The sequence below is a fragment of the Massilia paldalensis genome, from assembly GCF_044901715.1.
Lineage (GTDB): Bacteria > Pseudomonadota > Gammaproteobacteria > Burkholderiales > Burkholderiaceae_D > Telluria > Telluria paldalensis.
The window spans coordinates 622,257-736,511 of record NZ_JBJCIU010000003.1 but is presented as its reverse complement, the minus strand read 5'-3'; the positions used below and the strand labels follow the sequence as shown (position 1 = coordinate 736,511).

At 66.3% G+C, this 114,255-nt stretch carries 99 protein-coding genes and 5 tRNA genes (2 of these 104 running past the window's edge); 28 read left to right on the top strand and 76 right to left on the bottom strand.

What is annotated here, in order from left to right:
* From rplO to ACI1V7_RS17930, 21 genes are all read right to left on the bottom strand, one after another.
* A protein-coding gene (gene rplO, locus ACI1V7_RS18030) for a 50S ribosomal protein L15 (RefSeq protein ID WP_290414978.1) crosses the window boundary here: on the bottom strand, positions 1 to 61 show its start. It extends 371 nt beyond the left edge of the window; 61 of the gene's 432 nt are visible here — the first part of the coding sequence; its start codon is at positions 59 to 61; its stop codon lies off the left edge, out of view.
* A gap of 27 nt (positions 62 to 88) precedes the next feature.
* The gene (rpmD, locus tag ACI1V7_RS18025) at positions 89 to 268 is read right to left on the bottom strand and encodes a 50S ribosomal protein L30 (RefSeq protein WP_169434640.1); all 180 of its coding nucleotides are present in this window, start codon (positions 266 to 268) and stop codon (positions 89 to 91) included.
* A gap of 11 nt (positions 269 to 279) precedes the next feature.
* Positions 280 to 798 (bottom strand): 30S ribosomal protein S5, encoded by a 519-nt coding sequence (rpsE, locus tag ACI1V7_RS18020; protein WP_036172216.1) that lies wholly within the window; start codon positions 796 to 798, stop codon positions 280 to 282.
* 12 nt (positions 799 to 810) lie between these two features.
* Entirely contained in the window at positions 811 to 1,173 is a 363-nt protein-coding gene (gene rplR, locus ACI1V7_RS18015) for a 50S ribosomal protein L18 (RefSeq protein ID WP_109345400.1), read from the bottom strand.
* Between the two features lie 12 nt (positions 1,174 to 1,185).
* Positions 1,186 to 1,719, bottom strand: coding sequence for a 50S ribosomal protein L6 (gene rplF / locus ACI1V7_RS18010; RefSeq protein WP_404533154.1), 534 nt, complete (start codon positions 1,717 to 1,719; stop codon positions 1,186 to 1,188).
* 10 nt (positions 1,720 to 1,729) lie between these two features.
* Positions 1,730 to 2,125, bottom strand: coding sequence for a 30S ribosomal protein S8 (gene rpsH, locus ACI1V7_RS18005; RefSeq protein ID WP_404533153.1), 396 nt, complete (start codon positions 2,123 to 2,125; stop codon positions 1,730 to 1,732).
* A 14-nt stretch (positions 2,126 to 2,139) separates the two neighbouring features.
* Positions 2,140 to 2,445: a 30S ribosomal protein S14 gene (gene rpsN / locus ACI1V7_RS18000; RefSeq protein WP_036240351.1), complete on the bottom strand. Its 306-nt coding sequence runs from the start codon at positions 2,443 to 2,445 to the stop codon at positions 2,140 to 2,142.
* Positions 2,446 to 2,449: 4 nt separating this feature from the next.
* Positions 2,450 to 2,989, bottom strand: coding sequence for a 50S ribosomal protein L5 (rplE, locus tag ACI1V7_RS17995; protein ID WP_290414981.1), 540 nt, complete (start codon positions 2,987 to 2,989; stop codon positions 2,450 to 2,452).
* Positions 2,990 to 2,995: 6 nt separating this feature from the next.
* Positions 2,996 to 3,310 carry a 50S ribosomal protein L24 gene (gene rplX / locus ACI1V7_RS17990; protein ID WP_290414982.1) on the bottom strand — a complete coding sequence of 105 codons (315 nt, stop codon included), beginning with the start codon at positions 3,308 to 3,310 and terminating at the stop codon, positions 2,996 to 2,998.
* A gap of 10 nt (positions 3,311 to 3,320) precedes the next feature.
* Positions 3,321 to 3,689: a 50S ribosomal protein L14 gene (gene rplN / locus ACI1V7_RS17985; RefSeq protein ID WP_036172202.1), complete on the bottom strand. Its 369-nt coding sequence runs from the start codon at positions 3,687 to 3,689 to the stop codon at positions 3,321 to 3,323.
* A gap of 272 nt (positions 3,690 to 3,961) precedes the next feature.
* Positions 3,962 to 4,234 carry a 30S ribosomal protein S17 gene (gene rpsQ / locus ACI1V7_RS17980; RefSeq protein ID WP_047826119.1) on the bottom strand — a complete coding sequence of 91 codons (273 nt, stop codon included), beginning with the start codon at positions 4,232 to 4,234 and terminating at the stop codon, positions 3,962 to 3,964.
* Positions 4,231 to 4,422 carry a 50S ribosomal protein L29 gene (gene rpmC / locus ACI1V7_RS17975; RefSeq protein ID WP_290414983.1) on the bottom strand — a complete coding sequence of 64 codons (192 nt, stop codon included), beginning with the start codon at positions 4,420 to 4,422 and terminating at the stop codon, positions 4,231 to 4,233. Before rpmC ends, rpsQ begins: the two co-directional genes overlap by 4 nt.
* Positions 4,423 to 4,434: 12 nt before the next feature.
* On the bottom strand, positions 4,435 to 4,854 hold the full coding sequence (gene rplP, locus ACI1V7_RS17970; protein WP_005663456.1) for a 50S ribosomal protein L16: 420 nt from the start codon (positions 4,852 to 4,854) through the stop codon (positions 4,435 to 4,437).
* Between the two features lie 2 nt (positions 4,855 to 4,856).
* On the bottom strand, positions 4,857 to 5,654 hold the full coding sequence (rpsC, locus tag ACI1V7_RS17965; protein ID WP_290414984.1) for a 30S ribosomal protein S3: 798 nt from the start codon (positions 5,652 to 5,654) through the stop codon (positions 4,857 to 4,859).
* A 10-nt stretch (positions 5,655 to 5,664) separates the two neighbouring features.
* Positions 5,665 to 5,997 (bottom strand): 50S ribosomal protein L22, encoded by a 333-nt coding sequence (gene rplV / locus ACI1V7_RS17960; protein WP_170976705.1) that lies wholly within the window; start codon positions 5,995 to 5,997, stop codon positions 5,665 to 5,667.
* Complete coding sequence (gene rpsS / locus ACI1V7_RS17955) at positions 5,994 to 6,269, bottom strand: 30S ribosomal protein S19 (protein ID WP_078034747.1); 276 nt, start codon at positions 6,267 to 6,269, stop codon at positions 5,994 to 5,996. Before rpsS ends, rplV begins: the two co-directional genes overlap by 4 nt.
* A gap of 9 nt (positions 6,270 to 6,278) precedes the next feature.
* The gene (gene rplB / locus ACI1V7_RS17950; RefSeq protein WP_404533152.1) at positions 6,279 to 7,106 is read right to left on the bottom strand and encodes a 50S ribosomal protein L2; all 828 of its coding nucleotides are present in this window, start codon (positions 7,104 to 7,106) and stop codon (positions 6,279 to 6,281) included.
* On the bottom strand, positions 7,106 to 7,423 hold the full coding sequence (gene rplW / locus ACI1V7_RS17945; RefSeq protein WP_230023578.1) for a 50S ribosomal protein L23: 318 nt from the start codon (positions 7,421 to 7,423) through the stop codon (positions 7,106 to 7,108). The genes rplB and rplW overlap by 1 nt, the downstream gene beginning before the upstream one ends.
* A complete protein-coding gene (gene rplD / locus ACI1V7_RS17940; RefSeq protein WP_314547645.1) occupies positions 7,420 to 8,040 on the bottom strand; it encodes a 50S ribosomal protein L4 in 621 nt (206 codons plus the stop codon). The genes rplW and rplD overlap by 4 nt, the downstream gene beginning before the upstream one ends.
* Positions 8,041 to 8,043: 3 nt before the next feature.
* A complete protein-coding gene (rplC, locus tag ACI1V7_RS17935) occupies positions 8,044 to 8,700 on the bottom strand; it encodes a 50S ribosomal protein L3 (protein ID WP_404533151.1) in 657 nt (218 codons plus the stop codon).
* A 268-nt stretch (positions 8,701 to 8,968) separates the two neighbouring features.
* Positions 8,969 to 9,045: transfer RNA gene (locus tag ACI1V7_RS17930), tRNA-Val, on the bottom strand.
* Positions 9,046 to 9,437: 392 nt separating this feature from the next.
* Here ACI1V7_RS17930 and ggpS point away from each other — a divergent pair.
* Both ggpS and ACI1V7_RS17920 read left to right on the top strand, forming a co-directional pair.
* The gene (gene ggpS, locus ACI1V7_RS17925; protein WP_404533149.1) at positions 9,438 to 11,747 is read left to right on the top strand and encodes a glucosylglycerol-phosphate synthase; all 2,310 of its coding nucleotides are present in this window, start codon (positions 9,438 to 9,440) and stop codon (positions 11,745 to 11,747) included.
* Between the two features lie 29 nt (positions 11,748 to 11,776).
* Positions 11,777 to 12,910, top strand: a complete 1,134-nt coding sequence (locus ACI1V7_RS17920) for a mechanosensitive ion channel family protein (protein ID WP_404533148.1) — start codon at positions 11,777 to 11,779, stop codon at positions 12,908 to 12,910.
* Between the two features lie 18 nt (positions 12,911 to 12,928).
* Here the strand turns inward: ACI1V7_RS17920 and ACI1V7_RS17915 are convergent, their stop codons facing one another.
* The 8 genes from ACI1V7_RS17915 to rpsL form a co-directional block, all read right to left on the bottom strand.
* Positions 12,929 to 13,930, bottom strand: a complete 1,002-nt coding sequence (locus ACI1V7_RS17915; protein WP_404533147.1) for a LacI family DNA-binding transcriptional regulator — start codon at positions 13,928 to 13,930, stop codon at positions 12,929 to 12,931.
* A 95-nt stretch (positions 13,931 to 14,025) separates the two neighbouring features.
* The gene (locus ACI1V7_RS17910; RefSeq protein ID WP_404533146.1) at positions 14,026 to 14,931 is read right to left on the bottom strand and encodes a hypothetical protein; all 906 of its coding nucleotides are present in this window, start codon (positions 14,929 to 14,931) and stop codon (positions 14,026 to 14,028) included.
* Between the two features lie 306 nt (positions 14,932 to 15,237).
* Entirely contained in the window at positions 15,238 to 15,435 is a 198-nt protein-coding gene (locus tag ACI1V7_RS17905) for a hypothetical protein (RefSeq protein ID WP_404533145.1), read from the bottom strand.
* Between the two features lie 139 nt (positions 15,436 to 15,574).
* The gene (gene rpsJ, locus ACI1V7_RS17900; protein ID WP_005663509.1) at positions 15,575 to 15,892 is read right to left on the bottom strand and encodes a 30S ribosomal protein S10; all 318 of its coding nucleotides are present in this window, start codon (positions 15,890 to 15,892) and stop codon (positions 15,575 to 15,577) included.
* 191 nt (positions 15,893 to 16,083) lie between these two features.
* A complete protein-coding gene (gene tuf, locus ACI1V7_RS17895; RefSeq protein WP_404533080.1) occupies positions 16,084 to 17,274 on the bottom strand; it encodes an elongation factor Tu in 1,191 nt (396 codons plus the stop codon).
* Positions 17,275 to 17,374: 100 nt separating this feature from the next.
* Complete coding sequence (gene fusA / locus ACI1V7_RS17890; protein ID WP_404533144.1) at positions 17,375 to 19,480, bottom strand: elongation factor G; 2,106 nt, start codon at positions 19,478 to 19,480, stop codon at positions 17,375 to 17,377.
* Positions 19,481 to 19,617: 137 nt separating this feature from the next.
* Positions 19,618 to 20,088 carry a 30S ribosomal protein S7 gene (rpsG, locus tag ACI1V7_RS17885; protein WP_314544695.1) on the bottom strand — a complete coding sequence of 157 codons (471 nt, stop codon included), beginning with the start codon at positions 20,086 to 20,088 and terminating at the stop codon, positions 19,618 to 19,620.
* 125 nt (positions 20,089 to 20,213) lie between these two features.
* Positions 20,214 to 20,597, bottom strand: a complete 384-nt coding sequence (gene rpsL / locus ACI1V7_RS17880) for a 30S ribosomal protein S12 (RefSeq protein WP_036240557.1) — start codon at positions 20,595 to 20,597, stop codon at positions 20,214 to 20,216.
* Between the two features lie 372 nt (positions 20,598 to 20,969).
* On the opposite strand from rpsL, the gene ACI1V7_RS17875 reads away from it, so the two are divergent.
* Positions 20,970 to 22,847: a phosphoethanolamine transferase gene (locus ACI1V7_RS17875; RefSeq protein ID WP_404533143.1), complete on the top strand. Its 1,878-nt coding sequence runs from the start codon at positions 20,970 to 20,972 to the stop codon at positions 22,845 to 22,847.
* A gap of 159 nt (positions 22,848 to 23,006) precedes the next feature.
* Positions 23,007 to 24,785: a YbhB/YbcL family Raf kinase inhibitor-like protein gene (locus tag ACI1V7_RS17870; RefSeq protein ID WP_404533142.1), complete on the top strand. Its 1,779-nt coding sequence runs from the start codon at positions 23,007 to 23,009 to the stop codon at positions 24,783 to 24,785.
* A 93-nt stretch (positions 24,786 to 24,878) separates the two neighbouring features.
* On the opposite strand, the gene ACI1V7_RS17865 is transcribed toward ACI1V7_RS17870, so the two are convergent.
* On the bottom strand, positions 24,879 to 26,480 hold the full coding sequence (locus ACI1V7_RS17865; protein WP_404533141.1) for a MutS-related protein: 1,602 nt from the start codon (positions 26,478 to 26,480) through the stop codon (positions 24,879 to 24,881).
* A 226-nt stretch (positions 26,481 to 26,706) separates the two neighbouring features.
* Here ACI1V7_RS17865 and ACI1V7_RS17860 point away from each other — a divergent pair, with 226 nt between their 5' ends.
* The 8 genes from ACI1V7_RS17860 to ACI1V7_RS17825 all read left to right on the top strand — a co-directional run bounded on the left by ACI1V7_RS17860 (position 26,707) and on the right by ACI1V7_RS17825 (position 35,359).
* Positions 26,707 to 27,975, top strand: coding sequence for an efflux RND transporter periplasmic adaptor subunit (locus ACI1V7_RS17860; RefSeq protein WP_404533140.1), 1,269 nt, complete (start codon positions 26,707 to 26,709; stop codon positions 27,973 to 27,975).
* Between the two features lie 26 nt (positions 27,976 to 28,001).
* Positions 28,002 to 28,715 (top strand): ABC transporter ATP-binding protein, encoded by a 714-nt coding sequence (locus ACI1V7_RS17855; protein ID WP_404533139.1) that lies wholly within the window; start codon positions 28,002 to 28,004, stop codon positions 28,713 to 28,715.
* 9 nt (positions 28,716 to 28,724) lie between these two features.
* Positions 28,725 to 30,038, top strand: coding sequence for an ABC transporter permease (locus ACI1V7_RS17850; RefSeq protein WP_404533138.1), 1,314 nt, complete (start codon positions 28,725 to 28,727; stop codon positions 30,036 to 30,038).
* Positions 30,039 to 30,057: 19 nt separating this feature from the next.
* Positions 30,058 to 31,290 (top strand): ABC transporter permease, encoded by a 1,233-nt coding sequence (locus ACI1V7_RS17845; RefSeq protein WP_404533137.1) that lies wholly within the window; start codon positions 30,058 to 30,060, stop codon positions 31,288 to 31,290.
* Between the two features lie 30 nt (positions 31,291 to 31,320).
* Positions 31,321 to 32,670 carry a sigma-54-dependent transcriptional regulator gene (locus ACI1V7_RS17840; protein ID WP_404533136.1) on the top strand — a complete coding sequence of 450 codons (1,350 nt, stop codon included), beginning with the start codon at positions 31,321 to 31,323 and terminating at the stop codon, positions 32,668 to 32,670.
* Positions 32,667 to 34,040 (top strand): sensor histidine kinase, encoded by a 1,374-nt coding sequence (locus tag ACI1V7_RS17835; protein ID WP_404533135.1) that lies wholly within the window; start codon positions 32,667 to 32,669, stop codon positions 34,038 to 34,040. Before ACI1V7_RS17840 ends, ACI1V7_RS17835 begins: the two co-directional genes overlap by 4 nt.
* Positions 34,041 to 34,184: 144 nt before the next feature.
* Complete coding sequence (locus tag ACI1V7_RS17830; protein WP_404533134.1) at positions 34,185 to 34,952, top strand: spermine/spermidine synthase domain-containing protein; 768 nt, start codon at positions 34,185 to 34,187, stop codon at positions 34,950 to 34,952.
* Positions 34,953 to 35,005: 53 nt separating this feature from the next.
* Entirely contained in the window at positions 35,006 to 35,359 is a 354-nt protein-coding gene (locus ACI1V7_RS17825; protein ID WP_404533133.1) for a nuclear transport factor 2 family protein, read from the top strand.
* Positions 35,360 to 35,364: 5 nt separating this feature from the next.
* Here the strand turns inward: ACI1V7_RS17825 and ACI1V7_RS17820 are convergent, their stop codons facing one another.
* The 10 genes from ACI1V7_RS17820 to ACI1V7_RS17775 all read right to left on the bottom strand — a co-directional run bounded on the left by ACI1V7_RS17820 (position 35,365) and on the right by ACI1V7_RS17775 (position 48,487).
* Positions 35,365 to 36,900, bottom strand: coding sequence for a hypothetical protein (locus ACI1V7_RS17820; protein ID WP_404533132.1), 1,536 nt, complete (start codon positions 36,898 to 36,900; stop codon positions 35,365 to 35,367).
* The gene (locus tag ACI1V7_RS17815; protein WP_404533131.1) at positions 36,897 to 38,879 is read right to left on the bottom strand and encodes a hypothetical protein; all 1,983 of its coding nucleotides are present in this window, start codon (positions 38,877 to 38,879) and stop codon (positions 36,897 to 36,899) included. The genes ACI1V7_RS17820 and ACI1V7_RS17815 overlap by 4 nt, the downstream gene beginning before the upstream one ends.
* Entirely contained in the window at positions 38,863 to 39,849 is a 987-nt protein-coding gene (locus tag ACI1V7_RS17810) for a hypothetical protein (protein ID WP_404533130.1), read from the bottom strand. Before ACI1V7_RS17810 ends, ACI1V7_RS17815 begins: the two co-directional genes overlap by 17 nt.
* Positions 39,846 to 40,739: a DUF58 domain-containing protein gene (locus ACI1V7_RS17805; RefSeq protein WP_404533129.1), complete on the bottom strand. Its 894-nt coding sequence runs from the start codon at positions 40,737 to 40,739 to the stop codon at positions 39,846 to 39,848. The genes ACI1V7_RS17810 and ACI1V7_RS17805 overlap by 4 nt, the downstream gene beginning before the upstream one ends.
* 5 nt (positions 40,740 to 40,744) lie before the next feature.
* The gene (locus tag ACI1V7_RS17800) at positions 40,745 to 41,743 is read right to left on the bottom strand and encodes an AAA family ATPase (RefSeq protein WP_404533128.1); all 999 of its coding nucleotides are present in this window, start codon (positions 41,741 to 41,743) and stop codon (positions 40,745 to 40,747) included.
* Positions 41,744 to 41,746: 3 nt separating this feature from the next.
* Positions 41,747 to 42,367, bottom strand: a complete 621-nt coding sequence (locus tag ACI1V7_RS17795) for a DUF4159 domain-containing protein (protein WP_404533127.1) — start codon at positions 42,365 to 42,367, stop codon at positions 41,747 to 41,749.
* Positions 42,368 to 42,379: 12 nt separating this feature from the next.
* Positions 42,380 to 43,717, bottom strand: coding sequence for a TldD/PmbA family protein (locus ACI1V7_RS17790; protein ID WP_404533126.1), 1,338 nt, complete (start codon positions 43,715 to 43,717; stop codon positions 42,380 to 42,382).
* A gap of 21 nt (positions 43,718 to 43,738) precedes the next feature.
* Positions 43,739 to 45,376: a TldD/PmbA family protein gene (locus tag ACI1V7_RS17785; RefSeq protein ID WP_404533125.1), complete on the bottom strand. Its 1,638-nt coding sequence runs from the start codon at positions 45,374 to 45,376 to the stop codon at positions 43,739 to 43,741.
* 117 nt (positions 45,377 to 45,493) lie between these two features.
* Positions 45,494 to 46,831, bottom strand: coding sequence for a TldD/PmbA family protein (locus ACI1V7_RS17780; RefSeq protein WP_404533124.1), 1,338 nt, complete (start codon positions 46,829 to 46,831; stop codon positions 45,494 to 45,496).
* Between the two features lie 18 nt (positions 46,832 to 46,849).
* The gene (locus ACI1V7_RS17775) at positions 46,850 to 48,487 is read right to left on the bottom strand and encodes a TldD/PmbA family protein (RefSeq protein WP_404533123.1); all 1,638 of its coding nucleotides are present in this window, start codon (positions 48,485 to 48,487) and stop codon (positions 46,850 to 46,852) included.
* A gap of 315 nt (positions 48,488 to 48,802) precedes the next feature.
* Here ACI1V7_RS17775 and ACI1V7_RS17770 point away from each other — a divergent pair, with 315 nt between their 5' ends.
* Positions 48,803 to 49,720 carry a hypothetical protein gene (locus tag ACI1V7_RS17770; RefSeq protein ID WP_404533122.1) on the top strand — a complete coding sequence of 306 codons (918 nt, stop codon included), beginning with the start codon at positions 48,803 to 48,805 and terminating at the stop codon, positions 49,718 to 49,720.
* A 48-nt stretch (positions 49,721 to 49,768) separates the two neighbouring features.
* Here ACI1V7_RS17770 and ACI1V7_RS17765 read toward each other — a convergent pair whose 3' ends face one another.
* The gene (locus tag ACI1V7_RS17765; RefSeq protein WP_404533121.1) at positions 49,769 to 51,418 is read right to left on the bottom strand and encodes a serine hydrolase; all 1,650 of its coding nucleotides are present in this window, start codon (positions 51,416 to 51,418) and stop codon (positions 49,769 to 49,771) included.
* 209 nt (positions 51,419 to 51,627) lie between these two features.
* Between ACI1V7_RS17765 and ACI1V7_RS17760 the strand changes: the two genes are divergently transcribed.
* Positions 51,628 to 52,206, top strand: coding sequence for a TMEM165/GDT1 family protein (locus ACI1V7_RS17760; protein WP_404533120.1), 579 nt, complete (start codon positions 51,628 to 51,630; stop codon positions 52,204 to 52,206).
* Here the strand turns inward: ACI1V7_RS17760 and ACI1V7_RS17755 are convergent.
* From ACI1V7_RS17755 to ACI1V7_RS17740, 4 genes are all read right to left on the bottom strand, one after another.
* Positions 52,203 to 53,879 (bottom strand): CehA/McbA family metallohydrolase, encoded by a 1,677-nt coding sequence (locus ACI1V7_RS17755; RefSeq protein WP_404533119.1) that lies wholly within the window; start codon positions 53,877 to 53,879, stop codon positions 52,203 to 52,205. The two genes, ACI1V7_RS17760 and ACI1V7_RS17755, sit on opposite strands and share 4 nt — an antisense overlap.
* Before the next feature lie 106 nt (positions 53,880 to 53,985).
* Entirely contained in the window at positions 53,986 to 54,879 is an 894-nt protein-coding gene (locus ACI1V7_RS17750) for an outer envelope protein (RefSeq protein ID WP_404533118.1), read from the bottom strand.
* A complete protein-coding gene (locus ACI1V7_RS17745) occupies positions 54,876 to 63,656 on the bottom strand; it encodes a GH36-type glycosyl hydrolase domain-containing protein (protein ID WP_404533117.1) in 8,781 nt (2,926 codons plus the stop codon). The genes ACI1V7_RS17750 and ACI1V7_RS17745 overlap by 4 nt, the downstream gene beginning before the upstream one ends.
* A gap of 218 nt (positions 63,657 to 63,874) precedes the next feature.
* Entirely contained in the window at positions 63,875 to 65,935 is a 2,061-nt protein-coding gene (locus ACI1V7_RS17740) for an aminotransferase class V-fold PLP-dependent enzyme (protein ID WP_404533116.1), read from the bottom strand.
* 151 nt (positions 65,936 to 66,086) lie between these two features.
* Here ACI1V7_RS17740 and ACI1V7_RS17735 point away from each other — a divergent pair, with 151 nt between their 5' ends.
* The 3 genes from ACI1V7_RS17735 (at position 66,087) to ACI1V7_RS17725 (ending at position 69,686) form a co-directional block, all read left to right on the top strand.
* Positions 66,087 to 66,572 (top strand): Lrp/AsnC family transcriptional regulator, encoded by a 486-nt coding sequence (locus ACI1V7_RS17735; RefSeq protein WP_290415158.1) that lies wholly within the window; start codon positions 66,087 to 66,089, stop codon positions 66,570 to 66,572.
* A 75-nt stretch (positions 66,573 to 66,647) separates the two neighbouring features.
* Positions 66,648 to 67,784: a branched-chain amino acid ABC transporter substrate-binding protein gene (locus ACI1V7_RS17730; RefSeq protein ID WP_404533115.1), complete on the top strand. Its 1,137-nt coding sequence runs from the start codon at positions 66,648 to 66,650 to the stop codon at positions 67,782 to 67,784.
* Positions 67,785 to 67,871: 87 nt separating this feature from the next.
* The gene (locus ACI1V7_RS17725; protein ID WP_404533114.1) at positions 67,872 to 69,686 is read left to right on the top strand and encodes a DUF885 domain-containing protein; all 1,815 of its coding nucleotides are present in this window, start codon (positions 67,872 to 67,874) and stop codon (positions 69,684 to 69,686) included.
* 18 nt (positions 69,687 to 69,704) lie between these two features.
* On the opposite strand, the gene ACI1V7_RS17720 is transcribed toward ACI1V7_RS17725, so the two are convergent.
* On the bottom strand, positions 69,705 to 70,268 hold the full coding sequence (locus ACI1V7_RS17720) for a hypothetical protein (protein ID WP_404533113.1): 564 nt from the start codon (positions 70,266 to 70,268) through the stop codon (positions 69,705 to 69,707).
* A 200-nt stretch (positions 70,269 to 70,468) separates the two neighbouring features.
* Between ACI1V7_RS17720 and ACI1V7_RS17715 the strand changes: the two genes are divergently transcribed.
* Entirely contained in the window at positions 70,469 to 70,813 is a 345-nt protein-coding gene (locus tag ACI1V7_RS17715) for a hypothetical protein (protein WP_404533112.1), read from the top strand.
* Positions 70,814 to 70,930: 117 nt separating this feature from the next.
* Here ACI1V7_RS17715 and ACI1V7_RS17710 read toward each other — a convergent pair whose 3' ends face one another.
* The 6 genes from ACI1V7_RS17710 to ACI1V7_RS17685 all read right to left on the bottom strand — a co-directional run bounded on the left by ACI1V7_RS17710 (position 70,931) and on the right by ACI1V7_RS17685 (position 79,182).
* On the bottom strand, positions 70,931 to 72,448 hold the full coding sequence (locus tag ACI1V7_RS17710; RefSeq protein ID WP_404533110.1) for a S41 family peptidase: 1,518 nt from the start codon (positions 72,446 to 72,448) through the stop codon (positions 70,931 to 70,933).
* Positions 72,449 to 72,534: 86 nt separating this feature from the next.
* Complete coding sequence (locus ACI1V7_RS17705) at positions 72,535 to 74,220, bottom strand: PQQ-dependent sugar dehydrogenase (RefSeq protein WP_404533108.1); 1,686 nt, start codon at positions 74,218 to 74,220, stop codon at positions 72,535 to 72,537.
* 23 nt (positions 74,221 to 74,243) lie between these two features.
* Positions 74,244 to 75,932, bottom strand: a complete 1,689-nt coding sequence (locus ACI1V7_RS17700; RefSeq protein WP_404533107.1) for a M14 family zinc carboxypeptidase — start codon at positions 75,930 to 75,932, stop codon at positions 74,244 to 74,246.
* 41 nt (positions 75,933 to 75,973) lie between these two features.
* A complete protein-coding gene (locus ACI1V7_RS17695; protein WP_404533106.1) occupies positions 75,974 to 77,494 on the bottom strand; it encodes a sensor histidine kinase in 1,521 nt (506 codons plus the stop codon).
* A gap of 13 nt (positions 77,495 to 77,507) precedes the next feature.
* Positions 77,508 to 78,446 carry a hypothetical protein gene (locus ACI1V7_RS17690; RefSeq protein ID WP_404533105.1) on the bottom strand — a complete coding sequence of 313 codons (939 nt, stop codon included), beginning with the start codon at positions 78,444 to 78,446 and terminating at the stop codon, positions 77,508 to 77,510.
* A gap of 88 nt (positions 78,447 to 78,534) precedes the next feature.
* Complete coding sequence (locus tag ACI1V7_RS17685) at positions 78,535 to 79,182, bottom strand: response regulator transcription factor (protein WP_404533104.1); 648 nt, start codon at positions 79,180 to 79,182, stop codon at positions 78,535 to 78,537.
* Positions 79,183 to 79,442: 260 nt separating this feature from the next.
* Here ACI1V7_RS17685 and ACI1V7_RS17680 point away from each other — a divergent pair, with 260 nt between their 5' ends.
* The 3 genes from ACI1V7_RS17680 (at position 79,443) to ACI1V7_RS17670 (ending at position 84,202) form a co-directional block, all read left to right on the top strand.
* Positions 79,443 to 80,111, top strand: coding sequence for an energy transducer TonB (locus ACI1V7_RS17680; RefSeq protein ID WP_404533103.1), 669 nt, complete (start codon positions 79,443 to 79,445; stop codon positions 80,109 to 80,111).
* 70 nt (positions 80,112 to 80,181) lie between these two features.
* Positions 80,182 to 82,500, top strand: a complete 2,319-nt coding sequence (locus ACI1V7_RS17675; protein ID WP_404533102.1) for a M28 family peptidase — start codon at positions 80,182 to 80,184, stop codon at positions 82,498 to 82,500.
* A 73-nt stretch (positions 82,501 to 82,573) separates the two neighbouring features.
* Positions 82,574 to 84,202, top strand: coding sequence for a M28 family peptidase (locus ACI1V7_RS17670; RefSeq protein WP_404533100.1), 1,629 nt, complete (start codon positions 82,574 to 82,576; stop codon positions 84,200 to 84,202).
* Between the two features lie 101 nt (positions 84,203 to 84,303).
* Here the strand turns inward: ACI1V7_RS17670 and ACI1V7_RS17665 are convergent, their stop codons facing one another.
* Positions 84,304 to 86,523, bottom strand: a complete 2,220-nt coding sequence (locus ACI1V7_RS17665; protein WP_404533099.1) for an ATP-binding protein — start codon at positions 86,521 to 86,523, stop codon at positions 84,304 to 84,306.
* Between the two features lie 59 nt (positions 86,524 to 86,582).
* Positions 86,583 to 87,146 carry a TetR/AcrR family transcriptional regulator gene (locus ACI1V7_RS17660; RefSeq protein WP_404533098.1) on the bottom strand — a complete coding sequence of 188 codons (564 nt, stop codon included), beginning with the start codon at positions 87,144 to 87,146 and terminating at the stop codon, positions 86,583 to 86,585.
* A 142-nt stretch (positions 87,147 to 87,288) separates the two neighbouring features.
* On the opposite strand from ACI1V7_RS17660, the gene ACI1V7_RS17655 reads away from it, so the two are divergent.
* Positions 87,289 to 87,765 (top strand): nuclear transport factor 2 family protein, encoded by a 477-nt coding sequence (locus ACI1V7_RS17655; RefSeq protein ID WP_290415141.1) that lies wholly within the window; start codon positions 87,289 to 87,291, stop codon positions 87,763 to 87,765.
* 52 nt (positions 87,766 to 87,817) lie between these two features.
* Here ACI1V7_RS17655 and sodC read toward each other — a convergent pair whose 3' ends face one another.
* Both sodC and ACI1V7_RS17645 read right to left on the bottom strand, forming a co-directional pair.
* Entirely contained in the window at positions 87,818 to 88,360 is a 543-nt protein-coding gene (gene sodC / locus ACI1V7_RS17650) for a superoxide dismutase [Cu-Zn] SodC (protein WP_404533097.1), read from the bottom strand.
* Between the two features lie 108 nt (positions 88,361 to 88,468).
* Positions 88,469 to 89,359, bottom strand: a complete 891-nt coding sequence (locus ACI1V7_RS17645; RefSeq protein WP_404533096.1) for a LysR family transcriptional regulator — start codon at positions 89,357 to 89,359, stop codon at positions 88,469 to 88,471.
* A 95-nt stretch (positions 89,360 to 89,454) separates the two neighbouring features.
* On the opposite strand from ACI1V7_RS17645, the gene ACI1V7_RS17640 reads away from it, so the two are divergent.
* The 6 genes from ACI1V7_RS17640 (at position 89,455) to ACI1V7_RS17615 (ending at position 93,192) form a co-directional block, all read left to right on the top strand.
* On the top strand, positions 89,455 to 90,477 hold the full coding sequence (locus tag ACI1V7_RS17640) for a zinc-dependent alcohol dehydrogenase family protein (RefSeq protein WP_404533095.1): 1,023 nt from the start codon (positions 89,455 to 89,457) through the stop codon (positions 90,475 to 90,477).
* A 158-nt stretch (positions 90,478 to 90,635) separates the two neighbouring features.
* Positions 90,636 to 91,043 carry a PAAR domain-containing protein gene (locus ACI1V7_RS17635; RefSeq protein ID WP_404533094.1) on the top strand — a complete coding sequence of 136 codons (408 nt, stop codon included), beginning with the start codon at positions 90,636 to 90,638 and terminating at the stop codon, positions 91,041 to 91,043.
* 3 nt (positions 91,044 to 91,046) lie between these two features.
* A complete protein-coding gene (locus ACI1V7_RS17630) occupies positions 91,047 to 91,538 on the top strand; it encodes a DUF4123 domain-containing protein (protein ID WP_404533093.1) in 492 nt (163 codons plus the stop codon).
* Entirely contained in the window at positions 91,535 to 91,870 is a 336-nt protein-coding gene (locus tag ACI1V7_RS17625) for a hypothetical protein (RefSeq protein WP_404533092.1), read from the top strand. Before ACI1V7_RS17630 ends, ACI1V7_RS17625 begins: the two co-directional genes overlap by 4 nt.
* Entirely contained in the window at positions 91,871 to 92,464 is a 594-nt protein-coding gene (locus ACI1V7_RS17620; protein ID WP_404533091.1) for a restriction endonuclease fold toxin 5 domain-containing protein, read from the top strand.
* Positions 92,461 to 93,192, top strand: coding sequence for an Imm52 family immunity protein (locus ACI1V7_RS17615; protein WP_404533090.1), 732 nt, complete (start codon positions 92,461 to 92,463; stop codon positions 93,190 to 93,192). Before ACI1V7_RS17620 ends, ACI1V7_RS17615 begins: the two co-directional genes overlap by 4 nt.
* An 18-nt stretch (positions 93,193 to 93,210) precedes the next feature.
* Here ACI1V7_RS17615 and arsH read toward each other — a convergent pair whose 3' ends face one another.
* From arsH to ACI1V7_RS17515, 20 genes are all read right to left on the bottom strand, one after another.
* The gene (gene arsH / locus ACI1V7_RS17610) at positions 93,211 to 93,927 is read right to left on the bottom strand and encodes an arsenical resistance protein ArsH (RefSeq protein ID WP_404533089.1); all 717 of its coding nucleotides are present in this window, start codon (positions 93,925 to 93,927) and stop codon (positions 93,211 to 93,213) included.
* A gap of 18 nt (positions 93,928 to 93,945) precedes the next feature.
* Positions 93,946 to 95,226: an arsenic transporter gene (locus tag ACI1V7_RS17605; protein WP_404533088.1), complete on the bottom strand. Its 1,281-nt coding sequence runs from the start codon at positions 95,224 to 95,226 to the stop codon at positions 93,946 to 93,948.
* 15 nt (positions 95,227 to 95,241) lie between these two features.
* A complete protein-coding gene (locus tag ACI1V7_RS17600) occupies positions 95,242 to 95,730 on the bottom strand; it encodes an arsenate reductase ArsC (RefSeq protein WP_404533087.1) in 489 nt (162 codons plus the stop codon).
* 17 nt (positions 95,731 to 95,747) lie between these two features.
* On the bottom strand, positions 95,748 to 96,059 hold the full coding sequence (locus ACI1V7_RS17595) for an ArsR/SmtB family transcription factor (RefSeq protein ID WP_404533086.1): 312 nt from the start codon (positions 96,057 to 96,059) through the stop codon (positions 95,748 to 95,750).
* A 174-nt stretch (positions 96,060 to 96,233) separates the two neighbouring features.
* Positions 96,234 to 100,478 carry a DNA-directed RNA polymerase subunit beta' gene (rpoC, locus tag ACI1V7_RS17590; RefSeq protein WP_404533085.1) on the bottom strand — a complete coding sequence of 1,415 codons (4,245 nt, stop codon included), beginning with the start codon at positions 100,476 to 100,478 and terminating at the stop codon, positions 96,234 to 96,236.
* Positions 100,479 to 100,701: 223 nt separating this feature from the next.
* On the bottom strand, positions 100,702 to 104,811 hold the full coding sequence (rpoB, locus tag ACI1V7_RS17585; protein ID WP_404533084.1) for a DNA-directed RNA polymerase subunit beta: 4,110 nt from the start codon (positions 104,809 to 104,811) through the stop codon (positions 100,702 to 100,704).
* A 279-nt stretch (positions 104,812 to 105,090) separates the two neighbouring features.
* A complete protein-coding gene (gene rplL, locus ACI1V7_RS17580) occupies positions 105,091 to 105,471 on the bottom strand; it encodes a 50S ribosomal protein L7/L12 (RefSeq protein WP_314547798.1) in 381 nt (126 codons plus the stop codon).
* Between the two features lie 53 nt (positions 105,472 to 105,524).
* The gene (gene rplJ, locus ACI1V7_RS17575; RefSeq protein WP_404533083.1) at positions 105,525 to 106,049 is read right to left on the bottom strand and encodes a 50S ribosomal protein L10; all 525 of its coding nucleotides are present in this window, start codon (positions 106,047 to 106,049) and stop codon (positions 105,525 to 105,527) included.
* Positions 106,050 to 106,337: 288 nt separating this feature from the next.
* Entirely contained in the window at positions 106,338 to 107,033 is a 696-nt protein-coding gene (rplA, locus tag ACI1V7_RS17570; protein WP_290415126.1) for a 50S ribosomal protein L1, read from the bottom strand.
* Complete coding sequence (gene rplK / locus ACI1V7_RS17565; protein WP_290415125.1) at positions 107,033 to 107,464, bottom strand: 50S ribosomal protein L11; 432 nt, start codon at positions 107,462 to 107,464, stop codon at positions 107,033 to 107,035. Before rplK ends, rplA begins: the two co-directional genes overlap by 1 nt.
* A gap of 111 nt (positions 107,465 to 107,575) precedes the next feature.
* Positions 107,576 to 108,190: a transcription termination/antitermination protein NusG gene (nusG, locus tag ACI1V7_RS17560; RefSeq protein WP_404533082.1), complete on the bottom strand. Its 615-nt coding sequence runs from the start codon at positions 108,188 to 108,190 to the stop codon at positions 107,576 to 107,578.
* Positions 108,190 to 108,579 carry a preprotein translocase subunit SecE gene (secE, locus tag ACI1V7_RS17555; protein WP_404533081.1) on the bottom strand — a complete coding sequence of 130 codons (390 nt, stop codon included), beginning with the start codon at positions 108,577 to 108,579 and terminating at the stop codon, positions 108,190 to 108,192. Before secE ends, nusG begins: the two co-directional genes overlap by 1 nt.
* A gap of 39 nt (positions 108,580 to 108,618) precedes the next feature.
* A tRNA-Trp gene (locus tag ACI1V7_RS17550) sits at positions 108,619 to 108,694 on the bottom strand.
* A gap of 120 nt (positions 108,695 to 108,814) precedes the next feature.
* Positions 108,815 to 110,005, bottom strand: a complete 1,191-nt coding sequence (gene tuf, locus ACI1V7_RS17545; protein WP_404533080.1) for an elongation factor Tu — start codon at positions 110,003 to 110,005, stop codon at positions 108,815 to 108,817.
* A gap of 83 nt (positions 110,006 to 110,088) precedes the next feature.
* A tRNA-Thr gene (locus tag ACI1V7_RS17540) sits at positions 110,089 to 110,163 on the bottom strand.
* Positions 110,164 to 110,200: 37 nt separating this feature from the next.
* Positions 110,201 to 110,274: transfer RNA gene (locus ACI1V7_RS17535), tRNA-Gly, on the bottom strand.
* 55 nt (positions 110,275 to 110,329) lie between these two features.
* A tRNA-Tyr gene (locus ACI1V7_RS17530) sits at positions 110,330 to 110,414 on the bottom strand.
* Between the two features lie 269 nt (positions 110,415 to 110,683).
* Positions 110,684 to 112,264, bottom strand: coding sequence for an HDOD domain-containing protein (locus ACI1V7_RS17525; RefSeq protein WP_404533079.1), 1,581 nt, complete (start codon positions 112,262 to 112,264; stop codon positions 110,684 to 110,686).
* Between the two features lie 9 nt (positions 112,265 to 112,273).
* Positions 112,274 to 113,932 (bottom strand): response regulator, encoded by a 1,659-nt coding sequence (locus tag ACI1V7_RS17520; protein ID WP_404533078.1) that lies wholly within the window; start codon positions 113,930 to 113,932, stop codon positions 112,274 to 112,276.
* A gap of 148 nt (positions 113,933 to 114,080) precedes the next feature.
* Positions 114,081 to 114,255, bottom strand: partial view of a J domain-containing protein gene (locus ACI1V7_RS17515; protein ID WP_404533077.1) — the end only. It continues 779 nt past the right edge of the window; only the last 175 of its 954 coding nucleotides appear in the window; its start codon lies beyond the right edge, outside the window; the stop codon is at positions 114,081 to 114,083.

The window sequence follows — 114,255 nt, the reverse complement described above, 5'->3', positions numbered from 1 at the left end:
GACCGACGCGGCGCTTAGCGTGCTTGGCGCCGTCTGCTGGTTGGATGGTATTGAGTTGCATTATTTTCTCCGTTGACCAAGCCGCGGCTTAGTCGACAACTTTAACGAGGTAGCTGACCTTGTTGATCATGCCGCGGACCGACGGGGTGTCCTGCAGCTCGGAGACCGAGTTGACACGACGCAGACCCAGACCGCGCACGGTGGCGCGGTGATCCTGACGGGTACCGATCAGGCCTTTGACCAGCTTGACTTTAACGGTGTTTGCCATGGTAATTCCCCTTAACCCAGGATCTCTTCGACCGACTTGCCGCGCTTGGCAGCGATGTCAGCCGGGGTGCTCATCTTCGCCAGACCGTCGAGGGTCGCACGAACCAGGTTGTACGGGTTCGACGAACCGGTCGACTTGGCGACCACGTCGGTCACGCCCATCACCTCGAAGATAGCGCGCATTGCGCCACCGGCGATCACGCCGGTACCCGGCTTGGCCGGCGACATCAGGACGCGCGAGGCGCCGTGACGGCCGGTGACGGTGTGCTGCAGCGTACCGTTCTTCAGGGGCACCTTGATCAGGTTGCGGCGGGCTTCTTCCATCGCTTTCTGCACGCCGACCGGAACTTCCTTCGACTTGCCTTTACCCATGCCGATGCGGCCATCGCCGTCACCGACAACGGTCAGCGCTGCAAAACCCATGATACGACCACCCTTGACCACCTTGGTCACGCGGTTGATCGCGATCATTTTCTCGCGCATGCCATCATCCGGCTTGTCGCTTGCCATTTTCGCTTGCATTTTTGCCATGACGATTCTTCCTTAGAACTTCAGACCGGCTTCGCGCGCGGCTTCTGCCAGCGCCTTCACACGGCCGTGGTAACGGAAACCCGAACGGTCGAATGCGACTTCGGTGATCCCTGCTTTCAGTGCTTTTTCTGCGACGCGCTTGCCGACCAGGGCAGCAGCGGCAGCGTTGCCGCCGGCGCCAGTCTTGCCAGCCAGTTCCGCACGCACTTCTGCTTCCAGCGTCGAAGCCGACACCAGGACTTTGGCGTCCGGGCTGATCAGGTTCGCATAGATGTGCAGGTTGGTGCGGTGCACCGACAGGCGGTTCACGCCCAGCTGCGCGATCTTGATGCGGGTTTGGCGCCCACGACGCAGACGCGATTCTTTCTTGTCCATCGTCAACTCCGATTATTTCTTCTTGGTTTCTTTGAGCTTCACCACTTCGTCCGCATAGCGGACACCCTTGCCCTTGTAAGGCTCAGGCGAGCGGTAAGCGCGCACTTCGGCGGCAACCTGGCCGACCTTTTGACGATCGATACCCTTGATCAGGATTTCGGTCGGGGTCGGGGTGGTTGCGGTGACGCCTTCCGGCATCGCGTGCAGCACCGGGTGCGAGAAACCCAGGGACAGGTTCAGGGCGTTGCCCTGGACTGCCGCCTTGTAACCCACGCCGACCAGGGTCAGCTTGCGCTCGAAGCCCTTGGTCACGCCGGTCACCATGTTGTTGACCAGTGCACGCAGGGTGCCCGACATCGCGTTCGATTCGCGCGAATCGTCGATCACGTCGAAGGTCAGCGTGCCGTTGTTGTTTTCCACTTTGACCAGGCCGTTCAGCGGCTGGGTCAGGCTGCCCAGCGGGCCCTTGACGGTGATCGACGACGCGTTGATCGCGACATCGGTACCGGCCGGGACGGCGATTGGCATCTTAGCTACTCGAGACATCGTCTACTCCTTAAGCCACGTAGCACAGCACTTCGCCACCGACACCGGTTGCGCGTGCTTTGCGGTCGGTCATCACACCCTTCGGGGTCGAGACGATTGCCACGCCCAGGCCGTTCATGACCTGAGGGATATCATCCTTGCCCTTGTAGATGCGCAGGCCAGGACGGGAGACGCGCTCGATGCGCTCGATAACCGGACGGCCAGTGTAGTACTTCAAACCGATTTTCAGTTCAGCCTTGCCACCTTCGGTGGTCACGGCGTAATCTTCGATGTAACCCTCGTCCTTCAGGACGTTGGCAATCGCAACCTTCACTTTCGACGACGGCATCGACACATTGGTCTTCTGCACGCCTTGTGCGTTGCGGATGCGGGTCAGCATATCGGCGATAGGATCGCTCATACTCATTGCTTGTTCTCCTATTACCAGCTAGCTTTGGTCATACCCGGGATTTCGCCTTTCATGGCGAATTCGCGGAGTTTGGTACGGGCCAGACCGAATTTACGGAAAGTGCCACGGGGACGGCCGGTCATGGCGCAGCGGTTACGCTGGCGGGTCGGGGCCGAGTTGCGCGGCAGAGCCTGCAGCTTCAGGCGCGCTTCGTAACGTTCTTCTTCGGTCTTCGACTGGTCGTCGATGATTGCTTTCAGAGCTGCACGCTTTGCGGCGAATTTCTCCACCAGGTCTGCACGCTTCTGTTCGCGGTTAATCAGTGCAAGTTTTGCCATGCTCTTAGTTCCTGAACGGGAATTTGAAGGCGGCGAGCAGCGCTTTGGCTTCTTCGTCGGTCTTGGCGGTGGTGGTGATCGAGATGTTCATGCCACGCAGCGCATCGATCTTGTCGTAATCGATTTCCGGGAAGATGATCTGCTCTTTGACGCCGATGTTGTAGTTGCCACGACCGTCGAACGACTTGCCGCTGACGCCGCGGAAGTCACGCACGCGCGGCAGGGCCACGGTGATGAAACGGTCCAGGAATTCGTACATGCGGGCGCCGCGCAGGGTCACCATCGTGCCGATCGGGTAGCCTTCGCGGATCTTGAAACCTGCGATTGCCTTGCGAGCTTTGGTCACGACCGGCTTCTGGCCGGCGATCTTGGTCAGGTCGCCAGTGGCGTGCTCGATGACCTTCTTGTCGGCGACTGCTTCGGACAGACCCATGTTCAGGGTGATCTTGGTCAGGCGCGGGACTTCCATGATCGACTTGTAACCGAACTTCTCGGTCAGTTCGCCGACGACTTTGTCTTTATACAGTTGTTGGAGACGGGCCATTTCTTATTACCCCTTCACTACTTCGCCGTTCGACTTGAAGACGCGGACTTTTTTACCGTCCACATCCTTGAAGCCAACGCGGTCTGCCTTGCCGGTCGCAGCGTTGAACAGCGCGACGTTCGACACGTGAATCGGCATGGTCTTGTCGACGATACCACCAGTTACGCCGGTCATCGGGTTCGGCTTGACGGCCTTCTTGGCCACGTTCACGCCTTCGACGATGACGTGCTCAGCATCAACGCGTTGCTGAACGACACCGCGCTTGCCCTTGTCCTTGCCGGCCAGGACGATGACTTCGTCGTTTTTACGAATCTTAGACATTACGACTCCCTTACAGAACTTCAGGTGCCAGGGACACGATCTTCATGAACTTCTCGGTGCGCAGTTCGCGCGTCACCGGTCCGAAGATACGGGTGCCGATCGGCTCCAGCTTGGCGTTCAGCAGCACGGCGGCGTTGCCGTCGAACTTCACCAGGGAACCGTCTTGGCGGCGCACACCTTTGGCGGTACGCACGACCACGGCATTGTAGATTTCACCTTTCTTGACGCGGCCGCGCGGTGCGGCTTGCTTCACGGTGACCTTGATCACGTCGCCAATGCTGGCGTAACGGCGTTTCGAGCCGCCCAATACCTTGATGCACAGAACTTCCTTGGCACCGGTATTGTCGGCCACTTCGAGCCGGCTTTCGGTTTGAATCATGATATTTTCTTTCCCAACTTAAGCCGTAGAAAACCCCACGGATATACCGTAGGCCTGCGGTCAGTCTTGGTCCCGTCGCACCGCCCCTGCTGGAGCGCCACGTTTGGGTGATTGGACTTTCCAATGTACTTCGTTTGCAGGCCGCAGCAATCGCGGGAGGACAAACTGCGGCAACACATGAACGAAGCCCGCTAGTATTACACAATACCAGCGGGCGTCGCAAGACAAATTTTCAGGGTGTCGCGTACCTGCCGCGCCACCCCGTACTGCTCTTACAGAACCTGTGCGACCTGTACGACTTTGGTCAGGGTCCAAGCTTTCGTCTTCGAGATCGGGCGACCTTCCTGGATCTCGACCGTGTCACCGGTCTTGGCCTGGTTGGTCTCGTCGTGCGCGTGATACTTGTTCGAGCGCACGATGATCTTGCCGTACAGCGGGTGCTTGACGTGACGCTCGACCAGCACGGTCACCGTCTTGTCCATTTTGTCGGACACGACCTTGCCGACCAGCGTACGCTTCAGCGCCGTTTTAGTGGTGTCGTTCATTTGGCTTCCTTCTGGTTCATCACGGTCTTGACACGCGCGATATCGCGGCGCACCTTCTTGAGCTGGGCGGTGTTGCTCAGCTGCTGCGTAGCGAGTTGCATGCGCAGGCCGAACTGTGCCTTCAGCAGCTCATTCAGCTCTTGCTGCAGAGCTGCCTGGTCTTTGCCGCGGAGTTCCGTTGCTTTCATTCTTAACTCCTGTTATTGGCCGACTTGACGCACCACGAAGGTGGTCGCCAGCGGCAGTTTGGCAGCGGCCAGGCGGAATGCTTCGCGCGCCAGTTCTTCTGCGACGCCGTCCATCTCGTACAGGACCTTGCCCGGCTGGATTTCAGCGACGTAGTACTCCGGATTACCTTTACCGTTACCCATACGGACTTCGGCCGGCTTGTTCGAGATCGGCTTGTCCGGGAAGATGCGGATCCAGATACGACCGCCACGCTTGATGTGACGGGTCATGGCACGACGCGCCGCTTCGATCTGGCGTGCGGTGATACGGCCACGGGCAACTGCCTTCAGGCCGAATTCGCCGAACGACACTGCGGTGCCGCGGGTGTGCGAAATGCCGGTGTTACGGCCTTTCTGCTCTTTACGATACTTTCTGCGGGATGGCTGCAGCATGCTTATTCTCCTGCTTTCTCAGCAGCAGCCGGCTTGGCAGCGCGGCGGCCTGCTGGAGCGGTACCTGGTTTGGCGCCCGGACGGCCACGGCCTGCCGGCTTGCCATCATCGCGACGCGGACCGCGCGGTTTTTTCTCGTCGGCCGGCACGTCGATGACCGGAGCTTCACCGGTCGGCGAACGGTCGCCCTTGTAGACCCAGACTTTCACGCCGATGATGCCGTACGTGGTCGAGGCTTCGCTGGTGCCGTAGTCGATGTCGGCGCGCAGGGTGTGCAGGGGCACACGGCCTTCGCGGTACCATTCGGTACGTGCGATCTCGATGCCGTTCAGACGGCCCGACGACATGATCTTGATGCCGACGGCGCCCAGGCGCATCGCGTTCTGCATCGCGCGCTTCATGGCGCGGCGGAACATGATACGTTTTTCGAGCTGCTGGGCGATCGAATCGGCGATCAGCTGCGAGTCGATTTCCGGCTTGCGGATCTCTTCGATGTTCACGTGCACGGGCACGCCCATGATCTTGGTCAGCGACGACTTCAGGACTTCGATGTCTTCGCCTTTCTTGCCGATCACGACGCCAGGACGCGACGAGTAGATCGTGAAGCGCGCGTTCTTGGCCGGACGCTCGATGACGATGCGGCCGACGGAGGCGTTCTTCAGTTTCTTCTTCAGGAAGGCGCGGGCTTCCAGGTCTTCCTTCAGCATGTCGGCGAAGTTGCCGTTGCCAGCGTACCAACGCGATGCCCAGTTACGGGTGACCGCCAGGCGGAAGCCGGTTGGGTGGATTTTCTGACCCATCGTATGCTCCTTAGTTACCGACAGTCACGTAGACGTGACACGATTGTTTCGAAATGCGATCGCCGCGGCCTTTTGCACGAGCCGTGAAACGCTTCAGGATCGGGCCCTTTTCGACATAGATCTGAACCACTTTCAGTTCGTCGATGTCGGCACCATCGTTGTGCTCGGCGTTCGCGATTGCGGACTCCAGCACTTTCTTGATGATGGTCGCGCCTTTCTTCGGGCTGAACTGCAGGATGTTCAGCGCAGCGTCGACTTTCTTGCCGCGGATCAGGTCCGCGACGAGGCGGCCCTTCTGCTCCGACAGGCGAACGCCTTTGAGGATAGCTTTAGTTTCCATTATTTCTTCGCCTTCTTGTCAGCGGCGTGGCCCTTGAACGTGCGGGTCAGGGCGAATTCGCCCAGCTTGTGACCGACCATGTTCTCGGAGACGTACACCGGCACGTGCACCTTGCCGTTGTGGACAGCGATCGTCAGACCGATGAAGTCCGGGGTGATCGTCGAGCGGCGCGACCAGGTTTTGACCGGCTTCTTGTCTTTGGTCGCTTGCGCGGCTTCGACCTTCTTCACCAGGTGGGCGTCAATGAACGGCCCTTTTTTCAATGAACGAGTCATGTCTTATCCTTATTTCTTGCCGCGGCGCGAAACGATCATCGAAGAAGTGCGCTTGTTCGAACGCGTCTTCTTGCCCTTCGTCTGTTGGCCCCATGGCGACACCGGGTGACGACCCGCAGCCGTACGACCTTCACCACCACCGTGCGGGTGGTCGATCGGGTTCATGACGACACCGCGGACGGTCGGGCGGACACCGCGCCAACGCATCGCACCGGCTTTACCGATCTTGCGCAGGCTGTGTTCGGCATTGCCGACTTCGCCCACGGTGGCGCGGCACTCGATGTGCACGCGGCGCACTTCACCCGAGCGCAGGCGAACCTGGGCGTAGGTGCCTTCACGGGCCATCAGCACGACAGCGGCGCCGGCGGTGCGGGCCATCTGTGCGCCTTTACCCGGCAGCATTTCGACGCAGTGCATCACGGTACCAACCGGGATGTTGCGGATCGGCAGGCAGTTACCGGCCTTGATCGGTGCTTCCGCGCCGTTCATGACGGTGTCGCCGACAGCCACGCCCTTCGGGGCGATGATGTAGGCACGTGCACCATCGGCGTAGCACAGCAGCGCGATGTGGGCGGTACGGTTCGGGTCGTATTCGATACGCTCGACCTTTGCCGGGATACCATCCTTGTTGCGCTTGAAGTCGACAACGCGGTAGTGATGCTTGTGACCACCGCCGATGTGGCGGGTGGTGATGTGGCCGTTGTTGTTACGGCCAGCAGTCTTCGATTTCTTCTCAACCAGGGCTGCGAACGGGCGACCTTTGTACAGGTCGGCGTTCACAACCTTCACCATGCCGCGGCGGCCTGGGGAGGTTGGCTTCATCTTAACGAGTGCCATTATTTAGCCTCCTCGACAAAATTGATTTCCTGGCCCGGCTTCAGGGCCACGAAAGCGCGCTTGGTGTGGTTGCGACGACCGACGAAACGGCCCGAACGCTTCTGCTTGCCTTCGCGGTTCACGGTCTGGACCGATTCCACTTCGACCTTGAACAGCAGTTCGACGGCAGCTTTGATTTCCGGCTTGGTCGCGTCCGGCAGGACCTTGAACACGATCTGTTCGTTCTTTTCCGCGACGAAGGTCGCCTTTTCGGAAATGACCGGAGCCAGCAGCACCTTCATCAGGCGCTCTTCGCTGAATTTGATTGCGGCGCTCATGCGTACATCTCCTCGATCTTGGCCAGAGCAGCTTTGGTGACCAGGACTTTCTTGTAGAACACCAGCGACATCGGGTCAGCGTGCTTCGGCTCGACAACCAGCACGTTCGGCAGGTTGCGCGATGCCAGCAGCAGGTTTTCGTCGATGGTGTCGGTGATCACCAGGACCGATTCCAGACCCATGCTCTGCAGCTTCTGCGACAGCAGCTTGGTCTTCGGCGCTTCGATCGTCAGGTTCTCGATGACGTTCAGGCGTTCTTCGCGGGCCAGCTGCGAGAGGATCGAGCACATGCCGGCGCGATGCATCTTCTTGTTGACTTTGTGCGAGAAGTTCTCGTCAGGCGAGTTCGGGAAGATACGACCACCGCCGCGCCACAGCGGCGACGACGACATACCGGCACGAGCGCGGCCGGTGCCCTTCTGGCGCCACGGCTTCTTCGTGGTGTGGCTGACTTCTTCACGATCCTTCTGCTTGCGGTTGCCGCTGCGCGCGTTGGCGGCGTAGGCGACCACGATCTGGTGGATCAGTGCTTCGTTGTAATCGCGGCCGAACACTTCGTCAGTGGCGGACACGTTCGAGCCGGCTTGGCCTTGCTCATTCAGGAGCTTGAGTTCCATCGTTTAAGCTCCTTTCTTTGCTTTGACTTTGACGGCCGGCTTGACGATCACTTGACCGTTCTTGGCGCCAGGAACGGCACCTTTCACCAGCAGCAGTTGACGCTCGGCGTCGATGCGTGCGATTTCCAGGTTCTGGGTGGTGACGGTAACGTCGCCCAGGTGACCGGTCATGCGCTTGCCAGGGAACACGCGGCCCGGATCCTGCGCCATACCGATGGAGCCAGGAACGTTGTGCGAACGCGAGTTACCGTGGGTAGCACGGCCCGATGCGAAGTTGTAGCGCTTGATGGTACCGGCGTAGCCTTTACCGATCGAGGTGCCTTGCACGTCGATTTTCTGGCCGACTTCGAACAGGGAGACATTGACTGCGTCGCCGGTCTTGAAACCAGCGGCTTGAGCGGCGTCGATGCGGAATTCCTTCAGCAGCGTACCGGCTTCCACGCCAGCTTTGGCGTAGTGACCCGCGGCGGCCTTGTTCACGCGGGAAGCGCGACGTTGACCGAACACGACCTGAACTGCCGAATAACCGTCAGTTTCAGGAGTTTTGATTTGCGCAACACGGTTGTTCGACACGTCCAGCACGGTAACGGGGATCGAATCGCCGTCGTCCGTGAAGATGCGCATCATGCCAACCTTGCGACCGAGAAGGCCCAGGCTCATTTTTTCTCCATTCCCACCTACGATTGGGCGGGGCTAATTGAACTACTACCAAAAAAGCATGGGCAAAAAAGACAGACCCATACCGAAGCCGGCTAGTATAGCGCGCGCTCCGCATGGGCGCAACAGGAGAATACGAGGATTGACGCAGTCTGTTGCGCTTTACGCAGTAGTTCTGGAGATCTGAGGAATCCACCCTGCTGGGTGGCACAGAAAAGACACCGTAGCATCTTTTCTCTGCAGGCTCGGGGCCTGCCGTATGGAGGAATTCTGGTGGGCGGTGCAGGATTCGAACCTGCGACCCCTTGGATGTCGACCAAGTATTCTAACCAGCTGAACTAACCGCCCGGGGAGCCGCATTATACGAGCTTATTTTGGCAAAGCGCAATAGCGAATTTCAAAAAGATATGCGGCGTGCGTATGCCCTTGGCATTGCGCAAGCGGGACGCGGGTTGTCGATGTCTTTTTGCAATGCTAGACTCGTCCGGATTCATGAGGGACAAGCGCCGTCTCACATCATAAATACACGCTTCACCACACATCCTCTCGCTGGCGCACGGGGCCGCACTTGCTGCAGTCCCGCTGTCTTCTCCCTCTTCGCGGCGGACGCAACGACGACGCTTCCGCCATTCCCATGCGCGCCGCCGGCCCACGGCCTCGATGCGGCACGCCCATTCTCTCGTCGTGCCCGGCACACCTTGCCGGCCATACGGCGGGACATCGCTTGCAAGGATGATCCCATGACCGCTGCTGTTCCCTTCCGTTTCCGTCCTCCCTTCCTCGATCCGGACAAACTCGTCCTCGCCACCGACCTCGACGGCACCCTGCTGGCCGGCCCGCAGGAAGCGCGGCGCCGCGTACGCGAACTGTTCGGGGGCGGCCTGGAAGGCGCGACGCTGGTGTTCGTGACGGGACGCGGCCTGGAATCCGTGATCCCGCTGCTGACCGATCCCACCATCCCGACGCCCCACTACATCATCGCCGACGTCGGCGCCACCATCGTGCACGGAGACCTGACCCCGGTCGAGCCCCTGCACCACGAGATCGCCGCGCGCTGGCCCGGCAGCCAGGCCGTGCTCAGGGCGCTGGCCGGCTTCCCCCAGCTGGAGCGCCAGAGCGTGCCGCAGGAACGGCGCTGCTCGTTCTTCGTCGGCGAGAACGCGATCACCCCGGCCCTGCGAAGCGCCGTCGAGGACCTCGGCTGCGACCTGCTGTATTCGGCCGGACGCTACCTGGACGTGCTGCCGCGCGGCGTCGCCAAGGGTCCGGCCCTGCGCCGCCTGGCCGAGACCGTCGGCTTCGACCCGGCCCACATCGTCGTCGCCGGCGACACGCTGAACGATTTGTCGCTGTTCGAGGCGGGCTTCCGCGGCATCGCCGTGGGCGGCTCGGAGCCGGCCCTGGTGGCGCAGGTACGGCGCATGAAGCACGTGTTCATCGCCGACAATGCGGGCTGCGGCGGCATCCTCGACGGCCTGGCCCACCACGGCCTGCGCGCGGCAGGCAATCACCAGCCGCCGACCGAGGAGGCGCGCGGCAAGGCTGAACTGGTGATGGTCTACCACCGCCTGCCCTTCGACGAAGCCATCGAGGACGGCGTACCCGTGCGGCGCCGTCCGAAGAGCCCGAACGGCATCATGCCCACGCTGCTGAGCCTATTTGCCGATGGCCGCACCGGTTCCTGGGTCGCCTGGTCGCAGCAGGCATCGCGCGACCCCGACGGCTTCACGGGCCACGTCGCCGTCGATCCCCAGCGCTATCCGAACCTGGAGGCGGCGCGCATCCCCCTCACGGCGGAAGACGTCGACCTGTTCTATAAAAAGTTTTCCAAGGAAGCGTTCTGGCCGATCATCTTTTCCTTCCCGGACCGCGCCGTGTTCCGCCAGGACCACTGGGAGCGTTTCCTGGAAGTGAACCGCCTGTTCGCCGAGCAGACGGCGCGCGAAGCGGCGGAAGGCGCCACCGCCTGGATCCACGACTACAATCTGTGGATGGTGCCGGCCTTCCTCCGCCCGCTGCGTCCCGACCTGAAGATCGCGTTCTTCCACCACACGGCCTTCCCTTCCAGCGACGTCTTCAACATCCTGCCTTGGCGCCGCGACATCGTCGCCAGCCTGCTGCAGTGCGACTACGTGGGCTTCCACATTCCCCGCTATGCCGAAAACTTCCTCGACGCGGCGCGCTCGTTCACGCCGCTGGAAGTCGTCGCCACGACGCCGTGCGCGCCGCGCTTCCTGACCTACGGCTGCGCGCTGGGCGTGGACACGACCACGACGGCGATCGAGGTCGGCGGACGGCGCGTGGCCCTGGGCGCCCACCCGGTCGGCACGGACGTCGCGCTGATCGAACGCCTGATGCAGACGCCCGCCGTGGCCCGGGACCTGGCCGAGATCGACGGCTACCTGGCCGGCCGCACGGGCATCGTGTCGATCGAGCGCCTGGACTATGTGAAAGGTTCGCTGGAAAAGCTGCAGGCCTTCGAGCGCCTGCTGGAACAGCATCCCGAACTAGCCGGCAAGGTCACGCTGCTGAACATCATCACGCCGGCGGCGCCCGGCATGGAGATCTACGACAGCCTGCGCGAGGAACTCGACCGCACGGTGGGCCGCATCAACGGCCGCTTCTCCACGCTGGAATGGGTGCCGGTGCGCTACTTCTACCGCTCGCTGCCATTCGAAGCGGTGCTGGCCCACTACGCCGCCTGCGATATCGCCTGGATCACGCCGCTGCGCGACGGACTGAACCTGGTCGCCAAGGAATACGTGGCGGCGCGCCAGGCGGTGGGCAAGCCGGGCACACTGATCCTGTCCGAGTTCGCCGGCGCCGCCGTCGAGCTGCACGGCGCCCTGCTGACCAACCCGTACGACACGCACTCGATGACGAGCACGTTATACCGTGCCATTACAATGGGGCCCGACGAAGCCGCCTACCGCACGGAACGCATGGCCGCCATCGTCGCCGAGCACGACGTCGCGCGCTGGGGGGAGGAATTCCTCGACGCGGTGGCGCGTGCTGCCCAGGAAGCGGAAGACCAGGCGCGCGCCCTATGAGTGCACCGATGATTCTGAAAGGATTGTGAATGCAGTTAGTTTTCTTCAATAACACCGTGCTGACCTGGCTGACGGCCCTGGGTATCGCCATCGGCGTCACGCTGGCGCTGGTGATCGTCAAGAAGGTGGTCGTGCACCACCTGCGCATCCTGTCCGAGCGCACCGCGACCCGCCTCGACGACATCGCCGTCGAGGCGCTCGAGGCGACCCGGCTGCTGGTAATGGCCGTCATGGGGCTGTATGCCGGCAGTACCTTCCTGGACCTGCCGCCCTCGGTCGACCTGTTCGCCAAGCGCACGGCCATCGTGGTCGGCCTGGTGCAGGCGGCGCTGTGGGGCAATGCGGCGCTGCGCGGCTGGCTCAAGCAGTACTACGAGAACCGCGCCACCGAACCGGGCCGCGCGACCTCGGCCGCGGCGCTGGGCTTCGTCGCGCGCATGGTGCTGTGGATCGTGATCCTCCTGATGATCCTGGATAACCTGGGCGTGAACATCACGACCCTGGTGGCCAGCCTGGGCGTCGGCGGTATCGCGGTGGCGCTGGCCGTGCAGAACATCCTGGGCGACCTGTTCGCGTCGCTGTCGATCGTGCTGGACAAGCCCTTCGTGATCGGCGACTTCATCATCGTCGACAAATACCTGGGCACCGTCGAGTACGTGGGCCTGAAGACGACGCGGATCCGCAGCCTCTCCGGCGAACAGCTGGTGTTCTCGAACGCCGACCTGCTCAAGAGTCGCCTGCAGAACATGACGCGCATGAGCCGCCGCCGCGTCGTGTTCTCGATCAGCGTCACCTACGACACCCCGCGCGACAAACTGGCCGCGATCCCGCCCATGCTGACGGAGATCGTCAAGGCCCAGCAGGAAGTCAGCTTCGACCGCGCCCATTTCCAGGGCATCGGACCGTCGTCGATGAATTTCGAGGTCGTGTACTGGGTCGAGTCGCCGGACTACAACCGCTTCATGGACATCCAGCAGCAGATCCTGCTGCAGATCGTCGACGGCCTGCAGGAGCGCAACATCCAGCTGGCCTACCCGACGCAGGCGCTGCACGTGCGCGATACGCGGCCGACGGCGCAGGACGCGGACTGGCTGGGCGGCGCCGGCGATGGACCGCGCGGCGCCCCGCCCTCCCCTGCGGACGGGGCCGCGGCGCGCAGCTGACGCCTGAGTCCTCCCGCCTCAGCGCGGCGGCGCGCAGGTCGCGCGCAGCACGAGGTGGCTTTCCAGCGCCGTGTGGCGCAGCGGCGCCTGGCTGCCGCCGATACGTTCGACGAGCCAGGCGAGCGCCAGGCGCGCCATCTCGCGCTTGGGCGGCGCCACCGTCGTCAGCGGCGGACTGGTGTAGCCGACGCCATCGAGGTCGTCGAACCCCATGACGGACAATTGCTCCGGCACGCGCACGCCGGCCTCGCGGGCGGCCCACAAGCCGCCGAAGGCCATCAGGTCGCTGGTGGCGAAGATGGCGCTGGGCGGACGGTCCGACGTCAACAGGCGGTTGAATGCCGCGTAGCCGCCGGCGCTGGTGAATTCAGCGTGCACGATGCGCTGCGGCGGCACGGGCAGGCCCGCCTCCTCCATCGTCCTCAGGAAACCCGTCATGCGCTCGATCGTGCGCGGCAGGTCGGCCGGCCCGGCCACGCAGGCGATGTCGCGGTGTCCCAGCTCGAGCAGGTGATGGGCAGCCTGGACGGCGCCGCCCGGCTCGCCGGCCAGGATCGCATCCGCGTCCAGGCCCGGCAGGGCGCGCTCGAGCTGGATCACGGGCACGCTCCCCGCGCGCATCAGCAGTTCGCGCTCGCAGTCGGCGCTGCTGGCGACGAGCAGCAGGCCGTCGATGCGCTTTTCCATCAACAGGCGCAGGTAGGCCGCCTGCTTGGCGGCGCCGCCCCGCGCATTGCACAGGATGATGTTGTAGCCCGCCTCGAAGGCTGCTTCCTCGATCCAGCGGATCAGCTCGGCGAAATACGGGTTCGACGAATCCGGCACGAGCACGCCGATCATGCCCGTCCTGTCGTTCTTGAGGCTGCGCGCCACGGCGCTCGGGATGTAACGCAGCTCGGCGATCACGCCCAGCACGCGCTGGCGTACTTCATCGCTGACGACCCGGGTATTGTTGATGACGTGCGAGACCGTCGAGATCGAGACCCCGGCCTGCTGCGCCACCTGCTTCATTGTCGCCATCGCGTTCCTCCTGAGCTGGGATTATCCGCGATGAGTTTCAGTTTTATCAAGTTTTTGAATGAAGGTTGTCATACTGACGGCGGGTCAGGTGCGGTTCAGGCGGCCGTGTCGGCCTGGCCGATCGCGTCGACCAGCGCGTCGGGCCGGTCGAGGTAGACGAACACGCAGTCGATGTCCGCGCGCTCGCGTCCCAGGTGCGCGAGGCGCACGCGTTCGCCGGGCCGCAGGACCAGGACGGCGTTGGGACGGTCGAACGGCGAGACCGTCAGCGTGCGCAGGACGTCGACGCCGTGGCGCGCGCACCAGCGCGCTACAGGCTCGTCGATGCGCCGGCAGTCAGCGATGGCGGCGACGGGGATGTCGCCCGCCGCCCGCGCGCCCACGCGCAGCCGCAGGACGCCACCGTCCAGCACATGGCAGCCGGCGCCGACCAGCCAGCGGTCGCCCAGTACCCAGGCCAGTGTCGCGATGCCGCCCATCGTCATGAGGACGTGCAGCAGGCGGCGCTTGTCCGGGTCGACGGGCAGCACGGCGACGATGGCCGCGTCCAGCGGCAGCTCGACGAGGAGGCAGAATACGGCGATGGCGAACGCGGTGCGGTAGGCGCCGAGGCCGAGGTAGCCGAACGCCTGCCCTGCCGGCGGCGCGGGCGGCGGACGCCGCAGCAGCCAGGCGATACAGCCCTGGCGCTGGGCGCGGCCGAGGCGCAGCAGACCGACCAGCTCGGGCGGCAGCCAGGCGGCCGGCAGGCGGATCCATTCGCGGCCGGCAATCGCGGCGCGGGTGCGTTCCAGCGCATTGGGCAGATGGGACAAGTCCTTCGCCGCCAGGATCATGAGGGGCATGGCGAATAGCAGCGGGCGGATGGACTGGAACAGCGACGCCGGCAACACCATGCCAAGGAACATGCCGCCGAGCAGCAGCAGCCAGGCGTTGCGCAGCACGGTGCGCCACGGGGTCCGGCGTATGCGTTCGGCGTGCATCTGCAGCATCGGCGTCATGGTGCTCTTCCAGGGATGATTGGCGTCGTCGGGCAGGGCCCACGTGACCGCCTCGGCGACGACAGTCCGGAACGGCGAATAACCGGGTAGTGAGCGAGGGAAGAGCGTTCGGAGCGCTTGAGGTTGGTACGAAAGATGAAGCCGGGAAGGAGAAGCAGGAAGACGATGAGCGCAGGCAGGGCAACGTTCATGCGAACGCGGTTTAGAGCGCCTAACAAAACCTCCATGACGGCGTTGCATCGTCTCGCCGTACGCTTGTACTGTCTTCGACGATGCGCCTTGCCCTGGAGGTTTTGTTAGGCGCTCTTATGCTGCCTTGGCTTTGGGGACGATCACGGCGCGCACCAGCTGGCCGTTTTCACGGCGAATATGAAACGCGCCGTCGACCTCATGTCGCTCCGCCTGCGAGGCCGGCCGCTCGCGCGTGATGAACTGCCTTAGCTGGTCCCGCGCTTTCGGGTCAGCAAGAAGTTCCGATGCAAGCTGGCTTTTGAGGGCTTTCATGGTTTTACTATGCCACAAGTGCTGCACGCATGCCTGGTTAATTCGTAGTGCTTTCGACGCACAAAAGAACGGGGCCGGTCCGCCATGCGGTACCGGCCCCGTGGTCGCCGGCGGAACGCGTCCGCCCGGGCGAATGGGATTACTGCAGCTTGATTTCGACGTCGACGCCAGCCGGCAGGTCCAGCTTCATCAGTGCGTCAACGGTCTTGTCGGTCGGGTCCACGATGTCCATCAGACGCTGGTGCGTACGGATTTCGAACTGGTCGCGCGAGGTCTTGTTGACGTGCGGGGAACGCAGCACGTCGAAACGCTGGATGCGGGTCGGCAGCGGGACCGGGCCCTTGACGACGGCGCCGGTGCGCTTGGCGGTGTCGACGATTTCCAGGGCGGACTGGTCGATCAGTTTGTAGTCGAACGCTTTCAGGCGGATGCGGATTTTCTGATTCGGAGCGGACATGCTATTTCCTTTAAAAGAACGTTCCGGCTTGGTGCCGGCAATGTGGTAAAGGTACTTCGGTACAGCTCAAGAGGCGGGAGTATATCATCGTTCCCGCTCAAACAGATGGGGACAGACCAAAAAGTCTGTCCCCATCGTTGTGCCCGTCAGACGGCCCGAAGGCCGCCTGCAGGCGATCTCAACCTGATGAATTAGGCCAGGATCTTGGCGACCACGCCGGCGCCGACGGTACGGCCACCTTCGCGGATTGCGAAGCGCAGACCTTCTTCCATCGCGATCGGAGCGATCAGCTTGACGGTGATCGACACGTTGTCGCCCGGCATGACCATTTCTTTGTCGGCCGGCAGCTCGATCGAGCCGGTCACGTCAGTCGTACGGAAGTAGAACTGCGGACGGTAGTTGTTGAAGAACGGGGTGTGACGGCCGCCTTCGTCTTTCGACAGGACGTACACTTCGCCGGTGAAGTTGGTGTGCGGCTTGATCGAGCCCGGCTTGGCCAGGACTTGACCACGCTGGACGTCTTCACGCTTGGTACCGCGCAGCAGCAGGCCGACGTTGTCGCCAGCTTGACCCTGGTCCAGCAGCTTGCGGAACATTTCCACGCCGGTGCAGGTGGTCTTGACGGTGTCGACGATACCGACGATTTCGATCTCTTCGCCGACCTTGATGACGCCGCGCTCGACACGACCGGTCACCACGGTACCGCGGCCCGAGATCGAGAACACGTCTTCCACCGGCATCAGGAAGGCGCCGTCAACGGCACGTTCCGGGGTCGGGATGTACGAATCCAGTGCTTCGGCCAGACGGATGATGCAGTCTTCGCCCATTTCGCCAGCTTGGCCTTCCAGGGCCATACGTGCCGAACCCTTGATGATCGGCAGGTCGTCGCCCGGGAACTCGTACTTCGACAGGAGCTCGCGCACTTCCATTTCGACCAGTTCCAGCAGTTCTGCGTCGTCGACCAGGTCGCACTTGTTCAGGAACACGATGATGTACGGAACGCCAACCTGACGCGCCAGCAGGATGTGCTCGCGGGTCTGCGGCATCGGGCCGTCAGCGGCCGAGCACACCAGGATCGCGCCGTCCATCTGGGCAGCACCGGTAATCATGTTCTTGATGTAGTCGGCGTGGCCCGGGCAGTCGACGTGCGCGTAGTGACGGTTCGCGGTTTCGTATTCGACGTGCGCGGTGTTGATGGTGATGCCGCGTGCTTTTTCTTCCGGAGCCGCATCGATCTGGTCGTATGCCTTGGCTTCGCCGCCGAACTTCTTCGACAGAACGGTTGCGATTGCAGCCGTCAGGGTGGTTTTGCCGTGGTCAACGTGACCGATGGTGCCGACGTTGACGTGCGGCTTGGTCCGTTCGAATTTTTCCTTTGCCATTTTTTTCTTCCTTTAAAGAATGACTATTTGTTTGCGGGACAGGGCATGGTTCATCGCCTTTGCCCTGTCCTCAACTAACTAGATTTTACTGACTAAGCTCTTACTTCGACTTGGCGGTGACGATCGCGTCCATCACGTGCTTCGGCGCTTCAGCGTAGTGCTTGAATTCCATCGTGTAGGTCGCACGGCCCTGGGTTGCCGAACGCAGCACGGTCGAGTAACCGAACATTTCCGACAGCGGGACTTCGGCCTTGATGATCTTGCCGCCGCCGCCCGGGATTTCGTCCATACCCTGCACCATGCCGCGGCGGGACGACAGGTCGCCCATCACGGTACCGGCGTAGTCTTCCGGCGTCTCGACTTCCACGGCCATCATCGGCTCGAGGATGACCGGATTGGCGCGCTTGCACGCTTCCTTGAACGCCATCGAACCGGCCATGCGGAACGCGTTTTCGTTCGAGTCAACGTCGTGGTACGAACCGAAGGTCAGCGTGACCTTGACGTCGACGACCGGGTAGCCGGCCATCACGCCGCTGGTCAGCGTTTCGCGAACACCCTTCTCGACTGCCGGGATGAATTCGCGCGGGATCACGCCGCCCTTGATGGCGTCGATGAACTCGAAGCCCTTGCCCGGTTCCTGCGGCTCGACCGACACGACAGCGTGGCCGTACTGGCCGCGACCGCCCGACTGCTTGACGAACTTGCCTTCGACGTCGCTGACTGCCTTGCGGATGGTTTCGCGGTAGGCAACCTGCGGCTTGCCGACGGTCGCTTCCACGTTGAATTCACGCTTCATGCGGTCGACGATGATCTCCAGGTGCAGCTCGCCCATACCACCGATGATGGTCTGGCCCGATTCTTCATCGGTACGCACGCGGAACGACGGGTCTTCCTGCGCCAGGCGGTTCAGTGCCAGGCCCATTTTTTCCTGGTCCGCCTTGGTCTTCGGCTCGACTGCCTGCTGGATCACCGGCTCCGGGAACACCATCTTTTCCAGGATGATCGGTGCCGACGGGTCGCACAGGGTTTCACCGGTGGTCGCTTCCTTCAGGCCCACGGCTGCAGCGATGTCGCCTGCACGGACTTCCTTGATCTCTTCGCGCTGGTTCGCGTGCATCTGCAGAATACGGCCGACGCGTTCCTTCTTGCCCTTGATCGGGTTGTAGACGGTATCGCCCGAGTTGATGACGCCCGAGTACACGCGGAAGAAGATCAGCTGGCCGACGAACGGGTCGGTCATGATCTTGAATGCCAGCGCAGCGAACTTCTCGCTATCGTCGGCCTTACGGGTGACCGGCTGGTCGTCTTCGTCGGTGCCACCGACCGGCGGAATGTCGACCGGCGACGGCAGGTACTCGATGACCGCGTCCAGCATGGCCTGCACGCCCTTGTTCTTGAAGGCGGTGCCGCACATCATCGGGACGATTTCGCCGTTGATGGTGCGGGTGCGCAGTGCAACCTTGATCTCTTCTTCGGACAGTTCGCCCTCTTCGAGATACTTGTTCATCAGGTCTTCGTTCGCTTCAGCAGCGGTCTCGACCAGCTTTTCACGCCATTCGTTGGCCTGATCCACCAGTTCGGCCGGCACGTCGCGGTAGTCGAACTTCATGCCCTGCGATGCGTCGTCCCAGTAGATGGCTTTCATCTTGACCAGGTCGACCACGCCCTTGAAGTTGTCTTCGGCGCCGATGGGGATCTGCAGCGGGATCGGGTTGGCCTTCAGGCGAGCGCGCATCTGCTCGTACACCTTGAAGAAGTTCGCACCGGTACGGTCCATCTTGTTGACGAATGCCAGACGCGGGACTTTGTACTTGTTAGCCTGACGCCACACGGTTTCCGACTGCGGCTGCACGCCGCCGACTGCGCAGTAGACCATGCAGGCGCCGTCCAGCACGCGCATCGAACGTTCCACCTCGATGGTGAAGTCGACGTGGCCCGGGGTATCGATGATGTTGAAGCGGTGCGGCTCGAAGTTGTTCGCCATGCCCTTCCAGAAGCAGGTCGTTGCTGCGGAAGTGATGGTGATGCCGCGTTCCTGCTCCTGCTCCATCCAGTCCATGGTGGCGGCACCGTCGTGCACTTCACCGATCTTGTGGTTCACACCGGTGTAGAACAGGATGCGCTCGGTGGTGGTGGTCTTACCGGCGTCGATGTGAGCGGAGATACCGATGTTACGGTAGCGCTCAATAGGGGTAGTGCGTGCCATAAATTTTCCTAACTTTTGAATGGACAAAACCGAGCAGCATTCTGGTGATCAAAATGAGCTCGGCCTGAACAACAGGTACTGCTGGGACGGCGCCCCGCGCGGGAAGCGTCCCGCGCCGGTTTGTCCTTCTTGTTTGCTTAGAAGCGGAAGTGCGAGAACGCCTTGTTCGCTTCAGCCATGCGGTGCACTTCGTCACGACGCTTCATCGCGCCGCCGCGGCCTTCCGCTGCTTCCATCAGTTCGCCACCCAGACGCTGCGGCATGGATTTCTCGCTACGCTTGTTTGCGGCTTCGCGCAACCAACGCATAGACAGAGCCATACGGCGGACCGGACGCACTTCAACAGGCACCTGGTAGTTGGCGCCGCCGACGCGGCGGGATTTCACCTCGACCATCGGCTTGGCGTTGTTGATCGCGGCAACGAACACTTCCAGCGGGTCCTTGCCCGATTTGGTCTGGATGTAGTCGAACGCACCGTAGATGATTTGTTCTGCGACCGACTTCTTGCCGGACAGCATCAGAACGTTGACGAACTTGGCGACATCGGTGTTGCCGAATTTCGGATCCGGCAGAATCTCGCGCTTGGGTACTTCACGACGACGTGGCATTTCAATTCCTTCCTGTCTTCAGTTGAGTGCTGGATCGCACTCGCGAAAGGCCCTCATGACCCTTCACTTACTCGGCCTTCCGGCCGGCTCAACTCAACAAATTAAATAGCGAAAGTGGCTAAGAATTACTTCTTGGCGGCTTTAGCGCGCTTGGCACCGTACTTCGAACGTGCCTGCTTACGGTCTTTCACGCCCTGGGTATCCAGTGCGCCGCGGACCATGTGGTAACGCACACCCGGCAAGTCTTTCACACGGCCGCCGCGGATCAGGACGACGCTGTGCTCTTGCAGGTTGTGGCCTTCACCGCCGATGTACGAAATGACTTCGAAACCGTTGGTCAGGCGAACTTTTGCCACTTTACGCAGTGCCGAGTTCGGCTTCTTCGGAGTGGTGGTGTAGACACGGGTGCAGACACCGCGCTTCTGCGGGCAGTTTTCCAGTGCCGGCGACTTGCTCTTCACAACCGCGGCTTCACGCGGCTTGCGAATCAGTTGATTGATGGTTGGCATCGTTCTTAATCCAACAAATTACTGCGTTGACGACCCGGACCTTCTTGCTGGCCCGGGGACTGAAACCTAGTCCCGTTCCCGCGCTACAGGCGACAATAGCCACTCGCCGATGGGAGCAGCTTTTGGTGCGTATACGATGCGCAGAATAAAACGAGAACTCGCGAGTATAGACCCGAAGTAGCGCAAGGTCAACCGACTCGCAGACCTGTCACCTCGACAATGGGGGAAGCATGTGTAAACGCCAACGGAGTGTCGCGTTGGCGATACATCATGTGGGCACCGGGATGCCTCCACCGTAGAGGGCGGCGTTTCTCTCTACAAACACTGGATAATAGCCGCCTCAGCTTTCAGCCCCGGCTTCCGCTCGTCCAGATGGTATTCCTGCTGCGCCCGCGCAACCTGTATGTCGCGCTCACCTATGTGCTGCTGTCGTGCACGCCCCTCGCCGGCGTCCTGTTCGGCGAGCCCCTCGCCCATCCAGGGATGGTCGCCGGCATCGAACTGATGGCGTGGCTGGGCGTCTGGGCCGTGTTCAAGCGCCCCGCCTGGTTCCACTGGCTGCTGCTGCCCGCCTTCCTGGCACTGCCGGTCGAGCTCTATTTATATGTGTTCTACGGCCAGGGCATCTCGACCCACCACCTGGGCATCCTTGCCGAGACCAGTCCGTCCGAGGCGGCGGAATTCCTGGGCAGCAAGGTCTGGCTGCTGGGCGGCGTCGCCGTCGCCGTGCTCGCCTGGTTCGTCACCAGCTGGATGGCGGCCTGGCGCACGCGCGACCTCGACTGGAACGACGTCTCGCGCCACGTCGTGCTGGCCGCGCTGGCGCTGGCGGTCGGCGTGTTCGCCTACGGCCGGCACTTCGGCATCGCGCCCACGCCGCCGAAGGCCGTCGCGCGCGCCGCCCAGCCGTCCGCCAGCGTCGCGAAAGTGGCCGCGAAGGGGAGCAGCAAGGCATCCGAGGAGGACGAGGAAGAGGAAGCGCCAGCGCCGCCCGCGAGCACGGCACCGCGCCGCGGCGCCCTGCCCCCGCTCGCGCACTGGGCGCAGCTGCCGTTCGACCTCGACGCCTTCGCCCATTCCTGGCCGTTCGGCATCGTGGCGCGCGGCGTCGACTTCTACAAGGAGCGCGTCTACCTCGCCGACCTGAACCGCAGCAGCGCCGCCTTCCGCTTCCATGCCCGGGCGGACGAGGACAGCGCGCAGGCGCAGGTGGTCGTCATGGTCATCGGCGAATCCTCGCGCTACGACCGCTGGAGCCTGAACGGCTACGCGCGCGAGACCAACCCGCTGCTGTCGCAGCAGGCCAACCTGGTGCCGCTGGCCGACGTGATCACCTCGGTCTCGGCCACGCGCCTGTCGGTACCCGTGATCATCTCGCGCAAGCCGGCCACGCAAAGCCTGAAGGACGGCTTTTCGGAGAAATCCTTCATCAGCGCCTTCAAGGAAGCCGGCTACAAGACCTTCTGGCTGTCGAACCAGATCTCGTTCGGCAAGTTCGACACGCCCGTCTCCGTGTTCGCCAAGGAAGCGGACGTCGTCGACTTCCTCAACCTGGGCGGCTTCACCGACAACTCGAACTACGACGAGGTGCTGTTCGCGCCGCTGGCGCACGCGCTGGCCGATCCGGCGCCGCGGAAGCTGCTCGTGCTGCACACGCTGGGCAGCCACTGGAACTACAGCCACCGCTACCCGAAGCAGTTCGACAAATGGCAGCCCTCGCTGTTCGGCGTCGACAAGCCCGTGTTCACCGACATCGCCATCCGCGACAAGCTGAACAACAGCTACGACAGCTCGATCCTGTACACCGACTGGTTCCTCGACCGCGTGATCGAGTCCCTGAAGGGCGTGCACCAGCCGGCCTCGATGCTGTACGTGGCCGACCACGGACAGACGCTGTACGACGGCACCTGCAAGCTGGTGTTCCACGGCCACAATACCCAGTACGAATTCCACGTCCCCGCGTTCGCCTGGTATTCGGACGAATACGCCGAGCGCTACCCCGGCAAGGTCGACCAGCTGCGCCGCCACCGCAAGGCGAAACTGGCGACCGAGAACATGTTCCACACCCTGCTCGACCTGGGCGGCGTGCGCTACCCCGACGAACGGCTATCGTGGAGCTTCGCCAACCCCGCGTTCCGCCGCCACAAGCGCTACGTCGACAGCTACGGCTGGACCGACTACGACAACGCCGCCATCAAGGGCGACTGCCACGAAGTCATCGCCAAGGGCAAGCCCCTCCCGCGCAGCTGATGATCTGCATAAATTCGGGGTCAGAGCACATTTCCGGTATCGTGAAAAATGTGCTCTGACCCCGAATTTCTAAGTTAGTTCTCAAACAGACAACGCCTGTTGTCCGCGAAATGATGGCATCGATTCTTCCGATCGATCCTCTTTCCGAAAGCGACCACGATGAAACTCCATCTCGGCATGGCAGTCGTTTGCCTGGCGTCCGCCGGCGCCTGGGCCCAGCAAGGCGACGGTACGGATACCGGCGCCCAGATCCATATCTTCAAGCCCGACAAGGTCGAACCCACAGCCTCGCGCATGGCCGCCATCAAGGCGCCCGCCGGCTTCACCGTGACGCCGTTCGCCACTGGCCTGAAGAATGCCCGCATCGTCGCGGTGGCGCCCGGCGGCGACGTCTACGTGAGCCGGCGCGACCAGGGCGACGTCGTCCTGCTGCGCGATGCGAACGGCGACGGCCGCGCCGACGGTCCGCCGCAGATCGTGGCCGCCCGCGCCGGTGCGCATGGCCTGGCGATCAAGGACGGCAAGCTGTACCTGGTGACCGTGAAGGAATTGTTCGTGGCCGACATCCGGCCGGACGGCCGCCTGGGCGAGCTGCAGATGCTGGTAGGCGACCTGCCGGACGCCGGCCAGCACGCCAACCGCACCATCGCCTTCGGCCCCGACGGCATGCTGTACCTGAGCGCCGGCAGCACCTGCAATGCCTGCAACGAGAACAACCAGGAAAACGCGACCATGCTGCGCTTTTCCCCGGACTTCAAGAGCCGCACCATCGTCGCCACGGGCCTACGCAACACCATCGGCTTCGACTGGCAGCCGCGCAGCGGGGAGCTGTGGGGCTTCGACCACGGCATCGACTTCCTCGGCGACGACGAACAGCCGGAGGAGCTGAACCGGATCGAGGCGGGCAAGCGCTACGGCTGGCCGCACGTCACCGGCGCCGGCAGCATCTACCCGCAGAGCACCCCGATCGGCGAGATCAAGAAGACAGAATGGAAGGCGCTCAGCACGCCGATGGTGCTCGGCTACACCGCGCACGCGGCGCCGATGCAGATGGTGTTCTACAAGGGCACGGGCTTCCCCGCCGAATACCAGGGCGACGCCTTCGTCACCATGCGCGGCTCGTGGAACCGCAAGAAGGCGGCCGGCTACGAGATCGTGCGCGTGCGCTTCCAGGATGGCCAGGCGAAGTCGATCGAACCCTTCGTCACCGGCTTCCTCACCGACGGCGGCCGCACCCACATCGCGCGCCCGGTCGGCCTGGCGATGGCGAAGGATGGCGCGCTGCTGATGGCCGACGATGCCAACGGCGTCATCTACCGCGTGGCCTACACCGGCAACGCGGCGCGCGCCACGTCCGCCCTGCAGGCGCCGGCCGGCCCGATGCAGCAGCAGGCGAGCAAGGGCAGCGGCGTGCCGGTGGCGTTCACGCGGCCGCAGACCGAGTCCAAGGGCAAGCTGACGGTCGGCTCGTCCAGCTTCGCCAAGGGCGGCGCGATGCCGGCGAAGTACACGGAATATGCGGACGGCGTGGCGCCGGCGCTGTCCTGGAGCCCCGTGCCGAACGCGCAATCGTATGTCGTGATCATGGAAGATCCCGATGCGAAACCGGTGACGCCGGTCGTGCACTGGCTGGCCTGGAACATTCCAGCCAGGGTGACGAGCCTGCCCGAAGGCCTGCAGGAGCAGCCGCGCCTGACGGAGCCGGACGGCGTACTGCAGGGCAGCACCTCGCACGGCTCGACCGGCTGGTACGGCCCGCATCCGCCGGTCGGCGACGCGCCGCACCACTACCACTTCCAGGTGTATGCGCTGGACCGCATGCTCGACGTGCCCTGGGGATCGGACCGCGACACGCTGCTCGCGGCGATGCAGGGACACGTGCTGGCCAAGGGTGAGCTGGTCGGGACGTATGCGCAGAAGCAGAACCCGCTGAAATAATCCACCACGTCGCCCCTGCGCAGGCAGGGGCCCGATTGGCACGCGCAGCCGGCACGCTTCGGACTTGGGCCCCTGCCTTCGCAGGGGCGACGGTCAAGGCGTTTCCCGCGCCAATAAATCCGCGCCCGCCTCGCTCCCTCTCTGCCGCGCCAACCACCCCGCCACCCGCTCCGCCTTGCGCTGCACGGCCACGCCGAAGCCCCGTTCGGCCAGCAGCGACACGCCATTGGTCCGCCCCAGCACGCCCGGCTCCAGCCGCAGCGCGCCGTCCGGTCCCTGCACGATGCGCCACGGCGCCAGCCGGTGCGACAGCAAGGGGCCCAGCACCAGGTTGTGCGAGGAGACGACGACCAGCGCATCGCGCGCCAGTTCGTCGACGACGGCGGCCGCCGCCGATACGGACTCTTCATGATTGGTGCCGCGGAAGATCTCGTCGACGAGGCACACGACGGCCCGCCCGCCGGCGGCCAGCGCCAGCAGCTCGCGCGCCCGCGCCAGTTCGGCGATGTACAGGCTGTGGCCATTCAACAGCGAATCCTCGTTCTGCATGCTGGCGACGACGGGCAGCGCCGGCAAGGCGGCCTGGCGCGCGTAACAGAAGCCGAAGGCGCGCGCGGCGGCCAGGTTCAGGCCCAGCATGCGCAGGAACGTGCTCTTGCCGACGCCGTTCTGGCCCGACAGGAATACGCCCTTGCCGTCCAGCGTGACCGACAGCGCGGCGGCATCGTCGAGCAGCGGATGCACGCCCGCCTCCAGCGCCAGCGTGCGCGCGCCGCTACGCTCCGCCCAGCACCAGTGCCCGCGGCCGCGCAGGTGGCGGGCCAGCGCGAGGTCCGCCTCCAGCTCCGCGCACAGGTCGAAGCAGCGGCGCAGGAAACCGCGTTCGCGCGCGACCAGCGCCAGCGTCGCGAAGTAATGGCGGATGTTCGACGCCACGAACCAGTCGCCGTATTCGCTCGCACCCGGCACGATCGATGACAGGGGCGGGCGCGCCAGTGCCCGGCTCAGGCGCCCGGCATCCCGGCGCAGGCCGTCGAAGTCCGCCGCCAGCGGCAGGCCGCTGCCGTCCAGCAGCGAGCAGGCGCGCAGCAGCATCTGCAGCGCGTCGGTCGACTTCTTCCACGCGACGGCCTCGTCGCGCCAGCGCATCTGCATGGCCACCAGCAGGTACATCGCCACGCCCACGCCGATCCAGCCCAGCGGCGAGACCGCCAGCGCCGCGGCGACCGACAGCACCAGCAGCAGCGTCAGCAGGGGCGCACGGGCGACCAGCGCGGGCTGCGCAGGCGCGGGCGGCGCCTGCTCGTCGAACAGCAGCGCCGCCGTCTCGACTTCGGCAGAGCGCAGCGCGACGAGGCTGCGCTGCAGCGGCGCGATGGCTTCCGGTTCGTCCAGCAGGCGCTGCACGCGCGCCCTGCGGACAGCGGCCTCCGGCGCGGACACGCCCGCGCGCAGGCGCCGGTACAGCACCTGGCGCCCGAAGATGCTGACCTTGTCCGCCCCATCCTGCGACAAGGTCTCCAGGTAGCGTTCCAGCAGCAGGTCGCGCCAGGTCTGGTCGTCGAGATCGTCGGCCCGGTCATGCCGGCCCAGGCCGTGCAGGCGGGCGACGTCGCTCGGCGCGAACGGATAGTCGAGCGGTTCCGGCTCGGGACGTTGCGCCAGGCGGGCAAGCCAGGACTTCACGGAGGACATGGGCGCTTTCGGAGTGGATTGTGAACCGGAAATATGTCCGGTGTCCGAAATATCAATAGTGCAACCGTCCGCACTGTCCGCGGCCGGGTCCGCCGGACAGTGCGGACACGTCCGCTCGGGCGAGGACGGCAGCGGACACCTTGTGAAATCAAGGACTTGGAAGCTGGCACGCTTCCTGCAAACAAGACCGTGTCCAAGACCGCCCGAGACCACACAGAGACCACCCATGATCCGCGATACCTCCCACCAGGATGCCGTCCTCGCCCCGCCGCCGGGCTTCAAGCTCAAGCGCCGCGCCCTCTGGATCGGCGCCGCCGTCGGCGTCGTCGCCCTGTGCGCCGCGCTCGTGACCACGTGGCGCAGCAGCGAAGCCTCGGTCAGCGCGGCGCGCCTGCGCATCGCCGAGGTCACGCGCGGCACGCTGGTGCGCGACGCCTCCGTCAACGGCCGCGTCGTCGCCGCCGTCAGCCCGACGCTGTATGCCAAGGCGCCGTCCACCGTCAACCTGAAGGTCGCCGCCGGCGACACCGTCAAGAAGGGGCAGGTGCTGGCCGTGCTGGAGTCGCCCGACCTGTCCGACGCCCTCAAGCGCGAGCGCTCGACCTACGAGCAATTGAAGGCCGAGGTGGCGCGCCAGCACATCCTGGCCGACAAGCAGAAGCTCCTGGCGCGCAAGGAGGCCGACACCGCCGAGATCGAGCGCCTGTCGGCCCAGCGCACGCTGGAGCGCTACGAGAGCGTGGCGCAGGTCGGCGTCATCGCCAAGATCGACTACCAGAAGGCCAAGGATGCGCTGCAGTCGGCCGAGATCCGCGCCAGGCACGCCGCCCAGGCCGCGGGCCTGGAGGGCCAGGACGTGCAGCTGGCGCTGCAGACCAAGACCAACGAGCTGGAACGCGCCGCCCTGTCGCTGGGCGAGGCGCAGCGCCGCGTCGACGAACTGACGGTGCGCGCGCCCGTCGACGGCTTCATCGGCACGCTGAACGTGCAGGACCGCATGGTCGTCGCGGCCAACGCGCCCTTGATGACGCTGGTCGACCTGTCCAAGCTCGAAGTCGAGATCGAGGTGCCGGAGACCTATGTGAACGACCTGGGCATCGGCATGAACGCGGAAGTCACCCTGCCCTCCGGCTCCGCCACCGGCAAGCTGTCCGCGCTGTCGCCGGAAGTCGTCAAGAACATGGTGCTGGCGCGGGTACGCTTCGAAGGAGAACAACCGAAAGGCCTGCGCCAGAGCCAGCGCGTGACGGCGCGCCTGCTCATCGAGGAAAAGCCGAACGTGCTGATGGTGGCGCGCGGCCCCTTCGTCGAGAGCGAGGGCGGACGCTATGCCTACGTGGTGCGCGACGGCATCGCCACGCGCACCCCGATCAAGCTGGGCGCCACCAGCATCTCCGCCGTCGAGATCCTGGGCGGCCTGAAACAGGGCGACCGCATCGTGGTCGCCGGCACCGACGCCTTCGAGAACGCCCAGCGCATCTCGATCAACCAATAACACAACGTCACTGAAAGGATTCCATCATGCTGCGCATGACCAACCTCTCCAAGGTGTACCGCACCCACATGATCGAGACGCACGCGCTGCGCGGCTTCGAGATCGACGTGCGCGAAGGCGAATTCGTCACCGTCACCGGCCCGTCCGGTTCCGGCAAGACCAGCTTCCTCAACATCGCCGGCCTCCTGGAGGAATTCACGGCGGGCGAGTACGTCCTCGACGGCGTCAACGTCAAGGGCCTGGACGACAATGCCCGTTCGCGCCTGCGCAACGAAAAGCTGGGCTTCATCTTCCAGGGCTTCAACCTGATCCCCGACCTGAACCTGTTCGACAACGTCGACGTCCCGCTGCGCTACCGGGGCTTCAATGCGAGCGAGCGCAAGAAGCGCATCGAGGAAGCGCTGGCCAAGGTGGGCCTGGCCTCGCGCATGAAGCACTACCCGGCCGAACTGTCCGGCGGCCAGCAGCAGCGCGTGGCGATCGCGCGCGCGCTGGCCGGCTCGCCCAAGCTGCTGCTGGCCGACGAACCGACCGGCAACCTGGACACCCAGATGGCGCGCGGCGTGATGGAACTGCTGGAAGAGATCAACGCGGCCGGCACCACGATCCTGATGGTCACCCACGACCCGGAACTGGCCGTGCGCACGAGCCGCAACGTGCACATCGTCGACGGCCAGGTCTCGGACCTCGTGCGCAAGGGGCCGACGCTGGTCGACAGCGGCGCCGCCGTCACCGCATAAGGAGAAGCCATGTTCGCTTATTACCTGAAGCTGGGCGTGCGCAGCCTGCGCCGCAACCGGGCCCTGACCATCCTGATGGTGCTGACGCTGGCCGTCGGCGTGGCCGCCAGCGTCTCCACACTGACCATCCTGCACATGATGTCGAACGATCCTATCCCGCAGAAGAGCGAGCGGCTGTTCGTGCCGATCATCGACAACGGCCCCCTCGACAAGGATTATTCGCCGGAGGAGAAGTACGAAAACACGCAGATCAGCTACCAGGACGCGATGAATTTCGTGAAGAGCGGCCAAGGCGTGCGTCGCACGGCGCTGTTCGCCGTGGCCGCGCCGGTCGAACCTGTGCGCAAGGAGATGCCGCCCTTCTTCCAGTCGGGGCTCGCTCCCACGCGCGACTTCTTCGCCATGTTCGACGTGCCCTTCCTGCACGGCCAGGGCTGGAACGAGGCCGACGAGGCGCGCGGCGCGGACGTGGTGGTCCTCAGCCGCAAACTGGCGGGCAAGCTGTACGGCGATGCGAACCCCGTCGGCCAGCGCGTCACGCTGATGGGCTTCCCTTATACCGTGGTCGGCGTCGCGGACGACTGGCAACCGCTGCCGCGTTTCTACCAGCTGGCCGGCGGCCCGCGTTTCGGTAACAGCGAAGCGTTCTTCATCCCGATGTCGAACGCAGTGCGCCACGAAGCGGCCATCAACGGCGGCATTTCGTGCTCGACGGCCGTCGCGCCCGGTTACGCCAACTTCCTGGCATCCGAGTGCACCTGGGTTACCGCCTGGTTCGAGACGGCATCCAAGGGCGACCGGCGCGACCTGCAGGCCTGGCTGGACGGCTATGCGGACGAGCAGCGCAAGCTGGGCCGCCTGAAGCGCCATGCGCCGAACATGCTGTACGACGTGGGCGAATGGCTCGCATACGGCAAGGTGGTGTCCAAGGACAGCAGGCTGCAGGCCTGGCTGGCGTTCGGCTTCCTGCTGCTATGCCTCGTCAACACGGTGGGCCTGCTGCTCGCCAAGTTCTCGGTGCGCGCCTCGGAAATCGGCGTGCGCCGCGCGCTGGGTGCCTCGCGCCGCGAGATCTTCCGCCAGTTCCTCATCGAGACGGGCGTCGTCGGCCTCGTCGGCGGCGTGCTCGGCCTGGTGCTGGCCTTTGCCGCGCTGGCCCTGCTGCGCATGGCCAACAAGGAAATGGCGAGCGTCGCCACCATGGACATGCAGATGCTGGCGCTGACCTTCCTGCTGTCCGTCGGCGCCGCGGTCCTGGCCGGCCTGTTGCCGACCTGGCGCGCCTGCCAGGTCACGCCCGCCATCCAGCTCAAATCCCAATAAGCGCAGCAAGGAGAACACAATGGAAATCCGTCCCATCCTGTCCGCGCTGTTGCGCAACAAGACCGGCCCGATCCTGGTGGCGCTGCAGGTCGCCCTCAGCCTCGCCATCCTGGCCAATACCGGCCACATCGTCGAAGAGCGGCGCGGCGTCGTGACGCGCCCGTCCGGCCTGTCCGACGAACATTCGACCTTCTACTTCAGCGTCTACCCCGTCGGCAAGGAAACGCCCGAAAAACAGCTGGCCGACACCAAGCGCCAGGCCGACCTGTTGCGCGCCGTCGGCGGCGTGGCCGCGGTCGCCCAGGTGAGCCAGATGCCGATGTCGCGCAACGGCTGGATCTCCAGCGTCGCGCTCGACCGCAGCCAGGACAAGTCGGACACCACCGCCTCGATCTACCGCTCCGGCGATTCGCTGGTCAAGACTTTCGGCCTGCGCTTGGCCGAAGGCCGCGACTTCCTGCCCCAGGAAATCATGGACGTCAACGACGGCGCCGAGGAGGTGACGCCGCAGGCCGTCATCATCAGCAAGGCGCTGGCCGAGCAGTTGTGGCCGGGGCAGGCGGCGATCGGCAAGACGGTCTACATCGGCAGCAATCCGGCCGCCGGCGGCAGCCGCGTGGTGGGTGTCGTCGAACGCCTGGTCAGCGCCCATGCCGAAACCGACGGCATCAGCATGCGCACCATCATCATCCCCCAGCGCGTGTATGGCACGGGGCGCACGCTGTTCGCGGTCCGCACGGAGCCCGGCCAGCGCGACCGCGTGATGAAGGAAGCGGAAGCCGCGCTGCGCAGGTCCTCGGCCCTGCCCCTGATCATGGACCAGGTCACCGTCGAGGGCGATCGCCAGCGCCGCTACCGCAACGACGTCGCGCTGCAATGGACGCTGGTGACGGTGAGCGCCCTGCTGCTCCTGATCACGGCCTCGGGCATCGTCGGCATGGCCAGCCTGTGGGTGACGCAACGGAAAAAACAGATCGGCGTGCGCCGCGCCCTGGGTGCGCGCCGCATCGACATCCTGCGCTACTTCATCCTCGAAAACTTCATGATCACGAGCGCCGGCGTGTTCGGCGGCGTGGCGCTCGGGCTCGCGCTGAACCAGCTCCTCGTCAGCAAGCTGGAACTGGCGCGCCTGCCGGCCGGCTACCTGGTCGGCGGCGCCGTGATCTTCTGGCTGCTGGGCGTGTTCGCCGCCTACGGTCCGGCGTGGCGCGCGGCCAGCATCTCGCCGGCGACGGCCACCCGCAGCGTCTGACGGGCGCCGGACAATGCTATGCTGGCGGACATGCCTACCGTACTGATCATCGATGACAACGCCGCCGTCGGCATCGCGCTCGACGTGCTGTTCTCGCTGCACGACATCGCGTCGCTGCGCGCCGCCTCGCCCGAGGAAGGCCTGGCCATCCTGGCGCGCGAGCAGGTGGACCTCGTCATCCAGGACATGAACTTCACGGCCGACACCACGTCCGGCGCGGAAGGCACGGCGCTGTTCCGCGAGATCCGCAAGCGCCACCCGGACCTGCCCGTGATCCTGCTGACGGCGTGGACGCACCTGGACGCGGCCGTCGACCTGGTCAAGGCCGGCGCCGCGGACTACCTGTCCAAGCCCTGGAACGACGACCGCCTGCTGGCGACGGTGACCAACCTGATCGAGCTGGGCCAGGCCAACCGCGCGCTGGGCACGCGTCTGCAGCAGGAGCGGCAGGCGCGGCGCGAACTGGAGCAGCACTACGACCTGCGCGGCCTGGTCTGGGCCGATCCGGCCATGGAGCGCGTGCTGAGCCTCGCCTGCCAGGTGGCGCGCGCCGACGTGCCGGTGCTGATCACGGGACCGAACGGCACCGGCAAGGAGCGCATCGCCGAGATCATTCAAGCCAATTCCCAGGTCGCCGGCGGCCCCTTCGTCGTGCTCAACTGCGGTGCCCTGCCGTCGGAACTGATCGAGGCCGAGCTGTTCGGCGCCGACGCCGGCGCCTACACGGGCGCGTCGAAGGCGCGCGAAGGCAAGTTCGAGGCGGCCGACGGCGGCACGCTGTTCCTCGACGAGATCGGCAACCTGCCGCTGGCCGGGCAGATGAAACTGCTGCGCGTGCTGGAGACGGGACGCTTCGAGCGCCTCGGCTCGAACCGCGAGCGCCAGGTGAAGGTGCGCGTGATCAGCGCCACGAATGCCGACCTGTCCGCGATGATCCGCGCCGGCACCTTCCGCGAAGACCTGTTCTACCGCCTCAACGTGATCGAGCTGAAGCTGCCGGCGCTGGCGGCCCGTCCCGGCGACATCCTGCCGCTGGCGCACGCCTTCCTGGCCGCCGGCAAGCGCCTGCATCCGAGCGCCGAGGGCGCGCTGCGGGCCCATGCCTGGCCCGGCAACGTGCGCGAACTGAAGAACGTGATGGCGCGTGCCAGCCTGCTGGCGCGGGACGATGTCGTCATGCCGGCCGACCTGGGCCTGCCGCACGACGCCAGCGCCGGCGCCGTCCCCGGCTTCGCGGAGGCGGAGCCGGACCGCGACGCCATCGTGCGGGCGCTGGCGCGCGCGGGCGGCGTCATCGCCCAGGCCGCGGCCGAACTGGGGCTGTCGCGCCAGGCGCTGTACCGGCGCATGGAGCGGCTCGGCATCGAACGCACGGCATGAAGGAAGACGCGCAGGGTCGTTCCGCACCGCCGCGCCGGAGGCTGCGTTTTTCGCTCGTCACGCGCTGGTCGGCGCTGGTCGGCACCCTGCTCGCCGTCGGCATCCTGGCCGCCCTGGGCCTGGACCACCTGATGCCGGGCCGGCCGCTGGCCGTGCTGGGCATCTGCCTGCTGTGCGTGGTGCCCATCGCCGTGATCACGATCCGCGCACAGATCCAGCCCATCCTGTCGCTGTTCCGGGCGCTGGAAGGCACGGTGACGAGCTACCGCGACGGCGACTTTTCCTTCGGCCTGCACTGGGCGCAGAACGACGAACTGGCCGACCTGGTGCAAGCCCACAATGCGCTGGGCGATGTGCTGCGCGAGCAGCGCCTGGGCCTCGTGCAGCGCGAACTGCTGCTCGACACCATGGTGCAGAACACGCCGGTGGCGATGCTGCTGGTGGCCGACGCGGCGCATGCGCGCGACCCGCAGGCGCGCACCATCGTGTACGCCAACCTGGCCGCGCGCCAGCTGCTGTTCGGGGGCCGCAAGCTCGAAGGCCATGCGCTGGACGCCGTCCTGGCGCAGTCCGTGCCGGCGCTGGTCGAGGCGCTCGAGCGCGGCGGCGACGGCCTGTTCACGGCCGGCGACGGCGAGGACGAGGAGGTCTACCACCTGGCGCGCCGCCAGTTCACCCTGAACGGCCGGCGCCACGAACTGCTGCTGCTGCGCCAGCTGACGGCCGAGCTGCGGCGCCAGGAAGTGCAGACCTGGAAGAAGGTCATTCGCGTGATCAGCCACGAATTGAACAATTCCCTCGCGCCCCTTGCGTCGCTCGCGCATTCGGGCGCGGAACTGGTGCGGCGCGGCCAGACCGAGCGCCTGCCGCAGATCCTGCAGACCATCGGCGAGCGCACCCGCCACCTGGAAAGCTTCATCCTCGGCTACGCGCGCTTCGCCAAGCTGCCGGCGCCGCGCCTGGAGAGCGTGGCCTGGACCGATTTCACGGCGCGGCTGGCGGCGCAGGTCGCATTCACCCTGGCGGGCGGCCTGCCCGAGGAGCCGGCCCGCATCGACGTCGCCCAGATGGAGCAGGCGCTGCTCAACTTGCTCAAGAACGCCCACGAATCGGGCTCGCGCCCGGACGACGTCGCCCTGCAGGTGCGGCGCGTGCAGGACCTGCTGCGCATCGACGTGCTGGACCGGGGCAGCGGCATGAACGACGCCGTGCTGACCAACGCCCTGGTGCCCTTCTATTCCACCAAGCGCAGCGGCACCGGCCTGGGCCTGGCGCTGGCGCGCGAGATCGCCGAAGCCCACGGCGGACGCATCACGCTTTCCAACCGCGAAGGCGGCGGCCTGGCCGTCACGCTGATCCTGCCGGCCTAAATTCGGGGTCAGAGCACATTATTTGCGCGCGCATCGGCCAGTTCAACGAACATGCCAGCACATCGATACAAGATGATCGCCATTGGCGGCAAAGCCGGAATTTAATGTGCTCTGACCCCGAATTTTTCGGGTAAGATCGCCGCCATGTCATCCCCCGATCCCCGCTTTTCCCGTCCCGGCCACCCGCCCGCCACCATCACCGAATTCGAGGGCGTGCGCTCGCTGCACCTGGGCACCTCGTGGGAACAGGGGGCGATGCGTCTGTCTCGCCCGGATGCGATCGAGCTCGAATACGTGCAGATGATGATGTCCTGGATGCTGTTCAAGGATGATCCGCGCCGCATCGTGCAGCTGGGGCTGGGCAGCGCCGCGCTGACCAAGTTCTGCTACCAGCGGTTTCCGGAGGCGCGGGTGGCGGCCGCGGAGCTGAACCCGAACGTGATCGCGATCTGCCACGCGTACTTCGGCCTGCCGCCCAACGACGCGCGCCTGGACGTGCGCGAGATGGATGCGCTGGATTTCGTCATGGACCCGGCCAACCACGGCACCGTCGACGCGCTGCAGGTCGATTTGTACGACGAACAGGCGCGCGGCCCCGTGCTCGACACGCCCGAGTTCTACCAGGCCTGCGCCGACTGCCTGGCGCCCGGCGGCATCATGACGGCCAATGTGTTCGGCGACTTTTCGAGCTACGACAAGAATTTCCTGGCGATGGAAGGCGCGTTCGACGCCGTCGTCTGGCTGCCCGAAGTCCACGATGCCAACATCGTCGTCATCGCCTTCAAGGACGCGCCGCAGATCGACTTCACCGTGCTGTACGAGCGCGCCGGCGAGATCAAGCGGCGCTACAATCTGCCGGCCAGGAGCTGGGTGAACGGGCTCAAGGAATGGATGCGCGACCACGCCGGCTGACACCATGCCGGCCCGACGCGCCGTTTGCATGATCTTCATACCGAGGAGGCAGCATGTCCGAACTGAACAAGACCACCCTGGAGCGGGCGAACGCCGCGGTGCGCGCCGGCGACAACGAAGGCTTCCTGTCGTTCTGCACCGATGACATCGTCTGGTCCACCGTCGGCGGCGAGACGCTGCGCGGCAAGCAGGCGGTGCGCGACTGGATGACGAAGGAATACGTCGCTCCGCCCTCGTTCACCGTCGAGCGCCTCGTCGCGGAAGGCGACTTCGTCGTGGCGCTGGGCACCATCGCGTCCAGCGCCGACGACGGCACGCGCCTCGACAATGCCTACAGCGACGTCTGGCGCTTTTGCGACGGCAAGATGGCCGAGCTGCGCGCCTTCGTCATCCCGACGGGAACCTGATTCGTTCAGCGCCGCTCGCGCCACCACAGCCCCAGCATCGCGAGCGCGAACGCCACGCCGAACGGCCATGCGGGCAGGCTGCGCGTGCCCGGCGCGACGGCCTGGGGCGTGCGCGCTGCGTAGCGCGCCGTGGCGTCGCGCCGCTCGCTGCGCTGCCACAGCGGCCAATCCCGCTCGCCATACACATAGACCTGGCCCGCGGCCGGCGCCGCGGTCTGCGCCTGCGTCTCCATGCGCAGCCAGCCCGTCCGCTGCGGCCAGACCGCCACGCAGGAGGCATCGGGATGTTCCGCGCGGCGCTGCCAGGCGAGCGCCTGGTGCAGGTCGGGGAACGCGACGTCGCCCTTCACGCCTTGCGCACACACGGCCAGGCGCTGGCGCGGCAGCGGCATCTCCTGCGGCGCCAGCCAGGCGACGTCGCGCTCGCGCTGCACGCGCAGGCGGTCGAGCACATCCTGCCACCACAGTGCCAGCTGGCGCGGCTGGCTGATGGCATAGCGGTGCCAGTCGCCGGCACTGAGCCAGCCGATCCTTCCGCCCTGCCAGTCGCGCGTCCACAGGCCGTCGCCGCCCGTCCATTCGCCCTGGTTCGCCGCCCGCGGCGCCAGCGCGGTGGCGCTCATCGGCAGCACCGTACCGACGGTCCTGTCGGCCGGCTGCGGCGCCAGGCCCAGGCCGACGCTGCGCGACCACAGGCCGGCATCCTGGGCGTTCGCCCCCAGCACCAGCAGCGCGGATCCTTGCGCCACGCGCGCCATCACGGCCTTGCGGCCGGCCTCGCCGGCGCGCTCGAACCAGGCGGCGTCGACGATCTCCAGGTCGGGCTGCCGCATCTCCTCGCGCGCCGTCTCGGCACGGCCCAGGTTCTTGCCCAGTGCGACCTGCCAGTCGATCAGCGCGTGGCTGCCGGCCAGCAGGTCGTCCAGCGCGCGCAGGTCGAACGACGGCGCGCCGAAGCGGCCGCGCACCTGCAGCGGCAACGGTTCGCGCACGACGACGGGCACCGGACCCTCGTCGACGACCTTGCCGCCGGCGTCGAGCAGGCGCGCGCGCAGCACCAGCGTCTCGGCCAGCGGCGGCAGCCATTGCACGGCCAGCCGCCCCTCTCCCTGCGCCTGCGCCAGCACCTGGCCGTTCTCGGCCAGCAGCTGCAGGCGGCCCGGCGCCCGCCAGGAACGCTCGAGCGACAGCACGAACATGCGGCCCAGCGCGACCTCGCGCGGGAAATCGAGGAGGATGGCGGGCGTCTCCGGCTTCTTCCATGCCAGCGGACGCGCCGGCAAGTCGTCCCATTGCGCGGCGCGCAGGCCGTCGCCGTCCAGGCGCAGCGTGCGCACGCCGGCCAGCGAAGCGGGCGCCTCATTGCTCGACAGGGTCAGCGTCGTCCCCGCCGTGCCGGGCAGCGGAAAGTCGCCGACGGTGCCCGCCAGCGCGACACCCGCGACCAGCGCCAGCAAGGCATCGGGCACGCGCCGGCGCGCGAGGTAGACCGCCGCGCTCAGGATGCCGATGGCGACGGCGGCGATTGCGACGAGGTTCATTGCGCACCTCCCCGCAGCGCCTTCGCGAACGGCGTCTCGACCCGCGGCGCAGCCTGCAGCAGGACGGGCGCATCCTGCACGCCGCCACGCAGCCAGGCGCGCAGCACGGGACGGGCGTCGAGCTTGCCGTCGGCCACGTCCTGGATCGCGCGCTGGGCCGCCAGGCGCTCCTCGTCCCTGACGATGCGCTCGCGCACCCAGTCGTGCGCGGTGCGCGTCCACAGCGCCGGCAGCGGACCGTCGCCACCCAGCGCCTGCACCAGTTCGCGCAGGCCGGCCGGCACGACGTCGTCCGCTTCGTCCTGGGTGCGCTTGTAGCTCTTCGTATCGGCCATGTCGCCGCTCATGCGCTTGTCTTCCTTGATGGCGGGCGGCGTGAAGGCCGTCTTGTGCAAATAGATGCGTTCCGACTGCTGCAATTCCTTGATCGCCTCCAGCGCCTTGTGCTCGGGCGGCAGCGCCGTCTTCGGGGTGATCGCGCGCAGCGCCTTTTCCGCGTCCCACATGGCGACCAGCGCACGGCGCAGGATCTTCTTGGTGGCGTCGTCGAACAGCGTCGCGTTCTCGGCCTGGTCGTGCGCATGGCCGAATTCGTGCAGCACGTCCTGCTTGCCGTGGCCTTCCGCGCCATGGTCGTCGTGCTCCTCTTCGCCGAACAGCGTCGATTCCTCGCCCAGGAACTGGCCATAGCGGCGCCGCAGCGCGGCCTGGTCGGAGGCGATCGACTCGCTGCGCTCGCGCACCTCGGCGTCCTTGAGCTTCCGGTCGCGCATGTCGGCCACCAGCTGTTCCGTGTCGATGATCACCTGGCGCTGGCTGCGCAGGCTTTCCGGCTTGACGAGCATCGGCAGCGCCGACGTCTCCTCTTCTTCCTCGGACGGCGGCGCCGGCAGGCGCAGCGTGTAGGTGGGCGACTGCACCGTGTGCGGTGTCGCCGCGTTGTCGGCGGCGCGCACGAAGAAGTACAGCTCGTCGCCCGGCTCCATGCCAAGGTCGGCCAGCGACCAGTTGCGGCTCCAGGTACGCCGGCGCGGATCGTTCGAGACAGGCAGGGGCAATTCGCGGTCGCTGAAGCGGATGTTCTCGCCGCTGCCGCGCGCCAGCGTCAGGTGCATGGTGGCCTGCACGATGCGGTAGTCGTCGCGCACCTCCACGGCGATCGCGGTGTCCTTCGCATCGCGGGCCAGCTCCTTGACCATCTCGTTCGGTTGCGTGACCGTGATCTCGGGCGCCCCGTCCGGAATCACCTTCAGCGTGTAGCGGGCGCCGCGCCAGCGCCAGAACACGGATTCGGTGGCGGTCCAGCGCGCGCAGGCCTTGCCGGCCTGCAGCCGCTGGCCGTCGCTCAATTCGATCGTTTCCGACGCGCCGGCCGGATCCTTCAGGCACCATTCGACGACCGTCCGTTCCGGCGCCTGCAGGTCGCGCGGCGCGTGGCGCGTCTGGTCCACACCCGTGTAGCGGGGCGGCGTCAAGGTCACCGTCAGCTCGGCGCGCGCCGCCGCCGCGGCCGCGGTCGGACCGCCGACTTCGGCCGCGGCGCCCGGCCCTGCCGCCGGATGCTGCAATACGTTCGCGCCCCAGGCCAGGCCGGCCAGCAGCACGCTCCCCGCCAGCCAGGGCAGGCCGAAGCGCACGCGCGCGAAGGCGATGGCGCGCAGGCGCCGCGGCGGCAGCGCGGCATCGAGGCGCTCGACGAGACGCCGCTGCTGCAGCTGCGCCAGCGGCGATTCGGCATGCACGAGCAGGCTGGCGCTGTCTTCCATCTCGGGCACGGCGGCATCGATCCAGCCGGTCCAGCCCTGCGCCACCCGGCGCTGCAGGCGCAGGCCATCCCAGGCGCAGAACGCCGTCCAGGCCAGCAGCCCCGGCGCCGAGCGCAGCGCCAGCCACGGCACGCTGCCGGCCGCCCACATGGCGCCGCGGCGCAACAGCGCGGCACGCCACAGTCGTCGGGCGAGTTCAGCGTCGGCGGACATGGGTCAGGATCCTCTCCAGGGCAAACAGGACGACGAGCAGCAGCGCCAGCCGGTCACGCAGTGCGCCGGACGCCGCGGCGGCAGGCGCGGACGCATCGGCGGCCAGCACCTGGGCCGGCATCGGATACGGCCGCGGGCCGACGTGCAGGCGCTGCCAGTCGGCGACCAGGGCGCGGGCCGCCTCGGCGTCGCGCGGCGGCCAGGCAGTATTGCTCCACAGGCGGCCGCGCGGGCTGTCGACATAATGCAGTCCGCCTGCCTGCGGCGCCTGCGCCAGCTCGGGGAAGGCCGCGGGATTCGCGACGAGCCACAGCGGCGCGCGCAACGGCGCGGGCGGCGCTTCCGGCACGTCCCACACGATGAGTTCCGTGCGCGCGCCCGGCTGGGCATCGACGACCACGCGCAGCGGACCGTCGAGCGCCGCGAACAGGCGGCGCCATGCGTCGGCACGGTTGCTGACGATGGCGACGTGGCGCTCGACGGGCGGCGCGGACGCCGGCGCGGTACGCAGCGCGACGGGATGACGGAAACGGGGCAGTACGGCCGGCATGGCGGCGTCGCCCACCACCAGCAGGCGCGCCTCGGGCTTGAACTCGCGTTCGTGGGCATGGATCCAGGCGCTCGCGTCGCGATCCGGCAGGGTCAGGCGCGCGGCATCGGCGAAGCCGGCGGCCTGCGCTTCCTTGTCCACCGCCGCCGGCGCGCTGCCGGGAACGACGAGCACCGTATCGCCGCGCCAGGGCAGCAGCAGGTCGGCCAGCAGGGCGATCAGCGTGACGAGCAACAGGCAGCGCAGCAGCAGCAGGAGGGTGTCGCTCCAGCGCCACACGCGCCGCTGCAGCGGTTCGCTCCTGGGCAGGAAGCGTGCCGTCGCCAGGGGCAGCGCCTGCGTCTGTTCGCGCTTCTTGCGGTGCCACAGGATCGGCAGCAGCAGGACGGGCAGCGCCCACCACCACAGCGATGCGTTCATCGCCCGCCTCCCCGCAACGATGGATGCAACAGCGTGCGCAGCACGTCGCCCGGCGGCTGCTCGATGCGGGCCTGGACGAACGGCAGGTCATGGCGGCGGCATTGCAGCGCCACCGCGTCGAAATGGGCGGCGCGGTTGCGCAGGTAGCCGGCGCGCAAGTCGCGCCCGAAGCGCACCATGCCGCCATCACCCTCGGGATCCCGGTACGACGATGCCGTGTCGAACTCGCCGTCGACCTCGGCCTGCGTCTGCAGGCACACGGCGCGCACGTCGTGGCGCATGCTGCGCAGGCGGAGCAAGGCTTCCGACAAGGGCGACGGCCAGTCGAGGAAGTCGCCGGCCACGCACACGACGCCGGGCGAACGGGTGAAATGCAGGCTGGCGCGCAGCGTGTCGCTGCCGGGCAGGCTGCCGTCCGCCTGCGTGGCCTCGAGCCGTGCCAGGATGCGCTGCAGCTGGCGCGGTCCGCGCGCGGCCGGCGTGAAGTGGGTGCGCTCGCCCTGGCACACGACGAGGCCGAACGCGTCGCCCTGGCGCTGGGCGATGGCGCCGATGCAGGCCAGCAGCAGCCGCGCGTACTGCAATTTGTTCACGCCCTCGATGCTGCGGCTGGGCTCCAGCATCGATGCGGTGGCGTCCAGCACCAGCCAGACGGCGACGTGGCTGTCGCGCTCCGCCTCGCGCACGAAATAGCGGTCGGCCCGGGCCAGCAGCTTCCAGTCGACGCGGCGCCATTCGTCGCCGGGCGCATAGGCGCGGTATTCGGAAAACTCGACGCCGGCGCCACGCTCGCGCCCGACGTGGATGCCGTGGCCGAGCCCCGCCAGCACGTGGCGCACGGCCAGTGACAGTTTGGTGGTATGGGCGGCCAGCGCCGCGCTTGCCGGCACCGGAGCTACTCGGCGCGCACGCCGGCGGACAGCGCGACCAGGACGTCGGCGATGGCGATGCCGTCCGCTTCCGCCTCGAAGTTGCGCAGCACGCGGTGCGCCAGCACGGGCAGCAGCATGGCCTGGATGTCGTCGCGCGTCACCGCCAGGCGGCCGTGCATCAGGGCCCTTGCCTTGGATGCCAGCACCAGCGCCTGGCCGGCGCGCGGGCCCGCGCCCCAGCCGATGTGCTTGCGGATGGCTTCCACGGGCGAGTCGGCCGGACGGGTCGCGCGCACCAGGCGCGTCGCGTAGCGCAGCATGGGCTCGGCGATCTCGATGTCGCGCACCAGCTGCTGCAGGCGCAGCAGGGCCTGCAAGTCCATGGCTGGCGTCGCGTCGCGCAGTCCCGCGTGCGTGGTGGCGCCGACCATCGCGATCTCCTCGTCCTCGCTCGGGTAGTCGACGTCGATGCGCAGCAGGAAGCGGTCGAGCTGGGCCTCGGGCAGCGGGTAGGTGCCGGCCTGCTCGAGCGGATTCTGCGTGGCCAGCACGAAGAACGGCTGCGGCAGCTTGTGCGTCTGGCCGGCGAAGGTCACGGAGCGTTCCTGCATCGCCTCCAGCAGCGCCGACTGGGTCTTGGGCGGGGCGCGGTTGATCTCGTCGGCCAGCAGCACCTGGGTGAACACGGGGCCCGGCTGGAAGCGGAACACGCGCTGGCGGGTGGCCTGGTCTTCTTCCAGGATCTCGGTGCCGACGATATCGGACGGCATCAGGTCGGGCGTGAACTGCACGCGGCGAAACTGCATGTCGGTGGCCTGGGCCAGCGATTTCACCAGCAGCGTCTTGCCCAGCCCCGGCACGCCCTCGACCAGCGCGTGGCCGCCGCCCAGCAGGCAGGTGACCAGCAGGTCGATCACGTCCTTCTGGCCGATGATCACGCGGCCCATGCTCTCCTTGAGCGCGCCCACCTTGGCCACCAGGTCGGCGATCTCGTTTTCAGTCCATGCGTGTGCTTCTGCCACTTGCTATGCTCCTAAGGCATATTGAATGATGTTGACGGCGAAGCGCGTATTGTCCACCGCCAGCCAGCGCTTGTTGCGGAAGTCGTAGTCCCACTCGCAACCGTAGTCCTTGTTCGAATACAGCACGCCGATGCGCCCCTTCACCTCGATGCCGCGCAGGTACTCGTGCACCAGGTCGTCGCCCCAGCCGTTCAGTTCGACGGCCGTGTTGGGCGGCCCGTCGAAATGGAAGAAGCTCGAATACAGGCGGTGCTTGTTCGGGATCTTCTGCATCGCGTGCATGCCGAAGATGCGCGTCATCTCGGCCTCGAAGGACTTGGCGAACAGGCCGTCAATGTCGTGGTTGCAGTCGTCGACGAAGACGAAGCCCCCGCCCTTCACGTAACGCTCGAAGTTCTTCCGTTCGGCCGGGGTGAACTGCACCAGCTTGTGCCCGGCCAGGTAGCAGAACGGCGACTCCAGCATCTTCGGGTCCGACAGCGCGATCACCCGTTCGGCCGGATCGACGCGCAGCGTCGTGTACTCGACAAGGGAGTTCAGCACGTTGCTGGGCATGCGCTGGTCCACGTCCCAGTCGCCGGACTCGTACATCAGCCGCGTGAAGTAGAAATCGAAGGTCGCCATCGCGTCTCGTGCTTACACCGCGTCCGACAGCGACGTGAAGTTGAAATCGCGGATGCGCATCGGCGGAATCACCAGCTGGAACCGTCCTTCGTCGCCGCCCAGGATCACCGGCTTGCCCAGCGCATCCACGTTGTTGAGCATGGTGATCGGGCTCTCGTTGAAGCGGAAGTTCTTGATCGGATACTTGATCTTGCCGTTCTCGACATAGAAGGTGCCGTCGCGCGTGAGGCCCGTCAGCAGCACCGATTGCGGGTCGACCATGCGGATGTACCACGTGCGGGTGACGACGATGCCCTTCTTGGTGTCGGCGATCAGCTCTTCCAGCGACTTGCTGCCGCCGCCCATGATGATGTTGCCGTGGCGCGCCGTCGGCCGCACGCCCTGCTTCTGCGCCCAGAACTGCGAATAGTCGAGCGAGGCCACCTTGCCGTTCTTGATGATGTCGGTGCGCTGGCGTGCCAGCATCGACTGGTTGTCCCACGGACTGACGGGCACGTCCTTGTCCCACGGGTCGGCCCACACGTTGACCTGTTCGTCGAACAGCTTCTCGCCCAGGCGGTTGCCGCCGCCCTTTTTAGCGAGGAAGCTGCGGCCTTCGTCGGCCTGGCGCGCGCCGAAGGCGCCGAACATGCGGCTGAGCAGGTCGGACGTGGCGGCCGGTTCCAGGATCACGGTGTAGCGGCCCGGCTCCAGCGCTTTCGCATCGACCGAGCGCAGCGCCTTCTCGATGGCCACATCGGTCGCCTCGCGCGCGTCGAAACGCTTGGCGTCGACCACGCCGCGCGTCACCCAGCCGGAACCGCGCCCATCCTCGGTGCGCGCCGTGCAGGTATAGCCCAGGTTCGTGTAGTCGCGGTGACCGAACACGCCGCGCGAATTGGCGATGGTCTCGAAGCCGGTGACGTCGTTGAAGAAGCCGGCCGTCACCAGCCTGTTCTTGCGTCCCGCCAGGATCGCGTGCGACGCCACCTCGGCGCGGTAGTCGGGGTCGATGGCGGCCGTCGCGGCGAAATACTCGGTGCTGGCCTTGAAGTCCTGCTTGCCCGGCGCCGGCATGAACTCCGGGTTTTCCGGCGCCAGGCGCGCGATGTCCTCGGCGCGGCGCACGGCCTTTTCCAGCGACTTGTCGTCGAATTCGTTGATGGTGGCCGTGCCCTGGCGCTTGCCGAAGGCGACGGTCACGGTGAGGCGCCGGTCTTCGTTCAGGCCCGCCGTCGACACGCTGTTGCGCGCGAAGCGGATGTTGCCGGCGCGGCTGCCGGCGATGGTGACGCTGCATTCGTCGGCCTTGGAAAAGCCGAGCACGCGCTCGCAGATGGCGCGGGTGTCTTCCTGGTTCAGCTGTTTCATCGTGTCTCCTTGCCTGGGCGCTCAGCCGATCTTGCGGCCGGTATTGATCACGTTGATGCCGTTGAAGCGCGTCGTCGACGCGCCGTGCGAGACGGCGCTCACCTGGCTCGGCTGGCCCTTGCCGTCGAAGAAGGAGCCGCTCATGCGCCAGTCGCGCTCGTCGCAGATCGCCGTGCAGGCGTTCCAGAAGTCCTGCGTGTTCGACTGGTAGGCGACGTCTTCCAGCATCTGGCCGATCTTGCCGTCGCGGATTTCGTAGTACAGCTGGCCGCCGAACTGGAAGTTGTAGCGCTGCTGGTCGATCGAGTACGAGCCGCGGCCCAGCACATAGATGCCGCGCTTGACGTCCTTGACCATCTCGTCGGGCGTCAGCTTCTTCTGGCCGGCCTGCAGCGACACGTTGGGCATGCGCTGGAACTGCACGCTGCTCCAGCTGTCGGCATACGAGCAGCCCTGCGACTCCTTCTCGCCGATGATGTGGGCCTGGTCGCGCGTGACCTGGTAGTTGACCAGGATGCCGTCCTTGACGATGTCCCAGCGCCTGGTCGGCACGCCCTCGTCGTCGTAGCCGACGGCGCCCAGCGAACCGGGCGTCGTCTTCTCGCCGACGAAGTTGACGATGTTCGAGCCGAACTTGAATTTCTTCGATTCCCACTTGTCCAGCGTGCAGAAGCTGGTGCCCGCGTAGTTGGCCTCGTAGCCCAGCACGCGGTCCAGCTCCGTCGGGTGGCCGACCGATTCGTGGATGGTCAGGAACAGGTTTTCCGGCGCGATCACGAGGTCGTACTTGCCCGGGTCGACGCTCTTGGCCGTGAGCTTCTCGCGCGCCTGGCGGCCCGCGTTCTTCGCTTCCTCGACGATGTCGTAGCCGCCCTTGTACAGCGTGGTCACGCCGCCGGCCGCACGGATCCTGTGCTCAGGCTTCGCATCGAAGTATTCGTAGCCCATGCCCACGGGCGGCGCCAGGCCCGCGCGCGAGCGGAACTTGCCGGTGGCCTTGTCGACGGCCGTCGCCGTGATCGGCGCCCACAGGCGGTGGACGTCCTGGTCGATGTAGGAGCCGTCGGTCGAGGCGAAATACTTCTGCTGGTTGATCTGGAAGAGGTTGGCCGTCATGAAGCTGGCGCCGGCGTCCAGGCCCGCCTTGTTGGCGGCGACCAGCATCTCGGCCTTTTCCTTGACGGGCACGGTGCGCCAGTCGCGCTTGATCGGCGTGGCCCAGGCCACTTCGCCCACGCCCTTCTGCGGCGCCAGCTGCACGGGCTCCGTCTGCAGGCGCGCGTTGGCCTTGGCGATCGCCACGGCCTGGCGCGCGGCATTGGCCACGGCGTCCGGGTTCAGGCTGTTGGTGGCGGCGAAGCCATAGGCGCCGGACGCGATCACGCGCACGCCCACGCCCGTCGACTCGGTATTCGTCACGCTTTCGACGTTCAGGTCGCGCGTGGTGATGTACTGGTTCAGGTAGCGGCCGATGCGCACGTCGCAGTAGGAAGCGCCGGCCTTCCTGGCGGCGTCCATGGCCGTATCGGCGAGCGACTTCTTGACGCTGGCGGCGAGCGGCGCGAGCAGTTCCTCGGCCGCGATGGCGTTGCCCTGGACGGGCACCAGCATGGCGCCGGCCGTGCCGGCGCCGATTTTCAGGAAAGTACGGCGTTCCATCGTTCCTCCAATGCACCCGCCGTCGCCCCTGCGGAGGCAGGGGCCCAATTTTGTTGGTGTCGCACGAAAATTGGATCCCCGCCTGCGCGGGGACGACGGTGTTTTATTTCGCGTCTGTCACACCGCGTCGGACAGCGAGGTGAAGTTGAAGTCGCGTACCTTCATCGGCGGGATCGACATCTGGAACGGCACCTCGTCGCCCCCGATGATCACCGGCTTGCCGATTTCCTCGATGTTGTTGAGCATCGTGACGGGGCTCTCGTTGAAGCGGAAGTTCTTGATCGGGTACTTGATCTTGCCGTTCTCGATGTAGAAGGTGCCGTCGCGCGTGAGGCCCGTCAGCAGCACCGATTGCGGATCGACCATGCGGATGTACCAGGTACGCGTGACGAGGATGCCCTTCTTGGTGCTGGCGATCAGGTCGGCCGTCGTCTTGTCGGTGCCGGCCATGATGATATTGCCCGGCATGGCCGTCGGCTGCACGCCCTTCTTCTTGGCCCAGAACTGCGAGTACTGCAGCGCATTCACTTTGCCGTTCTTGATCAGGTCCATGCGCTGGCGGGCCAGCAGGCTTTCCTGGTCCCAGGGCAGCACCGGCACGTCCGTGTTCCACGGGTCGGCCCAGATATTGACCTTCTCGTCGAACAGCTTGTCGCCCAGGCGCGAGGCGCCGCCCTTCTTCGACAGGAAGCTGCGGCCTTCGTCGGTCTGGCGCGCGTTGAAGCCGAACAGCATGAAGCCGAGCAGCTCGGACGTGGCGGCCGGCTCCAGGATCACGGTGTAGCGGCCCGGCTCCAGCGCCTTGGCCTCGACCGAGCGCAGCGCCTTCTCGATGGCCACGTCGGCCGCTTCACGCGGATCGAATCGTGCGGCGTCGGTGGCCGAGCGCTTGACCCAGCCGGAGCCGCGGCCGTCCTCGGTGCGCACGGTGCAGGTGAAGTCCAGCATGGTCTGGTCCTGGTGGCCCCACACGCCCTTCGAGTTGGCCACGCTGGAGAACGAGGTGCCGTCGGTGAAGAAGCCGGCGGCCACCAGCTTGTTCTTGCGGCAGGCCTCGATCGCGTAGGCGGCGGCCTGGGCGCGGTATTCCGGGTCGATGGCCGCCGTCTTGGCGTTGAAGGTGGCGGACGGCTTGTAGTCCTGCTTGCCGACGGTCGGCATGAATTCCGGGTTTTCCGGCGCCAGGCGCGCCAGGTCTTCCGCGCGGCGCACGACTTTTTCCAACGACTTGTCGTCGAATTCGTTGATGCTGGCGGTGCCCTGGCGGTTGCCGAAGGCGACCTGCACGGACACGGTGGTGTCTTCCGCCAGGCCGGCGGTGGAGACGGCGTTGCGGGCGAAGCGGATGTTGCCGTTGCGGCTGCCGCTGACGCCGACGATGCATTCGTCGGCCTTCGAATACGACAGGACGCGGTCGCAAATGCGCTTGGTTTGTTCCTTGGTCAGGATGGTCATGTTCTGTCTTTCCGTGCCTTAGCCGATCTTGCGGGCGGTGTTGATGACGTTGATGCCGTTGAAGCGCGCGGTCGACGAACCGTGCGAGACGATGCTGACCTGCGGAGGCTGGCCCTTGCCGTCGAAGAAGGAGCCGCCCATGCGCCAGTCGCGCTCGTCGCACAGCGCCGTGCAGGCATTCCAGAAGTCCTGGGTATTGGACTGGTAGGCCACGTCTTCCAGCATCTGGCCGATCTTGCCGTCCTTGATCTCGTAGAACAGCTGGCCGCCGAACTGGAAGTTGTAGCGCTGCTGGTCGATCGAGAACGAGCCGTCGCCGACGATGTAGATGCCCTTCTTGATGTCCTTGACCATCTCGTCCGGCGTCAGCTTCTTCGCGCCCGCCTGCAGCGACACGTTGGGCATGCGCTGGAACTGCACGTTGCTCCAGCTGTCCGCGTACGAGCAGCCGTCCGACTCGGTCTTGCCGATGATGTGGGCCTGGTCGCGGGTGGCCTGGTAGCTGACCAGGATACCGTCCTTGATGATGTCCCAGCGCTTGCACTTGACGCCTTCGTCGTCGTAGCCGACGGCGCCCAGCGAGCCCGGGGTGGTCTTGTCGGCGACGATGTTCACCAGCGGCGAGCCGTACTTGAAGTTCTTGCTCTGCCACTTGTCGAGCGTGGCGAAGCTGGTGCCGGCGTAGTTGGCCTCGTAGCCCAGCACGCGGTCCAGTTCCGTCGGGTGTCCCACGGATTCGTGGATCGTCAGCCACAGGTGCTCGGGCGAGAGCATCAGGTCGTACTTGCCCGGCGCGACGGACTTCGCCGTCAGCTTGCGCTTGGCGTCGCGGCCGGCCGCGCGCGCATCCTCGACGATGTCGTAGGAGCCCGTGTACAGCGTGGCGACGCCGCCGGCGGCCTTGATCTTGTGTTCCGGCTTCGGTTCCAGGTATTCGTAGCCCATGCCGACGGGATTCGACAGGCCGCCGCGCGAGCGGAACTTGCCGCTCGCCTTGTCGACGGCGGTGGCCGACAGCGGCGCCCACAGGCGCTGGATGTCCTGGTCGATGTAGGAACCGTCGGTGGACGCGAAGTACTTCTGCTGGTTCACCTGGAACAGCATCGACTGCATGAAGTTGGCGCCGCCGTCCATGCCGGCCTTGTTGGCGGCGATCAGCAGCTCGGCCTTCTCCTTGATGGGCACCGTCCTCCAGTCCTTCTTGACCGGCGTCGCCCACGACACCTCCCCCACGCTCTTCACCGGCGCCAGCTGCACCGGCTCGCTCTGCAGCTTGGCATTCGCCTTGGCGATCGCCACCGCCTGGCGCGCGGCGCCCGCGATGCCGTCCGGGGTCATGTCGCTGGTGGCGGCGAAGCCGTAGGCGCCGCCGGCGATCACGCGCACGCCCACGCCGGCCGACTCGGTATTCGTCACGCTCTCGACGTTCAGGTCGCGCGTGGTGATGTACTGGTTCAGGTAGCGTCCGATGCGCACGTCGCAATAGCTGGCGCCGGCCTTGGTGGCGGCATTCATCGCCACGTCGGCGAGCGCCTTCTTGGCGGTCACGGCCATCGGGTTGAGCAGTTCTTCGGCGGCGATCGCGCGGCCGAACACGGGGACCAGCATCGACCCGAAGGCCAGGCCGCTGATATTGAGGAAGGTACGGCGTTCCATAAGTCTCCTGAAATCACACTACGTCTTGGACAGGGCCCGGCGGAGGGGCCACACGTTCTTTTACTGCGGTGCGCCAATGAAAACTGTTAAACAGTAGCAGCAAGTTGTCGTTTTGAATAGGCAATCTTTATGCCAAGCACGTAATGACCTTCGCGCTGCCCGTTTCGAGGGTTCCCGGAGCGCCAGGACAGTGCACGACGGGGTTTCGGCGACTTTTCAGTGCAAGGCAGTGACAATCCGCGCATTTTTTTGGGGAAGCGACGTGTATATTCGCGACACAATCAGTTCACATTTCGCCGATCCACGTCAGGTCCCATGAAGATCCTTCGTCACTTAGTGGCAGCGGCCGTGCTGCTGAACGGCGCGGCCGTCCACGCGGCCATGCCTTCAGCCACGGCTTCCTCCACGCATGCATCGTCCGATCTGCCCGCGCCCGCCCAGCTGGCCCCCCTCGCCTTCCCCGGCTGGAGCGCAGCCGGGCCGGGTCGCGTGCAGACGGTGCAGATCCCGTTCGGCACGGCCGAACACGAGGGATGGCATACCGGCCAGGTGCGCGTGGTGGTCGAGCCGAAGCTGGTGCTGCGCATCGATGCGGGACACCTGGTGCTGATCGCCGGCCTGGTGCCGGCGGGCGGCGACGGCCGCGCCAGCGCCGCCCAGGCCACGCCGATGGCGCTGGCCGCCTACCAGTTCGAGAAACAGGGAAGCACCTGGCATGCGAGCCTGAGCCAGGGCATCTTCGCCTGGCGCGGCTTCGGCGGCAACGCCACGCTGCACGCCGTGGCGCTGGGCGGCCAGCGCCAGGGCCTTGGCGTCGAATACGGCAGTTGCTGGGACGGTTACTGCGGCACCTGGCTGGCGCTGTACGAACCGGACAAGGGCGGGATGCGCCGCGAGCCGGCGGTGGAGCTGGCGCTGTCCGGCACCAACACGGCCGGCGCGGCGGACTGCCCGCGCCGGCTGCAGCTGTCCGGCCGGGCGCAGCCGATCGCGGCCCAGGTGAAGGGCGGGGCCGACGCCGATGCGCACGACTGCTATGCGATCGACGGCAGCTGGGCAGTGGATGCGGCGCACGAGCAGCCGGGCGACCTCGTCATCCATTACCACGGCGCGATCCAGCGGGGCGAATCGCCGCTCTCGGCGCCGCTGGCCGTCGACCAGCGCCAGGTGCTGCGCTACGCCAGCGGCAAGTACCGCGCCGTGTCGGGTTTCAATCCGGTGCCGTCGCTGTGAACCGCCGCACCGGCGCCGTACGGTGGGCACGTGGTGCCCACCCTACCTTCAGGACTTGGGCGGCTTCACGGGCGTGAAGTTCAGGTCCTGGAAGTCGTAGCTGAAGTCCGTCTCGGTGGAGATCGGCTGCATCTTCATGCGCTCGATGCTGCCGTCCGGGTTCAGCGCGAAGGTCACGTAGGCGTCCGCGTTGAAGTTGCGTTCCTTCCAGCGCACGATGAAGGTGTCGTGCTGGAAGTGCTCCAGTTCCCCCGTCAAATCCGGCGTGCGCGAGAACGTCAGCACCTGCTTGTTCCCCACGTGCTTGATGGTGGCGCTGCCGTACCACGGATCCTGGTACTCGCCGTCGTAGCTCGCGCGCGGCAGCGAGGGTTGCGACTTCGCGGCCCGGGACGCGCTGGCCTTGGCCAGGCGCGCCTGTTCCTTGGCGTGCGTCTCGTCCTCGACGGCTTTCACGGCGCCGATCCAGTCGGTCTTCGCCTGCGGCTCCAGCATGCGTTCCAGCAGCTGCCATTGCAGCGCGTTCAGCGAGCCGCCGCTTTCCGCATTGGTCAGGATGGCGATGCCCAGCTTCGCTTCCGGCACCAGCACCACCTTCGAATAGAAGCCCTGCAGCGCGCCGCTGTGCATGGCCAGCAGCCGGCCCTGGTAGTCGCGCAGCTGGAAACCGAGGCCGTAGGCGGAGAAGTTCGGACGCGTGGCGGCCAGCTTCGGATTCGGCTCGCTGATGCGCATCGGCGTTTGCGCGGTCCACATCTCGCGCGCCTGCCTGGCGCTGAACAGGCGCCGTTCCTTGCCGTCCGGTCCCGTGCCCAGGCTGCCCTGCGCGAGCAGCACGTTCATCCAGCGCGCGATGTCCTCCGCATTCGTATTGATGCCGACGGCGCCGACGGCGTTCGGCACCGGCATCGCCTTCACGGCGGCGATCTTGCCGTCGATCTTGCTGTGCGCGTTGGCCACGTCCGGATTGCCGGCATTTTCCGCCAGGCTGGTCGTCGTCGTGTTCATGCCCACGGGCGCCAGGATGCGCTCGCGGATCGTCTCGCCCCAGGTCTTGCCCGACTTGGCGGCGATGATCTTGCCGGCCACGATGTACAGCAGGTTGTCGTAGGCGTAGCTGCTGCGGAAGCTCGTCGCCGGCGCAATGAAACGCAGCTTGTGGATGATCTCGTCCGTCGAGAATTGCGTCGTCGGCCACCACAGCAGGTCGCCGGCGCCCAGGCCCAGGCCGCTGCGGTGGGTCAGCAAATCGCGCACCGTCATCTCGTGGGTCACGTAGGCGTCGTACATCTGGAAGTCGGGCAGGTGCTTGGTGACCGGATCGTCCCAGGCCAGCTTGCCTTCGTCGACCAGCATCGCCAGCGCGGCGGCGGTGAAGGCCTTCGAGTTCGATGCCACCTCGAACAGCGTCTTGCCGTCGACCTTGTCCGGCGCGCCCAGCTTGCGCACGCCGAAGCCCTGGGTCGCCACGACCTTGCCGTCCTTGACGATGGCGATCGCGATGCCGGGCACGTCGAACAGTTTCATCGTGCGCTGGACGTCGCCGGCGAGCCAGGCCTGCACGGCGGGATCGGCGGCGGTGGCGGTGGCAGAAGCGGTGGATGCAGCGGAAGCGGTGGCGGAAGCGGCGGCGGGGGCGGTCTGGGCCAGGGCAATGCTGGAGATAGCGAACAGGACGGCTGCTGCGATGCGGTTCATGGAGAGCACTCTTGGGTTCCTCGGTATGGCGGCGCCGCATCCATCGATTCAGTCAATACGGCGCCCGATGTCAGGGCGGCACGGCAAGCCGCGGGCGCCAGCAGGATAGCATTTCATCCGGCAGACGTCACCGCGCGTCATCGCCCCCTTCCCCCCGCCGCGCCGCCTTCTGCTATGATCCGCGCCTTGCTCTTTCCGCCCCGCCCCCGATGGACGCCTTCCTCATCTCCACCGGCATCGTCGCCCTCGCCGAAATCGGCGACAAGACCCAGCTGCTCGCCTTCCTGCTCGCCGCGCGCTTCCGCCGCCCGCTGCCCATCGTGCTCGGCATCTTCGTCGCCACGATCGCCAACCACGCCTTCGCCGCGGCGGCAGGCACGCTCGTGGCGCGCCTGCTCGGCCCGGACGCGATGCGCTGGGTGCTGGGCATCGCCTTCCTGGCGATGGCGGCCTGGATCATGGTGCCGGACACGATCGACGAGGACGAGGACCCGGCCCTCGCGCGCCTGGGCGTGTTCGCGACCACGGTGCTCGCGTTCTTCTTCGCCGAGATGGGCGACAAGACCCAGGTGGCGACCGTCGCGCTGGCCGCGCGCTATGCCTCGCTGCCGCTGGTGGTCGCCGGCACCACGCTGGGCATGATGCTCGCGAACGTGCCGGCCGTGCTGTTCGGCGACCGCATCGCGGGCCGCGTGCCCCTGCAGCTCGTGCACGGCTGCGCGGCCCTCATCTTCGTCGCGCTGGGCGTGGCCACGCTGCTGGGCGCGGGCGGCAACCTCGGCTTCTAGGGAGACTGGTCGACCCACACGGGCGCCGACCACAGGATGCGGCCGTCGTCCTGCGTCACCTTCGCATAATAGAAATGCGGGCCGGGCGCCGGCACCAGCTGCACGTCGGCCTTGCCCGGCAGCGTCGTCACGTCGCCGCCCCGGCCCGGCACGCCCTCGACGATCTCCACCGCCGCCGCCGTCCTGCCCGGCGCGCCGGCGAAGCGCACCTGCAGGCGCAAGGGGCCGCTGTTGGCGAAGCGTTCGCCCATCAGGTGGCCATTGGCGGTCAGCACGAGCTGCGCATCCTTGTCCATCGTCGCGAACACGCGGCGCGCACGCAGCGCCTCCACGAAGCTGTCGCGCGTGAGCGGCACGCCGTTCGGCACCAGCACGGCGGTACGGTTGGCGGCCGACGCACCCCAGTTGGCGCAGTGGTTGTCCTGGTTGCTGCTGAATGCGACGTGGTAGCCCGCTTCGAGCAGCTTGTTGCAGGCCTGTTCGAAATTGCTGCGGCGCGTTTCCTCCTCGTCCTCGCTGGTCGAGAACGCGGAGCTGTTCATCACCTCGCACAGGGCCATCGCGGCGTCGCCCTCCGGCGTATAGGCCAGCGCCTTGCCGCCGACGGCGAACTGCCCGGTGAGCGCGGGATGGTTGAACTGGCCGATCCAGCCGCGCCGCTGCATCAGCGCGTACAGGGCGCCGTAGTCGCCGCGCGCCGTCTCCACGTCGGCCAGCAGTTCTCCCTTGCCGGTCTTTTCCCAGCCCAGCAACTCGTCGGTGTTGAAGATGTTCAGGTGGCCGCCGTTGCCGATCACGCCCCACTCCAGGCCATACAGCGCGAGGAAATCCTGGTGCGCGGCGTTGAAGGCGCGCGCGCTGTCCAGGCCCGCGCGGTACAGCGCTTTCGCCGCGAGCGGATCGGCACCCGTCTTCGTGCCCGTCGAACCGTCGTACATGTGGTTGTGTTCCGAGACCATCAGGATGTCCAGGCCATGCCGCCGGGCGTAGGGCCAGGCGGCATCCGGACCGAAGGGCGCGCTCTGCGGCTCCTGCGCGCCGTGGCAATCGTCGACGGGCGCGCCGCCGTCGCTGTGGCTGGTCTGGCTGTGCAGGTTGCCGTAGTAGACCGTGTAGGGCAAGCCGTCCGGCGCGGGCGCTGCCTGCACCGTGTCACGCAGCGGCGCGCGCCGCGTCGGCAGGCCCGCAAACGGGGGCATGGACGGCGCCGCGATCGTGCCCACGGCGATGTCCCAGGCCTGTCCCACCTCTTCGCCTCCGATCCTGGCCAGCAGGCGCACGCGGTAGATGCCGGCGGCGGGACGCGCGCCGCCTACCAGTCCCCGCCAGCGCACGGCAACGCTGGCCGGACGGCCGCCTGCCAGCGCCTGCCGCCCCTGCCACTGCCCGACGCGGCGCCCCGTCGGCGCCAGCAGCTCCAGGCGCCAGGCGACTTCGCCGCGGGTCATGCCAGGATGGTCGAACGCCAGGGTGAACGTGCGTGCATCCGGCTGGCCGCGGGCATCGCCGCGATAAGGTGCATGCAGCGTGGCGTCGAGCTCGCGGTGTTCGTGCTGCGCCGCGACGGCCGCAGGGACTGCAGCAGGGACTGCAGCGGGCGCTGCAGCGGCGCCAGGGTGGATCGAGCCGGCCGCGGCCAGCGCCAGGGGGAGGAGGAAGGATAAGGTTTTCATGATGCAATTTTTGCAATTGCATCGATTCCAGCCTTGATCCGAAGATCATGGTCTTGTCATTATTTTATTATTTTATTGACAAAGATAAAGTGATCTTGGGTAAAACCTAAAAATGGTACTCGGCCCGGATCATCGGCGTGCTGGCGCGTTGGCCCCGGTTGCCGGTGGTCGACGCCCGGTTGCCGAACTTGTTGTTCCAGAACTGGTATTCGACGCCGATGCGGAAGCGGTTCTTCGGCTGGCCGAAGCGCGCGCCGACATCGACCATCAGTTGCATGTCGAGGTTGGTCTCGGCACCCGTGCCGTTGCCGACCTCGTCCGTCCCCTTGGCGGCGATGGTGTTCAGGTAGCCCTCGAAACTCCAGCCCTCGGCCACCGGAATGCCCCAGCTGGCCGAGAACATCGCGTGGTTGTCGTAGGTGTAGCGCCCGTTGACGTCGGCAATGGGCGGAAAGGCGCCGCTCGGCGCATTGCTTTCGCGCACCATCAGGACGCCCGTGGACAGGAATCCCGGCACATCCCACAGCAAGGTCGGCCCCGCCACCAGCATGCGCTTGCGCGAGTTGTAGCCGACGTCGTTCTTGGTGTTCCAGTCGAAGCCCAGCACGAGGCCCACGCCCTTGACCTTGCCGAAGCGGATCGGCTCGCCGCGCAGCGCGCCGATGTCCAGGGTATGGCGGTAGACCACGTACGCTTCCTGCGCCCCGTCGCGCCCGTTCAGGGAAGACGGATCGTTGCGGTCCGACGCCAGCAGGTCGAGGTTGAAGTAATTGGTGCCGTAGCGGTAGCCGCTGGAATGGGTCAGCGCGACGATGTGCTTCTTGATGTCGGCGGGATTGAAGGGTTCGCGAAAGCGGGTGCCGTAGCGCCAGCTGACGGCCGTGTCGCTCCAGTCGGCGGCGCGGGCTTCGCGCTCCGGCACCAGCACGGCGCCGAAGCCGGCCGCGGCCAGCGCGGCCGAGCAAGCCACGCTGGCCCCGGCATGTACCCGTCTCGTCATCGGTCGATCTCGGCCCGGTTCTCGTGCTCCGCGGGGAGCGCCCCGCCGTCTTCCGCCACCCGCAGTTCGACGCTGTGCGGCCTGCCGTCGTCCACCAGCATGATCGCGTCGCCGTCCTGCGCCACGCCATCCACGACAAGGCCGGGCTCGCTGCTGCGCGTCACGGCGATCGTGTAGGGCGTATCGCGGAAGCGGTAGTGTAACGTGAAGCCAGGCCAGGCGCGTGGCAATTGTGGCGCGAGTGCGAGGCGTTCGCCGCTGCGCTCGACGCCGAGAAGGGATTCGACGATCAGGCGGTACATCCAGCCGGCCGAGCCCGTGTACCAGCTCCAGCCACCCCGCCCCACGTGCGGCGCCACCGCATAGATGTCGGCCGTCATCACATACGGTTCGGCCTTGTAGACGGCGCAGGCTTCCGGCGTGCCCGTATGGTTGGCCGGATTGATCATGCGCAGCAACTCCCAGGCGCGTTCCGTATCGCGCAGGCGCGCGAACGCCATCGCCGTCCAGATCGCCGCATGCGTGTACTGGCCGCCGTTCTCGCGCACGCCGGGCACGTAGCCGCGGATATAGCCCGGATCCAGCACGCCCTTGTCGAACGGCGGATCGAGCAGCTGGATCAGGCCGGCGTCGCGCCGCACCAGGTGCGCATCGACTTCCCGCATCGCCTGGCGCGCGCGCTCCGGATCGGCCGCGCCGGACAGCACGCCCCAGCTCTGCGAGATCGAGTCGATCCGGCACTCGTCGTTCTGCTGCGAGCCGAGCGGCGTGCCGTCGTCGAAATAGGCGCGCCGGTACCAGTTGCCGTCCCAGGCGTTTTCCTCGATGTTGTGCGACAGCACCTGGGCCGCGCTGCGGCAGGTGGTGGCGAAGCCGTAGTCGGCGCGCCGTTCGGCCAGCTCGGCGAAGCGCTGCAGCACCTCATACAGGAAGAAGCCCAGCCACACGCTTTCGCCGCGGCCTTCATTGCCCACGCGGTCCATGCCGTCGTTCCAGTCGCAGGTGCCGATCAGCGGCAGGCCGTGGGCGCCGAACGTCAGCGCGCGCCGGATCGCACGCACGCAGTGTTCGTAGATGCTGGCCTGCTCGCGCGACTGGCCCGGCAGGTCGTACCACGATTCCTCTTCCTGCTTGAGCGGACGGCCTTCGATGAAAGGCGCGACCTCGTCCAGCAGCGACGCGTCGCCCGTCACGCCGACGTAGCGGTGCACGGCCAGCGGCAGCCACAGGTAGTCGTCCGAGCAATGCGTGCGCACGCCGCGCCCGGTGGGCGGATGCCACCAGTGCTGCACGTCGCCCTCGACGAACTGGTGGCCGGCGAACAGCAGGATATGGTCGCGCAGCAGTTGCGGGCGCGTGTGCACGGTGGCCATCGCGTCCTGCAGCTGGTCGCGGAAGCCGTAGGCGCCGCCCGACTGGTAGTAGCCGCTGCGTGCCCACATGCGGCAGGCGATGGTCTGGTACATCAGCCAGCCGTTGGCGATGGCGTCGAGGGCCGGGTCCGGCGTCTCGATGCGGATCGCCCCCAGCGTCTCTTCCCAGTACTCGCGCACCTTGGCGAAGTCGGCCGCGGCGGTGCCGCCGCCGCTGTGGCGCTGGACCATGCCCGACGCGTCCAGGTTGCGGCGGCCGCCCACGCCCAGCATGAACACCAGCTCCTGTTCCTCTCCCGGCTGCAGCTCGACCACCGTCTGCAAGGCCGCGCACGGGTCGAGCGCGGCGCCGCTGCGGCCGGACAGGCCCTGGCGCTCGAGCGCCGCCGGATTGGCCAGGCCGCGGTTGCGGCCCACGAACTCGGCGCGGTCGCAGGTGTAGGACACGTGTTCGGCATCCAGGTGGAAGAACGCGACGCGGCCCGAGAAGTCCGTGTTGTAGGCATTGCGGGCGAACAGCGCGCCGCTGACCGGGTCCTGTTCCGTCACCACGTGCATGGCCGACTTGGCGCGCAGGTCGCCCAGCACCCATTCGACGTAGCCGGTGACGGACAGGCGGCGCGCGTTCGATCCCTCGTTGCGCAGCTTGATCGTCACGTACTTCAGCGGCGCGTCCAGCGCCACGTAGGTCAGCAGTTCGCTGCGGATGCCGTGGGCGCTGTGCTCGAAGGCGCTGTAGCCGAAGCCGTGGCGGGTCAGGTAGTCGCCGCCGGACGGCGCCGGCAACGCGGTCGGCGACCAGAACACGCCGGTATGCTCGTCGCGCAGGTAGAACGCTTCGCCGCCGCGGTCCGACACGGGATCGTTTTCCCACGGCGTCAGGCGGAACTCGTGGGCGTTCTGGTTCCAGCTGTAGGCCGTGCCGCTGTCCGAGACGACGCTGCCGAACATGGGGCTGGCCAGCACGTTGACCCAGGGCGCCGGCGTGTGCCGTCCGGCCCCCGTGCGGATCAGGTATTCGCGGCCGTCGGCGCTGAAACCGCCGATGCCGTTGTCGAGGATGGTGGCCGGTGCCGCCGGTGCCGCCAGTGCGGCCAGCGCGTCGACCGCTATGCCGTCCTGCTGCTGCGGCAAGAGGGCCGGCGGCAACTGGGTCTTCTGCGCGCCGGCGCGGCGCAGCTGGTCGGCCAGGCTGCCCGCCTCGTCCGACAGCACGATACGCGCCACCGACTGCATCAGGATGCGGTCCTCGTTCGGGATCTGCTCGAGCAGGCGCACGAACACGCCGCCCGGACGGTCGACCGATTGCGCATCCATGCCGGACGCGATCAGGCTCATGATCTGGTCGTACAGGCCCTGGCGGTAGCCGCTGGTGTTTTCCTTGCGCTCCTCGCACCAGATCACGATGTCGACGACGAGCCCCTTCAGGCGCCAGTAAGCATGCGCCTGCACCAGCTGGCGCGCCAGCTCGATGTTGGCCACGTCGCGGATCTGCAGCAGCACGATCGGGAAGTCGCCCGAGATCGCGTAGGCCCACAGGCCGGACTGGCCGCGCGCATTGCGGGCGATGACGGCCGGGTCGGCGCGCAGGCCCGCATTCGGGTAGATCACGCTGCCGGCCAGGCGGCTGTACAGCTGGGCGTCGGCCTCGCTGGCGTTCAGCTGGCGCAGCACGACCTGGCTGTGGGTCCAGGCCAGCTCGAACACGCGGTCGGCCAGGTGGCGGTCCTGGTACTTGTCGACCAGGTGCAGCGCGTGCTCGCGCGTTTCCGCCGCGCCCAGCACCACGTCGAACACGACTTCCTCGTGCGGTTCGAGCACGAACACGCGGCGGATCGCCGCCACCGGGTCGAGCACGGAACCGTCCTGGCCGCCGAGCGGCGCGCGGTTCATGGCCGCCAGCGCCTGCGGCAGCGCATTGCGGTTGCCCCGGCCGATGAAGTCGGCGCGGCTGGTCTCGAATTCGGGCGCGGCCGGCGCCTCGCCACCCTTGCCTTCCTGGTGGGCCGTCATCAGGTTCAGCATCCAGGGCATGTGCTCGCCCTTGTGGCGCGGACGGCGCGTGCACAGGATGGCGCCGCGCTCGCGCAGGATCTCGGTCTGCACGAACAGTTTCGAGAACGCCGGGTGGGCGGCATCCGCGTTCGGCGTCGCCATCGCGACTTCCGCGTAGCTCGTCACCTCGATCGTGCGGCGCACGCCGGAGCGGTTGGCGATGCGCGTGCGGCGCAGCTCGATGTCGTCCTCGGGCGACACGACGATTTCCGTGTGCAGCTCGATGCCGTGGTCGCGGCGGCGGAATTCCGCGCGCCCCTCCGAGAAGCTGGCCTCGTAGTGCTCGGGCTCGGCCTGCGTCGGCTGCCAGGCCGTCGACCACAGCTGGCCGTTGTCCAGGTCGCGCACGTAGCAGAACTGGCCCCAGTCGTCGACGGTGGGATCCTCGCGCCAGCGCGTCACGGCCAGGTCGCGCCACAGGCTGTAGCCGGAACCGCTGCCCGTCACCATCACGTGGTAGCGGCCGTTGGACAGCAGCTGCGCTTCCGGATGGGCGTGCGCCAGGCCCACCGTGCGGGTCGGCATCGCCGCTTCCGGCGCCGGCAGGCGCAGCGCTTCCGCCTCGGCGCTGGCCGATTCGAACGCGCCCGTCTTGGGCACGCGTTCCTGCAGCAGCAGCAGCGTGGCCTGGAACTGCGGGTCGCCTTCGAAGCGGCGCTGCATCGGGCGGTCGTGCAGCAGGTAGGACAGCGCCAGGAAGCCCATGCCCTGGTGGTGCACCATGAAGGAACGCACGATCGCGAAGTCCTGGCCGCGCGGCACGCGCGCCGGCGTGTAGTCGACGGCCTCGTAGAAACCGTAGTTGCCCATGAAGCCCAGCTTGGCCATGCGCTCCAGGTTCTCGCAGGCGAGCTCCGGCTCGACCATCAGGCCCATCATCGTGGCGTACGGCGCGATCACGAGGTCCTCGCCCAGGCCCCGCTTCAGGCCCGTGCCGGGCACGCCGAAGGCGCGGTACTGGTAGTTCATGGCCGCGTCCACCGTGTGGTAGCCGGACTCGGAAATCCCCCAGGGGACGTTGCGGCGGCGCCCGTAGTCGATCTGGGCGTGGATGATGCCGTGGTAGGTCTGGTCGAGCAGCGTGTCGCGGTAGGTCGGCATCACCAGCAGCGGCATCAGGTATTCGAACATCGAGCCGCTCCACGACAGCAGCAGCTGCTGGCCGCCGACGAGGCACAGCTGGCGGCCCAGCGAGAACCAGTGCTCCTGCGGGAACTGGCCCTGGGCGATGCCGACGAAGGACGCCAGGCGCGCCTCCGAGGCCAGCAGGTCGTAGGTGCTGCCGTCCAGGCGGCGCTCGCTGACGTTGTAGCCGATCGCCATCAGGTCGAGGTCGTCGACGTAGAGGAAGCCGAAGTCCATCGCCGCGTACTCGCGCGCCTGGCGCGCCAGCAGTGCGATCTCGTCCAGGCGGGCACGCGCGTTGGCGCTGCCCTCGGCCACCAGCTTCGCCAGTTGCTGCTGGCGCGCGCGTTCGTCCTCGGCCAGGTCAGCACCCGGCGCGCGCAGGGAAAACGCGGCCAGCTCGCGCAGCGTGGGGATGCGCGTGAGCGTCGAGTCGATCACGAACTGGTGCACGGCGCGCATCCACGGCGCCACCATGAGCAGGTCGGCATGGGCGGCCTCGCATTGCGCGAGCAGCTTGGCGGTCCAGGCGCGCAGTTGCGGGTCGGCGTCGTCCGGCACCGCCTTGTGCGCCGTGGCGGCCAGGCGCGCCAGCGCGCCCAGGCAGTCGGCCAGGCCGGGCAGCGTGTCGGCGCTGCGGCAATGCTCGGGGGCGAGCTGCTGCCACAGCGCGCCGACCGCTTCCGCCAGTGCGGGCAGGGTCTCGGCCCGGGTTTCCGCCTCCTGTTCGATCACGCGCAGCGTGTCGCGGATGCCGTCCAGCGTGCGGCGCGACGCGATCGGCTGGTCGCCCAGCTGTTCCAGCCCCGAGGCAAGCGTCAGCAGGTGGCCGGCCAGGTTGCCGCTGTCCACGGCCGACACGTACATCGGCTGCAGCGGCGCCATCGTCAGCGTGTCGTACCAGTTGTAGAAGTGGCCGCGGTAGCGCTCCAGGCGGCCCATCGCGCCGAGCGTGGCGCGGGTGCGCAGCAGCAGTTCGCCGCCCGCCACGTAGCCGAAGTCGTAGGCCGTGAAGTTGGCCAGCAGCGCCAGGCCGATGTTCGTCGGCGACGTGCGGTGCGCCACCACCGTGGCGGGATGCTCCTGCATATTGTCGGGCGGGAGCCAGTTTTCCTCCGCCGTGACGTGGTCCTCGAAGAAGGCCCAGGTGCGGCGCGCCAGGCGCTGCAGGAAGCGGTGCTGCTCGCTGCCCAGCGCGGGCTTGGCGCGCTCGACCGGCAGGCTGACCCACCATGCCACCACCGGCGACAGGAACCACAGCAGCAGCAGCGGCGCCGCGGCGAACAGCGCGAACGGATTGGCGAAGGTCAGCAGCACGGCCGTGCCGACGGCCAGGGCCGGGGCGAACCACATATTGCGCCAGTTGCTTTCCATGTCGGTGCTCGAGCGCGACAGGCTCGACGCGCGCCACTCCAGCAGGTGACGGCGCGAGACCAGCATGCGCCAGGCCGTGCGCGCGATCGCGTCGACGCTGTACCAGGCTTCGTGCGGCAGGAAGGCGGTGTTCAGCACGGCGTGGCCGAGGCCGATGCGCGCGCCCTGCGCCCAGTTCAGCAGGTGCTGGCGCAGCGTGATGTCGTGGGCCTTGTCGGCCAGGCCGATCAGGCTGCCCATGAAGAAGGGCAGGAAGAACACGGACAGGATCGCCGCGCTCCAGAACGCCGGCGCCGGCAGCAAGGCCCAGCACAGCAGCAACAGGACCGTCAGCGTCGGCGCCACCAGGCTGCGGCGCAGGTTGTCGAACAGCTTCCAGCGCGCCAGCGGCGACAGCGGATTCGGGCCGCGCCGCCCGTCCGGCAGCGGCACCTTGTTGCGCAGCCAGCCGGCCAGCTGCCAGTCGCCGCGGATCCAGCGGTGGCGGCGGCTGACGTCGTCGCTGTAGCGCGGCGGGTAGGCTTCCACCACCTGTGCGTCGCTGAGCAGGCCGGCGCGCACGTAGCAGCCTTCCAGCAGGTCGTGCGACAGCACGCGGTTGTCCGGCAGGCGGTTGCTCAGCACCGTCTCGAACGTCTCCAGGTCGTAGATGCCCTTGCCCGTGAACGAGCCTTCGCCGAACAGGTCCTGGTAGACGTCGGACACGGTGCGGGTGTACGGGTCGATGCCCGGCTCGCCGCTGCACAGGCGCTCGTAGCGCGAGGCGTTCTCCAGCGGCAGCGACGTCGTCACGCGCGGCTGCAGCAGCCCATAGCCGTCGACCACGCGGCTGCCCTCGGCATTCAGCACCGGATGGTTCAGCGGGTGCGCCATGGTGGCGACGAACTGGCGCGCCGCATCGCGCGGCAGCTGGGTATCGGCGTCCAGCGTGATCACGTAGCGCGTCTCGGCCAGGCCCGCCGTGTCGCCTTCGACGACGGCGAAGCGCTCCGCCGCGCCGCCGCGCAGGAAGGCGTTGAAATCCTCCAGCTTGCCGCGCTTGCGCTCGTGGCCGATCCAGGCCTGCTCGCCTTCGCTCCAGCTGCGCGCGCGGTGCAGCAGCAGGAAGGGTGCAATGCCTTCGCCGCCGTACTGCGCGTTCAGGGCGGCGATGGCGGCGCGCGCCTGCTCGACCAGTTCGGCGTCGCCGTACATCTCCTGCTGGGGCGCATCGGCCAGGTCGGTCAGCAGGCAGAAGCGCAGGTGCGGGTCGCGGTTGGCCAGGTAGCGCACCTCCAGCGCGTCGCACAGCGCGTCCACGTTGGCGCGGCTGTACAGCAGCGAAGGCACGACCACGACGGCGCGCGCATCGGACGGGATACCGTCGCTGAAGTCCATGCGCGGCAGCGGCGCCGGCATGACCAGGCGCGTGGCCAGCAGGTTCACGAGGGACAGCGCCAGCTGGCTCGCGCCCAGCGTGGCCAGGATGCCGATGACCGCCATCAGCCAGTGCGGCGCACCGTTCTGCCACGAGTGGACGACGACGGCGGCCGTGAACAGGGCCGTGAAGGTGCCGATGCCGCCCAGGTAGGACAGCAGGGGCCAGGCGCGGCCGGTGCGGCGCAGCGAGGCGACGAAGCCGGGCCGCATGTTCAGGCGCCGCTCCAGGCTCGGGTAGCCCTTGCCGGCCAGGTAGTAGCCGACGTGGCGCAGGCGCGCATCGTGGGCGCCGTCGCCGGCCGCGTCGGGGCCATGGGCGGCGGCCAGCGCGACCGCCTCGGTCGCGACCTCGAGTTCGCTGCGCCCGCTGGCGCGCGCCAGCCGTTCGACCACGTGGCGGTAGTGGTCGCGGGTGGCGAAATCCATGCGGCCGTAGACGCCGGCCGGGTCGCCGCGCAGCGCCTGCTCCACGGCGCTCATGGTCTCGACGAATTCGCGCCAGTCGGTGGTGCCGAGCAGGCGCAGGCTGCCGATGCTGTTGGCCACCGAGACCTGGTCGCTGGACTGCTGGCCGATATCGGCCTGCACCGCCTGGTCGATCGTGCGGCCCTCGTCGGCCAGGCGCGTGGCGATCCACTGCAGCGCCTGGGTCAGCGGGCCGCTGCGGCCCTGCAGGCGGCGCGTCAGCTCGGCCACGAAGCTCGATCCCATCGGCTGCACTTCGCGCGCCATGTCGGCCACCAGCAGGATCAGGTCGCCCGGCTTGTCGTCGGCCCGCTCGGCCATGCGGTCGGCCCAGCGGTTGGCCTGTTCGCGCTGGATGCGGTTGTCGGCCTGGCGTGCGGCGATGCGGCGCAGGTTCTCGATCAGCGCCAGGCGCAGCATGATCGGGATCGCCCACAGTTCGCCCAGCGCCAGCGGCGCGCCTTCCTGGTAGGCCGCGACGAACCGTGCCAGGCTTTCCGGCTCCAGGCGGCCGTCGCCGTGCGCGACCATTTCCAGCGCCAGCTGGTACACGCGCGGGCGGCCGCGCGCTTCCTCGTCCGCATCCGCAAGACAGGGCAGCTCGCGGCTGTAGTCCTTGGGCAGGTGGCTTTGCGCGGTGCGCACCTGCTCTTCGATCAGGTAGTAGTTATCGAGCAGCCATTCGGCGGCGGGGGTCAGGCGCACGCCGGCCTTGGCGGCGCGGGTCAGGCCCGCGCAGGCGTCGGCGATGACGGCGGCATTGTCGGCCAGGCGTGCCAGCAGGCGGTCGCTGCCCGGCTGGTTGCTCACCTGGTGGCGCGCCGCCAGGCGACGGCCGTGCACCGCCATCTGGGCGGCGGAATACAGTTCGGCGCGCAGCGGCGCTTCGCCGTTGGCGAGGCCGGCCGGTACGGAGGAAGATCCCGCGCCGGATGCTGGGCGGGACAGGTCTTTTTCTTGTTTCAACAGGAACCTCGATGGTGGCGTGCGCGGCGAACCGCCGGGTGGGCGCGCAAGCGGCCAGGTCGAGATGAGGCGGGGTGGGCTGGGAGGCGCACGGCTGATGCCATGCTAAAAGATCATGCCTGTGGACACCGTGCGCTAGCGTACACAGTTGGTGCGTGGATATGCACGCGATGTGGAACGGCGGGCACATTGGCGCCCGCCGGTTTCGATTTTTCGTGTTACAGCAGCGCCAGGCCGCCGGCGAGCGTGAACGCCTGCGGATGGCCCAGCCGCTGCAGGCACAGCGCCGCGCGCGCGCTGCGGTTGCCGCTGCGGCAGAAGAACACCAGTGGACGCGCCGGCTGCGCCAGCAAGCCGGCCGCATGCTCGGCCAGGCGCGACAACGGCACGGCCAGCGCCGCGCGGCCTGCCGGCGCACCTGCGCCGACGGCCGTCTCGCCCGCTTCGCGCACGTCGACCAGCAGCGCATCCGGATGCCGGCGCAGGAAGTCCTCCAGCGCATCCGCCGCCAGCTGCGCGGGCGCGTCGTCGCGGCGCACGCCGCCCTGGGCGGACGCCGCGCCGAACGGCACGCCGGCCGTGTCGGCCGCATGGCACAGCAGCGCCTCCCTGCCTGCGATGCGGGAGATGCGTTCGAGCGCCAATGCGCCATTGCCGGCGAAGACCATGCGTACCGCATCGGCCGGCAGCTGCGCTCCGGCCGCGGCGCCCAGCAGGTACAGGGCGGCGCCCTCTCCCGCATCGACGCGCGCCAGCGCTGCCGTGCCGAGCGCCAGCGCTGGCGCGCGGCTGCCGTCGCCCAGCAGCGTCTCGCCACCAGCCTGCGGCCAGCCGAACGGTCCCGGATCGGCGGCGTCCTGTCCCAGCGCCGCGCGCAGCAGACCGCGCGCATGTTCCCCATCGGGGTCGGCCCCGGTGCCCAGCACGGCGCTCACGCGCAGGTCCTGGCCGCGCAGCTGGGCCGCGACGCGCCCCGCGAGCGGCGCGGGCGGATCGATCACGATCGCCTGGCCGGCGCGGCGGTCGAACACGATCCAGCCGTGGCGCCCTTCGCTGCTGAGCTGCTGCACGCCGGAGCTGCCGTCCGCATGGTCGAGGGCCTGGTGGCGCAGCGCTTCGCCGCAGCGGCGGATGCGCGCGCAGGCGGCGTCGATGAAGGCGTCGTCGGCCAGCGGCCCGAACGACAGGCGCACGGCGCCGCTGCTGCGCCACAAGGGCAGGCCCATCGCCGCCAGCACGTAGCTGGGCGCGGCCTTGGCCGCCGAGCAGGCTGAGCCGGCCGAGACGCGCAGGCCGGCCGCGTCGAACAGGTCGAGCACGTCCTTGCTGGCCAGGTCCGGCACGGCGAAGTTCAGCGTGGTCGGCAGCGCCAGGTCGAACGGGGCATTGAACACGATGCCGGGGAAGGCGTCGCGCAGCGCGTCCGCCACGCGCTCGCGCATGGCGGCCAGCTGCGCATGGCTGCGGAAGGTCGTGCCCTCTTCCAGGGCGGCCAGCACGGCGCCCATGGCGGCGATGCCGGCCATGTTCTCGGTGCCGGAACGCTGGCCGGATTCCTGGCCGCCGCCGATCATCAGGGGCGTGTAGGGGGCGCCGTCGCGCACGTAGAGGATGCCGATGCCCTTGGGCGCATGCAGCTTGTGGCCCGAGAACGGCGCGTAGTCGATGCGCGTGTTCGCCAGGTCGAGCGGCAGCTTGCCGAGCGCCTGCACGCAGTCCACCATCCAGTAGGCGCGCGGGCCGTGCTTGCGCAGCACGTGCGCGATGCCTTCGAGGTCCGAGATTACGCCCGTCTCGTTGTTGGCCGCCATCGTGCACACCATGGCGGCGCGGGGCGCCAGTTCGCGCAGCACATCCAGGCGGTGGCGGCCGCCGCCGTCGACGGGCAGCGCCTGCAGCGTGAGGCCCGTGCCCAGCAGGCGGTTCCAGTGCGCCAGCGCTTCCGACACGGCCTTGTGCTCGGTGGCGCCGTAGACCAGCAGGTCGCCCACCGCTTCGCCGGCCGCGCGCCGCTCGCGGATCGCGCACAGCGCCGACAGCACGGCGGTCTGGATGCCTTCGGTGGCGCCGCTGGTGAACAGCACGCGGCCCGGGCCCGCGCCCAGCACGCGGCGGGCGCGCAGGCGGGTCCCGTCGAGGATCTGCTTGGCGCGCAGGCCGGTCGCATGGCTGCTGCTCGGATTGCCGTATCGCCCTTCCATCGCCTCGACCGCCGCGGCGAGCGCGGAAGGCAGGACCGGCGAAGTGGCGTTTGCGTCGAGGTAGATGTCCGGGGTCATGAAATAATTGCTAAAAGTCCAAAAATAGTTGAGCCATGCGCGTGATTGTTGAGTAATATGTTACGGACTCATGCCGAATTGGACGTACTAAAGAATCTTTGGTTTTCCACGGCAGAAGAACAAACATTCTGAAAAACTCGGGACGGAAACAATGAACTCACTCGACAAATACGATTGTGCGATTCTGGCCGCCCTACAGGCGGACGCTACCCTGTCGATTTCCGGCTTGAGCGAGAAAGTGGGCCTGTCCAGCACCCCTTGCTGGAAGCGCGTCAAGCGCCTGGAGGAAGAGGGCTATATCGAGAGCCGGGTGAGCATCGTCAACCGCCACAAGGTCGGCCTGCCCGTCACGGTGTTCGTCAGCGTGCGCACGACGGAGCACGACGAGAAGTGGCTGGAAAAATTCGCCGCGTCCGTGATGGCCCTGCCCGAGGTGCTGGAATTCCACCGCATGAGCGGCGACGTCGACTACCTGCTGAAGGTCGTCACCACCGACATCGACGGCTACGACCGTTTCTACAAGAAGCTGATCAAGACCGCGCAGCTGTCCGGCGTCTCGTCGGCCTTCTCGATGGAGCAGATCAAGTACACCACGGCGCTGCCGCTGGAGCTGATCTCGCACGGGCTGGCCGCCTGAGCCGCCATCCTGTTTGCATGCGCGCGTGATCGTGCGATGATGGCAGCCGTTTGCATCGAACGGAGACACCAAGGAATGCCATCGAAATTCACCATCGCGTTCGCCGCCGGCCTGCTGGCGCTCGGCGCGCAGGCACAAGGACAAGCGCAGGAACAGGTCGTGCGCATCGGCGTGAGCGGCCCGCTGTCCGGCGCCAATGCCTTTGCCGGCAAGGACAACGAGAACGGCGTGCGCCTCGCCGTCGAGGAACTGAACGCCCAGAAGATCAAGGCCGGCGGCAAGACCCTGCGCTTCGAGCTGCTGTCCGAGGATGACCAGGGCGACCCGAAGGCCGGCGTGAACGTCGCCCAGAAATTCGCCGACGCCGGCGTCAAGTTCGTGCTCGGCCCCTACAACTCGGGCGTGGCGATTCCCGCATCGCGCGTCTACAACGATGCCGGCATCCTGATGTCGACCGTGGGCACCAGCCCCAAGATCACGCAGGCGCGCTACCCGAACGTGTTCCGCATCGTGGCCAGCGACACCCAGGTCGGCGCCTCGATGGCCGCCTACGCCGCCAAGGAACTCAAGCTCAAGAAGGTCGGCGTGATCGACGACCGCACCGCCTTCGGCCAGGGCATCGCCGACGAATTCGCGCGCCAGGCGCGCAGCTCGGGCCTGGCCGTCGCCGGGCGCCAGTTCACCACCGACAAGGCCAGCGATTTCTCCGCCATCCTGACCGCCTTCCGCGCCCAGAAGGTCGATGCGATCTTCTACGGCGGCTACGCGCCCCAGGGCGCCCCGATGGCGCGCCAGATGAAGCAGCTCGGCATGGCGAACGTGCGCCTGCTCGGCGGCGACACGCTGTGCAGCCCCGAGATGGCCAAGCTGGGCGGCGATGCCGTCGGCGACAACATCCTGTGCGCGCAGGCCGGCGCCATGCTCGACAAGCAGCCCGGCGGCGCCGCGTTCAAGGCCCGCTACAAGCAGCGCTTCCAGCGCGACCCGGACGTGTACGCGCCGGCCTTCTACGACCAGGCCATGTTCATCGGCCGCGCCATCAAGGATGCGGGCGCGGTCGACGCGGCCGCCGTGTCCAAGGCCCTGCACACGACCAGCTACCAGGGCGTGGCCGGCACCTACGGCTACGACGACGGCGGCAACCTGAAGAAGACGGCCGTGACGGTCTATACCTTCAAGGGCGGCCAGCTGGCGCCCCTGGCGAGCTATTGAATACAGCCTGGTAAAGACTGGGCATGCTGGCGGCACCCGGGTATGCTGGGCGCCGCCATTTCTTTTCCCCCGAGAGCACATCGACACATGACACACCTCCTGAAGTTCGGCGCGATCGCTTGCGCCGCCATGATCGCCTGCGCCTCTGCCGGCGCCGCCGAAGACGCAAAGGCCGCCAAGCCTGCGGCAGCAAAGCCTGCTGCCAGCGCCGCCTCGAAGACGCTGAACAAACTGGCCGACGACTACTGGGACGCGCTGGCCCGCTTCGATCCGGTATCGGCCGGCGAAAGCGGCGACAACCGCTTCGCCGACCAGATCGGCATGTCGATCGCGCCGCAACAGCGCGCCGCCCAGTTCGCGCTGTACAAGGACTACCTGAAGCGCCTGCATGCGATCCCGCGCGCCGGCCTCGCGCAGCGCGACCAGACCAGCTGGGACATCCTCGACTATGAATTGCGCACGGCGCTGCGCTTCGAGCCCTTCCCCGAACACCTGCTGCCCATCAACCAGATGGACAGCCTGCCCGTGACGCTGGCGAACTACGCCAGCGGCCAGGGCGCGCAGCCGCTGTCGAGCGCCAAGGATTACCAGGCCTACCTGAGCCGCCTGTCGCAGCTCGGCCCGTGGATCGACCAGGCCATCGCCAATATGCGCGAGGGCATGCGGCGCGGCGTGGTGCAGCCGAAGGCGATCATGCAATCGGCCCTGCCGCAGTTCAAGCAGCTGGTGGCCGCCAAGCCGGAAGACAGCATCTACTATGCGCCCGTGAAGAACTTCCCGGCCGGCGTGAGCGATGCGGACAAGAAGCTGCTGACGGACCGCTACCGCGTCGTCATCGAGGCCAAGCTGAACCCTGCCCTGCAGCGCCTGGCCGACTTCCTGGACAAGGAATACATCCCGGCCTGCCGCACCAGCACCGGCTGGAACGCGCTGCCGCAGGGGATGGACTGGTACCTCGTGCGCGTGGCCAGCCAGACCACGACCGACCTGCAGCCGGAGCAGATCCACCAGACGGGCCTGAAGGAAGTCGCGCGCATCCAGGGAGAGTACGCGCGCATCGGCCCGAAGATGGGCTACACGGGACCCGCCGCCGGCCTGCCGACCTGGGTGTCGGAACAGGCGAAATACAAGCCGTTCAAGACCGACAAGGAAGTCATCGACGTCTACCGCCACCTCGACGGCGTGCTCGACACCAAGCTGCCGGCCCTGTTCACGCTGCGCCCGAAGACGCCGCTCGACCTGCGCCTGGAACCGGAACTGTCGCGCGCGACGGCATCCGACCACTACACGCCGCCGGCCGTCGACGGCTCGCGCCCCGGCGTGTTCTGGTCGGTGGTGAACGACCCGACGCAATACGGCAGCACGGGCATGGTCACGCTGTTCCTGCATGAAGGCAAGCCGGGCCACCACTTCCACATCGCGCTGATGCAGGAGCTGGGCCTGCCGAACTTCCGCAAGTTCGGCGGCAACAATGCCTTCACCGAAGGCTGGGCGTTGTACGCCGAGACGCTGGGCCGCGAGATGGGCCTGTTCGACAAGCCGGAAGATTATTTCGGCCACCTGAACGACGAGATGCTGCGCGCCGTGCGCCTGGTCGTCGACACGGGCATGCACGCCAAAGGCTGGACGCGCGAGCAGTCGATCCAGTACATGCGCGAGACCCTGGGCTACCCGGAATCGATCGCGCGCAGCGAGACCGAGCGCTACATGGCGTGGCCGGGCCAGGCGCTGGGCTACAAGATCGGCTCCCTGAAGATCCAGGAACTGCGCCGCCGCGCGGAGACGGCGCTGGGCAGCAAGTTCAGCCTGCCGAAGTTCCACGAGATCGTGCTGGGCGAAGGCACGCTGCCCCTGGAACTGCTGGAGAAGAAGGTCGACCGCTGGATCGCCGAGAGCAAATGACGCTGCAACCGAGGCGGCCTACAGACAGGTCGCCTCGGTATCGTACCCCAGCGGCACATAGTAATCCGCGTAAGGCTTCCGGTCGCGCGGCGTACGATACAGCCGCATATGGATGCCTTCGATGCCGAGGCACTGGCGCACGACGACGGGCCTTGCGCCCTGTCCCAGCGTGATTTCCCACGTATCCCGCCCGCGCTTGCGCACCGCGGTCATGCCCGTCAGGCCGAAGGCGATAGCGCCAGGCTGCGCGCCCATGGCGGCCTTGCCGGCCAGGTAGCCGGGGTAGGCCTGGATCTTCTCGTCCTTGTCCGGATCGCCGTACAGCACCTCCGACGCGCTGCCAGCCCTCGGCTTCGCCGGGCGAGCGCCCGGCTTCGGGCCGACATGAAAACAGCAATCGATCTTCGCCTTCGGCTCCGTGAGCACGTAGGGCAGCTCGGTACCGGCGGCCACGCCGCGCACGGTGGAGTGCAGCGCGGGGCTGCCTTCCTGGCGCAGGTCGACCACGTAGAAAGCGGGCGGTTCGGCCGCATACAGGGCCTGGCTGTACAGGGCCAGCGTCAGGCAGAGGGATCGTTTCATTGGTCGTGAACGGGCATCGGCGTGCATGGTCGAAAAGCAGAATATGCCCAAGCCGCGCCCGCCTGTCCAGCCCATCCTTTGCACGGCTTTTTGGTGTCGGGTGAAAATCGGTGAGTTTTCCAGGGAGAAAAATTCGGCATACTTCCCGTTGGCCGGCGCCCGCCGGCATCGATACCTACAACAATCCAGAACGGGGAATCATGGCAACGCGCATCGCACTGAAACACAAGGAGTCCGGCATCGTGAAGGACGGTTATTACGGCTTTTCCTGGACCACGCTTTTCTTCGGCTTCTTTCCCGCGCTGTTCCGCTCGGACTTCATCACCTTCATCGGCGGCTTCGTCGTCTGGCTGATCATCGGCTTCATGACCTTCGGCATCGGCTCCTTCTTCGTCGGCTTCGTCTGGGCCTTCATGTACAACAAGTATTACACCCGCAAGCTGATCGAACGCGGTTACGTACTGGCCGGCTCGGATGCCGACAATACCCTGGCCGCGTCGGCGCTGGGCATCGCCCTGCCCGCCGCAGCGGTCGTCGCCGTCTGAACACGCCTCGGTAGCGCACACGAACAAGGAGCTCCGCGCGGGCTCCTTTTGATGGCAAGACTTGCTTCAACCTGCGCGCACGCTGCACCACGTCACGCGGGGCGCCGGGCAACGTCGTTATTTACCCACCGCTTTGCGTGCGAGGTCGCGCTCCACGACCCGCAGGAAGGTAGCGACCGACCAATCGAGGTCGTTCACGTAGATCGCCGGCAGGTACACCTGGCCGTTGGCGCGGGCCCGGTTCACGTAGACCTTGTTCGGAATGATCGCCGAGGCCAGCCCGGAATGCAGTTTCTGCGTCCGCACTTCCATATACGTCGAATCGGCCGAACTCGGCGCGCCGATCAGGACGGTATTGGGGAACTGGGTGAACACGTCCAGCGCATCGAGGCAGGCGCTGGCGCACTGGCCGGGCACGATGACGTACACGGGCCGGGTGAATGGCGGCGGGTCGGTCGGCAGGTCCGCGGCGGGATACTTGGCGACTGCGGCCATGTCGCCGTCCTTCTCCACATAGAACTTGTCGCCGCGCGCCAGGGCCGCCTGCATGCCGGCGCTGTTGCGGCGCGCCCACTCCACGGCATCAGCCTGTTTTTCCCTGGTCAGCTCCTCGACCAGGTGTGTGACGTGCTCCACGTTGCCGGGCGACGCGCGCCACCAGACCTCGGTCCTGGCCGAGCGCGCGTCCATGCGCCGCTTGACACGGCCCTCTCCCCACAGCGCGACGGCCAGGTCGCGGCTCCAGAACGAGGAGCCGCCCTGGTTCTGGCGCAGGTCGATGACGACCGCATCCGCATCCAGGAAACGCTGGCGCTTGCCCGATATCTCCTTGTTGATGGCGCGGTAGGTCTCGCGCTCCTTCTCGTCGGGCTGGTAGCTCGGCATCGCGATCCAGTACAGCCCCTTGCGCGGCTCGGACAGGCCCGCCTCCAGCGTCTGGCCGTTGTAGGCGGCGGTGCGCCAGCGTCTGGTCTGCTCGTCCCAGGGCTTCCACGCGATGTCGCGGGCATAGGTCTTTCCGTTCAGGGCAAACTCGCAGCGCCGGGGCAGCTGGATGAACGGATTGCCGGAGTCGACGAAGAGGTTGCGGGTGCGGGACCACCAGCGCCCCGGCTCGCCGATGCGGCCGTCGAACGCGAACACATTGTCCTCGAGGAGCTTCTTGACCGGCTTGCCGTCGCAGCCGAGGACTTGCGAACCGGCGGCCGGCCCGCCCGGTTCCGATGCATGGATGAACAGGCCCGTCTCGCGCCAGACGACCACGAAGCCGGGCCAGCGCGGCGCCGGCGCGAGTTCCGCGCCGAGCCCGGGGTTCATGCCCGCGTGGCCATCGCCGATGGCGGCGTTGAAGCGCAGCAGGGCAGCGGTGTAGGCGCCCGGGCCATCGACCTTCGCCGCCAGCGCCAGCCCTTCCTGGCGTGCCTTGTCGAGGTTGCCGGCGAAGGCGGGGTTGGCGGGGTCGAACATGCCCGGATGGTTGTCGCGCGTGATGCGCGCGCCTTCCTCGATGTCCTGGATGGCGGCCTGGCGCCATTCTGCAGGCGTGGCCGGGACGGCCGTCTGCGCGTGGGCGCCGAAAGCAACGGCCAGCAGCGCGAGGCCGGCGTGCAGCGCACGAAAAGCGTGATTGCTCAAGGAATCCTCCAGGCCATCATTCGTCGATATGCCGTCGAATGATACGGTCCGGAAGCACAGGAATCACGCTTTTTCCGATGCATACCTCACGTGCCCGGCACGATCCGCCACATCACGCCGCCCGCGTCGTCCAGCACCAGCAGCGCGCCGTCGGCCGCCACCGTCACGGCCGTCGGGCGGCCCCAGACATCGCGGTCGCTCAGCACCATGCCCGTCATGAAGTCCTGGTACTGGCCGGTCGGCACGCCGTTCTTCATCATCACGCGCACCACCTTGTAGCCGGTGCGGATGCCGCGGTTCCAGGAGCCGTGCAGCGCGACGAAGATGTCGCCCTCGTACTCCTTCGGGAAGGCGTGCTTCGCGCCGGCCGGGGCCTGGTACACGGCCATGCCCAGCGGCGCCGAGTGGGCCTGGATCAGCGTGTCGGGCACGATCACCTTGTCCTTCAGGTCGGGGCGGACGCCCTTCTGGCGCGGATCCTCGTGGGCGCCGAGGTAGTACCACGGCCAGCCGTAGAAGCCGCCCTGCTTGACGCGCGTGACGTAGTCCGGCGGCAGGTTGTCGCCCAGTTCGTCGCGCTCGTTCACGCTGCAGAACAGGTCGCCCGTGGCGGGGTGCACGAACATGCCCACGCAGTTGCGCAGGCCGGCTGCATAGGTTCGGCGGTTCTTGCCGTCCGGGTCGAACGCGAGCACGGCGGCGCGGTCCGTTTCCTCGCCCCAGGCGCCGCCCAGGCCGTGGACCTTTTCCCATTGCGCCAGCGGCTGCGGCGGCTTCGCGCCGATGCTCGTCGCCACGTTGGTGGCCGAGCCCACCGACAGCAGCATGGTCTTGTCGTCCTTCGAGAAGGCCAGCGTGCGCGTCGTATGGCCGCCGCTGGTGTCGCTGATCTTCTCGACGACCGTTTCCGGCTTGCCGCGCGCCTTCAGGTCGCTCACGGCGAACGGGAAGCGCACCACCGAATTGACGTTGGCGACGTACAGGTACTTCGGATTCGCGGCGGGCCACAGCGCCAGGCCGTAGGGGCGCGACAGGTCGGTCGCGAACACGTTCGCCGTGCCGCCCTGCTCGCCGTTCGGACGCAGTATCGTGACGCGGTCGCGGCCCGTGTCGGCCAGGATGATGTCGCCGTTCGGCGCGCGCAGCGCGTAGCGTGCCCGGGCCGTGTCGTCGGCGAAGATGGAGATTTTGAAGCCCTTGGGTACGGCCGGCAAGGCGCCGTCCGGCCGCTTGGCGACCTTGGGGCCGTTGCCGGCGCTGTCGGTGCCGTAGGGCGCGACCAGCTGGTCGACCGTGATGTGGTGCAGGTCGCCCGGCTTGTCCCCGGTCCAGGCGCCGTCCTTGGCATTCGCCCTGCTTCCCGCACCGGACGTGGCGCCCGGCGCGGCGGCGGCCACCTGGCCGCGCTGCGTGGCCAGCCAGTCGATGACGGCGGCGCGCTGCTTCGCGTCCGCGATCCCGATCGGCATCGTGGTGCCCGGCACGTCCTTGCCCGGGTCGCGCAGGAAGGTATCGAGCTCCTCCTTCGTCCAGGTCTTGCCGGCCGCGCCGGCCTTGGCCAGCGCCGCGCTGTAGTTGTAGCCGGCCACGCTGGCCGCCTTGCGTCCGACCACGTTGAACAGGCCGGGGCCGGCGCGCGAACCGAGCTTGTTGTCGACCGTGTGGCAGCTCGCGCAGTTCTGCTCGAAATAGGTCTGGCCGGCAGGCGCCGCCAGCACGCCTCCCGTCGACAGCACCAGTCCAGCCAGCGCGACGATGTTCTTCTTGTTCATGCTCCCCCCCTCCTCGGTATGTTTTAATCGATCATGAAGACCGGATAGCGGTTCCACTCCGGCTCGCGCCAGCGCGCGCAGTGGGCGAAGATGAAGTCGAGCACGGCGCCCTGGTCCTTCAGCAGCGCCGGATTCTGCGCCTTCCACGCATCGAACTTCGCAGCCAGTTCCGGCTCGGCGGCCAGCAGGCGCTCGGCCTCGTCCTCGAACACATAATCGGAATACGCTTCCTTCTTTTCCAGCACGCTGTTGAAGAAGCCCCAGCGGAAGAAGCTGTCGTGGGCCTGCGGCTCCAGCGTCTCGACGGCGTAGCGCGCATTGTCCTGGTCGAGCGGCACGATGTAGTCGCCGGCGCGGATCGTCACCGTCTCGCGGCCGCGTTCCAGTTGCACGTCGTCGTGGAACATATGGCCTTCGTAGGCGCGCGCGCGCGAGCTCACGGAGGCGATGCGGTACACCGACACGTCTTCCTGGCGCTCGGCCTCCACGCGCTCCAGCTTCACGCCGTTCCACTGCAGGCGCTCGATCGCCTCGCGCCACTGCTGCGGCACGACGTAGGCGCGCGGCGCCGGCACCGTGATGTCGGCCGGGAAGCGGTTGTAGTAGGGGATGTCGCGCTCGAACGGCGCGCTGCGGTCGTAGTACAGGCGCTGGTAGTCGCCCAGCACGCTTGCCTTGTACTTCGCCGCGTAGCCTTTGAAGCGGAAGGACGACGGATTCGCCTCGTCCATCGCCCAGTGGATCGGCCATTCGCGGCGGATGCGGCCGTGGGCCTTGGCCGCGCGGCGCAGCGCGACGATTTGCTCGCCGTGCGCGACGGTGAAGTCGAGCGCCGTCTCGACCAGCGTGCGCATCGATGCGTAACGGTCGGCGAAGGGTTTCAGCATGTGCGTCTCGGGCATGAAGCCGATCGTGTCGTGCAGCGCGGCGTAGCCGGTCGAGAACCGCGCCGTTTCGAGGAATTCGGCGATGCCGTCGTCGGGGCTGTCCTTGACGGGATTGACGTAGGGGCAGGTCGGCCAGCCGCGCTTGTCCATCTCCGCGTACATGAACGGCAGCATGGTGTCGCGCAGGAACACGCCGAGGTCGCCGCCCAGCTTGTCCGCCTGGGTGTGGATCAGCGTCATCGTGTAGCTGTAGTCGGCGCCGTTCGATGTGTGGGTGTCGACCATCACGTCCGGATCCCAGGCCGTAAACAGTTTATTGAAGGTCTGGGCCGTCAGCGTGTCGCACTTGACGAAGTCGCGGTTCAGGTCGAGGTGGCGGCTGTTGCCGCGGAAGCCGAATGCTTCCGGACCGTCCTGGTTCACGCGCGAGGTATTCGCGCGGTTGAAGGCGCCGTCGACGTTGTACAGGGGGACGAACAGGAACACGGTCTTGCCCAGCGCCGCCAGGCGCTCCGGCTGCTGGCAGAAGTCGCGCACCAGCGCCATGCAGGCATCGACACCTTCCGGCTCGCCAGGGTGGATGCCGTTGTTGTTGAAGAAGACGGGGCGCCCTTCCCGCTTGATGCGCTCGCGCTCGAACACACCGTCTGCCGAGACGACGCCGGCATGGATCGGCACGCCCGCATCCGAAGTGCCGACGACGGAAAAGCGCAGCACGTTCGGATACTGGAGGGCGAGATCGTCGTACCAGGCGATGCAATCGGCCCAGGTGGTGGTCTGGTTCTGGTTGCCCTTCTCGAAAGGCGTGGTCAAGGCGTTCTGCATGATGTTCCGTGAATGATGGTGGTATTGCCGAGGACAGTAATTTAACCCGGTTTCGGCGCCAGCGGCAGCGTGATCGCCACCAGCGTCCCTTCGCCCGGCGCGGACTGCACGCGGATGCTGCCGTCCAGCGCATGCACGCGTTCGCGCATGCCGATGATGCCGATGCCTTCGGACGCCACGGCCGGATCGAATCCGTCACCGTCGTCCTGCACCTCGATGTGCAGGGCGCCTTCGTCTTCCGACAGGGCCAGGTCGACCCTCGCGAAGCCCGCGTTCGAATGCTTCATCACGTTCGACAGCGCTTCCTGCACGATGCGGTAGGCGGAAATGGCCAGCTCGTTGCCGATCTTCGCGAAGTCGCCATGCGAATCGAACTCGAACAGCACCCCCGAGCTGCGGTAGTGGTTGACCATTTCCTCGACGGCGCCGTGCAGGCCCAGCATGTCCAGCACCTCGGGGCGCAGGCGCCGCACCAGGCGGCGGCCGTTGGCGTACAGGTCGAGCGCGAGGCGGGTGATGGCCTGCGCCTTGGCGGCGATCTGCTGCAGCTCCGCTCCGGGTTCGGATACGGCTGGGGCTGCGGACGCTGCGCGCGTGGCCAGGTGCTGGATCGTCTGCGACTCCAGGCGCACGGCGATCAGCGAGGCATTCAGTTCGTCGTGGATCTCGACGGCGATGCTCTTCCTCTCGTCCTCGATGATGTTGTTGACCTTCTGGATCAGCTTCCGCTTGTCGGCGTCGGCGCGCAGCGCCTCGTTGCGCGAGGCGAGCAGGTCGCGGGTGCGCTCCGCCACCTTGTTCTCCAGGTCCTTCTTGGATTCGTCCAGCGCCACCGACATCTCGCCGATCGATGCCTGCAGCTCCCCGACCTCGCCGCCCGTCGTCACGGGCAGCTCGACGCGGTAGTGGCCGCCGCGGATCTTGCGCAGCGTGGCGATCGCCTCGCGCAGGGGCACGATCAGGCTGCGCGCCAGCACCCAGGCCAGCAGCCCGCTGCCGAGCAGGGCCAGCGCCGCCATCGCCAGCTCGATGCGGAAGCGCCGCAACTGCCTCGCCAGCATGTTCGTCGGCGACATCGTCACGCGCACCTGGCCCACCACTTCGCTCGTCAAGGTAGGCGGGCGCGTGTCGCTGGAAGCCGTGACGTGCGGCGTACCGTTGTCGGAAAACAGGTTGATCCAGATGACCTGCTTGCGGATCGTGGCGACGAAGGCGCGGCCCTCCGCCTCGACCGGGTGTTCGGACACCACCGCGATGACATTCCTGCCGTTGACGTCGACCACGTCGACGCGGTAGACGCTGCTGTCCGACTGCACCAGGCCGTTGATCGTCAGGCGCAGGTCGGCCAGGTTGCCGGAAATGACGTTGTACTCGCTCGTCACGGCCAGCGCGCGCGCCAGGATGGTGCCGCGCTCGGCCAGCTCCTCGTCCACCTGGGCGCGGTGCGCATACCAGGAATACCAGACGAAGGACGTGAACAGCAGCGCCACCGGCAGCATGGTGATGAAGGCCATGCGCAGGCCGATGCTCCAGCCGCGCCAGAACTGCCAGCGCCCCGTCATGGCATGCGTCCCTTCATGGCTTGCGCGCCGGCGCCGGCCGCGCGAAGGCACGCACGGCGTCGGACACCTCGACGTCGAGCGAGCGCGCCACGCCCTCGTTGACGATGGTGCGGAAGTAGCGCGGGAACTGCGGCGCCGGCAGCGTGCCGCTGGCGACGTAGGCGGCGACGATTTCCTCGACCTGAGCGTCGATGTCCTCGATCTCGGAATAGGTCGTGGCGAGCGCCCCGGCCTTGACCATGTCGCTGGAAAAGCCGATCACGCCCTGCTTGTGGCGATAGGTCGAGAGCAGGATGTTGCGGAAGTTCTCGGCGTTGTAGATGCTGCTGTCGGGCAGCGCCAGCAAGGCATCGGTCTGGGCGATCTGGCCCAGCAGGCGGTTGATGTCGCCATCCTTGCCCGCATCCAGCACGGCGACCCGGTTGGCGCCTTCGCCGGCCGCCAGCACGGGCTTCAGGAAGGCCGTGCCGGGGCCGAGCAGCGCGGCCACGCGCACGGGACGGCGGTACAGCAGCGCGGCCAGGCGCAGCTGGTCGTCGGGTGCCGGTTCCGCATACACGGCCGTGACGGCGGCCGCGCGTTCCGGCGGCAGCGTGGCGACGATCGCGCGCACGACCTGGCTGGACGTGAAGGTCGAGATCACGACGCAGTCGCAGCGGCGCTGCGCCACCTCGCGCAGCGCATCCGGCCCGATGGCGACGTACAGCATGCGCCGGCGCTGGGCCAGTTCGGTGCGGAACACGGAAAAGAGGGGAACCAGGCGCCGCGTCAGGTCGTCGACGATGCGGCGGGTGACGGCGCTGCCGTCGTCGGTGGTGACGATCTCGAAGCGGAAGCCGGGGGTGGGGTCGGGCCTGGCGGCGTGGGCGGGGGTTGCGAGGGCAAGCAGTGCCGCGACGACGGTAAGTAAATTGGGTCCCTGCCTGCGCAGGGACGACGGTCTTTTGGGCAACGATACAAAGGACACGTCGCCCCTGCGCAGGCAGGGGGCCAATTTCGCCAACTGAAATACGCGGCGCAGCACGTAAGGAATCAGACGGTCAAGGCTCGATCAAGCCATGCTTCACCGCCAGCTTGGTGATGTAGGCCTGCCGGTGCACCCCCAGCTTTTCCTTCACTGCCTGGCTGATGTTGCTGATGGTCTTGGTCGACAGGTCCAGCCGCTCCGCGATCTCCGCATTGGTCAGGCCCTCGGCCATCAGCTTGAAGATCTCCAGGCTGCGCTCGTCCAGCTGCGACTGCGGCGAGACGTCGCCGCGCACCGCCAGGCTGGCCAGGCGCTCCGCGATCTGGGGCAGGAAATACAGCTTGCCCGCGCGCGCGTGGCGCACGGCGTCGGCCAGGTCGGCCGGGTCGCAATCCTTGGTCACGAAGGCGTGGGCGCCGAGGCGGTAGGTTTCCTTGATCAGGCTGTCCTGGTCGAACTGGCTGAGGAAGACGATCTTCGCCTTCGGATCCGCCTTGAGGATGTTCTGGGCGGCGTCCATGCCCGTCAGCTCGGTGCCGAAGCGGATGTCGAGGACGGCGACGTCGGGCTTCGTTTCCTCGTACATCGCCAGCGCCTCGCTCGGCGTCCTGGCCTGCCCGACGACTTCCATGCCCTGGGCGCCCAGCGACATGGCGAAGCCCTGCATCACGATCGGGTGGTCGTCCGCCAGCATGATGCGGATCGCTTGGTCTTTCTGCACTTGTGTTCTCCCTGGTTCGCTCCGGCCTTTGCCACACGCTGGCAGCGGGACTTACCCGCGGGCGGTAGATGGCGTGCGTTGATTATTTCATACAACGGCACGTGGCGCGACCTCCCGCTTCCGCTCTTATCTTTCGATGGAATCGAGGACTACTCATAAAACCCTTTGCTAACTTCCAATACATGGCATATATTATTTCTAACGGATGGCAATATCGTTTCTCTCGTATCCCTTTCCCGGCAACGACAAGGAGGATGACCATGCAGTTTTCCCATACCAAGCAGCAGGGCGGCAGCCGCTTCGGCAAGTTCGCCGTCGTGGCGGGCCTGCACGCGGCGCTCGCGATCCTGTTCGTCCAGGGCCTGGACATGAAAAAGCTGCCCTTGCCCACCCCGGACGGCATCGACGTGACGTTCCAGGCCGAACCGGTGCCGCCACCGCCGACGCCGCCCGAGCCGCCGCACCCCGTAGCGCAAACGGCGCCGCCCAGGCTGTTCGTGCCGCCGGTCGAGATTCCCGTGGCAGCGCCGCCCGACCCGGCTCCCATGCAGGCAACGACGGCGGAGCCGGCACCGCAGCCGGCCACGCCGGCGCAGCAGCCCGTGGTCGACGCGCCGCCCGCAACGAAGCCGGCGGCACAGCCAGGCACCATCCGCAGCGCCGTCTTCGCCGACGCCAACGCCTGCGCCCTGCCGGCCTACCCGACGCGGGCACTGCGCAACGGCGATGCGGGCACCACCACGCTGGCCCTGCTGGTGGGCGTGGATGGCCGCGTGACGTCGGCCCGCGTCGAGCGTTCCAGCGGCTCGCGCGACCTGGACCAGGCCGCGATCCATGCGCTCAGCCTGTGCACCTTCAAGCCGGCGCTGAACAACGGCGTGGCGGAAGCGGGATGGGCACGCCTCGCCTACGTCTGGACGCTCGACTGAGCAAGAAGAAACCCCTGTAGCCAGTTTTGCCCGCCGCCCCCTCGGCGGGCTTTTTTTATGGAGGTGCGCGATGCGCCAGGATCCCGCTTTGCCCGGCCACGCCGGTCCGAATCCGTTCACGGTGGCCGCGATCGCCGCCATCGTGATATTGGCCGCACTGGCCGGCTGGCTCGCGCTGCGACCGGCCAGCGTGCCGGTGCCGGAAGGTCCCTCTCCTTCCGGCTTCTCGGCCGGACGGGCGCTGGCCCACGTCCGCGCGCTGGCCCAGGCGCCCCGCCCGGCCGGCAGCCAGGCCAATGCACGCGCCCGCGGCTACCTGCTCGCGCAGGTGCGCGCCCTCGGCCTGGAACCGGAGGTCCAGACGGCGATGGCGCAGACGGCATCGGCCGACATGATGGCGAACGTACGCGTCACGCTGGCCGAGGCGCGCAACGTCGTCGTGCGCAAGCCCGGCACCGCGCGCACCGACGGCCCGCGCCGCATGGTGCTGGCTAGCGCCCGCTACGATTCGGGCGCCGGTTCTCCCGGCGCCGCCGACGGCGCGGCCGGCGCGGCCGCGCTGCTGGAAGCGCTGCGCGCCTTGCAGGCCGGCCCGCCGCTGGACAACGACATCGTGTTCGTCTTCACCGATGCGGACAGCGACGGGCAGGCGCTGGGCACGCGCGCCTTCGCCGAATCGCATCCGTGGGCCGGGCGGGTGCGCGTGGCGCTGCGCTTCGACCATGCGGGCAACCGCGGCCCGCTGGCGCTGGTCGATGCCGGCGCCGCCGACGGCTTTGCGCTCGGCGCGTGGGCGCGCCTGGCGCCGGCGCCGCGCGGGTCCTCGTTCATGGCGGAACTGCTGCAAGGCCTGCCGCAACGGACGGCGGCGCGGGCACTGGCGGCCACGGGCGCCGCGACCCTGCAGTTCGCGACACTCGACGGCGCGCTGGGCTGGGACGGCATGCATGACGTGCCGCAGCAGCTGTCCAGCGCCAGCCTGCAGCACGAAGGCGACACGATGCTCGCCCTGCTGCGCCACTTCGGCAATGCCCGGCTGCCGGCGGCGTGCAGCCGCGGCCAGGTGTTCTTTCCCCTGCCCTTCGTCGGCCAGGTGCACTATCCGATGTGGTGCGTGTGGCCCCTGACCCTGCTGGCCTGCGCCCTGAACCTGGCCGCATGCCGACTCGCCGTGCGGCGCCTGGACATCGCCGGCAGCGACATCGTGCATGGCATGTTCGGCTTCGTGTTCATGACGGCCCTGGCGATCTTCATCACCTGGCTGTGCCGCGAAGCGCTGACCGGCCTGCAATGGCGCTGGGACGTGGGGGAACTGGCAGGCGACGACGGCCTGCGCTGGCAAGCCTGGACCTTCGTGCTGCTGCCGGCGGCCCTGTTCGCGCTGTTGCAGCGGCGCCTGCTCGCGCGCCTGGACGGGGCCTGCCTGGCCCTGGGCGCAATGCTGGCGGCGAACGTCGCGCTGCTGGCCGTGAGCTATGGCGCGCCGGGCGCCAGCTACGTGCTGGCCTGGCCTTTGCTGGCGGCGCAGGCGGCGTGGCTGGCGCTGGCGCTGGAGTTGACGGCGCGGCGCACGGCGCTGCTGGCGCTGGCGGCCGTGCCGGCGCTGGTGCTGATCGTGCCGGCCGCCGTCGACAGCGCCGCCTGGCTGTCGCCGCGCTGGCTGCTGCTGCCCGCGCTGCTCGCCTGCCTGCTGCTGGCGCTGTGCAGCATGCTGCTGGCGCAGGTGAAGGGACGTCTCGTCGCCGCACCGCTGCTGCTGGCGGGCGGCGCCTGCATCGGGATGGCCTATGCCGCGCATCCGGTGCGGCCCGAGCTGCCCGTGCCCAACCGCCTGCTGTACCTGAAGGACACGCCGAGCTGGCAGGCGTTCTGGATCCATCCGGCCGGCCCCGTCGACGCCTGGACCAAAAGCGTTTTCCCGAATGCGCTGCAGCCCTACGTGATGCCCTACACCTTCGGCGTCGACAGCGACCCCGTGTGGTATGGCGCGGCGCGGCGCGACGACGCCGTCTTCTACCCCTACCTGCTGATCGAGAAGGACGAGCGGCGTGGCGACGTGCGCCGCGTCGAATTCCTGCTGCGCTCGAAGAACGGCGCGCCCGACCTCGTGCTGCGCCTGAACGGCGCCGACACCCTGCGCACCAGCGTCAACGGCCGCGTGCTCACCGACCGCCGCTACCGCGGCTGGCAGGCGACGCTGCACGGCATGGGCGAGCGCGAGCTGCGCTTTGCCATCGAGCTGGTCGGCGACCCGGCCTTCTCGATCTTCGTGCAGGAGCGCATTCCCGGCCTGCCGGCGGGACTGCCGCCGCGGCCGGACGACATGCGGCCGCGCCTGCTGCCGGACAGCGGCACCACGATGACGGTCGACATCCTGCGCTTTCCCTGATTTCGGGCCGGCCGGGCGGGAGGATGCCCTACAATGCAGGCGCACTTTTGCATCCACCAACCTGCAGGATTCCATGCACAAGATCGTTTCCTCGGCACTCGCGGCCAGCATCGCGCTGGCCTTCTCCCATCCGACCTTCGCGGCCGCGCCAGGCCAGGCCGCCACGGTCCAGGAGGCGCCGCTGCGCGCCCACCTGGCCTTCCTCTCGTCCGACCTGCTCGAAGGCCGCGGCACGGGCCAGCGCGGCGGCGACCTGACCGTCAGCTACCTCGAGACCCAGGCGCTGGCCGCGGGCCTGAAGCCGGCCAACGGCAACAGCTACCGCCAGAGCGTGCGCATCGCCGGCGTCAAGGCGCTGCCGCAGGAAAGCTCGGTCGCGCTGGTCGCGGGCGGCAAGCCGCTGGCGCTCGCCTTCGGCAAGGACTGGGTGTGGGCGCCGGGCGATGCCCAGGCCGAGCACAACCTGGATGCGGAGCTGGTCTTCGTCGGCTACGGCATCGCGGCGCCGGAAGAAGGCGGCTGGGACGACTACAAGGGCATGGACGTCAAAGGCAAGGTGCTCGTCATGCTGGTCAACGATCCGGCGCCGACGACGGCGGAACCGAACCGCTTCGCCGGCAAGGGCCTGACCTACTACGGCCGCTGGACCTATAAATTCGAGGAAGCGGCGCGCCGCGGCGCGGCCGGCGTGCTGCTGGTCCACACCGACGCATCGGCGTCGTACGGCTGGGGCGTGGTGCACAACAGCTGGACCGCCGAGCGCTTCCAGCTGGCCGATGCCGACCTCGGTTCCGGCATGCAGGGCTGGGTGACCGACGCGACGGCGCGCGCCCTGTTCGCCGCCGCCGGCCAGGACCTCGACAGGCTGCGCGTCGCCGCCGAGGACAAGTCGTTCAAGCCGGTGGTGCTGAACGCGCGCGTGCAGGGCCAGGAAAAGGCGGCCGTGCGCACGCTGGAACAGTTCAACGTGGCGGGCATCGTGCCGGGTACCGACGCGAAGCTGAAGAACGAAGTCGTCATCTACAGCGCGCACTGGGACCACCTGGGCAAGCAGGGAGACAGCGGCGACACCATCTACAACGGCGCCGTCGACAATGCCTCGGGCACGGCGGGCCTGCTGGCCATGGCCCAGGAAGCGGCAAGGCACCCGGCCAGGCGCAGCCAGATGTTCCTGTGGGTCGCGGCCGAGGAACAAGGCCTGCTGGGCAGCGCGGCCTACGCCGCCAAGCCGCTGTGGCCCCTGGATAAAACGGCGGCAGCCCTGAACCTGGACAGCCTGAACTTCGTTGGCGCGGCCAGGGACATCGGCGTGCAGGGCAGCGAACGCAGCAGCCTGGCAGCGACGGCGGCGACGGTCGCCAAGGCGATGCAGCTGAACGTGGCGGCCGCGCGACCCGACCTGGGCGGCGGCTACTTCCGCAGTGACCACTTCAGCTTCGCCAAGGCCGGCGTGCCCGCGTTCTCGATCTCGGGTGGCCGTGACTGGGTGAAGGACAAGGAAGCCAGCGACGCCAAGCAGAAGGCCTACGGCGCGCGCTACCACCAGGCCAACGACGAATACGATGCGAGCTGGGATCTGGCGGGCATGGTGCAGCAGGCGCAGTTCACGCTGAACCTGGGCCGCGCGGTGGCGGATGCGCCGGCGATGCCGACGTGGAAGGCGGGGGACCAGTTCGGGAAGGTGCGCGAGAGCGCGAAGTAATTACGCCACCGTCGCCCCTGCGCAGGCAGGGGCCCAATTTCTGCACGCGTTTCGATGACGCGTGCGACATTGGATCCCCGCCTCCGCGGGGACGACGGTCCTTATGCAGCAGGCTTGCGCTCCCCCGCCGCCGCCAGGATCTGCGCCAGCTTCCCGATCTCCACCGGCTTGACCAAGTGATGATCGAAGCCCGCCTGGCGCGACAATTCGCGGTCGCGCTGCTGGCCGTAGCCCGTCAGCGCGACGTAGACGGCGTGCGCATGGCGCGGGTCGCGGCGCAGGCGGCGCACCAGTTCGTAGCCCGTCATGTCGGGCAGGCCGATGTCGAGGATGAAGACTTCGGTGTCGGTGCCCCCCGCCGCCTTCAGCGTGCTCGATGCATCCTCGTACACGTGCACCGTGTGGCCATGCGCGCGCAGCAGCACGGCCAGGGAGTGGGCGGCGTCGCCGTTGTCGTCGACGATGGTCACGGACAGGGGATGCGCCTCGTCGCCGCCCTCCCCCGTGCGCACCACCTGCCCCACTTCCGCCTGCGCCACCGGCAGCGTCACCGTCATCGTGGTGCCGCGCTGGGGACCGTCGCTGTGGGCGGCCACATTCCCGTTGTGCATGCGGACGATGCTCTTGACCAGCGCCAGGCCGATGCCGAGTCCGCCCTGCGAACGGTCCGGCGCGCGGTCGGCCTGGGTGAACAGGTCGAACACGTGGGGCAGCAGCTGGGCATCGATGCCGCTGCCGTTGTCGCGCACGACCACTTCCGCCGACGCGCCGTCGTTGACGACGGCCAGCGCGATCTTGCCGCCCTGCGGCGTGTACTTGGCCGAGTTGTTGAGCAGGTTGACCAGCACCTGGATCAGGCGCGTGCGGTCGCCCTCGACCGGCACCGGATCGGGCGGCAGCTCCACCGAGAGCGTGTGCAGGCGCTCCTCGAGGTGGGGACGGGCCTGCTCCACGGCGGCCATGGCGACCTTGTTCAGGTCGAGCACCTCGTTCTCCAGCTTGACCAGGCCGCGCGTGACGCGCGAGACGTCCAGCAGGTCGTCGACCAGCTCCGTCATGTGGCGTACCTGGCGCGAGATGATGTTGCTGGCCTTCAGGCGCAGGCCCTCGTTCACTTCCGGCAGGCGCAGCAGCTGGGCCGCACTGGTGATCGGCGCCAGCGGATTGCGCAGCTCGTGCGCCAGCATGGCCAGGAACTCGTCCTTCATCTTGTTGTGGCGCTCGGCCTCGGAACGGGCGGCGCGCTCGGAGGCGAGCAGCTGTTCGCGCTCCTGCGCCAGCGCCTCGCTCGCCTTCCTGGTCAGTTCCAGCTGGCGCGTCTCGTCGCGCACGGCGTGCTCGGCGCGCATGCGGCGCTGCGCATCCCAGATGCGGTAGGCGGCGTCTTCCAGGATGGCCGTCTCGTCCGCGATCCAGTGCTGCGGCGCCGTCTCGTGCAGGAACAGCAGCGCCTCCAGGCGGCCGTTGTCCAGCAGGGGCACGGCAATGCCGGCGGCAATGCCGAGGGTACGCCAGCGCACCGGGTCGAACACGTGCGTGTCCTGGGCCGCATCGGCCGTCCACACCGTCTCGCCGGCATGCAGGCGCGCCTCCTGGTCGAAGCACAGCATGCCCAGCGGGACGACGGCGTCCGGGCGTCCGGCATCGTCGCCTCCGGCACGGTCGACGCGCACGACGGCCCCGCCGCTGGCGTGGTCGATGACGGCATAGCCGATCCGGGCGCCCTCGAAATAGGTGCCGATGCACGCAACCGCCGCGCGTTCCAGCGCCAGCGGGTCGGCCGCGCCGCGCAGCGCATCGGCCAGCGCCAGCTGCAGCGCCTGGCGCCGCTCGGCGCGGACACTGGCGGTGGTGTCGATGAAGGTGGCGAGCACGCCACCGACGCTGCCGTCGTCGCGGTAGACGGGGCTGTACGAAAAGGTGAAGCAGCGCTTCTCGGGATAGCCGTGCAGGTTCATCGGCAGCCACTGGCCGCTGCCGCCCACCGGCTCGCCCTGGCGCACGCGCGCGAACAGCGGGGCCACGTCGGGCCATAGCTCGGGCCAGATCTCGCGCAGGTCGCAGCCCAGCGCGCGGGTCTTGTTCACCAGCAGCGGCGTGTAGGCGTCGTTGAAGAACTGGATATAGTCGTCGCCCCAGGTCAGGTGCATGGGCAGCTGGCAATCGAGGAGCGTGCGGATGGCGTGCTTCAGGCCGGCGGGCCAGTCAGCCACCGGTCCGACGCTGGTCGTCTCCCACGGGAACTCGCGCATTTGCCGCTCCATGGCGCCGGTCTTGCGGTGTGGATCGTCGTCGGACGCGAGGTCGATGGGCCAGGGCATGGTGTTGTTCTTGGAATGATGAAGGCAATGCAATGCCTAGTTTCCATGATACAGCATTGTTAAACGTATGCACGCCCGATGTGCGCAAGCAGGCGCCGCCCCGCCGCGACCACCTGCGGATCGCGCCGGAACTGCGCCCGCACGATCATCCCTTCCACGCACAGCATCGCCTCTTGCGCCGCCAGCGCGGGTTGATTCAGGCCCAGGCGTGCGGCCACGCCGGCGACGTAGTCTTCGAGCGCCTGCTTGTGGACGATCGCCTGGCGCAGGTGCAGCGCCTCCTCGACCGCGCCGGTCTCGGCCACGGCGTTGATGAAGGCGCAGCCGCGGAAATCGTCCTGCGCGAACCATTCGCCCAGCGCATCGGCCAGCACGTCCAGTTCGGCCCGCTCCGCCAGGCGCGCCTCGACCGCGCCGCTGAACCAGGCCATCCAGTGGTCGTGGCGCCAGGCGAGGAAGGCGGCGATCAGGTCGTTCTTGGACGGGAAGTGGCGGTACAGCGACATCTTGGCCACGCCCGACTCGGCGATGATGCGGTCGATGCCGGTGGCGCGCAGGCCGTCGCGGTAAAACAGGCGCTTGGCGGTGTCGAGGATGCGCTCGCGCGCGGAGGGCTGGGGCATGGAGGTTCCGGCGTGACGTGGTGCGGGACTCCATTGTGACAGACAGCCCTGTCTACCGCAACCTCTCATGACTGACAGCTTGGACGCAGCGCGACGGCGTCTACGATACAGGTCTGTCTACCTATCAAAGAAAGGAAACGCCATGTCCGATATCGAGAGCCGTCCGCCGCTGCCGCCGTTCACCCGCGAGAGCGCGATCCAGAAGGTACGCCTGGCCGAAGACGGCTGGAACAGCCGCAACCCGGAAAAGGTCTCGCTGGCCTACACGCCGGACAGCCGCTGGCGCAACCGCGCGGAATTCGTCAACGGCCGCGCCGAGATCGTGCAGTTCCTGGACCGCAAATGGAAGAAGGAGCTGGACTACCGCCTGATCAAGGAATTGTGGGCGGTTGAAGGCAACCGCATCGCCGTGCGCTACGCCTACGAATGGCACGACGATTCCGGCAACTGGTTCCGGACCTTCGGCAACGAGAACTGGGAATTCGACGAGCACGGCCTGATGCAGCGCCGCTATGCCTGCCTGAACGACATGCCCATCAAGGAGTCGGAGCGCAAGTTCCACTGGCCGCTGGGACGGCGTCCGGACGACCACCCGGGGCTGTCGGACCTCGGATTGTGATGTAGGACCTGTGATGAAGGGGCGTCCGGCCACGCGGACGCCCTTGGTGGATTTACTGGATCACGCCGCAGGCGATGCGGTCGCCGCCGCCGCCCAGCGGTTTCGGCTGGTCCGAGTAATTGTCGCCGCCGGCGTGGATCATGAGGGCCTTGCCCTTCACGTCGGCCAGCTTCATCAGGCGCGGCGCCGTCACCGCGACGGTGGCCGTGCCATCGCCGCCCACGACCAGCGGCGGCAGGTCGCCCAGGTGGCCATCGCCGGTCGGACCGGCATGGTGCTTGGTGGCCTGCGGGTCGAAGTGGCCGCCGGCGGCGCCCGCCGCGACCTTCTTGCCGTCCTTTTCGTTGGCGCCGCAGTTGCCCATCTCGTGCACGTGATAACCGTGCGGACCGGCCGGCAGGTCGGTGAGCTTGGGCGTGAACACGAGGCCTTTCGGCGATTCGGTGATCGTCACGTTGCCGATCATCTTGCCGGTGCCGTCCGGCGTCACGAGCGTCATGGGCGCTTGCAGCTTCTCGGCCGATTGGGCCGCCGCGCCGGCGGCAGCGGTGGCGAGGGCGCAGGCCAGCAGCGCGCCGAGGGTCTTGGTCATCATGCCGTCTCCTTTCAGGGATCTTTCAGGTTGAGGATGTGGGGGCGGGAGTAGTGTATTCGATAATACCGGACAGGGTGGGACGGCTGCGGGCGGCCCTGCCATACGCGCTCATGCGTCGGGCGCGAAACGGGCCGCCACGTGGTCGACGAAGCTGCGCAGCTTGAGCGAGCGGTACCTGTCCGGCAGGTAAACGATATGCATCGGCCGGCTCGGCAATGCATAGTCGGGCAACAGGTGGACCAGCCGTCCCGCGCGCACGTCGGCCTCGAGCAGCAGCGCGGGCTGCAGGACGATGCCCAGCCCGTGCAAGGCCGCCTCGCGCAGCGCCTGGCCGTTGTTGATGCTGACCCTGCCCTCGACGGGCACCCGGCAGATGTCCTGCGCGTGCTGCAGGCGCCAGTGCGTCACGTTGGCCGCGCTGAATGCCAGGCAGTCGTGCTGGCGCAGGTCGGAAGGCAGCACCGGCGTGCCGCGCCGCGCCAGATAATCGGGCGCGGCGCAGATCATCAGGCGGTACGGCGCCAGCGGCCGGGCCACGAGGTTGGCGTCGTCCGGCAGCTCGCCGATGCGGATCGCCGCCTCGAAGCCCCCTTCGACCAGGTCGACGACGTGGTCGGACAAGTCCAGGTCGATGTCGACCTGCGGATGGCGCTGCAGGTAGTCCGGCAAGGCCGGCACGAGCGCCTGCGTGCCGAACGTGACGGGGGCGCTGACGCGCAGCTTGCCGGCCGGCGCCAGGCGCATGGCTTGCGCCTGGACGTCGGTCTCCGCCACGAGCCGCAGGATCTCCTTGCAGCGCAAGTAGTAATCTTCGCCGAACGCCGTCAGCGACTGGCGCCGCGTCGTGCGGCGTACCAGCTGCATGCCCAGCCGCTCCTCGAGCGCGCGCAGGTGGTTGCCGACCATCGTCGAAGAGACGCCCGCGTGAAGTGCTGCCGCGCTCAGGCTGCCCTTCTCGACCGTCAGCACATACATCTTCATGCTGTCCAGCAGGTGCATTCGCAAGCTCCGGTTGGAAATCCTCGAATAAAACCGCAGTTTATCTCTTTCTGGTTCGCAATCACACTGGGTGCTCGTTGCTACAGGAGTGAACCATGCATGCCATCCAACTCGTCGCCCCTTCCCTGTCCGGATTGCGCAGGACGGTCCTGGCGGACCCGCAGCCCGGTCCGGGGGAAGTGCTGGTGCGCCTGCGCGCGGCGGCGCTGAACTACATCGACCTCGCCGTCGCCACGGAACGCTTTCCCGGCGCCCGGTTTCCGATGATCCCCGTCTCGGACGGCGCGGGCGAGGTGGTCGCCCTCGGTCCGGATGTCGAGGACGTCGAGGACGTCCGTGTCGGCATGCGCGTCGTCCCCCACTTCATGCCCGACTGGCACAGCGGTCCGCTGGAGCAGCGCCGCGTGCGGCGCATGCGCGGCATCACGCTGCCGGGATCGCTGGCGGAATACGTGGCGGTGCCGGCCGCCAGCGTCGTGCCGCTGCCGGCACACCTCGACTTCGCCCAGGGCGCCACCCTGCCCGTGGCCGCGACGACGGCGTGGAATGCCGTGCGGTCGGCCCAAGTCCGGCCCGGTTCCGTCGTCGTCCTCCTCGGCACGGGCGGCGTCAGCCTGTTCGCGCTTCAATTTGCCAAGGCCAGCGGCGCCACCGTGATCCTGGCGTCGTCGTCGGAGGAAAAGCTCGAACGCGGCCGCCGCCTCGGCGCCGACCACCTGGTCGACTACGTCGCCAGGCCGGACTGGGACGCGGCCGTCATGGACATCACGTCGGGCCGGGGCGCGGACCTCGTCGTGGAAAGCGTCGGCGGCGCTACCTTCGCCCGTTCGATCACCGCCGCGGCCGTCGGCGGCACCGTGTTCACGGTCGGCTTCGTCGGCGGCGCGCACGCCCAGGTCGACGTGCTGGCGATCATGTCCAAGGCGCTGCGCATCGTCGGCAACAACACCGGTTCCGTCGCGGACCTGCGCGAGGCCGTGCGCGCCATCGCGGCCCACCGTATCGAACCCGTCATCGACCGCCGCTTCGGATTCGACGAGGCCGACGATGCGTATGCCGTGCTGGCCGAGGGACGGACGCATGTCGGCAAGCTGGCGATCGTGCATGAAAGAGGTTGAACGACCGGTCCAACCTGAACAGATGAGTACTTGGGCACGCGCAGGTGCCCCTTATTCAGCCAGCATGAATGGGATCATCTAATGACAACACCATTTCTTTGTGACACTATTGGAATTGCAATTTAACCTTGTCGCATTAAACCTGATCGAGAGTTCAGATGAGCAAACCCTTCGCACGCATGGGAGATCGCACGAGTCATGGCGGCACTATCATTACTGGTGACATGACTTGGGAAATTCACGGGAAGGCCGTCGCACGGGTTGGTGACTTGACGGTGTGTCCCAAATGCAAAGGCATCTTTGCCATTACGACCGGCGCCGACGATACGACAGGTTTTGGACAATCGGCCGCACGCGATGGCGACAAGACCGCCTGCGGAGCGACCATTGTCACCTCCCAAGTCACGACGTGGTGGGACAACCATACCGATACTGGCACAGCGTCTTCCCCTTCCGAAAACCTTCAGGTCAATTCCAAGGCGATTGCACAGGAGGCGCCCTCCATCTGCCTCGACTGCCTTGCACAGGCGGCGGCTGCCGGCTCCTCCATGGTTGTCCGAAGCTGAGTCATGATCGACGTCGTCACGCGATTCCAGAACCGCCTGCAAAACGGGACCGCGCTCCACCTCTATGCCCTGGTAGACGGTTTCCAGTACGAGCAGCATACCGGTCGGCGCCTCGAGCATCGAGCTGGTATCAACCGCCCTATCTTCCTGGGCACGGAAGATGAACCGCTTGCCCATGCGGGGCCCTGGCTCGTCGATACCGCGAAAGCACCGGATCAGATACAGCCGCTGTACGAATTGGAGCAAGCCTTCCCATCGGTTTCCTGGCTGATGACATCGATCGACCTGGAAGGATTGAGCCAGTTGCTGCAACTGAAGCTCGATGGCGAGCTGCCCGACGGAAGAAAGGTACTGGTGAGGTTCTACGATCCGCGTGTGTTGGGTAACCTCTTTCAGACGATGAGCGCCGAGCAGAAAGCGGCATTCTTTCATCTGATCGACGAGTGGCTTTTCATCTACAACGGCCGCAGGGTATGGGCGGGGAGGAGCGAATGATCAGGTTCAGCGAGGAACAGCTCGCGCAATTGGATCGATTGGAAAAACTCCAGTACGTGGCCGAAGTTCATCAAATGATCGTCAATGAATATCCGGAGCTTGCCGGAGACAGAAGCCTGCGCGACCGCCTCGAACGCGCCTATGCGCATGCGGTAGCGTTGGGTTTCAAGGACGGTGGCACGATCACGCAATTTCTCTACTACGAAGCCTTCGCGCCGAATTTCTACCGGCAGCCCGCCATCGATGCATGGCTCAGGAAACCAGGCCGAACTGTCGAACAACGGTTTGCGGACCTGCTTGCGCAGGCGAAGTCCAAGCTGAGGGAGGATTGAATGGCTGCGCTCGCTGTCCCACTCCTTGAAGCGGCAGGCGCCGCATTGCTGCGCGCACTCGGCGTTGCAGCCGTCGCCGGTGCCGGCGCAGTCGCCGTCAACGAAGCGGCCAGGAAGAAAGCTGATGCCGCGGACCAGGCGAAAACGGCGCCCATTGCGCAAGCCGGTACGCAGACGCAAACCAAGGACACGTGTTCAAAATGCCCGCCGGATTGCGGCACGCTGGTGGAGCGCAAGTGGAATATGTCCGAGAATTCGCGCTCTTATCAGGCACGCATTACTGGCTTCGCGCCATATACGGAGTGGAACTTCAAGGCCACGGATTTCGATGGGTTCAAGTCGCAAGGCTGCCTCCTGCTAGAAGCTAAAGCGGCTTACGATCAATTTTTTAAATCGGCTTCGCGGCCCAAATTTTTCTTCGAATTTACCGGACTTCCTAAAATTTTAAGCCAGGCTAAACATCAGAGTACGGTAATCAGCATGTCCCCGCCCACGAGATTACATTGGCACTTCATGCAGCCGATGAGCCATGCATATTTCGCCGCAAGATTTCGTGCTTCTTTATTTCCCATAAGAACTTTCCTAACTCCATGATCTTTAATCTTCAGATTAGCGCCAACTTTCGCGTAGCGTCACCTCTTCCTACAATTGAAGAGCAGTATGTTGCTCTATGGAAGCTGGCAAAAACACTACAGAATGCGGGTTTTCCTCTCGATGAGTGGTTTCCGCCTGCAAGTACGCCAGAGCAATCTCTTCTCAACGCTGCGTTCACTGAAACTGGCCCCAGCACAGCAGCGCTGGCAATGGCAAACGCGGACAGCGATAATCATGCAAGCGATAACAGAGATCTAGGCGTATGGAACGGGAAAGAAGATGAAGGGGGAGCAGTCTACACTGTCAATTATGGCACTGGACAAATCCCATCATTTCTTCATTTCCGGTGCGAAGAAGTAAACTCCCTTCGGAACTACAAAAATGTCATCGGATTGGTTCAGTCTATTGTCAATTTGTGGAAGCCAATGCTTGTACAGATAGCGCACGCTGAATACCTCGACCACAGCGTCTTCCCGGACCGGCCAGGCGCAGGCTGGATGATCTACCTCCCCTTCAAGATCGAAAGCCGGCAAGTACCCGAAGCAGCGCAAGTCATCAAGATCATGGACGACGCCGGGAAGCAGCAGCTCGGCACGCTCATCGTAACGGTCGAGGAAACCTTCGATATGGAAAACGAAGAGCACATCAAACGGGCCAACGCCATCGAGACCCGCCTTGTCGATCAGGACCTTCTTCCGACCAACGCGGAATTCGTCGAAAAATTCTGAATGGCCGGGCCGGTCGTGTCATAACTTCTCGATCTGCCGGTCGATCGCCTTCCTGGCCCGCTCGCTGCGCTCGCTGTAGCGGTCGTTCAGGTAGTCGCTGCGGCCGCGCAGCAGCAGCGTCATCTTGAACAGCTCTTCCATCACGTCGACGACGCGGTCGTAGTAGGCCGACGGGCGCATGCGTCCTTCGTCGTCGAACTCCTTGTAGGCCATCGGCACGGAGGACTGGTTCGGAATCGTGAACATGCGCATCCAGCGCCCCAGCAGGCGCAGCGTGTTCACGACGTTGAACGATTGCGAGCCGCCACACACCTGCATGACGGCCAGCGTGCGTCCCTGGCTCGGGCGGATGGCGCCCTGCTCCAGCGGGATCCAGTCGATCTGGTTCTTCATCACGGCGGTGACGGCGCCGTGGCGCTCCGGACTGCACCAGACCTGCCCTTCCGACCACATGCACAGTTCGCGCAGCTCGACCACCTTCGGGTGCGTCTCCGGCACGCTGCCCACCATCGGCAGCTCCATCGGATCGAAGATCTTCACCTCGGCGCCGAAGTGCTCGAGGATGCGCGCCGCCTCGTAGGTGAGGAAGCGGCTGAAGGAGCGCTCGCGCAGCGAGCCGTACAGCATCAGGATGCGCGGCGGATGGTCGAACGATGCGGCCGACTCCAGCTTGGCGGGCGTCGGCAGGTCGAGTTGCTCGGGGCGGATGTTGGGGAGATGCGGGATCTTGTCCATGATGCGCTCGCGGTTGGTTCAGGAGAGGCGCAGGGCCAGCGCGCACAGCGTGACGAACAGGATCGGCAGCGTCAGCACGATCCCCACGCGGAAATAGTAGCCCCACGAAATGCGGATGTCCTTGCCGGCCAGGACGTGCAGCCACAGCAGCGTGGCCAGGCTGCCGATCGGCGTGATCTTCGGGCCCAGGTCGCAGCCGATCACGTTCGCATACACCATCGCTTCGCGCACGGCGCCCGTGGCCCTGCTGGCATCGATCGACAGGGCGCCCACCAGCACGGTCGGCATATTGTTCATCACGGACGACAGCAGCGCGGCGATAAAACCCGTGCCGAGGGCGGCGCCCCACACGCCGTACTGCGCGCAGCGCTCCAGCACGCCCGCCAGCCATTCGGTGAGGCCGGCGTTGCGCAAGCCGTAGACGACCAGGTACATCCCAAGCGAGAAGACGACGACCTGCCACGGCGCCCCCTTGACCACTTCGCGCACGGGAATCGCCTGCCCGCGCGCGGCGACGAGCAGCAGCACGATGGCACCGGCTGCGGCCACCGCGCTGATCGGCACGCCGAGGTCGTCGAGCCAGAAGAAACCCACGAGCAGGGACGCCAGTACCCACCAGCCGGTCGTGAACGTGGCGCGGTCGCGGATGGCGGCCTGTGGCGGCCGGAGCTGGGCGAGGTCGTAGTGCGCGGGGATGTCGCGGCCGAAGTACCAGAGCAGCGCGCACAGCGTCGCCGCCGTCGCCGCCAGGTCGACCGGCACCATCACGGCCGCGTAGCGCGCGAAGCCGATGCCGAAATAATCGGCGGACACGATGTTGACGAGGTTCGAGACGACCAGCGGCAGGCTCGCCATGTCGGCGATGAAGCCGGCCGCCATCACGTAGGCCAGTACGGCGCGCGGCGGAAAGCGCAGCGCCGCCAGCATGGCGACGACGATGGGCGTGAGGATGAGCGCGGCGCCGTCGTTCGCGAACAGGGCGGCGACGGCCGCCCCGAGCAGCACCAAGAGCACGAACAGCCGGCGCCCCGACCCGCCGCCCCAGCGCGCCACGTGCAGCGCGGCCCACTCGAAGAAGCCGGCGCGGTCGAGCACGAGGCTGATCAGGATGATGGCGACGAAGGCGCCGGTGGCGTTCCACACGATGTGCCACACCACCGGGATATCGCCGACGTGGATGACGCCTGCCAGCAGCGCCGCGATGGCGCCGGCTGCCGCGCTCCAGCCGATGCCCAGGCCGCGCGGCTGCCAGATGACGAGGACCAGAGTCGCGACGAAGATGAGGAAGGCAACGGGCACGGGCGTCCTTCTTTCTCAGGCGACGACGGTGGCAATGGTGCCGATGCGGTCCAGCGCGGCCTTGAACGCGGCGCGGTCGCCCTGCAATGCGTCCAGCGGCAAGGCCAGGAAGGCCTCGATGCGCGCGCGCAGGATCGCGTACGCTCGCTCGAACGCGGCCGCGATCTCGTCGTCCGTGCCGGTGACGTGGCTGGGATCCTCGACGCCCCAGTGCGTGCGCAGCACGGGGCCCAGGTAGGCGGGGCAGGTTTCGCCGGCGGCGCTGGCGCAGACCGTGACGACGATGTCCGGCGTGACGGGCAGGCCCTCCCAGGACTTGCTGTAGTAGCCCTCGGTCGGAATGCCCTTGCGCTGCAGGAGCGCGAGCGCCCGTTCGTTCAGCTTGCCCGTGGGCTGGCTGCCCGCGCTGAGCGCGCGCCAGCCGGCCGGCGCCAGGTGGTTGAACAGGGCTTCGCTGATGAGCGAGCGGCAGGAGTTGCCGGTGCAAAGGAAAAGGACGTTCATGGGGGCTTTCGGGAGGTTCAGCAGGAATTGGCCGGCGTGCAGGGCGCGCCGCCGCAGCAGTTTTCGGTGAGGAAGCCGAGCAGCGCGTTCATCGTGTCGAAGCGGGCCGCGTAGATGACGAAGCGGCCGTCCTGGCGCGCGGTCACGAGGCCCGCATGCGCCAGCTCCTTCAGGTGGAAGGACAGCGAGGAATTGGCGATGTCCAGCGATTCCGCGATGCGGCTGGCGGCCAGGCCTTCCGGGCCGGCCTGGACCAGCAGGCGGAAGGCGGCGAGGCGCGACTCGTGGGCCAGCGCGGCCAGGGCGGTGACGGCGTCGGGTGATTGCATGGACGGATTCCTGTGTCGGTGGGCGGAATCGTATCACTCATTTTTCGACATTTCCACAATTATCGAAATGATTTCACGGCGTCGCATGGAGAACGATGGAGACGGGCGAAAAAAAACGGCACCCGAAGGTGCCGTTCTCATCAGCCGTTCAAGCGGCTGAGGCTGACGCGAGGATTACTCGCCTTCGCCCGGATGCTGCTCGGCGTGGGCCGCCTGCTGCTGGTCTTCCATCGCCTGCAGTTCGGCAGCCATATTGGCCTTCTCCTGCTGCAGCAGTGCCTGGCGCTCTTCCGCCTCCCACTGCTCCTTCTCCTTGCGGGCGCGGTGGAATGCCAGGCCGGTGCCGCCAGGGATCAGGCGGCCGACGATGACGTTTTCCTTCAGGCCGCGCAGACCGTCGCGCTTGCCCATGATCGCCGCTTCGGTCAGCACGCGGGTGGTTTCCTGGAACGATGCGGCCGAGATGAACGAGTCGGTCGACAGCGATGCCTTGGTAATACCCAGCAGCACGTTTTCGTACTGTGCCGGCAGCTTGCCGACGGCGTTGACCTTGTCGTTCTCTTCCAGCAGTTCCGAACGCTCCACCTGCTCGCCGACGATGTAGTCGGTGTCGCCGGCATCGGTGATCTGGACACGACGCAGCATCTGGCGAACGATCACCTCGATGTGCTTGTCGTTGATCTTCACACCCTGCAGACGGTACACGTCCTGCACTTCGTCGACGATGTAGCGGGCCAGCGCTTCGATACCCAGCAGGCGCAGGATGTCTTGCGGATCGGCCGGGCCGTCCACGATCATCTCGCCCTTGTTCACCACCTGGCCGTCGTGCACCAGCACTTGTTTGTCCTTGGTGATCAGGAACTCGTGCTTGTTGCCGTCCATGTCGGTGATTTCCAGGCGCTGCTTGCCCTTGGTCTCTTTACCGAATGCGACCGTACCGGTGACTTCCGCCAGCATGCCGGCATCTTTCGGCGAACGGGCTTCGAACAGCTCGGCAACGCGCGGCAGACCACCGGTAATGTCACGGGTCTTCTGCGATTCGGTCGGGATACGTGCAAGCACTTCACCCACCGACACTTGCTGGCCATCCTTGACCATGATCAGTGCGCCGACCTGGAAACCGATCGTCACGGCGTGTTCGGTGCCGGCGATCTTGACTTCCTGGCCTTCTTCGTTCAGCAGCTTGACCTGCGGACGGTTGACCTTGCCCGAACCACGACGCTTCGGATCGATTGCCACCAGGGTCGACAGGCCGGTCACTTCATCCACCTGACGCGCGACGGTGACGCCCTCTTCCACGTTCTCGAACTTGATCGTGCCACCGTATTCCGTGATGATCGGACGGGTCAGCGGATCCCAGGTCGCCAGCGGCGTGCCTGCCTTCACGGCCAGGCCGTCATGGACGGTCAGGGTCGCGCCGTACGGCACCTTGTGGCGCTCGCGCTCGCGGCCGTGGTCGTCCGTGATCAGCACTTCGCCGGAACGCGAAATGACGATCTGGGCGCCCTTGCCGTTGGTCACGTAACGCATGGTCGCGGTGAAGCGGACCGTACCGTTCGACTTGGCTTCGACCGACGATGCCACTGCTGCACGCGATGCCGCACCACCGATGTGGAAGGTACGCATGGTCAGCTGGGTACCCGGCTCACCGATCGACTGTGCTGCCACGACGCCGACTGCTTCGCCCGAGTTGACCAGCAGGCCGCGGCCCAGGTCGCGGCCGTAGCACTTGGCGCACAGGCCGTAGCGCGTGTCGCAGTTCAGCGGGGTGCGGACCTTGACTTCGTCGATGCCCAGGCGCTCGATCTCTTCGACCATGTCTTCGTCCAGCAGCGTGCCGGCTTCGTACAGGGTTGCCTGCGTTTCCGGATTCACGATGTCGGTACCGGCGACGCGGCCGAGGATACGGTCGCGCAGCGGCTCGATGACTTCACCGCCTTCGACCATCGCCTTCATGTGCGTGCCGTTGGTGGTGCCGCAATCGTCCTCGATGACCACCAGGTCCTGGGTCACGTCGACCAGGCGGCGGGTCAGGTAACCCGAGTTTGCCGTCTTCAGCGCGGTGTCGGCCAGACCCTTACGGGCGCCGTGCGTCGAGATGAAGTACTGCAACACGTTCAGGCCTTCGCGGAAGTTCGCGGTAATCGGCGTTTCGATAATCGAGCCGTCCGGTTTCGCCATCAGGCCGCGCATACCGGCCAGCTGGCGAATCTGCGCTGCGGAACCGCGGGCGCCCGAGTCGGCCATCATGTAAATCGCGTTGAACGATTCCTGGGTGCTTTCGCTGCCGTCGCGCTTGGTGACCGGCTCGACTTTCAGCTGGTCCATCATCGCCTTGCCGACTTCGTCCGAGGTCTTGCCCCAGATGTCGACGACCTTGTTGTAACGCTCGCCAGCGGTGACCAGACCCGAGGCGTACTGCTGCTCGATCTGCTTCACTTCCGCTTCGGCGGTCGCGATCATGGTCTTCTTGACGTCCGGGATCAGCATGTCGTCCACGGCGATCGAGATACCGGCGCGGGTTGCCAGGCGGAAGCCCGACTGCATCAGCTTGTCGGCAAACACGACGGTCGCACGCAGGCCGCACTTGCGGAACGACGTGTTGATCAGCTTCGAGATTTCCTTCTTCTTCAGCGCGCGGTTCAGCACCGAGAACGGCAGGCCTTTCGGCAGGATCTCGGACAGGATCGCACGGCCGACGGTGGTCTCGTAGCGGGTCAGGGTACGGTCGAAGCCGCCTTCGTCGTTCTTCGGATGCTCGACGATACGCACGGTGATGCGGGTCGCCAGCTCGACTTCCTTGTTGTCATACGCGCGGATGACTTCCGACACGTCCGGGAACAGCATGCCTTCGCCCTTGGCGTTGATCGCCTCGCGGGTCGCGTAGTACAGACCCAGCACGATATCCTGGGACGGCACGATCGACGGTTCGCCGTTCGACGGGAACAGGATGTTGTTCGAGGCCAGCATCAGGGTGCGGGCTTCCATCTGTGCTTCGATCGACAGCGGGACGTGGACTGCCATCTGGTCACCGTCGAAGTCGGCGTTGAACGCCGCGCAGACCAGCGGGTGCAGCTGGATCGCCTTGCCTTCGATCAGCACCGGCTCGAACGCCTGGATACCCAGGCGGTGCAGCGTCGGCGCACGGTTCAGCATGACCGGGTGCTCTTTGATGACTTCTTCCAGGATGTCCCAGACGACCGGTTCCTGCTGCTCGACCAGCTTCTTGGCGGCCTTGATGGTCGTTGCCAGACCCATCAGTTCCAGCTTGTTGAAGATGAACGGCTTGAACAGTTCCAGGGCCATCAGCTTCGGCAGGCCGCACTGGTGCAGTTTCAGCTGCGGACCCACCACGATGACCGAACGGCCCGAGTAGTCGACGCGCTTGCCCAGCAGGTTCTGACGGAAACGACCGCCCTTACCCTTGATCATTTCAGCCAGCGACTTCAGCGGACGCTTGTTGGCGCCGGTCATCGCCTTGCCGCGACGGCCGTTGTCCAGCAGCGAGTCGACCGCTTCCTGCAGCATGCGCTTTTCGTTGCGCGTGATGATCTCCGGAGCGCGCAGTTCCATCAGGCGCTTCAGGCGGTTGTTACGGTTGATGACGCGGCGATACAGGTCGTTCAGGTCGGACGTGGCAAAACGGCCGCCGTCCAGCGGGACGAGCGGACGCAGCTCCGGCGGCAGGACCGGGAGCACTTCCATGATCATCCAGTCCGGCTTGATGCCCGAACGCTGGAATGCCTCGAGCACTTTCAGGCGCTTGGCGTATTTCTTGATCTTGGCTTCGGACTTCGACTCTTTCAGTTCGACGCGCAGGGCTTCGGCTTCGCGGTCGATGTCGATCGAGCGCAGCAGTTCACGGATGCCTTCGGCGCCCATGAATGCGGTGAAGTCGTCGCCGTACTCTTCGTACTTGGCGGCGTAGTCGTCTTCCGACATGATCTGGCACTTCTTCAGCGGGGTCATGCCCGGATCGGTCACGACGTATGCTTCGAAGTACAGCACGCGTTCGATATCGCGCAGCGTCATGTCCAGGACCATGCCCAGGCGCGACGGCAGCGACTTCAGGAACCAGATGTGCGCGGTCGGCGAGGCCAGCTCGATGTGGCCCATGCGCTCGCGGCGCACTTTTGCCAGCGTGACTTCGACGCCGCACTTCTCGCAGATGACGCCGCGGTGCTTCAGGCGCTTGTACTTGCCGCACAGGCATTCGTAGTCCTTGATCGGACCAAAGATCTTTGCGCAGAACAGGCCGTCACGTTCCGGCTTGAACGTACGGTAGTTGATGGTTTCCGGCTTCTTGACTTCGCCGAACGACCACGAACGGATTTTCTCGGGCGACGCCAGGCCAATCTTGATGGCGTCGAAGCTCTCGTTTTGCTGAACTTGCTTGAATAGATCGAGCAGTGCTTTCATTTATCACTCCGGGTGATTGAATTCTGTACTAAGTACTACTACCGCCGCTTCTCACCGATTTTCGCCGGTGCTTGCGCGACCCCTACCCTTGAAAGCGTCATCCCCGCGCAGGCGGGGATCCAATTTTTTCGGCTAATCTACCGAAATTTGGCCCCGGCCTGCGCCGGGGCGACGGTTCGAGGATAGCAGGCCGTGCCCGAAGGCGGCGGCCATGCTGCCCTGCTTAGCTGCGCTCGAGATCGATGTCGATACCCAGCGAGCGGATTTCCTTCACCAGCACGTTGAACGATTCCGGCATACCGGCATCGATCACGTGGTCGCCCTTGACCAGGTTCTCGTACACCTTGGTACGGCCATTCACGTCGTCCGACTTGACGGTCAGCATTTCCTGCAGCACGTACGATGCGCCGTACGCTTCCAGTGCCCACACCTCCATCTCACCGAAGCGCTGGCCACCGAACTGGGCTTTACCGCCCAGCGGCTGCTGCGTCACCAGCGAGTACGGGCCGGTCGAACGGGCGTGCATCTTGTCGTCGACCAGGTGGTGCAGCTTCAGCATGTGCATGAAGCCGACGGTGACCTTGCGCTCGAATGCTTCGCCGGTACGGCCGTCGAACATGGTGACCTGGTTCTTCGACGGGGTCATGCCCAGGTGCTTCGCGATCGGGTCGGGGAAGGCCAGGTCCAGCATGCGGCGGATTTCTTCCTCGTGCGCACCGTCGAACACCGGGGTCGCGAACGGCACGCCGTTCTTGAGGTTGTTCGCCAGCTCGACGATTTCCTGGTCGCTGAAGTTGTCCAGGTCTTCCTTCTTGCCCGTTTCGTTGTAGATCTTGCCCAGGAACGTACGCAGCTGCTCGGTCTCGGCTTTCGCCTTGATCATTTCGCCCAGACGCAGGCCCAGGCCCTTCGCTGCCCAACCGAGGTGGGTTTCGAGGATCTGGCCGACGTTCATACGCGACGGCACGCCCAGCGGGTTCAGCACGACGTCGGCCGGGGTACCGTCGGCCATGAACGGCATGTCTTCGACCGGCACGATACGCGAGACCACACCCTTGTTACCGTGGCGGCCTGCCATCTTGTCGCCCGACTGCAGGCGGCGCTTGACGGCCAGGTAGACCTTGACCATCTTCTGCACGCCCGGCTGCAGCTCGTCGCCTTGCGTCAGCTTCTTGCGTTTCTCTTCGAAGGCCAGGTCGAACTGGTGGCGCTTCTCGTTGATCGATTCCTTCATCGCCTCCAGGGCGTTGGCGGTATCGTCGTCGGCCGGACGGATGTCGAACCAGTGGAACTTGTCCAGGTCGTCCAGGTAGGCCTTGTCGATCACGGCACCCTTGTTCAGCTTCTTCGGACCGCCGTTGACGGTCTTGCCGACGAGCAGGCGCTCCAGACGCTGGAAGGCGTCGCCTTCCACGATGCGCAGCTGGTCGTTCAGGTCCAGGCGGTAGCGCTTCAGCTCGTCGTCGATGATCTGCTGGGCGCGCTTGTCGCGCACGATGCCTTCACGGGTGAACACTTGCACGTCGATCACGGTACCGACCATGCCCGACGGCACGCGCAGCGACGTGTCTTTCACGTCCGACGCTTTTTCGCCGAAGATCGCGCGCAGCAGCTTCTCTTCCGGGGTCAGCTGGGTTTCGCCTTTCGGGGTCACCTTACCGACCAGCACGTCGCCGGCTTGCACTTCGGCGCCGATGTAGACGATGCCCGACTCGTCCAGGCGAGCCAGCTGGTTTTCCGCCAGGTTGGAGATGTCGCGGGTGATCTCTTCAGGACCGAGCTTGGTGTCGCGTGCGACGACCGACAGTTCCTCGATGTGGATCGAGGTGTAGCGATCGTCCTTGACCACGTTCTCCGAGATGAGGATCGAGTCCTCGAAGTTCAAGCCGTTCCACGGCATGAACGCCACCAGCATGTTCTGGCCCAGTGCCAGTTCGCCCAGGTCGGTCGATGCGCCGTCGGCGATGACGTCGTTGCGCGCAACGCGGTCGCCCACTTTCACGATCGGACGCTGGTTGATGTTGGTGTTCTGGTTCGAACGGGTGTACTTGATCAGGTTGTAGATGTCGACGCCGACTTCGCCAGCCTGCGCTTCGTCATCGTTCACACGGATCACGACACGGCCGGCATCGACGTAGTCGACGATACCGCCACGGGTCGCCTGCACGGTGGTGCCCGAGTCGACCGCGACGGTGCGCTCGATGCCGGTACCGACGAAGGCTTTTTCCGGACGCAGGCAAGGCACGGCCTGGCGCTGCATGTTGGCGCCCATCAGTGCACGGTTCGCGTCATCGTGCTCCAGGAACGGAATCAGCGATGCTGCGACCGACACGATCTGGCCCGGGGCCACGTCCATGTACTGGATGCGTTCCGGCGACACGAGGATGGTCTCGCCCGCTTCACGTGCCGACACCAGCTCGTCGATCAGCTGACCTTCTTCGTTGATCTTCGCGTTTGCCTGGGCAATGATGTAACGGCCTTCTTCGATCGCCGACAGGTATTCGATCTTGTCGGTGACCTTGGAACCGTCGACCTTGCGGTACGGGGTTTCCAGGAAGCCGTATTCGTTCAGGCGGGCGTACAGAGCCAGCGAGTTGATCAGGCCGATGTTCGGGCCTTCCGGCGTTTCGATCGGGCAGACGCGGCCGTAGTGGGTCGGGTGCACGTCGCGCACCTCGAAGCCGGCGCGTTCGCGGGTCAGGCCGCCCGGGCCCAGTGCGGAAACGCGACGCTTGTGCGTGATTTCCGACAGCGGGTTGGTCTGGTCCATGAACTGCGACAGCTGCGACGAACCGAAGAACTCGCGGATGGCGGCCGAGATCGGCTTGCTGTTGATCAGGTCGTGCGGCATCAGGTTGTCCGCTTCGGCCTGGCCGAGGCGTTCCTTGACGGCGCGCTCCACGCGCACGAGGCCGGCGCGGAACTGGTTTTCCGCCAGTTCGCCGACGCAACGCACGCGACGGTTGCCCAGGTGGTCGATGTCATCGACTTCGCCGCGGCCGTTACGCAGTTCGACCAGGATCTTGATCACTGCCAGGATGTCGTCGTTCGACAGGGTCATGTCGCCGACCAGTTCATCGCGGCCGATGCGGCGGTTGAACTTCATGCGGCCGACAGCCGACAGGTCGTAGCGTTCCGGCATGTAGAACAGGCCGTTGAACAGCGCTTCCACCGACTCTTCGGTCGGCGGTTCGCCCGGACGCATCATGCGGTAGATCGCCACGCGCGCGGCGGTCTGGTCGGCGGTGTCGTCGGTGCGCAGCGTCTGCGAGATGTAGGCGCCCTGGTCCAGGTCGTTGGTGTACAGGGTCTGGATGCCTTCGATATTGGCATCGCGCAGCTTGCCCAGCAGCTCGTCGGTCAGCTCGTCGTTGGCGTTGGCGATGATCTCGCCCGTGTCCGGATCCACGACATTGGTCGCCAGCACGCGGCCGACCAGGTAGTCTTCCGGCACCGAGATGTGCTTGATGCCGGCGTTCTCGACGTCACGCACGTTCTTGGCGTTGATGCGCTTGTCCTTGGTGACCAGGGTCTTGCCCGACTTCGGATCGACGATGTCGAAGCGCGCGACTTCGCCGCGCAGGCGCTCGGCCACGAATTCCAGTTCCGCGCCTTCCGAGCGCAGGTTGAAGTTGTCGAACACGAAGAAGTTCGCCAGGATCTGTTCCGGCGTCATGCCGATGGCCTTCAGCAGGATCGTCACCGGCATCTTGCGGCGGCGGTCGACGCGGAAGAACAGGATGTCCTTCGGGTCGAACTCGAAGTCCAGCCACGAGCCGCGGTAAGGAATGATGCGGGCCGAGAACAGCAGCTTGCCCGACGAGTGCGTCTTGCCGCGGTCGTGTTCGAAGAACACGCCCGGCGAACGGTGCAGCTGCGAGACGATCACGCGCTCGGTACCGTTGATGACGAACGAGCCGTTGGCGGTCATGAGCGGCAGTTCGCCCATGTAGACTTCCTGCTCTTTCATTTCCTTCACGACCGGCTTGGTCGGCGATTCCTTGTCCAGGATCACCAGACGCACCTTGGCGCGCAGCGGCGATGCGAAGGTCAGGCCACGCTGCTGGCATTCCTTGACGTCGAAAGCGGGGTCACCCAGTACGTAGGAGAGGAATTCCAGGCGCGCGAAGCCGTTGTGCGACACGATCGGGAAGATGGAGGTGAAGGCCGATTGCAGGCCTTCGTTCTTGCGGGCGACAGGACCTGCGTCTGCCTGCAGGAAGTTCTCGTAGGACTCCAGTTGGGTGGCCAGGAGATAGGGAACGTTGTGAACGTTGGCGCGCTTCGCGAACGACTTGCGAATGCGTTTCTTCTCAGTAAATGAGTAGTGCATGGACACTCCGTGAGTGACAGAAAGGATGAGAATTCAGGGATTGCCAGTGGCTGAGCCACCACATGCAAGGCCTCAATGCTCGTCGCTGTCCGTCGGGTGAAAAGGAACCGGTACTGCTGTGTTACGATTATTGCGTGCTGCGGTGCTTCTGAAGCGAGGTCATGCTGTTTGCCGTAGGGACGACAAAAGAGCCAAAGCCGCATACCCCACCTTCCGGCGGGGGTCTGCGCGCTTTGACTCCGGCGCGGAGCGCTGTTGCCAGCGCCCTTTGCATATGTATTACTTGAGCTCGGCCTTGGCGCCAGCTTCTTCCAGCTTCTTCTTGGCGGCTTCAGCGTCAGCTTTCGGCAGGGCTTCCTTGACGGTCTTCGGTGCGCCGTCGACCAGGTCCTTGGCTTCTTTCAGGCCCAGACCGGTGATTTCGCGGACGGCCTTGATGACGCCGACCTTGTTCGCGCCGACTTCAGCCAGCACGACGTTGAATTCGGTCTGCTCTTCAGCAGCAGCTGCGCCGCCGCCGGCTGCGCCGCCAGCTGCCGGTGCTGCCATTGCAGCTGCCGACACGCCGAACTTCTCTTCGAAAGCCTTGACCAGGTCGTTCAGTTCCATGACCGACATTGCGCCAACTGCGTCCAGGAACTCTTCTTTGCTAATTGCCATTTGAAACTCCAGATATTTAGTATGAGGTTAATGCTTGACCAAAAAGGGGGAAATTATTCTGCTGCTGCGGCTTCTGCCGGAGCTGCGGAACCTTCGCCTTTTTGTGCTGCAACTGCAGCCAGAACACGTGCAAAGCCGGAAACCGGTGCCTGCATGACGCCCAGCAGCTGGGCGATGAGGACTTCGCGGCTCGGGATGCTTGCCAGGGCGGTAACGCCGGCGACATCCAGATTCTTGCCAGCGTAGTTACCGCCCTTCACCACCAACTTGTCGTTGGTCTTGGAGAAGTCAGCGAGAACCTTGGCGGCTGCGACGGCGTCGTCCGAGATCGAGTAGATCAGCGGGCCAACCATCGAGTCTGCCAGCGAGGCGAACTGGGTGCCTTCCACAGCGCGACGTGCCAGCGTGTTCTTCAGAACACGCAGGTACACACCCTGCGAACGAGCATTTGCACGGAGTTTCGTCAGAGCACTAACCTGGATGCCACGGTATTCGGCGACGACGATCGTTTGCGCAGTTGCTACTTTTGCGGAAACTTCTTCGACGACGACCTTTTTGTCATTCAGATTAAGACCCACGGTCAATCTCCTTAAATGATGCGAGGAACATTCCCCACACCGGTTCGAACACGGCGTCCGAAGTTAAGAAGTACGACAAAGCATCGACTACAAAACTTGTTCGGGTTCGCCATCTGCGTTGGGTTGTCTTTTAACCTCCTGCCTGCCTGCTGCATTCGGCCCAACGGTCTTTGATTGCCTGGCGGGTTGCCCCGCCAGCCCAAAGATCTGCCCTGCGATGTTCTGCAGGGGCTTAATTCTTTAAAACTTGGATCCCCGCCTTCGCGGGGACGACGATACTACCGTCGCTTAAGCAGCCAGGGTGCCGTGGTCGACACGGACGCCAGCGCCCATGGTCGACGAGATGGCGACCTTGCGCAGGTAGATACCCTTCGACGAAGCCGGCTTGGCTTTGTTCAGGGCGTCGATCAGCGCGACCAGGTTGCTCTTCAGCTGTTCGTCCGAGAACGACTTACGGCCGATGGTGGCGTGGATGATACCTGCCTTGTCGGTACGGTACTGGACCTGACCGGCCTTGGCGTTCTTGACGGCGCCAGCCACGTCCGGGGTCACGGTGCCGACCTTCGGGTTCGGCATCAGGCCGCGCGGGCCCAGGATCTGACCCAGGGTACCGACGATACGCATGGTGTCCGGCGAAGCGATCACGATGTCGAACGGCATGTCGCCGGCCTTGACGCGCTCTGCCAGGTCTTCCATACCGACGATGTCGGCGCCGGCGGCTTTAGCCTGCTCGGCCTTCTCGCCCTGGGCGAAGACGGCGACGCGCACTTCCTTGCCGGTACCGGCCGGCAGAACCACGGAACCACGAACGACCTGGTCCGACTTCTTCGGGTCCACGCCCAGCTGAACGGCGACGTCGATCGACTCGTTGAACTTGGCGGTGGCGAATTCCTTGACGATTGCGACGGCGTTGTCGAAAGCGTAGACCTTGTTGCGGTCGACTTTGGCTTTCATTTCCTTGACGCGTTTGGACAGCTTAGCCATTAGATACCCTCCACCGTGATGCCCATCGAACGAGCCGAGCCGGCGATGACGCGCACAGCGGCGTCCAGGTCGGCAGCGGTCAGGTCCGGCTGTTTGGTTTTTGCGATTTCTTCAGCCTGGGCGCGGGTCAGCGTGCCGACCTTGTCGGTATGCGGCTTGGCCGAACCCTTGGTGACGCCCGAGTACTTCTTGATCAGGTAGGTTGCCGGCGGGGTCTTCATCTCGAAGGTGAAGGACTTGTCCGCGAAGGCGGTGATCACCACCGGAATCGGCATACCCGGCTCCATGCCTTGGGTCTTGGCGTTGAACGCCTTGCAGAATTCCATGATGTTCAGACCGCGCTGACCCAGGGCCGGGCCGATCGGGGGGGACGGGTTTGCTTTACCAGCCGGCACTTGCAGCTTGATAAAACCGACGATTTTCTTTGCCATGTTGTGGCTCCTTGTCGATTGTTGAGTAGTAGCGCCCCGCGCTTGCTACTCTGCGGCGGGGCTCCTCTTACCGGATTCCGCCTAGCTGCTGCGACGCTCCGATTCGGCGTTTTAGACTTTCTCTACCTGCCCGAACTCCAGCTCCACCGGAGTTGCGCGGCCGAAGATGGTGACAGTGACACGCACCTTCGATTTTTCGTAGTTGACTTCTTCGACGTTGCCGTTGAAGTCGGTGAACGGGCCTTCCTTGATCCGGACTTGCTCGCCCACTTCGTACAGGACTTTCGGACGCGGCTTTTCGACGCCTTCCTGGACCTGCTGCATGATCTTGTCGATCTCGCGCGCCGGGATCGGCGTCGGCTTGTTGCTCTTGCCGCCGATGAAGCCGGTGACTTTCGGCGTGTTCTTCACGAGGTGCCAGGTCTCGTCGGTCATTTCCATCTCGACCAGCACATAACCCGGGAAGAAGCGACGCTCGGTGACCGATTTGCTGCCGTTCTTGACTTCCACCACTTCTTCGGTCGGCACCAGGATGCGGCCGAACTGTTCTTGCATGCCGCCGCGTTCGATGCGGTCGGTCAGGCCACGCATCACGCTCTTTTCCATGCCCGAGTAGACATGCACGACGTACCAGCGCTTGTTGCTGACCGGGACGCTCAGCGGTGCACCAGCGTCTTGTGCCGGGACGTCGCCCGGCACGTTATCTTGCTGCACGTTTTCGCTCATTATTGTTTCCACCCCAGGATCACGTCGTACATCAGGAATTCCAGAATCTTGTCCGTGCCCCACAGGAAAATCGCCATCACCAGCACGAAGCCGAACACCACGAGGGTGATCTGGGTCGCTTCTTTACGGGTGGGCCAAACAACCTTCTTCGTTTCGCGCACCGACTCTTTGGCGAAGCCCAGGAAGTCGCGGCCGGTAGTCGAAGTCCACAAGAGCAGCACGGCAATAGCCAAACCAGCCACGAGTGCGCCTGCGCACATGAGGGCTGGTTTATTCTGGCCTTTCAGGTAAAAGAACCCGACCACGCCTGCAATCGTAGCAACCACTGCCAGTGCAACCTTGAACTTGTCGTTCGAGGTGCTGACGGTTTGCACGGATTGATTAGACATACTTATTTTACTTTCGGGTGCCTGTGGCACCGAATTCGGTGGCAGGGGAGGAGGGAATCGAACCCGCGACCTTCGGTTTTGGAGACCGACGCTCTGCCAATTGAGCTACTCCCCTACGAAAACTTCTCGTTGAATCGAGCATTATACACGACTTGAATACGTCGTGCAACACTCTGGGTTGGGCGGAACAGAAACGTTCCGCCCGGTGTGCTGCTAATTACTACTGATCAGGCGATTAGGCCAGGATCTTGGCGACCACGCCGGCGCCGACGGTACGGCCACCTTCGCGGATTGCGAAGCGCAGACCTTCTTCCATCGCGATCGGAGCGATCAGCTTGACGGTGATCGACACGTTGTCGCCCGGCATGACCATTTCTTTGTCGGCCGGCAGCTCGATCGAGCCGGTCACGTCAGTCGTACGGAAGTAGAACTGCGGACGGTAGTTGTTGAAGAACGGGGTGTGACGGCCGCCTTCGTCTTTCGACAGGACGTACACTTCGCCGGTGAAGTTGGTGTGCGGCTTGATCGAGCCCGGCTTGGCCAGGACTTGACCACGCTGGACGTCTTCACGCTTGGTACCGCGCAGCAGCAGGCCGACGTTGTCGCCAGCTTGACCCTGGTCCAGCAGCTTGCGGAACATTTCCACGCCGGTGCAGGTGGTCTTGACGGTGTCGACGATACCGACGATTTCGATCTCTTCGCCGACCTTGATGACGCCGCGCTCGACACGACCGGTCACCACGGTACCGCGGCCCGAGATCGAGAACACGTCTTCCACCGGCATCAGGAAGGCGCCGTCAACGGCACGTTCCGGGGTCGGGATGTACGAATCCAGTGCTTCGGCCAGACGGATGATGCAGTCTTCGCCCATTTCGCCAGCTTGGCCTTCCAGGGCCATACGTGCCGAACCCTTGATGATCGGCAGGTCGTCGCCCGGGAACTCGTACTTCGACAGGAGCTCGCGCACTTCCATTTCGACCAGTTCCAGCAGTTCTGCGTCGTCGACCAGGTCGCACTTGTTCAGGAACACGATGATGTACGGAACGCCAACCTGACGCGCCAGCAGGATGTGCTCGCGGGTCTGCGGCATCGGGCCGTCAGCGGCCGAGCACACCAGGATCGCGCCGTCCATCTGGGCAGCACCGGTAATCATGTTCTTGATGTAGTCGGCGTGGCCCGGGCAGTCGACGTGCGCGTAGTGACGGTTCGCGGTTTCGTATTCGACGTGCGCGGTGTTGATGGTGATGCCGCGTGCTTTTTCTTCCGGAGCCGCATCGATCTGGTCGTATGCCTTGGCTTCGCCGCCGAACTTCTTCGACAGAACGGTTGCGATTGCAGCCGTCAGGGTGGTTTTGCCGTGGTCAACGTGACCGATGGTGCCGACGTTGACGTGCGGCTTGGTCCGTTCGAATTTTTCCTTAGCCATTCTAGACTCCTAAGATCCTAACAATATTTGAAAAGTACCAGGCACACCTGACGGTCGAGTACTGCGACTGCCGTACAAAATTCTGGTGCCCTTGACGTGGATTGAACACGTGGCCTCTCCCTTACCAAGGGAGTGCTCTACCACTGAGCTACAAGGGCTTATTTTTGCGATACATGAACTGCACCGCATTGAAACTGGAGCGGGTGAAGGGAATCGAACCCTCGTCATAAGCTTGGAAGGCTTCAGCTCTACCATTGAGCTACACCCGCACGAGGTACAACAACAACAGAACTACATTCGATTCAACTTCACGATCCACGCATTTGGTGGTGGGGGCTGGATTCGAACCAGCGTACTCAGAGAGGGCAGATTTACAGTCTGCTGCCTTTAACCACTCGGCCACCCCACCGCGAAGAACCGCAGAGTATGAAGAACAAACAATCTTCTGTCAACTACTTCCGTTAGCAAACTGATCTAACGCACAGAGTGTCGTTGCTTCGGGGCGTGATTGTAGCGATCCAATTCCAACTCCGCAAGGGTTGTTTATGCGGAAAAGATCGAAAGTTGCTCGGTAACGGAATTTAGGCGCCGCGCGCCTGAAAAAACCCAGGGCAAGGCGCAGCGTCGACGACAGTAATCGAGTACGGCCACACGATGCAACGCAGCCATGGGCGTTCGTCAGACACCCGGCGCGCATCCGAGTGCCGTGAGAACCTGCACTTTCAAGGCCTTGATCAATGCCGTCTCGTCCGGCGGAATGCCTTCCGGCGCCTCGACCGTGCGGTCGGCATAGAACATGCCGAGCTGGGCCTTGCCGACGACGAGGGGCAGCACGACGAAGCTGGCCGCATCCGGCAGCAGGATGCGGTGCCAGGCCGGCAGCAGGTCGTGGATCCTGGGCGCGTGCGCATCCGTGATCACGAGGTCGGCATCGTTGGCCAGCGCCAGGTGGAAGATGTCGCGCGCCCCGCCGGGGACGGCGGAAGGGAAGGCGAAGCCGTCCTGGATGCCCTTGTCCTCCAGGCCGAACGAGGCGCGCGCCCGGAACTGGCCCGTGCGCACGTCCTTCAATACCAGCGCGGCAAAGCGGAAGCCCAGCGCCTGGTGCAGCGTTTCCAGTACGGCCAGCATGATCTCGTTGGCCTTGCGCTCGCCGCAGGCGCGCATCTGGGTCACGTCCTGCACGCCGGCCAGCAGCAGTTCGGCCGCGTTGCGGGGCTTGCCGCTGGGGTGCACGCCCTGCTCTTCCGCTTCGCCGGCGCCGAGCGTGGCCAGCAGCAGGACGTTGGGCAAGCCTTCCGGCTCCTTGCCGTCTCGCCGCTCCAGGCGCGGCACCGGCTGCAGGCCCATGCTCTGCAGCAGTCCCGCCAGGGACGAGGCCACCGTCTCGAACAGCGCCTCCAGGCACGCGGCATCCAGGCCCAGCGCGATGCCGTAGCGCTCCAGCAGCCCCTGCGCCTCGGGCGTGCCGGCCGGATCGTGGGTGCGGCCCAGCAGGCGCGCGACGTCCAGGGAGAAGGCGGCCACCTGGCGCATCCACTCCTCGCGTTCCAGCGCCACGGGCAGCACGCCGTCCGGCGGCGGCGCCTGGACGCGCGCCATCGCCGCCGGCATCTGCCAGGCATCCAGCACCGCTTCGGACAAGGCCTCGTAGCCGCAGCCGAGGATCATGCGCGCGGCCTGGCCCGGCGTGTGCTCGCCGGCGGCGGCCAGCGCCTGGACCTCCAGATAACGTTCGTTCTCGTGGACGGCCACGAGCAGCGGCCCCAGGTTCTTGAACAGCGCGGCGAACGCGGCCTCTTCCGCGGCCGGCCAGCTGCTGGCGTGACCCAGCTCGCCGCCGACGAGGCTGGCGCATAGCGCCGCTTCCAGTTCGACGCGCACGCGGCGCGCATGGGGATCGTCCGCCGGCGCCGCGGCCAGTCCATCGACCAGCAGCATCGCCAGCGCCGTCGTCTTGACGTTGTCGAAGCCGAGCAGGGTGATGGCGCGCGAGATCGTCGTCACGGCCATGCCGGAGGCAGTCCGGTAGCGGACCGTGTTCACGAGGCGCAGGATGCGCTTCGTCAGCGCGGCGTCGGACAGCACGTAGCGGGTCAGGTCCTGGGTGCCGCGGTCGTCCGACGATGCCATGCCGACCACGCGCGCCATCGCGGCGCCCAGCGCAGCCATCTCCGGACTGCCGGCGACCTTGCGCAGCAGGGCGGCGCGCACGCGGCGCGGGTCGGCTGCCGATTCGGTGGAAGGCGAGACGCTCATGCGACGATGTTACCCGCTCTGGACCGCGCCATTCGCCGGCGCGGGGCGCGGCCCCTTGTGCTTGTTGTATTTCTTGAGGATCTGCTGGTGCAGGCCGGCCAGCGCCGGCAGCTTCGGGTTGACGGGATCGAGGCGGCGCATGCCGGCAATGTAGCCGGCCGCCTGCTGGTTCAGCTTCTCGTCCCAGCCGTCGGCTTCGAGGCATTTCAGCGTGGCCAGCGCGGCATTGAACACCACCTGCGGATTGTCGGGCAGCTTGATCGCCGCTTCCTGCATCAGCGCCACGGCGCCCTTGAAGTCCCCGCTCTTGGCGCGCGCGGCGCCGCCGGCGACGAGGTCGACCACCTGCTGGCGGCTTTCCGATGCCAGCTGCCTGGCGCGCTCGCCCTGGCCGGCCTGCTCGAACACGGCCATCGCCCTGGCCATGGCGGCGCCGTCGCGGGCATTGCGCATGACTTCGCGCACCACCTCGTCCGCGCCCTCCTGCCTGCCGTTGTCGATGCACACGCGCGCCAGTTCCAGCTTCAGTTCGGGACGCAGTTCCGGCGCCTCGCGGTTGCCGGCCAGCGCGGCGCCTAGCGCCTCGCCCAGGCGCGCCTCGTTGCCCGTGTACTCGTGCACCATGCTGGAGGCGATGGCGCTGCACAGCGGCGTGTTCTTCTGGAAGGCCATCGACTTGTCGAGGTCACGGATCACGGACGCGGCCTGCACCGGATCGCCCTTGCGGATCAGCGTCTGCACCAGGCGCACGTGGTCTTGCGGATCGCGGAACTCGGAGTACTTGGCCTTGGTGACCACCTGCTTGAGGATTTTCTCGGCGGTGTCGTGGTCGCCCGCCTCGAGCGCCGTCTCGCCCAGCTTGCGCAGCCTTCGCACGGCGTGCGGGGAAACGGCCACGGCCTCCGTCAGCACCTCCTGCGCGCGGCCCAGCTCGCCGATCGCCTCGTGGGTGCGCGCCAGCCAGTCGTAGGCGTCGACGAAGTTCTTGTTGCTGTCGACGAGCTCCTCGAGCATCTCGCGCGACTCGATGAAGCGTTCGCGCAGGAACAGCGTCTTGGCCAGGCCCAGCCGCGCCCAGGCGATCGCCCGGGTATCGGCCAGTTGCCGGTAGATGGGCTCGGCCTGCTCCGGCTCGCCCAGGAACATGTGCAGTTCCGCGCGCAGGCGCAGGAAGTCGACCAGGTAGCGCGGATGCTTCGCTTCGCCGTGCAGGCAGGCGTCGATCGCCTCGCGCTGGCTGCCCTCTTCCATCAGCGTGTACACGGGCAGCAGCGCATTGCGCCGCTCCAGGCCGCGCGCGATGCGCTCGAGCAGGCGGTCGGCCGTGAACGGTTTCAGGATGTAGTCGGTGGGGCCGAGCTCGGCGGCGCTGACGACCTTGCCGTAGTCGCCCTCGGCGGTGACCATGAAGAACATGGTCGACAGCGGCATCAGCTTGTGGTGGCGCACGTCCTCGAGCAATTGCTGGCCGTCCTGGCCGCCTTCGAGCGCGTATTCGCACAGGATCAGGTCGTAAGACTTCAGCCCCAGGTGCTTGACGGCCTGGTTGGAACTGGCCGCGTGGTCGACCTTGGTCAGGCCGCACAGGGTCAACATATTGTGGATCGTCGCCCGCATGCCGGCCTGCGGTTCGATGATCATGGCGCTGAGGCCTTCGAGTTCGTTCATATCCCCGGTTTTCCCGTGTTCTGCGCAGCGCCGTCGGCGTTTCTTTACGGAAGTATATTACGTCAAGGGAATAAATTACTTGAATTTACGGCCAGCGACCGACTTGCGCCGACCCGAAAAACCACAGATTTGCGCGCAAGGGCGACGCTCAGGCGTCGGGCTGGTGCGCGGCGGCCTGGCGCAGCTGGGCGCGGCGGCCATTGACGCATTCGGGGCGGCCGCCGCCGATCAGGATGTTCTGGTAGCGCACTTCGTACTTGCCGGCCGAGAGCTTGTCGACCAGGAACTTGGCGCGTCCCAGCACATAGGCGTGGCGCACGTTG

Bases quoted from the DNA above. Each gene is read 5' to 3' on its own strand.
- tuf (WP_404533080.1), bottom strand. From the start codon at position 17,274: ATGGCAAAGGAAAAATTCGAACGGACCAAGCCGCACGTCAACGTCGGC.
- ACI1V7_RS17875 (WP_404533143.1), top strand. From the start codon at position 20,970: ATGGTATTCCTGCTGCGCCCGCGCAACCTGTATGTCGCGCTCACCTAT.
- ggpS (WP_404533149.1), top strand. From the start codon at position 9,438: ATGACCGCTGCTGTTCCCTTCCGTTTCCGTCCTCCCTTCCTCGATCCG.
- ACI1V7_RS17670 (WP_404533100.1), top strand. From the start codon at position 82,574: ATGCACAAGATCGTTTCCTCGGCACTCGCGGCCAGCATCGCGCTGGCC.
- ACI1V7_RS17615 (WP_404533090.1), top strand. From the start codon at position 92,461: ATGATCTTTAATCTTCAGATTAGCGCCAACTTTCGCGTAGCGTCACCT.
- ACI1V7_RS17810 (WP_404533130.1), bottom strand. From the start codon at position 39,849: ATGAACGCATCGCTGTGGTGGTGGGCGCTGCCCGTCCTGCTGCTGCCG.
- rplX (WP_290414982.1), bottom strand. From the start codon at position 3,310: ATGTCTAAGATTCGTAAAAACGACGAAGTCATCGTCCTGGCCGGCAAG.
- ACI1V7_RS17780 (WP_404533124.1), bottom strand. From the start codon at position 46,831: ATGACCATCCTGACCAAGGAACAAACCAAGCGCATTTGCGACCGCGTC.
- tuf (WP_404533080.1), bottom strand. From the start codon at position 110,005: ATGGCTAAGGAAAAATTCGAACGGACCAAGCCGCACGTCAACGTCGGC.
- ACI1V7_RS17760 (WP_404533120.1), top strand. From the start codon at position 51,628: ATGGACGCCTTCCTCATCTCCACCGGCATCGTCGCCCTCGCCGAAATC.
- rpmC (WP_290414983.1), bottom strand. From the start codon at position 4,422: ATGAAAGCAACGGAACTCCGCGGCAAAGACCAGGCAGCTCTGCAGCAA.
- ACI1V7_RS17770 (WP_404533122.1), top strand. From the start codon at position 48,803: ATGAAGATCCTTCGTCACTTAGTGGCAGCGGCCGTGCTGCTGAACGGC.
- rpmD (WP_169434640.1), bottom strand. From the start codon at position 268: ATGGCAAACACCGTTAAAGTCAAGCTGGTCAAAGGCCTGATCGGTACC.
- ACI1V7_RS17720 (WP_404533113.1), bottom strand. From the start codon at position 70,268: ATGAAACGATCCCTCTGCCTGACGCTGGCCCTGTACAGCCAGGCCCTG.
- ACI1V7_RS17920 (WP_404533148.1), top strand. From the start codon at position 11,777: ATGCAGTTAGTTTTCTTCAATAACACCGTGCTGACCTGGCTGACGGCC.
- ACI1V7_RS17700 (WP_404533107.1), bottom strand. From the start codon at position 75,932: ATGCAGAACGCCTTGACCACGCCTTTCGAGAAGGGCAACCAGAACCAG.
- ACI1V7_RS17870 (WP_404533142.1), top strand. From the start codon at position 23,007: ATGAAACTCCATCTCGGCATGGCAGTCGTTTGCCTGGCGTCCGCCGGC.
- fusA (WP_404533144.1), bottom strand. From the start codon at position 19,480: ATGGCACGCACTACCCCTATTGAGCGCTACCGTAACATCGGTATCTCC.
- nusG (WP_404533082.1), bottom strand. From the start codon at position 108,190: ATGAGCGAAAACGTGCAGCAAGATAACGTGCCGGGCGACGTCCCGGCA.
- rplA (WP_290415126.1), bottom strand. From the start codon at position 107,033: ATGGCTAAGCTGTCCAAACGCGTCAAGGAAATGAAAGCCAAAGTCGAC.
- ACI1V7_RS17520 (WP_404533078.1), bottom strand. From the start codon at position 113,932: ATGAACGAACTCGAAGGCCTCAGCGCCATGATCATCGAACCGCAGGCC.
- ACI1V7_RS17845 (WP_404533137.1), top strand. From the start codon at position 30,058: ATGGAAATCCGTCCCATCCTGTCCGCGCTGTTGCGCAACAAGACCGGC.
- rpsH (WP_404533153.1), bottom strand. From the start codon at position 2,125: ATGAGTATGAGCGATCCTATCGCCGATATGCTGACCCGCATCCGCAAC.
- rplR (WP_109345400.1), bottom strand. From the start codon at position 1,173: ATGGACAAGAAAGAATCGCGTCTGCGTCGTGGGCGCCAAACCCGCATC.
- ACI1V7_RS17630 (WP_404533093.1), top strand. From the start codon at position 91,047: ATGATCGACGTCGTCACGCGATTCCAGAACCGCCTGCAAAACGGGACC.
- ACI1V7_RS17525 (WP_404533079.1), bottom strand. From the start codon at position 112,264: ATGAGCGTCTCGCCTTCCACCGAATCGGCAGCCGACCCGCGCCGCGTG.
- rplN (WP_036172202.1), bottom strand. From the start codon at position 3,689: ATGATTCAAACCGAAAGCCGGCTCGAAGTGGCCGACAATACCGGTGCC.
- ACI1V7_RS17815 (WP_404533131.1), bottom strand. From the start codon at position 38,879: ATGTCCGCCGACGCTGAACTCGCCCGACGACTGTGGCGTGCCGCGCTG.
- rpoC (WP_404533085.1), bottom strand. From the start codon at position 100,478: ATGAAAGCACTGCTCGATCTATTCAAGCAAGTTCAGCAAAACGAGAGC.
- rplL (WP_314547798.1), bottom strand. From the start codon at position 105,471: ATGGCAATTAGCAAAGAAGAGTTCCTGGACGCAGTTGGCGCAATGTCG.
- rpsS (WP_078034747.1), bottom strand. From the start codon at position 6,269: ATGACTCGTTCATTGAAAAAAGGGCCGTTCATTGACGCCCACCTGGTG.
- ACI1V7_RS17645 (WP_404533096.1), bottom strand. From the start codon at position 89,359: ATGCACCTGCTGGACAGCATGAAGATGTATGTGCTGACGGTCGAGAAG.
- ACI1V7_RS17860 (WP_404533140.1), top strand. From the start codon at position 26,707: ATGATCCGCGATACCTCCCACCAGGATGCCGTCCTCGCCCCGCCGCCG.
- ACI1V7_RS17790 (WP_404533126.1), bottom strand. From the start codon at position 43,717: ATGAAACAGCTGAACCAGGAAGACACCCGCGCCATCTGCGAGCGCGTG.
- secE (WP_404533081.1), bottom strand. From the start codon at position 108,579: ATGTCTAATCAATCCGTGCAAACCGTCAGCACCTCGAACGACAAGTTC.
- rplK (WP_290415125.1), bottom strand. From the start codon at position 107,464: ATGGCAAAGAAAATCGTCGGTTTTATCAAGCTGCAAGTGCCGGCTGGT.
- arsH (WP_404533089.1), bottom strand. From the start codon at position 93,927: ATGGACAAGATCCCGCATCTCCCCAACATCCGCCCCGAGCAACTCGAC.
- ACI1V7_RS17910 (WP_404533146.1), bottom strand. From the start codon at position 14,931: ATGACGCCGATGCTGCAGATGCACGCCGAACGCATACGCCGGACCCCG.
- ACI1V7_RS17635 (WP_404533094.1), top strand. From the start codon at position 90,636: ATGAGCAAACCCTTCGCACGCATGGGAGATCGCACGAGTCATGGCGGC.
- ACI1V7_RS17735 (WP_290415158.1), top strand. From the start codon at position 66,087: ATGAACTCACTCGACAAATACGATTGTGCGATTCTGGCCGCCCTACAG.
- ACI1V7_RS17730 (WP_404533115.1), top strand. From the start codon at position 66,648: ATGCCATCGAAATTCACCATCGCGTTCGCCGCCGGCCTGCTGGCGCTC.
- ACI1V7_RS17740 (WP_404533116.1), bottom strand. From the start codon at position 65,935: ATGACCCCGGACATCTACCTCGACGCAAACGCCACTTCGCCGGTCCTG.
- ACI1V7_RS17750 (WP_404533118.1), bottom strand. From the start codon at position 54,879: ATGACGAGACGGGTACATGCCGGGGCCAGCGTGGCTTGCTCGGCCGCG.
- rplP (WP_005663456.1), bottom strand. From the start codon at position 4,854: ATGCTGCAGCCATCCCGCAGAAAGTATCGTAAAGAGCAGAAAGGCCGT.
- ACI1V7_RS17695 (WP_404533106.1), bottom strand. From the start codon at position 77,494: ATGACGGGGCGCTGGCAGTTCTGGCGCGGCTGGAGCATCGGCCTGCGC.
- rplD (WP_314547645.1), bottom strand. From the start codon at position 8,040: ATGGAACTCAAGCTCCTGAATGAGCAAGGCCAAGCCGGCTCGAACGTG.
- ACI1V7_RS17835 (WP_404533135.1), top strand. From the start codon at position 32,667: ATGAAGGAAGACGCGCAGGGTCGTTCCGCACCGCCGCGCCGGAGGCTG.
- ACI1V7_RS17595 (WP_404533086.1), bottom strand. From the start codon at position 96,059: ATGCAATCACCCGACGCCGTCACCGCCCTGGCCGCGCTGGCCCACGAG.
- ACI1V7_RS17915 (WP_404533147.1), bottom strand. From the start codon at position 13,930: ATGGCGACAATGAAGCAGGTGGCGCAGCAGGCCGGGGTCTCGATCTCG.
- ACI1V7_RS17830 (WP_404533134.1), top strand. From the start codon at position 34,185: ATGTCATCCCCCGATCCCCGCTTTTCCCGTCCCGGCCACCCGCCCGCC.
- rplW (WP_230023578.1), bottom strand. From the start codon at position 7,423: ATGAGCGCCGCAATCAAATTCAGCGAAGAGCGCCTGATGAAGGTGCTG.
- ACI1V7_RS17785 (WP_404533125.1), bottom strand. From the start codon at position 45,376: ATGGAACGCCGTACTTTCCTGAAAATCGGCGCCGGCACGGCCGGCGCC.
- rplE (WP_290414981.1), bottom strand. From the start codon at position 2,989: ATGGCCCGTCTCCAACAACTGTATAAAGACAAAGTCGTCGGCGAACTG.
- ACI1V7_RS17905 (WP_404533145.1), bottom strand. From the start codon at position 15,435: ATGAAAGCCCTCAAAAGCCAGCTTGCATCGGAACTTCTTGCTGACCCG.
- sodC (WP_404533097.1), bottom strand. From the start codon at position 88,360: ATGATGACCAAGACCCTCGGCGCGCTGCTGGCCTGCGCCCTCGCCACC.
- ACI1V7_RS17600 (WP_404533087.1), bottom strand. From the start codon at position 95,730: ATGAACGTCCTTTTCCTTTGCACCGGCAACTCCTGCCGCTCGCTCATC.
- rpoB (WP_404533084.1), bottom strand. From the start codon at position 104,811: ATGCACTACTCATTTACTGAGAAGAAACGCATTCGCAAGTCGTTCGCG.
- rplF (WP_404533154.1), bottom strand. From the start codon at position 1,719: ATGTCTCGAGTAGCTAAGATGCCAATCGCCGTCCCGGCCGGTACCGAT.
- ACI1V7_RS17680 (WP_404533103.1), top strand. From the start codon at position 79,443: ATGCAGTTTTCCCATACCAAGCAGCAGGGCGGCAGCCGCTTCGGCAAG.
- ACI1V7_RS17675 (WP_404533102.1), top strand. From the start codon at position 80,182: ATGCGCCAGGATCCCGCTTTGCCCGGCCACGCCGGTCCGAATCCGTTC.
- ACI1V7_RS17755 (WP_404533119.1), bottom strand. From the start codon at position 53,879: ATGAAAACCTTATCCTTCCTCCTCCCCCTGGCGCTGGCCGCGGCCGGC.
- ACI1V7_RS17655 (WP_290415141.1), top strand. From the start codon at position 87,289: ATGTCCGATATCGAGAGCCGTCCGCCGCTGCCGCCGTTCACCCGCGAG.
- rpsL (WP_036240557.1), bottom strand. From the start codon at position 20,597: ATGCCAACCATCAATCAACTGATTCGCAAGCCGCGTGAAGCCGCGGTT.
- ACI1V7_RS17775 (WP_404533123.1), bottom strand. From the start codon at position 48,487: ATGGAACGCCGTACCTTCCTCAATATCAGCGGCCTGGCCTTCGGGTCG.
- ACI1V7_RS17715 (WP_404533112.1), top strand. From the start codon at position 70,469: ATGGCAACGCGCATCGCACTGAAACACAAGGAGTCCGGCATCGTGAAG.
- ACI1V7_RS17765 (WP_404533121.1), bottom strand. From the start codon at position 51,418: ATGAACCGCATCGCAGCAGCCGTCCTGTTCGCTATCTCCAGCATTGCC.
- ACI1V7_RS17620 (WP_404533091.1), top strand. From the start codon at position 91,871: ATGGCTGCGCTCGCTGTCCCACTCCTTGAAGCGGCAGGCGCCGCATTG.
- ACI1V7_RS17820 (WP_404533132.1), bottom strand. From the start codon at position 36,900: ATGAACCTCGTCGCAATCGCCGCCGTCGCCATCGGCATCCTGAGCGCG.
- rplB (WP_404533152.1), bottom strand. From the start codon at position 7,106: ATGGCACTCGTTAAGATGAAGCCAACCTCCCCAGGCCGCCGCGGCATG.
- ACI1V7_RS17865 (WP_404533141.1), bottom strand. From the start codon at position 26,480: ATGTCCTCCGTGAAGTCCTGGCTTGCCCGCCTGGCGCAACGTCCCGAG.
- rpsG (WP_314544695.1), bottom strand. From the start codon at position 20,088: ATGCCACGTCGTCGTGAAGTACCCAAGCGCGAGATTCTGCCGGATCCG.
- ACI1V7_RS17625 (WP_404533092.1), top strand. From the start codon at position 91,535: ATGATCAGGTTCAGCGAGGAACAGCTCGCGCAATTGGATCGATTGGAA.
- rpsE (WP_036172216.1), bottom strand. From the start codon at position 798: ATGGCAAAAATGCAAGCGAAAATGGCAAGCGACAAGCCGGATGATGGC.
- ACI1V7_RS17660 (WP_404533098.1), bottom strand. From the start codon at position 87,146: ATGCCCCAGCCCTCCGCGCGCGAGCGCATCCTCGACACCGCCAAGCGC.
- rpsN (WP_036240351.1), bottom strand. From the start codon at position 2,445: ATGGCAAAACTTGCACTGATTAACCGCGAACAGAAGCGTGCAGACCTG.
- ACI1V7_RS17725 (WP_404533114.1), top strand. From the start codon at position 67,872: ATGACACACCTCCTGAAGTTCGGCGCGATCGCTTGCGCCGCCATGATC.
- rplC (WP_404533151.1), bottom strand. From the start codon at position 8,700: ATGAGCCTGGGCCTTCTCGGTCGCAAGGTTGGCATGATGCGCATCTTC.
- ACI1V7_RS17825 (WP_404533133.1), top strand. From the start codon at position 35,006: ATGTCCGAACTGAACAAGACCACCCTGGAGCGGGCGAACGCCGCGGTG.
- rpsC (WP_290414984.1), bottom strand. From the start codon at position 5,654: ATGGGTCAGAAAATCCACCCAACCGGCTTCCGCCTGGCGGTCACCCGT.
- ACI1V7_RS17665 (WP_404533099.1), bottom strand. From the start codon at position 86,523: ATGCCCTGGCCCATCGACCTCGCGTCCGACGACGATCCACACCGCAAG.
- ACI1V7_RS17850 (WP_404533138.1), top strand. From the start codon at position 28,725: ATGTTCGCTTATTACCTGAAGCTGGGCGTGCGCAGCCTGCGCCGCAAC.
- ACI1V7_RS17795 (WP_404533127.1), bottom strand. From the start codon at position 42,367: ATGGCGACCTTCGATTTCTACTTCACGCGGCTGATGTACGAGTCCGGC.
- ACI1V7_RS17705 (WP_404533108.1), bottom strand. From the start codon at position 74,220: ATGAACAAGAAGAACATCGTCGCGCTGGCTGGACTGGTGCTGTCGACG.
- rpsJ (WP_005663509.1), bottom strand. From the start codon at position 15,892: ATGTCCGCTCCGAATCAGAAAATCCGCATCCGCCTGAAAGCGTTCGAC.
- rpsQ (WP_047826119.1), bottom strand. From the start codon at position 4,234: ATGAACGACACCACTAAAACGGCGCTGAAGCGTACGCTGGTCGGCAAG.
- ACI1V7_RS17640 (WP_404533095.1), top strand. From the start codon at position 89,455: ATGCATGCCATCCAACTCGTCGCCCCTTCCCTGTCCGGATTGCGCAGG.
- ACI1V7_RS17840 (WP_404533136.1), top strand. From the start codon at position 31,321: ATGCCTACCGTACTGATCATCGATGACAACGCCGCCGTCGGCATCGCG.
- ACI1V7_RS17855 (WP_404533139.1), top strand. From the start codon at position 28,002: ATGCTGCGCATGACCAACCTCTCCAAGGTGTACCGCACCCACATGATC.